The sequence below is a fragment of the Allobosea sp. NPDC055332 genome (assembly GCF_053645455.1).
Genome location: NZ_JBSHMO010000003.1, coordinates 165730 through 279138, shown reverse-complemented (window position 1 = coordinate 279138; position 113409 = coordinate 165730). Strand labels below are relative to the sequence as shown.

Below are 113409 nucleotides of genomic sequence, written 5' to 3'. Positions count from 1 at the left end.
CAGCCGGAAGCATCGCGGAAATCGCTGCCCCGGCAATCATGGCGATCTGCCGGCGCCTTACGCTGTCTGTCCTGTCGGTCATTGCCAACCCCTCGGAATTGTTCTGCGCCGGGGTGACCGAAACAAAAAAACCGGCGCTTTCGCCCCAGCCCTTTCGGGCTCGGAGAAAAAGCGCCGGTTCGAATTGTTCCCCTGGAAGCCCGTCACGAAGAGGGCCGCCCAGCACAAATCACCTAGCCCATTTAGTACGCGCCGGAATTTCACCCCTGTCAACCGTCGTCCTGCACCTGTCTTTTCAGCCCTTGCCAGCTGGCAGGCGAGTGTGAGAGCCGTCTGGCCAAGCAAGCACGAAACAGGGGAACGTCATGTCGGATGTCAGGACAGTGCTGGTGAGCGGCTACTCGGCCGCTCCCAAGGGCACCAGCATGTTCGAGGAGTTCAAGCATGCCGGCGTGGTGCTCGAGATCGACCCAGCGACGAACGTCATCGTCGCAGTCGACGCCACTTTCGTGACGCAGCTGGCGCGCTCGTTCTATTCGCGGCTGATCGTCGGCTATGACGTCAGCAACGGCATGGCGCCGCTGGAGCGGCTGATCTCCACGGCCGTGCACACGCCGTCGCGCGAGGCGCTGATCGTCGCCACGCGCGCCGCCGTGCAGCGCTATTTCCAGATCCGCGACAATCGCGGGTGAGCTAAAGCAATTCCAGCAGAAGTGTGGAGCGGTTCTGCGTCCGGAATTGCGTAAAAACAAAGAGATAGCGGTCTTTCGGCAAGCTTTGTTCGCCGAAAGACCGCGTGGCCGCCGTCAGGCGGCCTTGTCCAGCGCGATGCCCTTCGTCGTCAGCAGGTCGAGCCCGAGGTCGAGCGCCCGCGTGAAGCGGTCGACCGCATCGTCGATGCCCTCGAGCGTGATGATCAGCGGCGGCGTCATGATCAGGGTGTCGCCGAGCGCCCGTACGATCAGCCCGTTCTCGAAGGCGAGGCGCTGGATCTCCAGGCCGAACTTCAGCGAGGGCTCGAAGGCCTGCCGCGTCGCCTTGGAGCGGACGAGCTCGATCCCCCACATCAGGCCGACACCGCGGACCTCGCCGACCAGCGGATGGTCGAGCAAGGCCTTGAGGCGCCCTTCCAGCTTAGCTCCGAGTGCCTGAGCGCCGGCGATCAGCCCGCGCTCCTCATAGAGGTTCAGCGCCTCCAGGCCGACGGCGCAGGCGATCGGGTGGCCGCCATAGGTGTAGCCATGGCCGAAGACGCCGATCTTGTCGCCCTGCTCCTTCATCGCCTGGTAGATCGGCTCCGACAGCAATAGCGCGGAGAGCGGCTGATAGGCCGCGGTCAGCGCCTTGGCGCTGCTGATCATGTCAGGCTTGAGGTCATAGGTCTGCGTGCCCCACCAATTGCCGGTGCGCCCGAAGCCGGTGATGACCTCGTCGACGACGAAAAGGACCTCGTATTTCCTGAGGATCGCCTGGACCTTCTCGTAATAGCCTTTCGGCGGCACGACACAGCCGCCCGTGCCCATCACCGGCTCGGCGAAGAAGGCAGCGACTGTCTCCGGCCCCTCCGCCAGAATCAGGTCCTCGATCTCCTTGGCGAGGCGGTCGGCGAAGGCCTCTTCCGTCTCGCCCGGCACACCTTCCCGGTAGAAATGCGGGCAGGTGACATGCAGGAAACCGTCGAGCGGCAGGTTGAAGTCGCGGTGGATGTGCGGGAGGCCGGTCAGGCTGGCGCTGGCGATCGAGGTGCCGTGATAGGCGCGCTTGCGGGCGATGATCTTGCGCTTCTGCGGCTTGCCGATCGCATGGAAATAATACCAGGCCAGCTTCACCGCAGTGTCGTTGGCCTCCGAGCCTGAGCTCTGAAACAGCACCTTCGACATCGGCACCGGCGCGATCTCGATCAGACGCTCGGAGAGCGCGATCGCCGGCTCCGAGGTTCGGTGCGCGAAGTTCTGGTAATAGGGCAGCGCCGCGAACTGCTTTGCCGCCGCTTCCGCCAGCCGGTTCTCGCTGAAGCCGAGCGCCGCGCACCACAGACCGGCCATGGCTTCGAGATAGCGGTTGCCGGCATCGTCATAGACATGGAAACCCTCGCCGCGGGAGATGATCGTCGGGCCGATCTTCTCGTGCAGCGAGAAATTCGTCTGCGGATGGAGCTGGTAGGCGATGTCTCTGGCGTGATTGGAATTGGCGGTCATGGCGCACCTCGCATGCCGGTTCAAGGCGATCAAAAACCGCCTCGCATCCGCGCAAAATTTTCGGGAAGAGCCGGTTCGATCGCTTGTCTGGGCAACCGTCGAAGCTGCCCATCGCCAATCGCCTGACAACACCGAAAATGCCTGCGGGCACGGTGGTTGTCAAACCGGGTGGCGCGCATCCGCCATGCCCCGGCGAGGGAGGAACCGGCCACTTGCACCCCGGTGAGCGCCCCGAATTTCGCCACTTGACGGCGCGCCGGACACGGGCATAGACCTGAAAGCAGCTAGGAGATTTGTGCCCCGACGCCCTTCAAGGCAGCGGGACCACAGCAAATCGGACCGGCACACGCAGGAGCGGAAACCCCGCTCGTCCGTGTGCCGGTTTTTTTTTGGACTGAAGCCATGACCGATGCGGTTGTCATCTGCGAATGCTTTGCCCGCGACGGGCTGCAGCATGAGCCTGTCTTCCTGCCGAGCGAGCAGAAGATCGCGCTGATCGACGCCTTCACCGCCGTCGGCTTCCAGCGGATCGAAGCGACCTCCTATTCCAACCCCAAGGTGGTGCCGGCTTTCGCTGACGCCAGCGAGGTCCTCGCCGGCATCCGGCGTAAAGCCGGGGTCTTCTACAAGGCGACCTGCCCGAATCCGCGTGCCGTCTTCCGTGCCGTCGCCGATTCGGAAGCCGGCTATGGACCTAACGAAATCAGCCTGCTGGTCTCGGCGACGGAGGCGCATAGCGAGCGCAACCTGAAGAGCTCGCGGACCGCGCAATGGGCCAATGTCGAGGCGATGGTGGCGGCCGCGCAGGGCCGCTTCCGCCTGATCGGCACGATCTCGGTCGCCTTCGGCTGCCCGTTCGAGGGCCAAGTCGGCGCCGCGACCGTCATCGCCGACGCCGCCAGGTTCGCAGCGCTCGGCGTCCGCCATGTGACGCTCGGCGACACCACCGGTCTCGCCACGCCACGCACCTCCAAAGCCCTGTTCCAGGCCGTCGCTGCGGCAGTGCCGGAACTCACCTTGATCGCGCATTTCCACAACACCCGTGGCACCGGCCTCGCCAATTGCGTCGCCGCTTATGAGGCTGGAGTGCGCAATTTCGACAGCGCCTTCGGCGGCATCGGCGGCCACCCGGCCCAGCTCGTCTATGGCGGCGGCTTCACTGGCAATGTCGCGACCGAGGACCTCGTCAACATGTTCGAGGCGATGGGCATTCCCACCGGCCTCGATCTCACGGCCCTGATCGAGACCGCGCATCGCTGCGAGGAGGTCCTCGGTCGCCAGCTCCATTCGATGGTCGCCCGCTCCGGGCTCGGCCTCGTCGCCTGATCAAAAGAGGAACCATGTCCCAGCCCCCTGCCCCGCTGCTCGTCGAGACCCGCGGCGCCGTCCGCATCCTGACGATGAACCGGCCCGACAAGCTCAACGCCCTCGACACGGCGCTAACACAGGCGCTCTTCGACGCGCTGCTTGCGGCGCAGGAGGACGAGGCGATCCGGGCGGTCGTCCTGGCCGGCGCCGGGCGCGGCTTCTGCGCCGGCGCCGATCTGAAGGAATTCGCTGATCTCACTCCGGCGAACCAGAAGGCCGTGGTCGCCCGCGCCGACCTGACCACGCGGCTGCACATGCTCCTGCCGGGCCTGTCGAAACCCGTCGTTGCCGCCGTGCAGGGCGTCGCGGTCGGCGGCGGCGCCGGCACCGCGATCGGCTGCGACATGGTCGTCGCCGGCAGCGACCTGAAATTCGGCTATCCCGAGCTGCGCCACAGCATCGTCCCCGCCATCGTGATGACGAGCCTGCAGCGCGCCGTTGGCCGCAAGCTCGCCTTCGAGCTGGTCAGCACCGGCCGGATGGTCGGCGCCGAGGAGGCGCTGCGGCTCGGCTTCGTCAACAAGGTCGTGGCGCCGGAGGATGTGCTGGCCGAAGCCATCGCCATCGCCGAGGGCTGGGCCAAGGTGAAGCCGGTTGCGATGGAGGCGACCAAGCGATTGTTCTACCGCGTCGCCGACCTGCCTTTCGAGGCGGCGATGGCGGCCGGACGCGACATCAACGCGCTGATGCGCAGCTTCCGCGACGGGGACGGCGCATGAGACCGCTCGACGGCATCACCATCGTCGACTTCTCGCGCGTCCTCGCCGGGCCGATGGCGACGATGATCCTGGCCGAGATGGGCGCGCGGGTCATCAAGGTCGAGCGTCCCGGCACGGGCGATGAATCCCGGCAATGGGAGCCGCGCGTCGGCGAGGAGAGCGCCTATTTCTTCGCCTTCAATCGCGGCAAGGAATCGATCGTCCTCGACCTGAAGACCTCGGCTGGCCGTGCCGCGGCGAAAACGCTCGCGCTCCAGGCCGACGTCGTCCTCGAGAACTTCTTGCCCGGCCAGATGGACAAGATGGGGCTGGGCTATACCGAGCTCTCCCAGGAGAAGCCGGGGCTCGTCTACGTCTCCAATACCGGCTTCGGCCAGAGCGGACCCTATCGCGATCGCGTCGGCTACGACACCATCTTCCAGGCGCTGAGCGGCGTGATGGCGCTGACCGGCCATCCCGATGGCCCGCCCGCCAAGGTCGGCGTGCCGATGGCCGACCTGACCGCCGGCCTCTGGAACGCCGTCGCCATCCTGACCGGGCTGGTCGGCCGCGCCAGTAACGGCAAGGGCTGCCATGTCGACCTCTCCATGCTCGACACCCAGATCAGCCTGCTGACCATCGCCGCGGCGCGCCTTTTTGCGCTGGGTGAGGATCCACAGCGCACGGGCACCGAGCATCCCGGCCGCGTCCCTTCCGCCGCCTTCGCCTGCGCCGGCGACGAGTGGCTGCATATCAGCGGCAGCGACCAGCATTGGCAGGCGATCTGCTCGGTGCTCGGCCTCGACGAACTCGCGGCCGACACCGCGCTCGCCCGCAATGCCGAGCGGGTGAAGCAGCGCGAGCGCGTGATGGCGGCGATGCGCGAGGCCCTGGCCGGGCGCGAACGTGCCGATGTCGCCGAAGCCCTGCGTGCAGCCGGCGTGCCGGCTGGCGAAGTCAACACGGTCGCCCAGGCGCTGGCCGATCCGCATGTCCAGGCGCGCGGCATGGTGGCCGAGTTCCGGCACCCCACGGCGGGCGCCTTCCCGGCCCTGCGCAATCCGCTGCGCTTCACCGGCTATGACGCCCCGTCTCTCGGCACGCCACCGCTGCACGGCGCCGACAGCGCCGCCCTCGCGGCCGAATTCGGCCTGAAGGAGATCGGCGCATGAGCCAGAGCCCCTTATCCGGAATGGCGTTCGAGCGCCTGGCGGTCGCCGCCGATGGCCCGATCCTGCGGGTGACGCTGAACCGCCCGGAAGCGCGCAACGCGCTCGACCTGACGATGTGCCGGGAATTGCGGGCCGTGTTCGAGGCGATCGAGGCCGACCCGGCCATCCGCATCGTCCGTGTCGACGGCGCCGGCCCGGTGTTCTGCGCCGGGGCCGACCTCAAGGAGCGCAAGGGCAAGGATGAGATCTGGGTGCGGCAACGCCGGCTCGCTTCCTTCGCCGCCTATGACGCGATCGAGCGTTCGAGCAAGGCCGTGATCTGCGTCGTCGACGGACCCGTAGTCGGCTCCGGCGGCGAGATCGCCATGGCCTGCGACTTCATCATCGCATCCGAGCGCGCCAGCTTCACCTTTCCGGAAGCGCATTGGGGCACGGTCGGCGCGACGCAGCGCCTGCAGCGCGTCGTCGGCAAGCGGCTGGCAAAGGAGCTGCTCTTCACGGCGCGGCGCTGGCCGGTCGAGGATGCGCTGGCCGCCGGCCTCGTCAACCGCATCGTCGCGCCGGACGCACTCGAAGCGACCGTCACCGAGCTGCTCGCGGAGATCGCCAAGGCGCCGGCTTTGGCGCTGACCCTCGCCAAGCAGTCGATCGAGCTTGGCGAGAAGACCGACCTCGCTACCGGCATCCGCATCGAGCTCGCCGCGATCGAGCGCGCGCTCGCTGACACCGAATGGCGCAAGGGCCTGGAGGCCTTCGCCGAACGCGACGCACAGGGAAAGAACTCATGAGCGCCAGCGAGCTGCCATCCGATCTCTTCGGCTGCGCCGACACTCTGCCGGAAGCCCTGGCGCGGGCCGTGCGCCTCGCCGGCCAGGAGGAGGCCGTCGTCTGCAATGGCGAACGCATCAGCTATGCCGCCCTCGCCGCACGCGTCGACGAAGTTGCGACCGCGCTCGCTGCCCATGGCGTTCGCAAGGGCGACCATGTCGGCATCTGCCTCGGCAACAGCATTCCCTGGATCGTGCTGTTCCACGCCATCGCCCGGCTCGGCGCCGTCACCGTGCCGGTCAACACCAGGCTGAAGGCGGAGGAGATCGCCTACACTTTGCGGCAGTCGGACGTCTCGCTGCTGTTCATGACCGACCGGCTGCTCAAGATCGATTTCGTCGAAATCCTCAGGCAGATCTGCCCGGCGGTCGATACGAAGCTGCCGGACGCAGGCTTACCCAAGCTGACCCGCGTCGTCATCCTCGGCGAGACCGTTCCGGCGGGCGCGGCCAGCTTCGCTGATTTCCTGAAGGCAGGTGTCGGCCAGGCAGTGCCGGAGCCGGTCCCGGCAGCGGATGACCCGCTGCTGATCCAGTACACCTCCGGCACCACCTCCTTCCCGAAAGGGGCGGTGCTGACCCATCGCAACATGACCTGGGACGCCTATTCCGCCGGCCGCTTTTTCGGCCTGCGTTCGGGCGAGCGCTATTTCAGCCCCCGCCCCTTCTTCCATGTCGCCGGCAGCACGCTCGCGGTCATTGCTTCGCTGCAGCATCTCGCCTGCCTCGTCAGCTGCGAGCGCTACGAGCCGGGCGACGCCTTGCGCCTGATGGAGGACGAGCGCTGCACGCTGATGTCGGGCAACGACACCATCTTCCTGATGCTGCTCGACCATCCCGACCTGCCCGAGCGCAAGCTCGCTTTGCGCGGCGGCTGGGCGGCTGCGACACCCTCGGTGATGGAGCGCATCTCACGCCAGCTCGGCGCGACCGAGATGGCGGTCTGCTACGGCCAGTCGGAAGCCTCGCCGAACATCTGCACCGCTGCCTGGTGGGACCCGCTCGCCGACCGGATCGCCGGCTGGATGCGCATCCATCCCGGCGTCGAGGTCGAGATCCGCGCGACCGAGGATGGTCCCGAGCCCGGCCCCGGCGAGGTCGGCGAGATCTATGCGCGTGGCTGGAACGTGATGCAGGGCTATTACGCCAAGCCCGAGGAGACCCGCGCCGTCCTCAGCGAAGATGGCTGGCTGCGCACCGGCGACCTCGGCCGCCTCTCGCCCGATGGCCGGCTCGCCTTCGTCGGCCGGGCCAAGGACATCATCCGGGTCGGCGGCGAGAACGTCGCCTCGGCCGACATCGAGAATGTGCTGCACCGCCATCCCGGCATCCAGCAGGCACAGGTCGTCGGCGTGCCCGACAAGCGCCTGATCGAGGTGCCGGCCGCTTTCGTGATCCTCGCCAGCGGGACCTCGCTCGCACCGGACGAGATCATCGCCTGGAGCAAGGAGCACCTCGCCGGCTTCAAGGTGCCGCGCTATGTCGAGATCGTCGAGAGCTTCGACCAGATCGGCATGACCGCGAGCTCCAAGGTCCAGAAGAACAAGCTCGCCGCCCATGCGCGCCAGCTCTTCGGCCTCGAGGCGGTGGCATGAACACGCGTGTCGAGAGCCTGCGCATCGAGACGCGCTTCACCCGGCTGGTCGGCATCGACCTGCCGATCGTGCAGGCGGGGATGAGCTGGGCCTCCTCCTGCGCGGCGCTGCCGGCGGCGGTCTCGGGCGCGGGCGGGCTCGGCATCATCGCCGCTGGGCCGATGCGGCGCGACGACCTCAGGGCGGCCATCGCCGGCGTACGCGCCGAGACGGACCGGCCCTTCGCCGTCAACGTCCCGCTCTACCGCAAGGAAGTCGACGACATCCTGGCGCTGCTTGTCGACGAGCGCGTCCCGGTCATCATCGCCTCGCAGGGCGGGCCGGATCGCTATCTCGATCGCTTCAAGGCAATCGGCACGCTCTGCCTGCATGTCGTCGCCTCCGAGGTCCATGCCGCCAAGGCGGCGGCCAAGGGCGTCGACGGCCTCGTCGTGGTCGGCGGCGAGGCCGGCGGCCACCCGCCGCCGGAGCTGGTCTCGACTTTGGTGATCGGCCGCGCCGTGGCGAAGGCCGTGCCCGATCTGCCGATCGTGCTGGGCGGCGGCATCGCCGACGGCCAGGGGCTCGCAGCCGCGTTGGCGCTCGGCGCCGATGCCGCGCAGCTCGGCACCCGCTTCATGGCGACGCCGGAAGCGCGCCTGCATGACGATTATCGCCGCCGTGTCGTCGCGGCTGCCGTCTCCGACACCATGGTGGTCGGGCGTGGCTTCGGCATGATCCGCGTGCTGCGCAACCGCTTCGCCGAGGCGATGGCGGCGGCCGAGCGCGCCGGGCGTCCCGACGAGGAACGGCGCGAGCTCTTCCAGCGCTCCTCGCTCAAGCTCGCCGCCTTCGACGGCGACGTCGAGGACGGCAAGGTCGAGGCCGGGCAAAGCGTCGGGCTGATCGACGACATCGTCCCGGCCGGCGAGCTCGTCGCGCGGATCGCAGGGGAATACCGGGCAACGCTGGCGCGGCTTCCCGTTGCTGAGTCCGTACGCGAGCCCGCCTTGCAGCCTTCGTGACCATCCGCGCCGCCAGAGCCGGAAAAACCAACAACGGGAGGAGGATCGACATGGACAGGCGCAGATTCATGGCGACGGCCGGCGCAGCCATGCTGGCACCGCGCGGCGCTGGCGCACAGGGCTATCCCGTCAGGCCGATCCGACTGATCGTGACTTTCGCAGCCGGCGGCCCGGCCGATCTGTTCGCCCGTGCGCTCGCCAGCGGGATGAGCACCCGGCTCGGCCAGCAGGTGGTCATCGACAACCGCCCCGGCGGCGCAGCGGGATTGCCCGCCATCGATGCGATCGCCAAGGCAGGGCCGGACGGCTACCAGCTCGCTCTGGCCGGCGCGGCGGCGCTCTCGACCGTGCCGTTCATGATCCCGAAGATGCCGTTCGACTGGGAGACGAGCCTGACACCGCTCACGCTGGTGTCGCGCGTTCCGGAGGTGATCACCACCAACGCCAAGCTCGGCCTGAAGAGCCTCGCCGACCTCGTCGTCTACGCGAAGAAGAACCCGGGCAAGGTCAATTTCGGCTCTGCCGGGCTCGGCAGCATCACCCATCTCGCCAGCGAGCTGTTCAAGGCGGAAGCGGGGATCGACATCACCCATGTGCCCTATCGCGGCGCGGCGCCGGCGGTGAACGACCTGATCGCCGGCCATATCGACATGGTCACGGCCGATATCCCGGTGCTGCTGCCGCAGATCCAGGCCGGCAGCGTCAATGCCCTCGCGGTCACCACCGAGAAGCGGATCAAGGCCCTGCCGGATGTGCCGACCACCGCCGAAGTCGGCTTTCCCAAGGTCGTCTCCGACAATTGGTACGGGCTGGTCGGCCCCGCCGGGATGCCGGCTGAGGTGTCCGGCAGGATCCACGCCGCCGCCCTGGCGACGCTCCGCTCGGACGAGCTGTTGAAGCAGTTCGAGAGCCAGGAGGCGATCTCCTCGCCGACCTCCCCGGACGAGTTCGTCGCCTTCATCAAGGCCGAGCGGGCGAAATGGGGGCCGCTGATCGCCTCGATCGGGGTCAAGCTCGAATAGCGCTCCGCATTCCTCCCCGGTCAATCACCAGGTCGCGTAGCCGCGGCCCAAGCTTCCAACGCAGGATATCGGATCATGCTCGACAAGCCCCTTCTCATCGCCGGCAGCTGGCGCGCACCATCCGGCTCCCGCACCGGCGACGTCGTCGATCCCGCCACCGGCGCAGTGATCGGCAAGCTCGGCTTCGCCGAGGCGGCCGATGTCGACGCTGCCCTGGAGGCCGCACGGAAGGGTTTTGCGACCTGGCGCACCATGACCGCGCTCGAACGCTCACGCATCCTGCATCGCGCCGCCGCGCTGGTGCGCGAGCGCGCCGAGGTGATGGCGCAGCATATGACCCGCGAGCAGGGCAAGCCGCTGGCCGAGGCGCGCGGTGAGGCCGCCACGGCGCCCGAGCATATCGAGTGGTATGCCGAGGAAGGCCGGCGCGCCTATGGCCGCGTGATCCCCTCGCGCATTCCCGGAGCGCGCCAGATCGTCGTGAAGGAGCCGGTCGGGCCGGTCGCGGCCTTCAGCCCCTGGAACTTCCCGCTCGCCCAGCTCGTCCGCAAGATCGCCGGGGCGCTGGCCGCCGGTTGCTCGATCATCGCCAAGCCGCCAGAAGAGGCGCCCTCGGCCTGTATCGAACTCGCCAAATGCTTCCAGGAGGCTGGCCTGCCCGAGGGTGTGCTCAACATCCTGTTCGGCGTGCCCGCCGAAATCTCGGAGCGGCTGATCGCCTCGCCAGTGATCCGCAAGGTCTCGTTCACCGGTTCGGTCCCGGTCGGCAAGCATCTCGGCGCGTTGGCGGGGGCACAGGCGAAGCGCGCCACCATGGAGCTCGGCGGCCATGCCCCCTTCATCGTCTGCGATGATGTCGATCTCGATGCAGTGGTGAAGCTCGGCGTTGGGCTGAAATTCCGCAATGCCGGCCAGGTCTGCGCCTCACCGACGCGCTTTTATGTGCAGGACGCCGTCTATGACGGCTTCCGCGCCGCTTTCACCGAGGCTGCCAAAGCAGTCAAGGTCGGCCCCGGCGCGACCGAGGGCACGCAGATGGGCCCGCTCGCCAATGCCCGCCGGCTTGACGCGCTGCAGGATTTCGTCGCCGACGCCGTCCAGCGCGGCGCCCGGCTCGAGACCGGTGGCCGCCGCATCGGCAATGAAGGCTTCTTCTTCGAGCCCACCGTCCTCTCCGACGTGCCCGACAGCGCCCGCATCATGCGCGACGAACCATTCGGACCTGTGGCGGCGCTGGTGCGGGTCGGCTCGGTCGACGAGGCGATCGAGCGCTCCAACGCCCTGCCTTTCGGCCTCGCCGCCTTCGCCTTCACTCGCTCGACGAGGCGCGCCGCGCAATTCGCCGACGGGCTCGAGAGCGGCATGATCTCGATCAACCATTTCGGCCTCGCCGCGGCCGAGACCCCGTTCGGCGGCATCAAGGATTCCGGCTACGGCAGCGAAGGCGGCATGGAGGGGCTCGAAGCCTATCTCTCGACCAAGTTCGTCAGCCAGGTCGGCGCCTGAGCCCACCCACTTTTCCAACCGCAAGAGACGACCGATGACAACGATCCAGCACAACCCGGCCTCGATGGCGCCGCCCGCCCGCAATCTCTATTCGCATGGAGTCGAGACCCGTGGCCCCGGCCGCCAGCTCTTCATCGCCGGGCAGGTCGGTGTCCGGCCCGATGGCTCCATTCCCGAAGCCTTCGACGATCAGGTCCGGCAGATGATGGACAATATCGGCGCCGTCCTCGCCTCGGCCGGCATGGGCTTCGACGACATCGTCAAGATCACCGCCTATTGCCGCAGCGCCGAGGAGATCATCGGCTATGCTGGCATCCGCAACGGCTACTTCTCCGCAAAGCCGCCGGCGACGACGGCCTTCGTGGTCGGTGGCCTCGCCAATCCCGCCTGGCTGATCGAGGCCGACGCCATCGCCTTCAAGGTGGACTGAGCCGGTGAACGCCGCCCTCTCCCAAGGCCGCTCGCGGCGCGAAGCCCATGTCGATGTCGGCGACGGCACCCGGCTATGGGTTTGGGACACGGGCGGCATTGGGCCCGCCGTCGTCCTGCTCCATGCCTCGGCCGGCAGCGGCGAATGCTGGGACCAGCAATGGCCGGTCTTCGCCGAAGCCGGCTATCGCGTCATCGGCTATTCCCGCCGCGGCCATTTCGGCTCCGACGATGGCGACGCGGCCGCAACGACGCCGGCATCGACCGACCTGCTCCGCCTGGTCGATGCGCTCGGGCTGGATCGCTTCCACCTGATCGGCACGGCCGCCGGCGGCATGGTCGCGACCGACTTTGCCGTCTCGCATCCGCAGCGCCTGCTCAGCTTCGTCATCTCCAGCAGCATCGTCGGGCTCGTGGATGATGATTATCAGGCGATGCTGCACAGGCTACTGCCGCCTGAATTCGAACGGCTCCCGCATGATTTCCGCGAGCTCGGCCCGTCCTATCGGGCACAATACCCGGAAGGTGTCGCGCGCTGGAATGCGATGCTGGCGCGCTCCGGCGTCGAGCGCGTTCCCTTGCGCTTCGCCAATCGCGTCCGATGGGCCGATCTGCAGCGCTTCGATTTCCCCACGCTCGTCCTGACCGGCGATGCCGACCTCTACGCCCCACCGGCCAATGCCCGCCTGATCGCCAGCCGGATCCCCAGCGCGCGCCTCGCCATCCTGCCCGATTCCGGCCATTCGCCCTGGTGGGAGGTGCCGGAGCTCTACAACCGCGAAATCCTGAGTTTTCTCGGCTCGGTGAGCCGCTAGGAGCACCTTGATCATGGCTACCCCTCCTACCGAGGCTGACCGGATCGTCGCCGTCGAAGTCAGGCGCTGCGTCCAGCCGCAGCAGGACCCGGCCTGGCGCTTCGCGCTCGGTGGCATCCCGCGCCTCGACGGGCTGATCGTGACCTTGCGCACGACTTCCGGCCTCGCCGGCGAGGGCCATGTCGAGGCGATGGCCTTCTATGCCGACGACCTCGTCGGCTCGGAGGCCGCGATCGAGGTGCTGCGTCCAACCCTGCTCGGCGCCGACCCCTTGCACTACGCACAGACGCGGGATCGTCTCGACAAGGCCCTGTCCGGACACGAGGCGGTCAAAGCCGGCATCGACAGCGCGCTCCATGAGTTGGCAGCGCGAACCTTGCGCGTACCGCTGCACGTCCTTTTCGGCGGCGCGCGACGTCAAAGCGTCGAGCTTCAGCGCATCCTGCCGCTCAAGGCCCCCCCGAGCATGGCCGCCGATGCCGCCAGGCTCGCCTGGCTCGGCTATCGCTGCCTCAAGGTGAAGATCGACGGCGATGCCGATCTCGCCGAGGCGCGCGTCAAGGCCGTGCGCGAGAGCGTCGGCCCCGCCGTCAGGCTCTCCGCCGACGCCAACCAGAGCTATACTCCGAAAGCCGCACTGCGCATGATGGAGCGCATCGCCCGTCATGGCGTCGACCTCGTCGAGCAGCCGGTTCCCGCCGCGGACGTCGCGGGTCTCGCTTTCGTCTCGCAGCGCAGCCCGATCGCGGTCGAGGCTGACGAGGCGATCCGCTCGCTGCGCGACATCGTCACGCTGATCGCCGAAGGCGCCTGCGACAGCTTCAATCTGAAGAGCTCGGTGCTCGGCGGGCTCGGCAAGGTCTTCATCGCCTCGCAGATCTGCGAGGCGGCGGGGCGCGCCTACCGGGTCGGGACCGCCTATGGGCCTCGCCTGATCGCGGCGCAATGCCTGCATCTGGCCGCGGCTTTGCCCTCCTTCCACTACCCCGTCGAGTTCGCTGAGTTCGACCATCTGCTCGATGATCCCTTCAGCGGGCTGGAGGCCGTGGAGGGCCGGCTTACTCTACCGCTAGGTGTCGGCTCTGGATTGTCGCAACTATCGGAGAATGCTTGACATTCCGGAGGCTTGGCCTCAGGCTTCAAAGATCAGGCGGTTGGCGATAGCGAGGGTCTCAATCCTCGTTATATCGAGCCTTCCTCACCGACACAGGTCGATCAAACGCCGCAGAGCGCGCGACCCGTGATCTCGTTCAGGTGAGGAGCTCAGACAATGAACATCCGGACAAGTTTTGCCCGTGCCGTGCGCGCCGCAGGCGTCGTGATCGCGGCCGGCGTGGCGACGACTGTCTTCGCGCAGGACAAGGACACCTTCCGCTTCGCCGCGGCGACCGACATCCGTGTCATCGATCCGATCTGGTCGCTGGAATACAACAGCCGCAACCACGGTTATCTCGTCTACGACACGTTGTTCGCCTTTGACTCGAAATTCCAGGTCACGCCGCAGATGGTCGAGACCTGGACCGTCTCCGACGACAAGCTGCGCTATGCGTTCAAGCTGCGGCCGGGCCTGACCTGGCATGACGGCGCGCCCGTCACCGCCGCCGATTGCGTCGCCTCGATCAAGCGCTGGGGCCAGCGCGACTCGATCGGCCAGGCGCTGATCGCCGCCGCCAGCGAGATCAAGGCGACCGGGACCGACAGCTTCGAGATCGTGCTGAAGGAACCGTTCGGCCATGTGCTCTCGGCGCTGGCCAAGACCGGCTCGCCGGTGCCGTTCATGATGCCCGAGCGTATCGCCAGGACCAGCGGCTTCGAGCAGATCAAGGAGGTGATCGGCTCCGGTCCGTTCATGTTCGCCCGCGAAGAATGGATGCCCGGCGACAAGGCAGTCTACAAGAAGTTCAAGGGTTACAAGCCCCGCTCCGAGCCGGCCGACTTCATGTCGGGCGGCAAGATCGCCAAGGTCGAGCGCATGGAGTGGGTGTTCATTCCCAATGGCGCGACCGCCGCCGCCGCATTGATGGCCGGCGAGGTCGACTGGCTCGAGCACCCGCCCTCCGACCTGCTGCCGACGCTGCAGAACGACAAGGAGATCACCGTCCGCGCCGTCGATCCCTTCGGCATGCAGACGATGATCCGCTTCAACCATATCCATCCGCCCTTCGACAACGAGAAGGTCCGGCGCGCCGTGCTGCAGACGATCGAGCAGGGCGAATATCTGCGCGTGCTCAGCGACGACAAGCGCAGCTGGGAGCCCTGCCGCAGCTTCTATTTCTGCGGCACCCGCTTCGGTCGGGACCTCGCGCCCGAGCAAATTCTCTTCAAGAAGAACCTGGATGAGGCGAAGAAGACGCTCGCCACCTCCGGCTACAAGGGTGAGAAGGTCGTGCTGCTCGACGCCGTCGACGACACGATCCTGCATCCGATCACCGTCGTTCTGTTCGACAACCTCAAGGCGATCGGCATGAATGTCGAGCTCAGGGCGACGGACGGCGCCACGATCTTCGCCTTGATGCTGAAGCAGGAGCCGATCGCCCAGGGCGGCTGGAACATCGGCCCGCAATATGCCGACAGTACGAACTACTCCGTGCCCTTCCTCAACAATGCCCTGCGCGCCGGCGGTGTCGGCAAGGCGTCGATCGGCTGGCCGAAGAACGAGGCGATCGAGACGCTGCGGACGGCGTTCCTGAAGGCGCCGGAGGCCGAACAGGGCGCGATCGCCGACAAGATCCAGCAGGAGGCCTACGCCGCCTCGATCTATGGGCTGACCGGCCAGTACAAGCAGCTCACCGCCTATCGCCGGAATGTCGAAGGCCTGATCGATTCACCGATCCCGCTGTTCTGGAACGTCAGCAAGAAGTGAGCGGCCGGCGGCGCGTACCCTCGGCATGCGCCGTCCCCCATCTCCAGCGGCCACACATCGCGCCGGCGGCCTGCAAGGTCGGCGGTCGAGGATGTGGCCCGCCCTGAGGAACGGAGAACACCGATGCTCGGCTACATCCTCAAGCGCCTGCTCGCGACCATTCCGGTGATGGCGACCGTCGCGGTTATCGTCTTCATGCTGCTGCATCTGACGCCCGGCGACCCGGCCGCCCTGATCGGCGGCGACCTCGCGACGCCGGAAGACCTGCGCCGCATCCGCGAGCAGCTCGGCCTGGAGCGCCCGATCGCCGAGCAGTTCCTCAGCTGGCTCTGGCAGGTGCTGCAGGGCGATCTCGGCACCTCGCTGTTCAACCAGATGCCGGTGTCGCAACTGATCGCGCAGCGCATCGAGCCGACGCTGATCATCGGCCTGACAATCATGACCTTCGCGGTGATCGTCGCGATCCCGCTCGGCGTGATCGCCGCCTGGAAGGCCGGCAGCTGGATCGACCAGCTGATCATGACGCTCGCCGTCATCGCCTTCTCGATGCCGATCTTCCTGATCGGCTACCTCCTGATCTTCAAGTTCTCGGTCGAGCTGAAATGGTTCCCGGTGCGGGGCTACCAGCCGATGTCGGCGGGGCCGGCGAAATTCTTCCCGCACATCGTGCTGCCGAGCCTAACCGTCAGCTTCATCTACATCGCCCTGCTGACGCGCATGACCCGTGCGACCGTGCTGGACGTGCTGAACCAGGACTATATGCGCACCGCCCGCGCCAAGGGCATGGCCACGCCGCGCATCCTCGCCGTGCACGCCCTGAAGAACGCCGCCGTGCCGATCGTCACCATGGTCGGCATCGGGCTCTCCTCGCTGCTCGGCGGCATCGTCGTCACCGAGACCGTCTTCGCAATCCCCGGCATGGGGCGTCTGATGATCGACGCGATCATCCGCCGAGACTTCCCGATCCTGCAGGGGGTGATCCTCGTGCTGTCGGCGCTCTACGTGCTGATCAATCTCCTGATCGACCTGTCCTATTCGCTGTTCGATCCGCGCATCCGCTATTGAGGACGAGCCCATGAGCATCGCCATCGAGGCCCCTCGCAAGAGCGCCAGTTCCAAGACGCTGAGCTATTGGCTCCGGCGCTATCCCCTCTTCATCCTCGGCTGCATCGGGTTGGCGGCGATCATCCTGCTCGCTCTGTTCGCGCCGCTGATCGCGACGCATGATCCCGTCGCGATCAACCCGGCGGCGAGGCTGCGGCCGCCGAGCGATGCCTGGCTGTTCGGCTCCGACCCGTTCGGCCGCGACGTCTTCAGCCGCGTCATCTGGGGCGGGCGGGTCTCGCTCACGGTCGGCATCGGCGTCGCCGCCCTGTCTGTCTGCCTCGGCCTCGCCATCGGCATGATCGCTGGCTTCAACCGCGTCGCGGATGCGGTTCTGATGCGGATCATGGACGGGATGATGGCGATCCCCGGCATCCTGCTCGCCGTCGCGCTCGTCGCCATCGTCAAGCCCAGCGTCACCACGGTCGTCATCGCGATCGCGATTCCCGAGGTGCCGCGCGTCGTGCGCCTCGTGCGCTCAGTCGTGCTGAGCATCCGCGAGCAGCCCTATATCGAGGCCGCGCGCCTCAGCGGTGTGCGCTTTCCCGGCCTGCTGATCAGGCACGTCCTGCCCAACACAATCGCCCCGCTGATCGTGCAGGCGAGCTTCGTCTGCGCCTCCGCGATCCTGTCGGAAGCCTATCTCAGCTTCCTCGGCCTCGGCATCCCGCCGACCACGCCGACCTGGGGCAGCGTGATCTCGGAGGGGCGCAATGTCGTCCAGCTCGCCTTCTGGGTCGTGCTCTATCCGAGCCTGTTCCTCGGAGCGACCGTGCTGTTCATCAACCTGATCGGCGACGGCCTGCGCGACATGCTCGATCCACGCCTGGCGCGGACATTGTGAAGGCGGCCGGTGATCCTTCCGCCTTCGGCTGACGGGCGCCTTGTGGCATGATAGACAGATGGTGGAACGAAAATACGGTGAATCGGCACCGAAAACCGTCGAAACGATCGCGGGCGCGGACTGGTACGGCCAGGAACTGCAGCGGCAGCGCTATCAAAACACGCTGTTCGTCGATCTTGATCTGACGGAAGCGCGGAACATCGGCAGCGTTTTCGACGCCTGCACGTTTCGGCGTGCGCGCTTCAGCACCTCCACGCACCATGGCGGGGCCTTCGTGAACTGCACCTTCGTCTCGTGCAACTTCTTCGACAGCACGTTCACCGAATGCAAGTTCATCGGAAGCCTGTTCGATGGCTGCCAGTTCGACAACATGCGGGTCACGGACGGGGATTGGTCTTTTGCGGGACTGCCCGGAGCCGATCTGCGCCGCGCCTCCTTCGACCGAACCCGGTTGCGGGAGGCGGACCTGACGGGAGCCCAATGCCAGGGCGGTTCGATACGAGATGTCGACCTGTCGGGCTCATGGCTCCATGGCGCGGACTTCTCACGCTGTGATCTGCGCGGAAGCGATCTGAGCGCGATCGAGCCGGAACACGTCCGGCTGAAGGACGCGATCATCACGATCGACCAGACCATCACCATCGCCGAAGCACTCGGGCTCGATGTGCGCAGGACATGATGGACGCGCAGAATGACCTGCTGCGCTGCCACAGACCCGCGACGCTCCCCAGCCTGCCCAGGATGAGACCAGCGGATAGCCGGTCGAGGGCGATCTCACTGTGCCGGCAGCGGCTGAGTGGCAAGCCGGTCAGCCATCCTGTGCCTTGATCCCGGCGTCGCGGATCAACTTGCCCCAGCGGTCTGTTTCCTCGCGCATGTAGCGGGCCAGCGCATCCGGCGTCGATGCGACGACACGGCCGCCAAGCTCTTCGATCCGGGTCTTCACCGTTTCGTGCCGCAGCGCGGCCTGCACATCGGCCGAGACTTGCGCGACGATCTCGGGCGGCGTCTTGCCCGGCAGGAAGAGGGCGAACCAGGAGCCGACATCGAAGCCCGGCAGCGTATCGCCGATCGGCGGAACCTCTGGCAGCGCCGGGACGCGCTCCTGTGTCGAGACGCCGATGGCGCGGATCGTGCCGCCGCGAATCTGGCTGATCGAGACGGTCACCGTGTCGAACATGACGTCGATGCGCCCACCCATCAGGTCCTGCATGGCGGGCGCCGCGCCACGATAAGGGACATGGGTCATCTCGATGCCAGCCGCACGCTTGAACAGCTCGCCGATCAGATGGAGCGAGGAACCGACACCCGCCGAGCCGAAATTCAGCGTGCCGGGCTTCGCCTTCGCCATGGCGATGAAGTCGCCGACCGTGCGCGCGCTGGAGCCCGGGGGCACCACCATCACATTGGGAATGACGGTCGCGAGCGACAGCGGAGCGAAGTCGGCGAGCGGATCGAAGGACAGCTTCTCGAAGAGAAAGCGGTTCACCACGATCGCACTCGATGTGATCAGGAGATGATGCCCATCAGGCTCGGAGCGGGCCACGTCGGCCGAGCCGATGTTGGAACTCGCGCCCGGCTTGTTGTCGATATAGACCTGCTGCTGCCACATCGCGCTCAACCGCTCGCCGAGCACACGGGCGATGATGTCGTTGGCCCCGCCTGCGGCGAAGGGCACCACCAGCCGCACGCTCTTGCTCGGACGCCAGCTCGCCGCGCGAACCTGGGCACTCGCGATAGCCGGACAAAGCAGCGCCGCGCCGGCCAGCGCCAGTGTTTGCCGACGCGTCGGCTGCGCGCGCGCAGGGGCTGAGCCGCGTGGCGGGTTCATCGAGCCTCGTCCAGACGTCATGACTTGTCCTCCCTCGGCTTGGATCGCGCTCTTCGGCGCCTAGAACGGGTAGTGGCGCGGCGTGGTCTGCAGCGTCAGCCAGCGCAATTCGGTGAAGGCCTCGATGCCGGCGCGCCCGCCGAAACGGCCATAGCCACTGTTCTTGACGCCGCCGAACGGCATCTGCGCCTCGTCATGCACGGTCGGACCGTTGACATGGCAGATGCCGGATTCGATGCGGCTCGCCACGCGCCAACCGCGCGCGGTGTCGCCGGTGAAGACGGCGGCCGAGAGCCCATAGGGATTGTCGTTGGCGCAGGCGATCGCCGCCTCATCGCCATCGACGCGCACGATCGCCTTGACGGGGCCGAAGCTCTCCTCGCCATAGATCCGCATCGCCGGGGTGACATGGTCGAGCAGCGTCGCCGGGAACAAGGTCGTCTCGGACTTGCCGCCGCAGACCGACGTCGCGCCCTTGGCGAGCGCATCGTCGATCAGGGCGTTGCAGCGCTCGACCGCCTTCATGTCGACGACCGAGCCGAGCACCACCGGCCCCTTGCGGGGGTCGCCAAGCGGGAGCTTCTGCGCCTTCGCGGCAAGCCGCGTGACGAAATCGTCGGCGATCCTGCTGTCGACCACGATGCGCTCGGTCGACATGCAGATCTGGCCGGAATTGGCGAAGGCGCCGAAGGCGATGCCGGCGACCGCAGCGTCGAGATCGGCATCGTCGAGAACGAGCGCCGGCGCCTTGCCGCCGAGCTCCAGTACCACCGGCTTCAGATGCTCGGCGCAGAGCTTCGCGATGATGCGCCCGACATGGGTCGAACCGGTGAAGTTGACGCGCCGGACCGCAGGGTGTGCGACCATCGCCGCGACGACCTCAGCAGCGTCCTCGGGCGCATTGGTGACGAAGTTGACGACGCCCTCCGGCAGCCCCGCTTCCTGCAGCGCCGCGATGATCAGCCCATGCGTGCGCGGGCAGAGCTCAGAGCCCTTCAGCACGACGGTGTTGCCGCAGGCGAGCGGCACGGCGATGGCGCGCGTGGCGAGGATGACCGGCGCGTTCCACGGCGCCATGCCGAGCACGACACCCGCCGGCTGACGCACCGCCATGGCGAGGCTGCCGGGCACATTGGAGGGGATGACCTCGCCGCTGATCTGCGTCGTCAGGGAGGCTGCCTCGATCAGCATGTCGGCGGCGAGATGGACGTTGAAGCCGGCCCAGATGGCGGAGGTGCCGGTCTCCGCCGACATTGCGGCGGTGAAGTCCGCGGCGCGGGCTTCCAGCGCATGTGCGCCCTTGACCAGCAGTTCGCGACGCTTGGCAGGCGACGTCTGCGACCAGGCCGGGAAGGCGCGGGCGGCGGCATCGACCGCTGCGCGGGCATCGTCCGGCGTCGCCGCTGCGGCGCGGCTTGCGACGGAGCCGTCGAGTGGGTTGCGGCGCTCAATGACGCGCCCGCCAGTCGCTGCGACCGCCTTGCCGCCGATCAGGAGCTTGATGGTGTCGGTGCTGGTCATCTCTCGATCCTCGAAGCTCAGGCGATCACGATGTCGATCAGGTTCGGGCCGGGCGCGGCGAAGGCGGCGCGCAGGCGCGGGGCGAGATCCTCGGGCCGCTCGACCCGTTCGCCCGGCACGCCCTGCCCACCCGCCAGTTGCGTGAAATCGAGGCCCGGCAATTCGGTCCCGGCCGGCTTGTCATTCGGCGCGTAGCCGAAGACCGGCGCGAAATCCTGCAGCGCGGCATAGCGGCGGTTGTTGAGGATCAGGAAGGTCATCGGCAAGTTCAACTGCGCGGCGCTGTAGAGCGCCTGGATCGAATAGAGGCTGGAGCCGTCGCCGATCAGCGCGATCACCCGCCCCGGCTGCTTCAGGCGCTGGCGCGCCAGCGCGATGCCGACCGCCGCCGGCATGCTGTGGCCGAGGCCGCCACTCGCCATGGTGTAGAAGCTGTCGGCTCCGCCCATCGGCAGATAGGTCTGGATGGTCGAGCGCGTGCTCGGTGCCTCCTCGACGACGACATCGTCGGCATGGCGTTCGCGGTCGATCACCGACAGCGCATAGGCGGCCGACGTCGGCACACCGGGCGACGGCACCGGCGGGACCGGGCGGGACCGTGCCGCCTCGCGTCCGGCTCCCGGCGTGCTCGCGGCGAGCAGCGCCCGCACGCCGAGATCGAGGCTGGCGATGACGCTGTCGCCGACCGGCGCCCAGGCCGCCTGCTGCGGATCGTCGACGATCTGGGCGAGCTGCGCGCCCGAGGGGACATGCGGGCCGTTACCCTCGACGTGATAGGTGAAGGCCGGCGCGCCGAGGACGAGAATGAAGTCGTGCGGCGCGAGGCGCTCGACGATCTTCTCGCGCATCGCCGGCAGGAAGCCGCAGAACTGAGGATGGCGCTCGGGAAAGCCGCAGCGCGCTGACATCGGCGGGACATAGACCGAGGCTTTGTGACGTTCGGCGAGTGCGACGACATCGGCCACGGCCTGGTCGCGCGCCACGCCGGCGCCAACGACGAAGGCCGGCCGCTTGCTGGCATTCAGGCGTTCGGCGATCGCGGCAATCGCGTCCGGCGCCGGCGCAAGGGCCTGGCTGACGCGGCGCGACAGGACGAATTCGCCCGGCTGGTCCCAGTCATCGGCCGGGATCGAAATGAAGACCGGGCCGCGCGGCGGCTGCATCGCAATGTGATAGGCCCGCGCCAGCGCCAGCGGCAGGTCGGCGCCGCGCGCCGGCTCAATAGCCCATTTGACATAAGGCTTCGGCAATTCGGTCGCCTGCACCGAGGCGAGGAACGGGTCGAAGGGCAGGATCGAGCGCGCCTGCTGGCCGGCGGTGATCAAGAGCGGCGTCTGGTTCTTGAACGCGGTGAAGATGTTGCCCATGGCGTGGCCGACGCCGGCCGCAGAGTGCAGGTTGACCAGCGCCGCATTGCGCGTCGCCTGGGCATAGCCGTCAGCCATCCCGACCACGACCGCTTCCTGCAGGCCGAGCACATAGCGGAAATCCTCGGGATACTCCCGGAACATCGGCAGTTCGGTCGAGCCGGGATTGCCGAACACCGTATCGATCCTGAGCTGGCGCAGCAGGTCGAGCACAGCTTCGCGGACGCTTGGGCGGGCGGAGGATGATGTGCTGTCGGCTGGCATGCGCGTCCCTCGGATCGCAGGCACTGTGGCGATAGGCCGGCCATTGCTCAATTAGATGAAGTGACTAAGTATTATTCGCATGGCGAATATTGATACGATCGACCTGAACCTGCTGAGGCTGTTCGACGCGGTCTACCGTACCCGCAATGTCAGCCGCGCCGCCGAAGAGCTTGGCTTGTCGCAACCCGCGACGAGCCAGGCCCTGACGCGACTGCGTCTGTTGTTGCGCGACCCGCTGTTCGAGCGCGTCGCCGGCGGCGTCAGGCCGACCGCCCGCTCCGAGCGCCTCGCCCATTCGGTCCAGGCGGGCTTGGCCCTGCTGGAAGCCGGCCTCGACGAAGATGAAGGCTTCGATCCCGCGACCACCAGCGCGGAGCTACGGCTGCATCTCAGCGATATTGGCGAAGGCCGCTTCCTGCCGCCGCTGATGACGACCTTCCGCGAGATCGCGCCGAACCTGCGCATCACCGCGCGCGCCTGGCCGCATGAGGCGATTTCGGAGGCGCTGGACAATGGCCAGCTGCATTTCGCGCTCGGTTTCCTGCCGACCGTCGCCGGCACCGCTCATGCGGAAATGCTGAGTGATCGCTACCAGGTCTTCGTCCGCGCCGACCATCCGGTGACGCGCCAGGCCGTCGACGGCGCCCTGGGTGCCGATGATATCGCAAAGCTCGACTTCGTCGCCGTGCGCTCGCATGCCCAGACCCAGCGCATGCTGGAGATGCTGCATCTCGATCCGCGCATCCGGCTGGTCGTCTCCAGCTTCATGGCGCTGCCGCCAATCATCCGCGCCACCGACCTCGCCGTGCTGATGCCGCGCCAGATCGGCCTCGGACTCGAACCGGTCGGCGCCTTCGCCCTGCTCGAACCCGCTCTGCCGCAACGCGATTTCAGCGTGGCCTTGCACTGGAGCCGCCGTCACGCCCAGAACGCCATGCTGCGCTGGGCACGAGAGATCATATTGGGTCTGTTTGCTCGCCCCGGTCGCAGCCTCGATACCGGCAATGGCTGACAGGCGCTGCGGCCGCCTCTAGGATCGCGCCATGCGTGCCCGCCAGATCGAAGTCTTCCGCATGGTCATGCGCTGCGGCACGCTGACCGGCGCCGCCGAGGCGCTCGCCGTCTCGCAGCCGGCGCTCAGCCAGATCCTGCTGCACACCGAGGACGAGCTCGGCTTCAAGCTGTTCCTGCGCGTCAAGGGCCGGCTGATCCCGACTCCAGAGGCCGAGGAGATCTACCCCGAGGTGGAACGCCTGTTCGGCGACCTCGAAATGCTCCGGCGGCGCACGCGCGACCTGCGCCATGGCAAGGCCGGGCTCGTGCGCCTCGCCGCCTCAGCGCCGCCATCCCTCTCCTTCGTACCGGAGGCGCTGCGCCATTTCCGCGCCGCGCATCCGAACACGCGCGTGCGCTCCTATGTCGTGCCGGCCGAGGTCATCCTCACCATGCTCGACCGCGACCAGGCCGGGCTCGGCATCGCCATGATGGACCAGCCGACGCCCTTCATCGAGACCGAGGTGGTCGGCTATACCCGCGTGGTCTGCGTGCTGCCAACCGGCCATCCCCTGGCCGAGCGCGACGCCATCGGCGCCGAGGACCTCGATGGCGAGACGCTGATTTCCTACCGCGCCGAATCTCTGCCCGGGCAGTTGCTGCGCGACGCGCTGGCCAAGCAAGGCCTGCCGTTCAGTCCGGAGATGGAGATCGACGTCTCGATCATCGCGCTCGCTTTCGTGCAGCAGGGCCTCGGCATCGCCGTCGTCGACGGGCTCCTGCCCTGGCACAATTTCCCGGGCCTGGTGACGCGCCCGTTCCGGCCGCATGTCGCCCTGCCGCTCTGCCTGCTGACCAGCACGCGCCGGCCGCTCTCGCGCAGCCATGAGCTGCTGCGCAACCACATTCGCACGGCCTGCCAGCAGCTCGATCTCGACCAGCCTGCGCCCGAGGCATAAGGGCGACTTATCCGGCACTGCCGTTTTGGTGTTGGACCCTGCGCGGTCCCCTCTCCAAGACTGGTCCGTCTTTTATGGAATGGGCCCATCATGAGCTGGCGTATCGGCGTCGACATCGGCGGCACCTTCATTGATTTCTGCGCATTGGAAACCGGCAGCGGCCGCGTCGAGACCATCAAGGTCCTGACCACGCCGGACGCGCCGGGCCGCGAGCTCCTCGCCGGGCTCGACCTCCTGAACGAGCGCCATGCCGTGCCGCCGGAGGAGATCGTCTCCTTCGTCCACGGCACCACGGTCGGCATCAACACCATCATCCAGCGCAAGGGCAGCCGTCTCGGCCTGATCACGACCGCCGGCTTCGAGGATGTGATCGAGCTGGCGCGCCTGCGCATGCCGGACATGTATTCGCTGTTCTGCGCCCGCCCGGAGCAGCTCATCCCGCGCGACCGCGTCTTCGGCGTCGGCGGTCGCGTCCTCTCCGATAGCAGCATCGCCGAGCCGCTCGATCGCGACGCCCTTGCGGAAGCCGTCGCGAAGCTCAAGGCGCGCAGCGTCGACGGCGTGATCGTCTCCTTCCTGCACGCCTATCGCGATCCAGTTCATGAGGCGCAGGCTCGGGCGCTGATCGCCGAGCTGGCGCCGGAGCTCTTCGTCTTCACCACCAGCGAGGTCTGGCCGGTGATCCGCGAATATGAGCGCACCACGACCGCGATCCTGAACGGCTACGTCCATCCACGCGTCTCGGGTTACCTCGATGCACTCGAGGAGGCGCTTTCCTCCCGCGGCGTGCCGGCCGGCCCGATGCTGACCAAGTCGAATGGCGGGGTGATGAACGCCGCGACCGGCAAGCGCGCCTGCGTCAACATGCTGCTCTCGGGCACCGCATCGGGCGTGATAGGCGCCGCCTATCTCGCCGAGCAGGCCAACGCGAAAAACATCCTCACCCTCGACATCGGCGGTACCAGCGCTGACCTTGCCCTGATCATCGAGGGCCAGCCGCAATTCGGCACCGGCGAGGTCGTCGGCGACTTCCCGCTTTATGTGCCCAGCGTCTCGGTGACCTCGATCGGCGCTGGCGGCGGCTCGATCGCCTGGGCCGATGCCTTCGGCGTGCTCAAGGTCGGCCCCGAAAGCGCCGGCTCGACCCCCGGCCCCGCCTGCTATGGCCGCGGCGGCGCCCGCGCCACCGTCACCGACGCAATGGCGACCTGCGGCTTCCTCGGCCACACCGCCCTCGCCTATGACCAGATCGGCATGCGCCGTGATCTCGCGCAGAAAGTCGTCGGCGAGGTCGCCGCCATGCTCGGCCGTAGCGCCGAGGCGACCGCCGAGGCGATCATCGCCATCGCCGTCTCCGAGATGTTCGTCGAGATCAACAAGCTCGTCGCCCGCTACGGCGTCGACCTGCGCGAGTTCGCGCTGATGCCCTTCGGCGGCGCCGGGCCGATGCTCGGCTGCTTCCTGGCCCGCGAGCTCGGCATCCCCCGCGTGCTGGTGCCGCGTCGCCCTGGCGTCGTCAGCGCGCTCGGCGGGCTGATCGCCGATCTGAAGGGCGATTTCATCCAGAGCGTCTTCGCCGCGGTGGAGCCCGCCTCGCTACCGCAATTGCGCGAGGCGCTGGCGCAGCTCAAGCGCGACGGGCTCGCCTGGATCCGTGAGGACCAGCGCTTCACCGGGCCGGTCGTCGAAGCCTTGAGCGCCGATATGCGCTATCACGGCCAGTCTTTCGAGATCGAGGTGCCTCTCTCCGGAAGCTGGCTGGTCGAGGGCGATCTCACTGCAATATGCGCCGCCTTCCACCGCCAGCATCTTGCCATCTACGACTTCAACGACGAGGCGGGGGAGGTGCAGATCGTCAATCTGCGCCTTGTCGTCACTGGCGCGACGCCGCGACCCGAACTTGCCCCGGCCACCGAGGCGGTCGACGAGGCGGCGGTCCCGGCGCGCTCGATCACGGTCTGGCTCGACGGCGCCGAGCGCGAGGTCGCGCTCTTCCACCGCGAGGCGCTGCGCTGCGGCCAGCATTTCTCCGGCCCGGCCGTGGTCGCGCAGGAGGACACCACCATCTGCATACCCGCCGGTTTCGAGGCTGAGGTCGACGCCTTCCTCAACCTGCATCTCAGCCTGCGCGAGGGAGCCTGATCATGGTCGACAAGGTCACCCTGCAGGTCCTGGCCAATCACTGCCGGGCCGCGGCCGAGAACATGGCCTACACGCTCTACCGCACGGCCCATTCCACCTTCGTCAAGGAGACGGAGGACTTCACGGTGATGGTGATGGACCGCACCGGCCGCGTCGTCGCCGTGCCGATGGATCTCGGCGCGACCTGGTATCCAGGCATGAACTACAACCGCGCCATCGAGATGGTGCCGGAGTATCGCCCCGGCGACATCGCCTTCACCAACGATCCCTATAGCGGCTATCTCGCCACCCACGCCCCCGACACGCATCTGTGGAAGCCGATCTTCCACGAGGGCGAGATCGTCTGCTTCGTCGGCGGCCATGTCCACAACACCGACATGGGCGGGGCGGTGCCGGCGAGCCTGTCGCGTTCGCTCACCGAGATCCATCAGGAGGGCATCCGCTTCCCGCCGATGACGCTGATGCGCGACGGCGCCTTCGATGAGACCGTGCTGCGCATCATGATGATGAATGTGCGCAAGCCGGCGCTGAACATGGGCGACCTCAAGGCCCTGGCCGGCGCACTCAACACCGGTGAGCGCAAGATCCAGGCGATGGTCGCCAAATTCGGCGCCCAGGGCTTCATGGACGGGCTCGACGGGCTGATGGACTATGCCGAGCATCAGGCCCGCGAGATCCTGCGCTCGATCCCCGATGGCGAGTATGTCTTCTCCGACTATGCCGACGAGGACGGTGTCGACGGCAACCCTTGCCGGTTGGCGCTGACGCTGACGATCAAGGGCGACGAGGCGATCCTCGACTTCACCGGCTCGGACCCACAGCTGGGCTCCTCGCTCAACGTGCCGACGGGTTCCGACCCACGCCATACGCTGCTGCTCGTCGGCGTCTACTATGTGCTCTACACGCTGAACCCGCAGCTCCTGCTCAATTCGGGCCTGACCCGGCCCTTCACCTGCATCGCGCCGGAAGGGACGGTGCTGAACCCGTCCTTCCCGGCTGCCGTCGGCATGCGCAGCCTGACCTGCGCACGGCTGCGCAGCCTGATCTTCGGCGCCTTCAGCCTCGCCGCACCCGAGCGCCTGCCGGCGGCACCGGCCGGCTCGAGCTCGATCGTCAACGTCATGACCACCGACGAGAAGACGCATCGCAGCGTCATCGCGGCGATCAACCCTGTGGTCGGCGGCGGCGGCGGCATGCCGCATCGCGACGGGCCGAACGGCTCGGGCGCCGACGCCGCCTATCTCAAGAACACGCCGATCGAGATCACCGAGACCGAGGTGCCGATCCGCTTCATGCGCTACGGCTTGCAGCCGGATTCAGGCGGCGCCGGGCGCTGGCGCGGCGGCCTCGCCACGGTGATGGAGTTCAAGGTGTTCTCGCCGAACTCGCGCATCACCGTGCGCAATCGCGACCGCTCGCATTTCCGGCCCTGGGGCACGCTCGGCGGCCTCTCCGCCGAGACCTCGAACTTCATCATCAATCCCGGCCGCCCGAACGAGCGCATCCTCGGCAACACTGATATCGCCGTCGCCGAGCCGGGCGACGTGATCCATATCCACTCGCCGGGCGGCGGCGGCCGCGGCTCGCCGCTGGAGCGCGAGCCGGAACGGGTGTTGCTCGATGTCGAGCGCGGCTATGTCAGCCTTGACGCTGCGCGAGCGCTCTACGGCGTGGTGATCGAGGCGGGCGCGGTCGACTCCGATGCGACGGAAACCCTGCGGGCGGAGCTGAAGACGCACGCCCACAGGACGCATTTCCATTTCGGCCCGGAGCGGGACGCCTTCGAGCAGATCTGGACGGCGCAGAATTATGCCGCACTGACGCAACTGCTCGCTGCCCTGCCTATCCACTGGCGCTTCTTCGCCAAGACCAAGCTGTTCGCCGTAATGCGCGATGCTGCCGGCAAGCTCGACGTGGCCGCGGCCTTTGCTGTAGTACGGCAGAACTATCCGCAGATTCCCGAGGTCGGGGAGGACGCACCCGAGATTGCGCAGGCGGCCGAATAGCCGCCGGCTTCAGCCGACGGTCACGGTCGCGCCCGCCGCGATCTCGCCCGGCGTCACCACATCGCAATAGATGCCGAAATTGCGCTCGTGGCGCTTGACCACCGTCCGCAGGATCTCGACGTCCTGGGGCAGGCCCTCCTGCGCGATCGTGATGAAGCCGCAGCGCCCGCAGGGCTCGCGACCCTTCAGCACGACGTCCCCGATCCTGATCTCGCGCCCGATCCAGCCATGCTCCGGGATGGCTTCGCCGCCATCGGGCCAATCGACGAGGATGTTCGGCCGGAAACGGCGGACATCGATGACGCTGCCGGGCAGCTCCCGTTCGAGGCTGCGGATCGCTGCGCGGGTGACGAGATGGATCGGCGCATGCTCGTAGCGCGGCCGAAATCCGCCCGAGCCCACGGCGTCGAACGGCTTCAGCAGCGGCATGAAGCCGAAGGCCTGCGACAGGCCTTCGAGCAGTTCCGTATCCTGCGGCCCCGCCCAACGCTCGCCATCGAGCGACAGGGCAACGCCCTCCTCCACGGCCTTGGCATGAGCGCGCGGCACACCGATGAAGTGCTTCTCGCGGCCGGGCGAGGCGATGCGGCCGGTGGCGGCGTCGAGCAGCCCCCAGATCCGGTCACCGGCGACGCCGCCAGCATCGACGTCGAGCTGATCCAACTGCTCGCCGGCCATCGAGCTGACCGGATAGCGCCAGAGCTCGGCGACCTCGCCCATCACTGGCCTTCCATCCTCGGATCGAGCGCATCGCGCAGGCCGTCGCCGATGAAGTTGAAGCTGGTGACGGCAAGCGTGATCGCGGCGCCCGGAATGATGGCGAGCCAGGGCGCGCTGGTGAGATAGCTCTGGGCGCTTTCAAGCATGTTGCCCCAGCTCGGTGTCGGCGGCTGGATGCCGAAGCCGAGGAAGGAGATGTAGCTCTCGGCCAGGATCGCATGGGCGACGTTGAGCGTCGCCGCGACGACGATCGGCGCGATCGCGTTCGGCAGGAGCTCGCGGATCATGATGCGCCGGTTGCTGGCGCCAAAGGAGACGGCCGCCTGCGCGAATTCGCGCGTCTTCAGCGAGCGGATCTGCGCCTCGACCACGCGGGCGACCTCCATCCAGGAGGTCATCGCGATCAGGAGGATGATCGACGGCACCGAGGGCGAGATCAGCGCCGAGATCGCCAGCAGCAGGAAGATCGAGGGGAAGCACAGCATCGCATCGACGAAACGCATCAGCGCCGCGCCGAGCGCACCCTCGTAGAAGCCGGCGACCATGCCGACGACGATGCCGATCGCCATCGCGATCGCCATGGCCGAGAAGCCGACCGCCAGCGAGATCCGCCCGGCCATCAAGAGGCGCGCGAGGATGTCGCGCCCGAGCGGGTCGGTGCCGAGCACGTGCGGGCCCGAGAAGGGCGGCGCGAAGCGGTTGCGGATGTCGATGAAGGTGTCGGTATAGGGCAGCAGCCAGGGGCCGACGATGCAGGCGAGCGTCAGGAAGACGATCGTCGCGGCGCCGAAGACGGCGAGCTTGTGGCGCCGGAAGCGGCGCAGGCCCGGGCTGTTCCAGAAGCCGGGTGCCGGCGGCAGCGCCGGCTCGGCGGTGCTGGTGAAGGGCATGCCGCTCATCGCCCGCTCCTCGAAATGCGCGGATCGGCGACGCCATAGAGCAGGTCGGCGAGCAGGGATCCCAGCAGCACGAGCACGGCGGTGAACATCAGGATGCCCATGACCACGGGATAGTCGCGATAGCTGATCGAATCGAGGAAGAGCCGGCCCATGCCCGGCCAGGTGAACACCGTTTCGGTCACCAGCGCGCCCGAGAGCAACGTCGGCACATGCAGGCCGGTGATGGTGATCATCGGCAGCAGTGCATTGCGTAGGGCATGGCGCATCAGGATCTGGCGCTCCGGCACGCCCTTGGCCCGGGCGGTACGGATATAGTCCTGGTTGACCACTTCCAGCATGGAAGAGCGCATGTAGCGGCTCCAGACCGCGGTCGAGACCAGCGCCAGGACGATGCAGGGACCGATCAGGTGATGCACTTGGTTGAGGAACGAGCCGTCGCCCATGGTGTAGCGGTTGCCCGCGGGCAGCCAGCCGAGCCCGACCGAGAAGACATAGATGATGACGAGGCCGAACCAGAAGGTCGGGATCGAGAGCGCGATCATCGCGCCGATCGTGGCGAGCGAGTCGAACAGCGAATAGCGCCGGATCGCGCCGAGGATGCCGACCCAGGCGCCGATCACCATGGCGAGCAGCGTCGAGGTCAGCATCAGCTCCAGCGTCGCGCCGAGATGCGAGGCGATGATATGCAGCACCGGCTGCTGGTCGCGATAGGACAGGCCCCAGTCGCCCGAGAGCATGCGCCAGAGCCATTCGACATATTGCACCGGCAGCGGCCGGTTGAGGCCGAGCTGCTCGGCGATGCGGTCGAGATCGGCCTGGGTCATGTCGCCGCCGGCGGCGAACTGCGACATCGGCCCGCCCGGCGCCAGATGCAGGATGGCGAAGCCGATCACCGAGACGATCAGCAGCAAGAGCAACGACTGCCCGAGCCGGCGCAGGAGAAAGGCGATCATGACGCCCTCCCCTCGGCCAGCGCCGGCTTAACGCCGGCGCGGTTCAGATCACGCGCCACGTCACTTGGCCCAGTACCACTGGCCCATGTTCCAGGTGTTCTGCCTGGCGTTGATGTTGGGCTGGTAGCCGATCAGCCCCTCCTTGTAGCCCTCGACCGGCGCATACTGGTAGATCGGCAGGATCGGCAGTTCCTCGCGCACCAGCACCTGCAGCTTCTGGTAGATCTCCTTGCGCTTCGCCGTGTCGAAGGTCTCCTGACCCTGCTTCATCAGCGCGTCGGCTTCGGCGTTCTGCCACTGCATCTGGTTGGCGCCGTTGCCGCTCTTGGCCGGGATCGCGTCCGAGCCGAAGCGATGGGCCGGATCGGGATCGATCACCGTGCGGAAGGCGGTGCCGACCAGCAGGGACTGGAACTTGGAGCGGGTGTAGAAATCGCCCCAGATCACGGCGGCAGGCATGTTGTTGATCGCCATCTTGATGCCGATCTGCTGCCAGTCCTGCTGCATCAATTGCTGGCATTGCTCGCGCAGGGCCGCGCCCGTCGTGGTCGAGACCGCGAATTCGAGCGGCACGCCGTTCTTCATGCGCACGCCCGAGCCGGAACGCTTCCAGCCGGCATCGTCGAGGATCTTGCCGGCGAGCGCGGGATCGTAGACCTGCTTCGGCAGGTTCGGGTCATAGGCCCAGGATTCCTGCGGCATGAAGGATTCGGTCGGGATGTGCAGGCCATAGAAGACGATGTCGATGATCGCCTGCTTGTTGATCGAGGCATAGAGCGCCTTGCGCACCGCCTTGTCGGCCAAAGCGGGATGCTCAAGGTTCGGCATCAGCACCTCGAGCGAGGCACTCGGGATCTTCACCACTTTTCGGCCCGGCAGCTTGACCGCCTCCGCGTAGAAATTGGCGGGGATGCCCGTGCCGATGATCAGGTCGACCTGGCCGGTGCGGAACTGGGCGTAGAGCGCGGTCTGGTCCGGCACGTATTTCAGCACCGCCTTCTCCAGATACGGCCCCTTGCCGTGGTATTTCTCGTTGGCGACGAGCTGGATGTTGTCGCCCGGCGTGCGCGTGCCCCATTTGAACGGGCCGGTGCCGACCGGCGCGCCGTTGAACGGCGCCGTGTTCGGATCGGCAGCCTTCTCCAGGAGGTGCTTGGGCACGATGAAGGTGTTGGAGAGCAGCGCGAGATAGGGCGCATAGGCCTTCTCCATGCGCCAGGAAATCTCGAGCGGGCCGGTGACCTTGATGTCCTTGACCAGCGAATGGCCGACGCGGGTGCGCGCCTTGAAGCCCGGCGCATTGATCAGCTCGAGCGTGTACTTGACGTCCTCGGCGGTGAACGGTGTGCCGTCATGCCAGGTGATCCCCTCGCGCAGCTTGACCTTCCAGGCGAGGCCGCCCTCGGAGATGCCGCCATTGGCCTCGCTCGGCACTTCGGCGGCGAGATCGGGGACCAGCGAGCCGTCGGGCTGGGCCAGCCACATCGTGTTGAAGACCTGCATCCAGACGGTCTCGTCGACCTCGATGCCAGGCATAAGCGGGTTGAAGGCGGTCGGCTCCTGCGACAGGCCGACCACGACCTGGCCGCTCGGCTTGGCGGGCGGCGGCGGAGGCGCCTTGCCCTGGGCGCGGGCGCCAAGACCGGATGCGGCTAGAATGCCGCCGGCGCCGAGCGCCAGGACCTCGCGGCGATGCAGGGCGGGCAGAGCAAGGCCGGACGCCTTCGTGGACGGCTTGTTCATCGTTGATCCCCTCGTTGTCGACGGCCTTGTGCGGTCGTTGCGCGGTCGCCGCCTTTTGGCTGGCGGTTCGCCGCATGGGCCGCCCGTTGTCGGCCCGCCGCATGATAGGCAGCAGGTGACCCGCGATGGTCACCGTCCTTGGCCGGGGCAACCAAAACAATCTGCCGAATCGCACCCTTCCTTTGGCATAGGGTTCCAGGCGGTTCGGGCTTGAATACCGGCCTCCCGCTTCCGGTCCGCGCCGCCGGCACGACCGCCCTCCGCCAAGGACCATGCCGCATGTCGCCACCGGTCAACCGCGTCCACAGCGACGAAGCCCTGCCCGCCGCAGCCGACATCGTGGTCATCGGTGGCGGCATCGCCGGCGTCACCGCCGCCTATCACCTGGCGAAGAAGGGCCATTCGGTCGCCCTCGTCGAGAAGGGTTATCTCGCCGGCGAACAGTCGAGCCGGAACTGGGGCTGGTGCCGCCAGCAGAACCGCGATCTGCGCGAGCTGCCATTGGCGATGCACGCCGTCGAAATGTGGAACGGGCTCTCCGAAGAGGTCGGCGCCGATGTCGGCTTCCGCCGCAGCGGCCTGACCTATCTGACGACACGCAAGTCCGATCTCGACGCCTGGGAAGGCTGGGGCGAGAAGGCCCGGCAATACCAGATGCAGACGCGCATGCTGAGCGCAGAAGAGGCCAAGGCCATGGCGCCGCATGCCAAGGGCGACTGGATCGGCGGCGTGCATTCGCCGACCGATGGCCGCGCCGAGCCGGCCATGGCTGTTCCCGCGATCGCCGAGGCCGCGCGCCGCCTCGGCGTCACCATCCATCAGGATTGCGCGGCGCGCGGCCTCGAAACCGCAGCCGGCCGCGTTTCCGGTGTCGTCACCGAGAAGGGGACGATCAAGACCTCGACGGTGCTGCTCTCCGGCGGCGTCTGGACGGCGATGTTCGCCCGCCACCACGGCATCCGCATGCCGCTCGCCGGCATCAAGTCGACCTCGTTCTTCACCGGGCCGGCACCGGAGATTACTACGGGTGGCATCTCGACGCCCGATCTCACCATCCGCCGCCGGGTCGATGGCGGCTTCACCGTCGGCATCAGCGGGCGCGGCCTGCTTGAGCTCTCGCCGCACGGCATGCTCAACGCCCAGCCGTTCTGGCGCACCTTCAAGAAGCGCCACAAGCTGCTGACGATCCGGGCCGGCAAGTCCTTCTTCTTCGGGCCGGAAGCGCTGATGCGCTGGAGCAACGATACAGTCTCGCCGTTCGAGAAAATGCGGACCTATGACCCGCCAGCGCAGGAAGAGCTGATTACCTTCGCCAAGAAGCGGCTCGGCGAGATCTTTCCGCAGCTCGCCACTGTCGAGATCAAGCACAAATATGGCGGGCTGATCGACTTCACGCCCGACTGGGTGCCGGTGATCTCAGCGATCGACAAGCTGCCCGGCCTGCATGTCTCGGCTGGCTTCAGCGGCCATGGCTTCGGCATCGGCCCCGCTGCGGGGCGGCTCGCAGCCGACATCGTCGCCGGCGATGCCCCGATCGTCGACCCCACCCCCTATCGCTACAGCCGCCTCGTCGACGGGACCGACCTCGGCGAGCCCGGGCTGATGTGACTTTTCCCCTGCTCTAGCCACATAGTCCCGCCGCACAGGGACACCCCGGGCCGTGCCGCTTCGTGGCATGGCCGCCTCCGGAGCCATCCATGCCACTGACCATCGAACGCATCGCCAGCAGCGAGGCGCTGCCCGCCGCCGCGGATGTCGTCGTCATCGGCGGCGGCATCGTCGGCGCGGCGGCGGCCTATTATCTGGCGAGGCGCGGCCGCTCGGTGGCTCTGGTCGAGAAGGGCATCGTCGGCGGCGAGCAATCGAGCCGCAACTGGGGCTGGTGCCGCAAGCAGAACCGCGACGCCCGCGAATTGCCACTGGCGATCCGCGCCATGGAGCTCTGGGAGAGACTGAGCGAAGAGCTCGGCCGCGACAGTGGTTTTCGCCGCTGCGGCCTGGTCTATGCCACCAACGACGCCGCGCAATTCGCACAATGGGAGCGCTGGCGAGAGACGGCAAAGGCCTTCGACGTCGAGACGACGATGCTGACCGGAGCAGAGACCGCGGCGATGACCGCCGCCAGTGGCCGGAGCTGGCTCGGCGGCCTGCACTCCGTCACCGACGGAAAGGCCGAACCGGCGCTCGCTGCCCCGTTGATGGCCGATGGCGCCCGCCGCCTTGGCGCCAGTGTCCATCAGGGCTGCGCGGCGCGCGGGCTCGACATCACCAACGGGGCTGTCACCGGCGTCGTCACCGAGAAGGGCACGATCCGCACCAATGCGGTCGTGCTCGCCGGCGGCGCCTGGGCCTCGGCCTTCTGCCGCCGCCATGGCATCGCCTTCCCGCAGGCGAGCATCCGCGCCACCAGCCTGCGCACCGAGGCCGCGCCGCACTTCCTCGACGCCTTCTATACCCCGGAGATCGCGCTGACCCGCCGGCTCGACGGCAGCTACACCGTCGCGATCAGCGGCAAGGGCACGCTCGAGATCACGCCGCAGGGCCTACGCTACGCCCGCGAATTCCTGCCGATGTTCACCAAGCGGCTGAAGGCGGTCGAGCTCGGCATCAGCTCCTCCTTCTTCAAGGGGCCGGAAGCCTTCGGCAGCTGGAAGCTCGATGAGGTCACGCCCTTCGAGACGATCCGCGTGCTCGATCCGGTGCCGAGCCGGCGCGCGATGGCAACCCTGCTGGAGCGCGCTCACGCCATGTTCCCGGCCCTCAAGTCCGTCGCTGTGCGCGAAAGCTGGGGCGCCTATATCGATTCGACGCCGGACGCCGTTCCGGTGATCTCGCCAGTCGCCGGCCTCTCCGGCTTTGTTCTGGCGGCCGGCTTCAGCGGCCACGGCTTCGGCCTCGGCCCCGCCGCCGGCCATCTCGCCGCCGACCTCGCCACCGGCGACATGCCCATCGTCGACCCCAGCCCGTTCAGGCATTCGCGCCTCGTCGACGGTTCCCGCGGCGCGATCGGCGAGTTCTGAGGTTCAGCTCAGCCGGTCGGCGACACCAGCGATCATCGCCATCGCGCCGGCGAGCTCGGCATCGGTGATGTACTCTTCCGGCTTGTGGGCGCGGTCGACATCCCCGGGGCCGCAGACGATCGCGGCGATGCCGGCGCGCTGGAACCGGCCGGCCTCGGTGCCATAACTGACGGCAGCCTGGCGCTCCTGGCCCGAAGCCGCCTCGGTGAAGGCGACCAGCGGGTCGCTCTCGTCGAGGGCGAGCGGCGGGTAGTCGCTCATGGTCTCGAAACTGAACGCAACCTTGTGTCCGGTCGCGGCAGCCTCGCGCGCGATCCGCTGGGCGACATTAGGCAGGAAGCCGAGCAGCGCGGCGGGCTCCTGCCCGGCGATGGCGCGGGCCTCGACCTCGAAGACGCATTGCGCCGGCACGATGTTGATGCCGGTACCGCCCTTGATCACGCCGACCTGGATCGTCGAATAGGGTGGCGCGAAGGCCTCGGCGAAAGGCCCTTGCGACGCATGGCGCAGCGCCTCCTCATGAATCGCCGAGATCAAGCCGGCAGCGTAGTGGATCGCGTTGTCGCCGAGATCGGTGCGCGAGGAATGCCCGGCTTTGCCATCGACGGTGACGCGCTGGGCGATCTTGCCCTTATGGGCCAGCACCGGCCGCAAGCCGCTCGGCTCACCGACGATGCAGCCGAGCACGGGCGGGCACAGCTCCGGCAGCCTTGCGATCAGATGGCGCACGCCGACACAACCGACCTCTTCGTCATATGACAGCGCGATGTGCACCGGCCGTGCCAGCTTCTTAGCCACGAGAGTGGGCACGCTCGCGAGCACGCAGGCGGCGAAGCCCTTCATGTCGACGGCGCCGCGCCCGATCAGCCGCTCGCCGTCGCGCCGCAGCTTGAAGGGGTCGCCGACCCAACCTTCCGGCGCCGCCGGGACCACATCGAGATGGGCCGAGAGGATAATGCCGTCTTCGACTTTCGGCCCGATCGTCGCGAACAGGTTGGCGCGGTCGCCCTCCGGCCCCGGCACGATCACGCTGTCGACGCCATGGCCGGTGAGATAGGCGCGGACATGCTCGATGATCGCCCCGTTCGGGGTGCGACAGACGGAGGGAAAGCCGACGAGATCGGCGAGAACAGTTTCGACGGTCATGGGGATTCGCAAGGTTAGTCTGGACGAACTTCAGCGAGAGCGCCGGGCCTGTCCATCCTGCTCGATACCCGCAGCAATCCATGCCGAAGCATAGCCCCTCATCGGCAGAATATTCGGTCGCGCCGATCGGATTCCGTCTCCCTGCCCGCGCTCGCGCTCTAGCCTCTTCCTAACGGCAGACAGCCGTCGCAACGATCGAGAGCGAGACGATGAGCAGCTTCCGGCCGAAATTCATCACCTTCGACTGCTACGGCACGCTGATCTATTTCGAGATGGCCCCGGCCGCCCGGCGCGCCTATGCCGGCCGTCTTTCGCCCGAGCAGATGGACGCGTTCTGCGACGCCTTCTCGAGCTATCGTCTCGACGAGGTCCTCGGCCCGTGGAAGCCCTATCAGGACGTCGTCAGCAATGCGGTGGAGCGGACCTGCAAGCTGCTCGGCATCGCCTATGATCCGGCCGATGCCCAGGCCATCGTCGACGAGATCCCGAGCTGGGGTCCGCATCCGGACGTGCCGGCCGGCCTTGCCAAAGTCGCCAAGGAATTTCCGCTTGTCGTCCTCTCGAACTCGATGACCGACCTGATCCCGCATTCGGTCGCCAAGCTCGGGGCGCCCTTCCACGCGGCTTACACCGCGCAGGATGCCCAGGCCTACAAGCCCCGGATGCGCGCCTTCGAGTACATGTTCGACATGCTCGGCTGCGGTCCGCAGGACGTGATGCACTGCTCGTCGAGCTTCCGCTACGACCAGATGACCGCCTACGATATGAAGATTGCCCGCCGCGTCTTCGTCAATCGCGGCCACGAGCCGGCGAACCCCTATTACAGCACCCAAGAGATCAAGGACGTCGGCGGCCTGCCGGCCCTGGTCGGGCTCTGATCATGCCGGGTGATTTCGACCCGGCCACGATCCACGTCACTGCCGGGCATTTCATCGCCGGCGAGGCGATCGGCGGCGGCGAGACGATCCCGGTCGCTCGTCCATCCGATCTCGTCGACTATGCCGAGATTCCGATCGCCGACGCCGCCATGGTCGACCGGGCCGTCGGCAGCGCTCATGCAGCCGTCGCCGCCAGCGGCTGGGCGACGAGACCGCCGCGCGAGCGCGCCCGCGTCCTGAGACGATGGGCCGAGCTCATCGAAGCGAATGCCGAAGAGCTCGGCCGGATCGAAGCGGCCGGATCGACGCGCCCGATCTCGCAGGCCGTGACCGGCGACGTCGCAGCCACGGCCGACGGCATCCGCTTCTTCGCCGAATGGGCCGACAAGCTCGGGGGCCAGGTCGCGGCGACGCGCAGCGACAATCTCGGCCTGATCGTCTCCGAGCCCTATGGCGTCGTCGGCGCGATCGTGCCCTGGAACGTGCCGCTCAGCACCGCCTCGTGGAAGCTCGGCCCGGCGCTGGCGGCAGGCAATGCCATCGTGCTGAAGCCGTCGGAGCTGACGCCGTTTTCCACCGTCAGGCTGGCGCAACTCGCGATCGAGGCGGGCATGCCGGCCGGCATCTTCAATGTCGTCCACGGCACTGGCGTCACAGGCGATGCGCTGGCACGCCACCCCGGCATCGGCAAGATCTCGTTCACCGGATCGACGCGGACAGGTGCCGCGATCATGAAGGCGGCGGCCGAGAGCGGCATCAAGCCGGTGACGCTCGAGCTCGGCGGCAAGAGCCCGCAGCTCGTCTTCGCCGATGCCGATCTGGAGAAAGCGGCGACCTGCATCGCCAGCTCGATCCTGGCCAATTCCGGCCAGGGCTGCGTCGCCGGTTCGCGCGTGATCGTGCAGCGCCCGATCGCCGAGGCCCTGATCGATCTGCTGAGGGTGAAGCTCCCCCGGATCACGCCGGGGCATACCTGGAAGGCGGCGACCGATTTCGGCCCGATCGTGTCCGAAGCGCAGGCTCGCCGCATCGACCGCATCGTTACCGCCAGCCGGGAGCAAGGCGGCGAGGTGCTGATCGGCGGCGGCCTGATCGCCGGCTATGGCGGCGCCTACTACCAGCCGACGATCATCGCCAACGTGACCAGCGACAACGCGGCGGTGCGCGAGGAGGTCTTCGGCCCGGTCCTCACCATCCAGAGCTTCGCCGATGAGGACGAGGGCTTTGCCCTCGCCGATCATCCTGAATACGGCCTCGCCGCCGGCGTCTACACCCGCGATCTCAGTCGCGGCCTGCGCGCCGTGCGCCGGCTCCAGGCCGGCACCGTCTGGGTCAACCGCTATAGCCGCACGCTCGACTTCATCCTGCCGACCGGCGGCTACAGGAGCTCCGGCATTGGCAAGGATCTCGGCCGCCAGGCCGTCGAGCAGAACCTGCGCCACAAGACAGTGCTGATCGACATCGCGAGCTGACCGGCGCGCGGCGCCTCAGCCATAGCATGCGTACTTCAGACCAAGGCCGGGATGAAGCGCGTCGATCGCCTCGATCTCGGCCTTCAGCTCCGCCCCGATCCAGTCCCGGATCTCGCGGACGACCGGGCTCGGTGGGCGGTTGCGCGGCGTCAGCAGCACGCAGTTGCGCTCGCCGCGCGTCAGCCGGTCGCTGGCCGGCACCAGCGCGCCCGACCTCAGCGCATGCGAGACGACCGTGATCCAGCCGAAGGCGACGCCCTGGCCGAGCAGCGCCGCCTGCACCACCACGGCATAGTCCGAGAAGCTCAGCGTCTTGATCGGCCCCGGCCGGCCGGTGGCGAAGGGCGGATAGCGCTCGGCCCAGTCGAGCGCGGAATCGGTCAGGTTGATGATCGTGTTGCCTTCGTCCGCCGCTTCGGCTTCGGGCTCGGCCTGCCGGTAGCCGGGGCTGCAGATCGGCAGCATCACCTCGCGCACCACCATCGCCTCGGCTGGCACCGCCTCGTCGCCATCGAGGAAGCGCATGCCGAGATCGACATTGTCGACCGGGCCACGCAGCGAGCCGGCGATCATCTGGAAGCGCAGGTCGACTGCGGGAAACCGGCGCTGGAAATGATCCATGCGCGGCATCAGCCAATGCGTGGTGAAGGCGGAGGAGACCGAGATCGTCACCGTCTCCTTGCCGCCGCGCAGCTGCTCGACCTCGCGCAGGCCCGCCTCGATGCTGCGGAAGCCATCGGCGACGCGGCGATAGAGCACTTCGCCCTCCGGCGTCAGGACCGCGCCCTTCCCGCCGCGCTCGAACAGCCGCAGGCCGAGATGGCTCTCGAAGCGCGACAGCATCCGGCTGACCGCCGGCTGGGTGACGTTCAACTCCTCCGCCGCGCGGGTAAAACTGCCGCTGCGCGCCGCCGCCTCGAAGACGAAGAGCGCATTGCTCGACGAGACCATGCGGCGCAGCTCTGACATTACATCAGGTTATGCTTTGCCTGATTATTTGGCAATTGCGGCAGAGAGCCGAAATCCCGTTTCATGAGCTGATCGAATGCAGCTTGCGGTGACGGCCCGGCAGAGGCCCGCACCGTCGAACAGCACCAGCGCCGGCACAGATCGCCATAAGATCACCTTATGGCCCGTCTCGAAAACGGTCTTTGCCTGCGCAGTGCCGCGATGTCGCTGTATCCGGACGGGAGAATGCCATGGCCAGCATAGGCGGCGAACGCGTCGAGATCAGGTCCGCGAGCAAGCATTACGGTTCGGTGCGCGCGCTCGACGACGTCTCGCTTGACATCGCCCCGCAGGAGTTCGTCTCGCTGCTCGGCCCGTCCGGTTCGGGCAAGACCACCTTGCTCGGCATTCTCGGCGGCTTCATCCAGCCTTCCGGCGGCTCGGTCCATCTCGGCGGCCGCGACGTCACCTATACCCCGCCGCACAAGCGCGACATCGGCATCGTCTTCCAGAACTACGCGCTGTTCCCGCATATGAGCGTCGGCGAGAACGTCGCCTTTCCCCTGAGAGCGCGGCGCCTGCCCAAATCGACCTATGCCGAGAAGGTCCGTGGCGCGCTCGCCATGGTCGACCTCGCCGGCTACGAGGAGCGCGGCATCGCCCAGCTTTCCGGCGGCCAGCGCCAGCGCGTCGCACTCGCCCGCGCCATGATCTTCGAGCCGCGCCTGATCCTGATGGACGAGCCGCTCTCGGCGCTCGACAAGCAGCTGCGCGAAAACATGCAGATCGAGCTGCGCCAGCTTCACAAGCGGCTGGGCGCGACGATCATCTACGTTACCCACGACCAGCGCGAGGCGCTGACGATGAGTGACCGCGTCGCCATCCTGAAGGACGGCAAGCTGGTCCAGATCGACAGGCCCGAGCGCCTGCACGACCACCCCGCCAACGCCTTCGTCGCCAGCTTCATCGGCGAGGCGACGCTGCTGCCGGTCCAGCGCGCCGGCTCCGATAGCGTCTCGCTCGCCGGCACCGTGCTGAAGAGCGCCCGCCCGATCGCGCCGAACGGCGAACTCGTGCTCGCGATCCAGACCGAGAAGCTACTGGTCGAGGACGGTTCCGGCAGCCCTGACCGCAACCGTCTCGAAGCCCGCGTCACCGATGTCGTCTTCCAGGGCGAGAGCCTGCGCGTCTTCCTCGCGCTCGACGACGGCACGGCGCTCAGCCTGCGCCAGCCCAGCCATTACGAGGCCGCCCGCCGCATCCCGCCGGTCGGCGGCCGCCTCGCCGTCAGCCTCCACCCGCAGGACACGATCATCGTGCCGAAAGCCGGCGCCTGATTCCCCTTCCCCAAGCAGAGACGCAAGACATGGCCCTCAGCGATTTCAAGGTTCTCACATTCGACGTGGTCGGCACGCTGATCGACTTCGAGGCCGGCGTCCTCGGCGCGGTCCGGCGCCTTGGCGGTCCGGCTGCCGCCAAGCTCAGCGACGACGAGATCTTCGCCCCCTACCTCAAGGGCCGCGAGCTGCATTACGAGCGTTCCAGCGAGGTGATGAAGCTGGTCTACATCCATCTCGCCAAGGAACTCGGCCTGCCGCAGGACGATGCCACCGCCGACGCCTTCCAGCTCGCCATCCTGCGCCATCCCGCATTCCCGGATTCGGCTGAAGCGCTGGCGCGGCTGCGCAAGCACTACCGTCTGGTGGCGATGACCAATGCCGACCGGCCGAGTTTCACCTGCTACTCGCACACGCTCGGCAATCCATTCCACGACAGCATCACCGCCGACGAGGCGATCGCCCCCAAGCCCGATCCGCTGTTCTTCGCCTTCAACCGCGGCCGGCAATCGGCCTTCGGCTACAAGCAGGAGGAGATCCTCCACGTCGCGCAGAGCCAGTACCACGACATCCGCGTCGCCAAATCGCTCGGCTACACCACCTGCTGGATCGAGCGGCGCCAGGGCCAGAAGGGCTTCGGCGGCACGCCGGCGGTGCCCGAGATCACCAAGCCCGATTATCACTTCCCGACGCTGAAGGCGCTTGCCGATGCGGTCGAGGCGGAACGGGCCTGATCCCGGTGACGGCCGCGCCGACATCCTGGCAGGCCCTCGACGCCGCGCCCTCGCTCTGGCGGGCGACGGCTGCGCCGCTGCCCGCGCTGCCGCCGCTCGCCGGCGACGCGCAGGCGGATGTCGTGATCATCGGCGCCGGCTATACCGGGCTCTCAGCCGCCCACCATCTCGCCGCCAGCGGCCTGGCGCCGCTGGTGCTCGAAGCGAACGAGCCGGGCTGGGGCGCGAGCGGCCGCAATGGCGGCGTCATCACCGCCAAGTTCCGCCTCTCCTTCCCGGCCATCGCTGCCAGCCATGGCCGGGGCATGGCGAAACGCATGTACGACATCGCCCATGAGGCGACCGATATCGTCGCCGAACTGGTCGACGCCCACGGCATCGCCGATGCCGGACTGACCCGCGCCGGCCAGGTCAAGGCGGCGCACAATCACGAGACGCTGGCCTATGCGGTGAAGGAAGCGCAGTGGCTCCGCGCCGAGCTCGGCGACACCACGATGACCGTGCTCGATGCCGGACAGGTGCGTGAGGAGACCGGTTCCGCCGGCTTCGTCGGCGGCGTGCTCAATGCCGGGTCGGGCGGCATCCACCCGCTCAACTATCTGCGCGGCCTCGCCCGCGATGCGACCGTACAGGGCATCCCTGTCTACAGCCAGACGCCGGCGCTCAGCCTGAGGCGCGAAGCTGACGGCGTGCTGGTCGAGACGCCACGCGGCACGGTGCGAGCGAAGCAGGCGATCATCGCGACCAACAGCTATTCTGATCTCACGCCCGCGACCCGCGAGTACCAGCACACCCTGATCCCATTCCGCAGCGCGATCATCGCGACCGAGAAGCTCTCGCCGAAACTCGCCGCCAGCGTGATGCCGACGGGCCGGACCTATACCGAGACCAAGCGGATGATGCGCTGGTTCCGCATGGTCGACGACCGGATCGTCTTCGGCGGCCGCGGCGCCTTCGGCAAGACGGATTCCGCCGCCGCCTTCGCCGCCCTGCATAAGGCGATGGTCGGCATCTTCCCGCAGGTCGCCGATGTGCCGCTTGCCTTTTCCTGGTCCGGCCTCGTCGCGATGACGCTCGATTCCGTGCCGCATGTCGGCCGCATCGACGAGCGGGTCATGGTGGCCATCGGCTACAATGGCGCCGGTGTCGCCATGTCCAGCCTGATGGGACGCTACCTCGCCACCTTTGCCCGCGGCGAGCGCCCCGATGTTGGGCTGCTGGACGTCGGCCGCATGCGGCCCGTGCCCTTCTACGCGCTTCGAGAACCGGCGATCCGTCTGGTCGCCGGCTGGTACCAGTTTCTGGATGCGATCGGACGGTAGGCCTCGAAGCTCCGATCCAAAACAACAGGGGAACAGGACATGGCCAAGAGCTTGAACTTCCGGACCACCTGCGCCGTTGCGGGGCTTTCCCTCGCGGCGCTGGGCTCAGCCAGCGCGGCCGAGCAGATCATGTTCGTCTCGCAGGGCGGTGCCTATCAGAAGGCGCAGACCATCGCGATCCTCGACCCGAGCGCCAAGAAGCTCGGCATCACCATCAACCAGGACAGCGTGCCCGACGCCTGGCCGATCATGCGTTCGCAGGTCGCGACCGGTAAGCCGACCTGGGACGTCGTCGACGTCGCCACCAATTTCTGCCTGCGCGGCGGCGAGCAGGGCATCGTCGAGAAGCTCGACTTCAGCAAGATCCCGAACGCGGCGGCGATGCCGGCCGAGTACCGCAGCGACTGGTCGGTGGCCTACGAGTTCTATTCGAGCGTGCTCGGCTACAATCAGAAGAAATTCCCGGACGCGGCCTCGGCGCCCAAGAGCTGGGCCGATTTCTGGGATGTGAAGAAGTTCCCGGGCCGCCGCTCGCTGCGCAACCACCCGCTGGCGACACTGGAAGCAGCGCTGATGGCCGACGGCGTCGCCGCGGACAAGCTCTACCCGCTCGATGTCGAGCGCGCCTTCAAGAAGCTGGAAGAGATCAAGCCGAACATCACGGTGTGGTGGACCTCCGGCGCCCAGTCGGCCCAGCTCCTCAACGATGGCGAGGTCGACATGGTGATGGCCTGGAACGGCCGCATCAGCGCGCTGACCAAGGAAGGCGCCAAGGTCACCTATACCTACAACCAGGGCATCCTGCAGAGCACCTCGCTCTGCGTGCTCAAGGGCGCGCCCAACCTGCCGACTGCGATCAAGTTCCTGAACGAGGCGGTCGATCCGGTGCACCAGGCCAATCTGCCGCTGCATATCGACTACGGCCCGGCCAACCCGAAGGCCTACGACACCAAGGTCATCTCCGAGGCGCGGGTCAAGGAACTGCCGAGCGCGCCGGAGAACGCCAAGGTGCAGGCGCTGATGTCTTATGCCTGGTGGACCTCGCCGGCCGGCGAAGCCGCCGAGAAGCGCTGGCTGCAGTTCATGCAGAAATAAGCACAGCGCAACCCCTGTCATTCCGGGGCGCCGCGAAACGGTGAGCCCGGAACCCAGAAACGATGCCCGTTCGGATCGGGAGCTCACCTCCCCTCTCTCGATCAAACCCATCGGCTCTGGATTCTGCGGCTCGATCCTTCGGGTCGCCCCGGAATGACACCGACCTCGTGAGAGCAGGAGCAGACGGCTCGTGAGCGCGATCGATCCATCCCTCGCACATCAGCGCCGCGAACAGGCGCTGATGACGCTGCTCGCGGCCCCTGCCGTGCTGGTGATCGTCGCGCTGGTGGTGATCCCGGTCGGCTGGCTCGCGGCCCAGTCGATCTACGACAACGGCTTCACGCTCGAGCATTACCGCCGCATCTTCACGGAAGAAGTCTACTGGCGCAGCTTCGCGCTGACCTTCCGCATCGCCCTGATGGTGACGGTTCTCACGCTGCTGCTCGGCTACCCGGTCGCCTATGCGGCCGCCCATGCCAAGCGGCCCTGGAACGTGCTGATCCTCGCCTGCGTGATGCTGCCGTTCTGGACCAGCGTGCTGGTGCGCGCCTATGCCTGGCTCGTGCTGCTGCAGCGCACCGGCGTCGCCAATCAATTGCTCGAACGCTTCGGCCTGATCACCGAGCCGCTCGCAATGGTCCACAACGAGCTCGGCACGGTGATCGCGACCGTGCACATCCTGCTGCCTTTCATGGTGCTGCCGCTCTACTCGACCATGCAGAAGATCCCGCGCGACCTGATGCTCGCCGGCGCCAGCCTCGGCGGCGGCCCGCTCTACAGCTTCCTGCGCATTTTCCTGCCGCTGTCGCTGCCGGGCGTCGTCGCCGGGCTCACCCTCGTCTTCGTGCTGACGCTCGGCTTCTACATCACGCCCGAGCTGCTCGGTGGCGGGCGCACCGTGATGATCTCGATGGTGGTGAGCCGCAATGTCGAGCTCTACGCGCAATGGGGCGCGGCGAGCGCGGTCGGCGTCGTGCTGCTCGCCTGCGTGCTCGCGATCTTCGCCGCGGTCGGCCGCATCATCCCGCTCGACAAGATGCTGGGGCAGAAATGAAGACCTCCCTGCTGCCACGCCTCGCCTTCGGCCTCGTCGTCGGGCTGGTCCTGATCTACCTGATGCTGCCGGTGCTGATCATCGTGCCGATGTCGTTCTCGAGCACGCGCTTCCTGACCTTCCCGCCCCCGGCGCTCTCGCTGCGCTGGTACCAGGAGTATTTCGGCAATCCGAACTGGATGCAGGGCACGCGCATGAGCCTGATGCTCGGCGTGCTGACCGTGCTGATCGCGACGCCGCTCGGCACCGCCGCCGCATATGCGATCAGCAACGCACAGAACCGGCTGATGCGCTCGCTCCACATGGTGCTGATGCTACCGCTGATCGTGCCGATCATCATCGTCGCGATCGGTATCTTCTTCGTCTACGCCAAGCTCGGCCTGATCCAGACGCTGACCGGTCTCGTGCTGGCCAATGTCATGCTCGGCCTGCCCTATGTCATCACCTCCGTGGTCGCCGGCCTGCAGAGCTTCGACAAGACGCAGGAGATGGTGGCGCGCAGCCTCGGCATGAACCGCCTGCGCGCCTTTCTCACCGTGACGCTGCCGCAGATCAAGGCCAGCGTCTTCGCCGGCGCCGTCTTCGCCTTCATCTCGGCGATCGACGAGACGATCATCGCCCTCTTCGTCTCCGGCGGTCAGTACCAGACCCTGACCAAGCGCATGTTCACCGCGCTCCGCGACGAGATCGACCCGACCATCGCCTCGATCTCGACCCTGCTGACAGCGGCCTCCTTCCTGCTCGTCCTGCTCGCCATGAGCGGGCAGAAGAAGGAGGCGTAGCGACGCGCGACGTCCGAGGGCGCTGTCGGTCGCGCTTTCCCGAATCTGGATCAGCGACGGCGAGCGCGGCGGATCAGGGGCCTGCGGCTCGTCGGTTCATGCCATGCACCAACTCGGCGGCCTTCTGCGCCGAGATTGTTTTTACCCCCGAGCTCGCAAGCTGTTCGAACATGAGCGCGACGGCCTCGACCGCGGTGTGCTCGGCGGCTGCGATGGTAAGGGTGGCCAGAGACAGGGCTTTGTCCCGACTGGCAATGACAATCCCGACGGGCGACTGGTAAAGCGTAGTCGTCAGCCCTTCGACAAGCTCTTTGGCTCGTTCTTCGGCAGTGTGATCCGACAGATGACCAATGTGTGTCATTTCAACGCAACTCGATGACCAGGCTGAGCTAGCGTTCAATCTCCATGCCATGGTTCATATCGATGGCCGGACCCGCCTCAGTGGCGCCAGTCCTGGTAGCGGTAATACATCCCGACGAAGGGCAGGAACCAGGGCGGGCCGAAATGGCCGGGCACCGCTGGCCAGTCGAGTGCGGCGAAGGGATTTGCCTTCGTCTCGCCGCCCATCACCCTGGCCATGGCCTGTCCCATATGCACCGACATCTGCGTGCCGTGGCCGCTATAGCCGAGCGCATAGAAGATGCCGTCGCGCTCGCCGGCACGCGGCAGCCGGTCGGCGGTCATGTCGACCAGCCCACCCCAGCAATAGTCGATGCGCGTATCTGCGAGCTCGGGGAAGAGCTCCAGCATGCGCGCCCTCAGGATCGCGCCGCTCTTGGCGTCCGAAGCCGGGCTCGACAGGGCAAAGCGCGCCCGCCCACCGAAGATCAAGCGGTTGTCGGGGGTGAGCCGGAAATAGTTGCCGATATTCTTGGTCGTCGTCGCCGTCCGCCGCGTCGGCATGATCGCCGCCGCGCGCGCGGGCGAGAGCGGCTCGGTCGCGATGATGAAGCTGCCGACCGGCACGATGCGCCGCCTGAGCCAGGCGAAGGGTCCTTGCCGTGAAGCTCCGGTCGCGAGCAGCACCTGCCCCGCCTCCAGCGTGCCACGGCTGGTGACGACACGGTGCGCCTGGCCGTTCAGCCGCTGGAGCCCGGTCACCACCGCGTTCTCATGGATCGCCGCGCCATTGCGCGCTGCCGCCTCGGCCAGGCCGACGCCGAAGCGGCCCATATGCATATGGGCGCTGCGCGGATAGACGAGGCCGCCGAAGAAGCCGTCCGTGCCGATCTCGCGTCGTATCTCCCGCGGCGGCACCACGGTCAGGTCCGGCTCGACCGTGCGCCGCAGCAGGGTGGCGCTCTTCTCCAGCTTGGCGAAATGCTCCGGCTTGGCGGCGAGCTTGATCTTGCCGGTACGGATGAAATCGCAATCGATCGCCTCGCGCGCGACCAGCGCCTCGACGGTGTCGACGGCACTGTCGAAGGCGCGATAGAGCGCGACCGCCCTCTCCTCGCCGAGGCTGGCGGCAAGGCTGCCGAGATCATGCGCGAGGCCGTTGTTGCAGTGCCCGCCATTGCGGCCGGAGGCCTGTCCGACAACGCGATCAGCCTCCAGCACCGCGACGCTCGCGCCGGACTTCGCCAAAGCGAGCGCTGCCGACAGACCGGTGAAGCCGCCGCCGACGATGGCGACATCGACCTTGCCGGCGATCGGAGCCGAGGAGCCCGCGGTGAATCTCGGCGCGGTCGCGAGCCAGTAGGGTTCGAGCTTCATGGGGTTATGGTCTCAGCGCTCTGGACAGGACGGCATGGGCCGCCCATCGCCGGACAGGCCGGCTCCGACCGTCGAGAATACCGCCTTGCGGAGCAGGTTCTTGGACAATTTTGCAGTTCTCGGCAGCCCGGCGCCTGCCTATAGTCACCCCGTATTTCGACGAACGAGGCCTGTAACTGTGGCTCACGGAACGGCTCGGCGTCGGCTCGATTACGAGCTGACCATCAGGCCGATGACAGAGGCGGATATCTCCCAGGCGCACCAGCTCTCCGTCGGCGTCAGCTGGCCGCATCGGCCGGAGGACTGGCGCTTCGTGCTGGATGTGGGCCATGGCTTCGTCGCCTGCGACGCGATCGACCGGACCCTGGCCTCGGCGATGTGGTGGCCCTACGGGCCGCATTTCGCCACCATCGGCATGGTCATCACCTCGCCGCGCCTGCAGATGCAGGGCGCCGGGCGGCGGCTGATGGACACGATCTTCGAAGAGGCTGGCGAGCGCGACCTCAGGCTCAACGCGACCCGGGCCGGCTACCGGCTCTACCGCTCGCTCGACTTCCAGCCGATCGGCCGCATCTTCCAGCATCAGGGCCGCGCCCAGGCGCCGGCCGGCGCGGCGTCTGACGAGTTCACCGTCCGCCCCATGATCGCCGCAGACGGCGCGGCTATCGCGCAGCTCGATGCCGATGCCTATGGCGCCGACCGCTCGCGTGTCATCGCCGCGCTGATGAAGCTTGCGACGGGAACGGTGATCGAGCGCGAAGGCAGGGTTGCCGGCTTCGCGCTCTGCCGCCGCTTCGGCCGCGGCCATGTCGTCGGCCCGATCGTCGCCGAGAGCGACGAGGCGGCGATCGCGCTGCTGCGGCCGCATGTGATCGCCCATGACGGGCAGTTCCTGCGTGTCGACACCGCCCAGGAACAGGGCAGGTTCGGCGGCTTCCTCGAGGAGTGCGGCATGACCGTCTACGACACCGTGACCACGATGGTCAGGGGTCACAATCACGGGCCGCGCGGCGAGGCGCGGACCTTCGGGCTCGTCACCCAGGCGCTCGGCTGACGCCCGTCAGATATCGAACAGCACCGGCAGCGGATAGCCGGGCTTCTGGATCGGCGACTTGATCACGATGTAGCTGAAGTATTTGGAGATGCCGATATTGCGGTCGAGCAGCGTCTCGATCAGCGACTGGTAGTGCGTGAGACCGCGCGTGACGAACTTGACGAGGTAGTCGTAGCCGCCGCTGACGAGATGGCATTCGACGACTTCGTCGACGCGCCGGAGCGCCGTCTCGAAGCGGATGAAATATTCCTTGGTGTGGTCGGTCAGGGTGATCTCGGTGAAGACGGTGATCGTCTCACCGAGCTTCTGCAGGTTGATGGTCGCGCCATAGCCGGAGATGAAGCCAGCCTGCTCCAGCCGCTTGACCCGCAGCAGGCAGGGGCTCGGCGAGAGACCCACCGCATCGGCCAGATTGACGTTCGTGATCCTGCCGTTGTTCTGCAGCTCGATCAGGATCTTCATGTCGATGCGGTCGAGCCGCACGCCCGGTGTCACGACGAAGGCCTCTTGTCCCTTGATGCCTCTTGCGGAACCGGGCCTGCAGAGCAGGCCCGAACCGGTATCAGACTAATCGTTTGATGCGGTCCGGGCCAAGCAAGGATCACGCCGCTTTCGCGGTTTTCAACGCGACCGACACATCCGGCAGCGCCAGCACCTCGTCGAGCGTGTTGCGCACCCTGGTGACGATCAGGTCGATCTCGGCCTCGCTGCAGCAGAGCGGTGGCGCGAGGCCGATGATGTCGTCGGCGAAGGCGCGGAAGATGACACCATTGGCATAGCCGCGGGCGAAGAGATGATCGGGCAGCTTCGCCTCGCGCGGCAGCTTCTCTTTCGTTGCCTTGTCGGCGACGAGCTCGATGCCGGCGAGCAGCCCGCGCGCCCTGACCTCGCCGACGAGCGGATGGTCGGCGAGCGTCGCCAGGCGGTCCTCGAAATAGGCGCCGACGCGCTGGCCGTTGGCGAGGATGCCGCCCTCCTCGTAGAGCCGCAGCACTTCGAGTGCCACGGCAGCGCTGACCGGATGACCGGAATAGGTGTAGCCATGGCCGATCGGGCCGCCGGCCGGGGCATTGTCGGCGATCGCGCGATAGACCTTCTCGCCGATGGCGAGAGCGCCGAGCGGCGCGTAGCCCGAGGTCAGCCCCTTGGCCATGGTCATCATGTCCGGCACGACACCTTCGGCCTCGCAGGCGAACATCGGCCCGGTGCGGCCGAAGCCGGTGATGACCTCGTCGGCGACGAAGAGGATGTCGAGTTCGGCCGTCGCCTCGCGCATCGCCCTGAGCCAGCCCTTCGGCGGCACGATGACGCCGCCCGAACCGATCACCGGCTCGCAGAAGAAGGCCGCGACGTTCTCGGCGCCGAGCTCCGCGACCTTGGCGCGCAGCGAGGCGACGCTGGCCGCGATCACCGCCGCGTCGCTCGAACCGGTCAGGTTGCGATAGGCATAGGGCGGGGCGACGTAGTGATGCACATGCGCCGGAAAGTCGAAATTGGCGTGGAAGGCCGGCAGCGCCGTGACACCGGCGCCGGTCGAACTCGAACCGTGATAGCCCCGCTCAAGCGAGAGGATCGCCTTCTTCGTCGGCCGACCGGTGACGTTGTAGTAAAACTGGATCAGACGCAGCGCGCTGTCGACGGCGTCCGAACCACCCAATGAGAAGTAGATATGGTCGAGATCGCCGGGGGTGAGCTCTGCGAGCTTGGCGGCAAGGCGGATGGCCGGTTCGCTGCCGAAGCTGAAATAGCCGGTGGCATAGGGCAGTTCGCGCATCTGGCGGGCCGCCGCCTCGACGATGCTCTCATGGCCATAGCCGACATTGACGCACCATAGCCCGGCGAAGCCGTCGATCAGCTCATGGCCGTCGCTATCGGTGATGAAGGCGCCCTTCGCCGATTTCATCACGGTGACGCCGCGCTTCTCATGGCCGGCCCAGTTGGCGACCGGATGGACCCAATGGCGGCGGTCGAGGGCTTCGAGGGAGTTGACGCTCATGGCGGAACCTCAGGCAGGACGGGAAGACGGAATGGATGAAAAGGCCACAGGCGCCGGATAGACGATCCGGCCGGCGCGCGACGGCGGGGGTTGCACCAGCTCGCGCAGATAACGGCCGGGCGTCATGCCGTAGACGCTCTTGAAGTGGCGCGAGAGATGGCTCTGGTCGAAGAAGCCGGCCTCCAATGCAGCCTGCGCGGCGGGGACGCCGTCGGCGAGCAGCGCCCGTGCATAGCGCACGCGCTCACGGCAGACGAAACGGTGCGGCGTCAGCCCGACCTGGCGGCGGAAGACGGTGACGAAGCGGCAGACGCTGAGGCCCGCCACCGCCGCCAAGTCGTCGAGATAGAGAGCCTCGGTGAAGTGCCGCTCGATATGGCTCAGCGCCCGTCGGATACCGGGGCTCGCCGGCTCCGCCGCGCGGGCGACAGGGCTGGAAACAGACTGGAGCATGGACCGCTTCGTCCTCCGCTGAACGCGAATAGTGCTAGCAAGGAGGCTAGGAGCGGCCGGCTGGACTGTGCGGTGGCTTTGGCGCGCCGCTTTGATATCCCCTGCCCTATTCGGGGGCGGGATCGGCAGATCGTGCTGCGGCCTCCGATCAGGCGGATTTCAACCCGCCGATATGGAAGCTCTTCAGCTCGAGATATTCCTCGATGCCGGTCGCACCACCCTCGCGGCCGATGCCGGACTGCTTGACGCCGCCGAAGGGTGCAACCTCCATCGAGACCGAGCCGGTGTTGAGGCCGACCATGCCGAATTCGAGCCGCTCGCCGACGCGCCAGGAGCGGTTGAGGTTCTCGGTATAGAAATACGCGGCGAGCCCATAGGGCGTGCCGTTGGCGATCTCGATCGCCTCGTCCTCGTGCTTGAAGCGGAACAGCGGCGCCACCGGGCCGAAGGTCTCCTCATTGGCGAGGCGCATCCGCGTGGTCGCGCCGGTCAACACCGTCGGCACGACGAAACGGGAGCCGTCGACCTCACCCTGCGCGCCGGCAAGGCGTGTCGCACCGAGCGATAGTGCATCGTCGAGATGCGCGTGGACCTTCTCGACCGCCGCGGCATTGATCAGCGGGCCGATGGTGACGCCGTCCTGCCGCCCGTCGCCGACCCGCATCGCCGCGACTGCCCTGGCGAGGCGATCGGCGAAGGCATCGTGGATGCCGTCCTGCACCAGGATGCGGTTGGCGCAGACGCAGGTCTGGCCGGCATTGCGGAACTTGCTGGCGAGGGCGCCGGCGACGGCAGCGTCGAGATCGGCATCGTCGAAGACGATGAAGGGCGCGTTGCCGCCGAGCTCCAGGCTGAGCCGCTTCAGCGTATCGGAACATTGCCGCATCAGCAGCGCGCCGACGCGGGTCGAACCGGTGAAGGAGAGCTTGCGGACGATAGGGTTCTGCGTCAGGGCCGCACCGACCCCTTGCGGCAGGCCGGTGACGATGTTGATCACGCCAGGCGGGAAGCCGGCGCGCTCTGCCAGCACACCGAGCGCCAGCGCCGAAAAGGGCGTCAGCTCCGAGGGCTTCACCACGATCGGGCAGCCGGCGGCGAGCGCCGGCGCGCATTTGCGGGTGATCATCGCATTGGGGAAGTTCCACGGCGTGATCGCGGCGGAGACGCCGACCGGCTCCTTCAGCACGAGGATGCGTCGATCGTTGGTTGGCGCCGGCACCGTGCTGCCATAGACGCGCCGCGCCTCCTCGGCGAACCATTTGATGAAGCCGGCGCCGTAAAGCACCTCGCCCTCGGCCTCCGCCAGCGGCTTACCCTGCTCGGCCGTCATAATGCGGGCAAGGTCCTTGCGGTGCTCCAGCAGGAGGTCGTGCCAGCGCTCCAGCAAAGCGGCCCGCTCGGCAGCCGGCCGTGCCTTCCAGGCTGGAAACGCAGCCTCGGCCGCCGCGATCGCGGCATTGGTTTCCGCCTCGCCGCAAGCCGGAATCGTGCCGATCTCGATACCGGTCGCGGGATCGCGCACCGGTAGTTCCTCGCCGGAGGCAGCACCCACCCACTCGCCGCCGATCAGGGCACGGCCGACGAGAAGGCTGCGGTCTTCGAGAGCGACAATCGACATGGGGAACCTCGTTCAGTAACCGCGATCGCGATCGATCAGGCCGATCAGGGGCTCGCCCGCCCGGTGGCGCCGCAGGTTCTCGAGGACGATGTCGAGCGAGGCCTCCGAGCGCGAGCGGCTGGCGATATGCGGGGTGAGCAGGACCTTGGGATGGCTCCAGAGCGGGTGCCCTTCCGGAAGCGGCTCCGGCGCGCAGACATCCAGCACCGCTCCCGCGATCTGGTCACTGCCCAGCGCCGCCAGCAGGGCGTCCTGGTCGAGATGGCCGCCGCGGCCGGCATTGACGATCATCGCGCCCTGCGGCAGCCGGGCGAAGAGCTCGGCGCCGAGCAGGCCGCGCGTCGCGTCGGTCAATGGCAGCAGGCAGACCAGGATATCGGTGCGGGCAAGGAAGGCCGACAGTTCGTCATCGCCAGCGAAGGTCTCGATCCCCGGAACCTCATGCCGCGAGCGGCTCCAACCGGCGACGCCGAAGCCGAATTCGGCGAGCTTCAGCGCGCAGGCCTTGCCGAGCATGCCGAGGCCGAGGACGCCGACGCGGCGCTCGGCCGCCGGCCTGATCCGGAGTGGCTTCCAGGCCTGTTCTCGCTGTGCTGCGATATAGGGCACGAGGTCGCGATGCAGGGCCAGCACCGACATAGTGACGTATTCGACCATGCTGTCGACGAGGCCGGGCTCGATCATCCGCACGATCGGCAGATGCGGCGGTATGCCCGCCAGATTGAGCTGGTCGACACCGGCGCCGACGGAGATCAGCAATTCGAGATTGGCGAGCTGGTCGAGCAGGCCATCCGGCGGAATCCAAGCGGCGAGATAGCGGATAGCGGCGGGATCGCCGATATCCGGCCAGATCCGGAAGGGTAGTTCCGGCGCCTTCTGCGCAAGAAGACGCGTCCATTCCTCGGCACGGGCGGAATCGGATTTGAGCAGCAGCGTCATCTGGTGAACCTCTGGGGCATCAGCCCAGCGCCTGATTGATCAGGGCGTGGAGGCGCGCCGGGCCGGGCGCGGCCGGCAGATCGCCGCGCACCATTGCCGTGACGTCTCCGGCGGGCGCAAGACCAACTTGCTCCAGCCACTCGCATAGTCCGGAGCCGAGCTGCAGATCGGCCCGCATGAACTGGCCGGTGCGACCGTGCAGCCAGCACGCGATCAGCCTGCGTGCATCGGCCTCATCGACCGCAACGACCGGGCCGACGACATGACCGCGGCCGAAGGCGCGCAGGATGCTGAAGCCGACGGGCTGCCCCGCCCTCTCCAGGATCAGGCATTCACCGCATTGCAGCAGCGCCGCGAGGGCCGGCCCGCGCGGCAAACCACTGGCCTCGCGATCGAGCCGTTCGAGTACGGGAAGATCAGCGGTGGTGGCCGGGCGTAGCCGCTCGCCCGCGCCAAGTTCCGGCGCGGCGACGGCAAGCACGTAGCCATGTTGCTGGCGCACGCCGCCGCAGGGTTTGAAGCCGAGACGGGCATAGAGCGCCTCGCCGGCGGCGGTGGCGTTGAGCATCAATGTGCGCTCGCCGGCTTGTGCGAGCAGGTCCTGCATCAGTCGCTTGCCGAGACCCGCCCCCTGCTCCTCGGGCACGACGATGATCATCCCCAGCGTGGCGTGGCTCTCGCCATAGGGCCACCACAGCGCCGAGGCGACGGGCTGACCCTCCCGCAGGCCGACGACGCCATGGCCGAGGCCGATCACGAACTCCCAATCCTCGCGGCGATGCGGCCAGCCGACACGCCGCGACAGCTCCGCACAAGAGGCTGCATCGTCGACGCCGATCGCACGGAGCGTCAGCGCCTCCGGGGCTTCGATCTCAGCCATGTTTCGTCCCGGCAACGGGAGCTACGGCGCTCACGCGTCAAACTCCTGGACGACATAGACCTTGGCGACGTGCTCGTCGCTGTCCCAGGCGCAGGACGTGCCATGAGCGACGAAGACGGTCTCACCCGCACCGACCCGGACCGGGCGCCCGTCCTCGCCGGTGAGCGTGACGCTGCCGACGAGGATGTGCATCAGCTCGTTGACGGGATGCGGACGCAGGACGCGGCGATATGGCGTCGAATCCCAGATGCCGGCCCGCAGGCGCGAGGCCTCGTCGGTGAAGGCGTTGAAGCTCCGGCATTGCGGCACAGGCCCTTCGAGAAGGTTGGCCGGGGGCGGCGACGACGGCGAAAGCGACGCATCGGCCGGCAGATCCGTCACGCCCGGCACCGCGGAGGTCGTGCCAGTGCCAGCGCAGAAGGCCCAGCGCGTCCCGGGCGCCGCTTCGACACGCAAAGCCGTGCCGCGCGCGATCACCACGCTCTCGCCGGCCTGGATCATGCGTCTGCCGCCATCCAAGGTCATATCGAGGCGCCCTGACCTGACGACGACGATCTCCGTGTGCGGGAAGGCCGCGCTTTCGGTCACGCCGGAGAATGCGACACTTCCCGCTGCGAGATCCTGCGGCCCGCTCCAGGCGATCTCCCGGCCGGCGGCGAACGGGTCGTTGTCGGAGAGCGGCCCGGCGCCGGAGCCTCCAGTGCGATTGGCGATGATGATCGGAACAGACGACATGGCAGCCTCATCCAGCGTGATGGTGCTGAGCTAGGGCGTTTCACGCGCGGAGGATTGGAGGAAATTCTCGGGACGGACCGCTGGCATCGTACGGGGCGTTGCAACACTCCTCCACTGCGAGGATCCAAATGCTCGCAATCGCAGTGGATGGCCCCTGTCCTGCCTGGGCGTGACCACCTCAGCAGCCCGACGGCTCCCGCGTCATGCGTCCGGTCCTCCGTCACCAATTCCATTGGTGGAAGGTTTTGCCACTGCTGCACCATCGTGGCTTGGTCAGGAGCGAGTACAGCGATGGGACGCTGCGCGACCCGCTGTGCCTCGACCTGGTGCCAAGCCGTCTTGTCGGGCTCGACCGCTATTGAGCTTGGCCTGGATTCCCTGCTTCGCGCTTTGAGGACATGTCCGCTTTCTGGCAGCAAGCCAATGTCCGGTAGCGGCGCATTTGAGACCGCAACAACAGTCGCAGCCAGCTAGCGGCTCGTCCGCGTTCGTTGCCCAGCTGCCAACCTCGCCTCCAGCCAGAGGCTGTAGCGAGACGCGCAGAAGCACACGATGAAATACACCAGGGCGGCGAAGACATAGGCTTCCCGGTAGAAGCCGAGCCAGCTCGGATCCGTAGCCGAGACCCGCGCCGTGTTCAGGAAGTCGAACATGCCGATGATGATGACCAGCGTGGTGTCCTGGAAGATGCCGATCGCCAGATTGACCAGTGGCGGGATCACCGCGCGCAGCGCCTGCGGCAGCACGACGAGGCGTATGGTCCGCCAATAGGACAGGCCCAGCGCCTTCGCCGCCTCGTATTGGCCCACCGGGACAGCCTGCAAGCCGCCGCGAACGACCTCGGCAAGATAGGCGGCGACGAACAGTGTCAGCGCGACCTCGGCCCGCAGGAACTTGTCGATCGCCGAACCTGCCGGAAGCATCAGCGGGAACAGCAGCGTCGCGGCATAGAGCACGGCGATGAAGGGGACGCCGCGCAGCACCTCGATGAAGACCACGCAGAGCAAGCGCACGCCGCCCATCTTCGAGCGACGGCCTAATGCCAGCAGGATCGCCAGGGGAAATGCGCCCGCGAATGCACCGATCGCCAAGAGGAAGGTGACCGGCAGCCCGCCCCAGCGCTCCGTCGGCACGAACTCACCGGCGGGCCAGCCGAGCAGGAGCAACGGCACGCCGATCAGCGCAGCGCCCCAAAGCAGGAGCAGGCGCCGTCCCCAGTTTGCCGGCCAGGCCGTAACGCCGAGCAGCGCCAGCATGACGAGCAGCGCCACGCCTGCCCGCCAATGCAGATGCGGCGGATAGAAGCCAAAGGTGATGAAGCGCAGCTTCTCGCCGATGAAGGCCCAGCATGCGCCTGTTCCCGCCGCGGCGCAGGCGGCGCCATCGCCCTGCCAGACCGCGTCGACGATGGCCCAGCGCAGGAAAGGCGGTGCGAGCCACAGCACGAGAAGGGCGACCCCGAGCGTGATCGCGATATTGGTGCGCGAGCCGACGAGGCCATCGCGCAGCTTGCGCCAGCGCTCGCTCCGCGGGGCTAGCGTACCGTCTTCTGCCGTGGCGCTCATGCCGCGGACCGCTCCCGCAACGCCCAGCGCCGGTTGTACGCGTTCATCGCGATGGAGACGGCCAGACTCAGCGCAAGGTACGCCAGCATCATCACGAGAATGGCCTCGAGCGCCTGGCCAGTGGTGTTGGCGGTGGTGTTGAGGATGTTGACCAGATCGGGGAAGCCGATCGCGACCGCCAGGCTCGAATTCTTGGTCAGGCTGAGATAGCTCGACGTCATCACCGGAATGATCAGGCGCAAGGCCTGCGGCAGCACGATCAGCCGCATGATCCGGCCATAGGACAGGCCGAGCGCCCGGCCCGCCTCCCACTGCCCTCCCGAGACGGACAAGATTCCGGCGCGCACGGTCTCGGCGATGCTGGCCGACGTGTTGACGACGAGCGCGATCAGCAGGGCCATGAACTCGGGCGAGAGCGAGATACCGCCCCGGATGTTGAAGCCGGACAGCCTCGGCAGATCGATTGCAGGTACCGCACTGAAGAACGCGGCGACGGCCACCGGCAGCATCGCCGCAGCAAGGATGAAGGCAATGCTGCGCTTGAGGTTCGAGCGGCCGGTCCGGCGGGCCCGCCATTTCAGCGCGACGCCGACCAATACGGCGAGCAGGAAGCTGCTCGTCAGGATTGCCGGAGTCGCACCATCGTCGGCGATGAAAGGAAAGAAAAAGCCACGATTGCTGAGCAGCACGCCCGGCAGCGGCGACAAGGCCTGCCGCGGCCCCGGCAAGGCGTGGAACAGCGCGTTCCAGAAGAATATCTGCAGCAGCAGCGGCGTATTGCGCACGATCTCGACATAGGCCTGCACCAAGCGTGACAGCAGCGGATTCGACGAGAGCCGGGCGATGCCGAGCGCGACGCCGAGGATGGTGGCGAGGATGCAGCCGACCAACGAAACGCGCACGGTGTTGAGCAGACCGACCGTGATGGCGCGCAGATAGCTGTCGCCGGCTGAATAGGCGATCAGCCCCTCGCCGATCTCGAAATTGGCGGCATGGCCGAGAAAGCCGAAGCCGGGCGTCAGGCCGACCCGCGCCATATTGTGCACGAGATTGTTGCCGAGCAGCGTGAAGCCGAGACCGACGATCGCGAAGATCGCCAGCTGTGTCAGCGGCTTTTCACCCCACCACTCAGAAAGCGCACGCAAAAGGCCGGGCCCTTTCCGGCCCGGCACGGCCGCCTGCAAGGATGCGGGAGAAGTCATCCCTGGGCGACAATGCTCAACGGAACGGCGGCGAATACAGCAAGCCGCCCTGCGACCAGGGCTGATTGTAGCCGCGCTCGAAGCCGACCTTGCTCTTCTTGCCGATATTGCGCTCGAAGATCTCGCCGTAGTTCCCGACCGCCTTGACGATGTTGTAGGCGAACTTCGGATCGAGCTCGAGCGCCTCGCCGAGCGACTTGTCGACGCCGAGGAAGCGTTTGACGCCGGGATCCTCGCTCTTCAGGAACTCGTCGATATTGGCCTGGGTGATGCCGTATTCCTCAGCCTGGATCGTGGCGTAGACGGTCCAGTTGACGATCTCGAGCCAGCGATCGTCGCCCGAGCGAACGGCTGGCGCCAACGGCTCCTTCGACAGCCGCTCCGGCAGCAGGACGTAATCGTCCGGCTTGCCGAGCTGGATGCGACGCAAGGCGAGGTCCGAAGCATCCTGGGTCAGCGCATCGACGCGGCCGGATTCGAGCGCGTTGACGAACTCCTTGGTCTCCTCGATTACCACCGGCTTGAAGCTCTTCTTCGTCTTGCGGAAGAAGTCGGCGATGTTGAGCTCGCCGGTCGTGCCGCTCTGGATGCCGATCGTGGCGCCATCGAGCTCGGCCGCCTTGCTGACGCCGAGCGCCTTCTTCACCAGCAGGCCCTGGCCGTCATAGAAGACGATCGGGCCGAAATGGAAGCCGAGCTTGAAGGAGCGCGTCGCCGTCTGGGTGACGCCCGAGAGCAGGATATCGAACTCACCGGCCTGCAGCGCCGGCAGCCGCTGCTGCGGCGAGGACGAGGTGAAGCTGACCTTCTCGGCATCGCCGAACACGGTCACCGCCAGCGCCCGGCCGAAATCGACGAAGAAGCCCTGCCATTTGCCGTTGCTGTCCGGAGAGAAGAAGCCCGGCGAGGTGCCGACGCCGACTTTGATCGAACCGCGCTGCTTGATGGCGTCGAGCGTCGGCCCGGCCCAGGCGGAGGTACCCGCCAGCAGCCCGGCAAGAATGATGGAGTAGCCCAGCCCACGTCCGAGCCTGTTGGATGTCACGAGCATGATGGTCCTCTCGATGTGAGCGCTCGCGAACGGACGTCGAGCCAGCAAAATAACTCACAATATCAATGGACTATTCAAAGGATCGTTCCTTATGTCAACGGGAACGTTCTTTTTAAGAAACGACACCAGCGAGAAGAAATTCTCGCAAAGCTAGCTCGCGGAGAAGACGTTTTTCGCATCGGCACCGTGAGACGGATTTCCTCAGCAAGGAACGGTCCGACTCGGAGCAGGCGCAGGATCGCTTAGGCCCGGAGAACAGGCTTCCCCAGCGGCTCGAATATATAGTCTATTAATTTAATTGACTAATTGCCCCCCTGCCCTAGCCTTTTTGGCCTGGAGGCGACCATGACCCGTACCCGACAGCTCCATCTCAACGTCAATATCCTGCATGGCGGCTTCTACGCCTCGGCCTGGCGCGTACCGCAAGCCGATCCGCGCGCCAGCATCGATGTCAACCACTATGTCCGCACCGCGAAGATCGCCGAACGCGGCAAGCTCGACGCGATGTTCCTCGCCGACCAGCCGGCGTTGGAAGACAGGGCGGAGGAGAAGAGCTTCAACGGGCTGGAGCCGACGATCACGCTGGCGGCGATCGCCGGGGCCACGAGCCATCTCGGGCTGATCGCGACGATCTCGACGAGCTACAACGAGCCCTACAACATCGCCCGCCGCTTCCAGTCGCTCGATCTGCTCAGCGGCGGCCGGACGGGCGTCAATCTGGTGACGACTGCCAACGGCGCCGCCTCCGCCAATTTCGGCCAGAGCGTGATGGAGCATGGCCGCCGCTATGCCCGCGGCCAGGAATTCGCCGAGGTGCTGCTGAAGCTGTGGGACAGCTGGGAGGACGGCGCCTTCGTCGGCGACAAGGCCAGCAACACCCTGCTCGACAAGCACCGGATTCACCGGATCGAGCATGAGGGCGAGTTCTTCAAGGTCGCAGGTCCATTGAGCCTGCCGCGCTCGCCGCAAGGCCACCCGATCATCGTGCAGGCCGGCGGCTCGGAGGACGGGCGCGACTTCGCCGCGCGCTATGCCGACGCCGTCTTCAGCGTCGGCGAGGATGAAGAGCTGGCGCTCGCCTATGTCGGCGATCTGCGCCGCCGCGCCGTCGCGAACGGTCGCGATCCCCGCGCGATCGTCGCGCTACCCGGGCTCGGCACGCTGATCGCGTCGACCGAGGCGGAAGTACGCCGGCGCGAGGAAGAGCTCGGCTCGCTGATCAACCTCGACTATGCGGTCCGCCGCATCAGCGGGACCTTCGGGCAGGACCTGTCGCATCTCGATCTCGATGCGCCTTTCCCTGATCTGCCGATCCCGCCCAATGGCGGCATCACCTTCGCGAGGGCAACGCTCAACTTCGCCCGCAAAGGCAACCTCACCTTCCGCCAGCTGATCTATAAGCTCGGCGGCGGCATCGGCCACCGCGTCGTCGTCGGCACGCCGGAGGCAGTCGCCGACGATCTCGAGGCCTGGTTCCGCAGCGGCGCCGCCGATGGCTTCAACCTGATGCCGGACGTGCTGCCTGACGGCCTAGAGATCTTCGTCGACGAGGTCGTGCCGATCCTCCAGAAGCGCGGCCTGTTCCGCACCGAATATCGCGAGACGACGCTGCGCGAGCGCTTCGGCCTGCCGCGCCCGACGAGCCGCTACGCCGAAATCGAGCGGCGCAGCGCCTGAATCACGCCATTCCGACGTCCACACCGAAAGCTGAGATCGATGGGTGCCTTTCAAACTCCGACCGCTGCGAACCTCCTGTCGCCGGCGCTCTCCCTTCCCGCCGCGGCAAGGCCGGACGAACTCGCTGCGGTCTTCGCCGAGATCGCGCTGACCTCGTCCGAGCGCGATGCCAAGCGCGAGCACCCTTTCGACCTCCTGGTCAAGCTGAGGGCCCTGCGCTTCGGCGCATTGCGCCTGCCCGAGAGCGCGGGCGCCTGCTGGCGCGAGGTGCTTGGCGCGCTCGTGCGCCTGGGCGAGGCCGATTCCAGCGTCGCCCATATCTTCCGCAACCATTTCTTCGTGACCGAGCGCTTCGTCACCGGCCGCGAGCCCGGCTACAATCCAGCCTGGCGCAAGGCGGTGGCTGCCGGCGCGCTGATCGGCCTCGCCACCACCGAGCTCGACCGCAAGCAGACCGGCGGGCGCGGCGACCTCAAGACCAGGCTGACGCGCGACGGCGACGGCTATCGCCTCGACGGCACCAAATTTTACAGCACCGGCACGCTCTATGCCGATCTGACATTGGTTCGAGCGACTTCCCCCGAGGGCGAGGACGTCTCGCTGATCATCCCGACCGATCGCGAAGGCGTCGAGCGGTTGGACGATTGGGACGGCATCGGCCAGCGCGTGACCGGCACGGGCACGACCAACTTCCATGGCGTACGGGTCGAAGCCGACGAACTACTGACCGATCCAACCCCTTACGTGCAGCCCTTCGCCAGCACGATCGCCCAGACGATCGTGACCGCAGTCAATGCCGGCGTGCTCCGGGCCGTATTGCGCGATGCCAAGTCCCTACTGCTGAGCCGGAAGCGGAATTTCTACTACGCGCTCACTGAAACGCCGCATGAGGACCCGCTGCTGCTGCAGACGATCGGCCGGATCGCCAGCGAGGCCTTCATCGCCGAGCTCGGCATCCTTGCCGTCGGTGATGCGCTCGATGTGGTCGCCGCGCTCAGGGCTGATAATCCCGACGATGCCCGCCTGCCCGCGCTCGTCCACGCGGCGTCGCTGACCGCCGCCAAGACCAAGGTCGTGGTCGACGAATTCGCGCTGCGCTCCTCGACTGCGCTGTTCGACGTCGGCGGCGCCTCGGCGGCGACCCTTCGGCAGAATCTCGACCGGCACTGGCGCAATGCTCGAACGCTCTCCTCGCATAATCCCGCGAGCTACAAGGCGCTCGCACTTGGGGCCTATGAGCTCAAGGGCACTCCGCTGCCGGCGCTGGGCTTCTTCTGAACCATCGTCCCGCGACCGGACCTTCCTTGCAGGCGAGCTCCGGCAGATCGATGTTCCCTTGCGAGTGCAATATTAGAACATCAATTCTATAGACTAATTATCGGCGCAGCGACATGCTCGGCTCAGCGATTTCCAAGAGGTCCTGATGGCATTTCCAACGCAGCATCGCGCGCTCGCATTAGCCGTTGCGGCCGGCCTGGCTATCGCCAGCGCGGCCGTAGCCGGACCGCTATCCGACAGCGCCCCGGTTCCAGATGCGGTCGCACCGGGCACCAGGCTCGTCGTCGGTGATCCCCAGACCCGTGTCGCGCTGACGCTCTCGGGCGAACTCGCCAAGCTGCCCTTCAAGATCGAATGGGCCAACATCTCGGGCGGACCGCAGACGATCGAAGCCTTCCGAGCCAAAGCCCTCGATCTCGGCTCGGTCGCCGACATTCCGCCCATCCATGCGCAATGGACCGGGCTCGAGACGAAGATCGTCGGTGCCAAGTTCCGGCTCGACCCGACCGCGCATCCGATCTACGTCATCGCCACCGCGCCGGGCTCCGGCATCACCAGGCTGGAGGAGCTCAAGGGCAAGCGCATCGCCTTCAGCCCCGGCCAGGCGCAAGGCGCACTCGTCCTGCGCGTGCTCAAGAAGCTCGGCCTCCAGCGCGGCGACGTCACCCTGATCGAATTGCCCAGCGTCGGCGATGCCTATGTCAACGCGCTCGCCAGCAAGCTCGTCGACGCCGCGCCGATCGCGGAGGCGAACAAGCAGCGTTTTGCGCAGAATTACGAACGCGACGGCGCCCGGCTGCTGGCGCATGGGCTGCGTGACGATCCCTCCTACATCTACGTCGCCAAGAGTTCGCTGGAGGATGCCGACAAGGCAGCCGCGGTCCGCGCCTATGTCGCAGCCTGGGGCCGCGCGGCGAAATGGATCGAGACCCATCCCGAGGAGTGGATCAAGGGCTACTACATCAAGGATCAGGGACTGAAGGAGGACGCAGGGCGTTTCCTCGTGAAGTCCAATGGCAGCCCGGACGTTCCCCTCGACTGGGCCGCGGCGATCGAGCGCCAGCAGGAGACGATCGACCTGCTCGCCGAGGAGCTCAAGAAGCCGGCGATCAAGGCCGAGACGCTGTTCGACCGGCGCTTCGAGCGCATCGCCGGCGCAACCTACCGCGAAGCGGACTGACGCCATGGCCGATCTCTCGATCCGCGCCTCGCGCGAAGCGGTCGGCGTCACCGGCTGGCTCTCCGGCCGTGTCGCGTCCCGGCCCGTCGGCCCATCGCCCCGCCGCAAGCGCAAGCTCGGCCCCGGCCGAACGCTGCGGTTCGGCCAGGCCCTCGGCCCGGCCATCCTGCTCCTGCTCTGGAGCATCGGCAGTGCGACCGGCTATATCGACGATCGCATCCTGTCGGCGCCGTGGACGGTGGTGGCGACCGGCTACGACCTCATCGCCGACGGGCGGCTGCAGGAGAACCTGTGGACGTCGTTCCAGCGCTCCTTCTGGGGCCTGTTCTGGGGCATCGTCGCCGGCGCCTCGCTCGGTGTCATCGCGGGCCTCAGCCGGATCGGCGAGTACCTCGTCGACGGGCCGATCCAGATCAAGCGAGCCATTCCGGCGCTCGCCCTGATCCCGCTGCTGATGCTCTGGTTCGGCATCGGCGAGGGCATGAAGGTCCTGACGATCGCGCTGATCACCTTCGCGCCGATCTACATCCAGACCCATGACGGGCTGCGTTCGACCGATGCGCGCTATATCGAGCTCGCGGAGACGCTGGACCTCTCCAACTGGCAGTTCCTGCGCCATGTCGTGCTGCCGGCGGCCCTGCCCGGCTTCCTGCTCGGCCTGCGCTTCGGCGTGACCTATTCATGGCTTGCCCTCGTCGTGGTCGAGCAGGTCAACGCCACGAGCGGCCTCGGCTACATGATCAACCTCGCGCGCACCTACGGCCAGACCGAAGTCATCATCCTGTGCCTCGCCGTCTACGCCGCCCTTGGGCTGAGTTCCGACTGGCTCGTCCGCTTCATCACGCGAAAGGCCCTGCCATGGCGCAAGATCCTGGCGGACTGACCACCCGGCCGGTCGTCGATGTCCGCGAGCTGACGCGTCGCTACGGCGAGCGCACGATCCTGGACAGCGTCGACCTCCAGATCGGGCGGGGCGAATTCGTCGCTCTGCTCGGTCGCTCTGGTTCCGGCAAGAGCACCTTCCTGCGCGCCCTCGCCGGGCTCGACCACGGCGTGCCGGGCTACGGCTCCTATGAGGTGCCGGATGCCGTCTCGGTCGTGTTCCAAGATGCCCGATTGCTGCCCTGGAAGCGGGTAGCCGACAATGTCGCGCTCGGCCTGAAGGTGCCGGCGCCGCACGAGCGGGCCCTGGCCGCGCTCGAGGAGGTCGGCCTGACGTCGCGCGCGCAGGCCTGGCCGACGCAGCTCTCCGGCGGCGAACAGCAGCGCGCCGCGCTGGCACGCTCACTGGTACGCGAGCCCGAACTGCTCCTGCTCGACGAACCCTTCGGGGCGCTCGATGCGCTGACGCGCCTGCGGATGCAGGCCCTGCTGCTGGATCTGTTCGCCAGGCATCGCCCGGCGGTGTTGCTGGTGACGCATGACGTCGACGAGGCGATCCATCTCGCCCAGCGCGTGCTGGTGCTCGATGGCGGCCGCTTCATCGTCGACCAGCAGATCGACCTGCCTAACGAGCCCCGGGCGCGCGAGCAGCGCTTCACCGAGATCCGCCTGACCCTGCTGCGGAGCCTCGGCGTTACCGAGACCGAGCTGCGCCGGGTCGCCTGAGCGCCCTGCCCTTCCCGCGAGCGCTCCCGGCAAGCCGGAGCGCTCGTACCTCCATGTCCACTCACGAGGTCGTCCATGCCTGACTATCGTCCGCTCGGACGCACGGATCTGCGCGTCTCCGCCATCGCGCTCGGCACCATGACCTGGGGCGAGCAGAACAGCGAGGCCGAAGGACACGCCCAGCTCGACCGTGCGCTCGATGCCGGCATCAACTTCATCGACACGGCCGAGAGCTATTCGATCCCGCCGCGGGCCGAGACTCAAGGCTCCACGGAGCGCATCATCGGCACTTGGCTGAAGGCGCATGGCAAGCGCGACAGGATCATCCTTGCCTCCAAGGTCGCCGGCCCCGGCGACCGCAACTATTTGCGCAAGGACGGCAGCCAGCCCCGCCTCGACAAGAAGAACATCGAGGAAGCCATCGATGCCTCGTTGAAGCGCCTGCAGACCGATTATCTCGATCTCTACCAGTTGCACTGGCCGCACCGGAACATTCCGCTCTTCGGCGGTGGCTCGCACGCGCCCAATCGCGGCGGCAACGGCTCTGAAGTGCCAATAGAGGAGACGCTGGATGCGCTCGACGGCCTGGTGAAGGCGGGCAAGGTCCGCCATATCGGCCTGTCGAACGAAACCGCCTGGGGCCTGTCGCGCTTCCTGCACCTCTCGCAGGCGCACAGCCTGCCCCGCGTCGCCAGCGTCCAGAACGCCTACAACCTGCTCAACCGGAGCTATGAGGTCGGGCTCGCCGAATTCCACGAGCGCGAGCAGGTCGGCCTGCTCGCCTATTCACCGCTCGGACAAGGCTTCCTCACCGGAAAATACCAGCGCGGCGCCCGCCCGACCGGAGCCCGCACGACCCTGTTCGAGCGCGGCCAGCGCTACCAGAAGCCCGGCACGGAAGCGGCGATCGACAGCTATCTCGCCATCGCCCGCGACTTCGGCCTCGACCCGGCCCAGCTCGCCATCGCCTACGTCGTGAGCCGACCCTTCGTCACCTCCGCGATCATCGGCGCCACCAGCCTCGGGCAGCTCAACAGCGACCTTGCCGCCCTGGAGGTGAAGATCACGCCAGAGATCGAGGCGCGGATCGATGCGGCCCACCAGCTCCACGGCAGCCCGGCGCCCTGAGCCGACACGCCGAAGATCTGGATCAGAAAGGGCGCGGATGCGATTGCATCCGCGCCCTTTTTTCGGTCTCGCTCGATTCAAGCCGGCGACGAGCGCCGGCGCTCAGATCGTGACCTTCGTGCCGTCGAAGCGGGTGAAGGAGAAACCGTCGAAGGGCTCGGCATAGGTCTGCTTCTGCTCGCGCAGCAGGCTGATCACCAGGTTTTCGCCCTGGGCAAACGAGACCGCGGCATCCGAACGCCAATGGATGCCGCCCCAGGTGCGCCCGCCGGCATAGTTCAGCGCCGCCTTGTTGAGCTCACCGCCGATGGTCAGCGGCGGTCCCTGATAGGGGATGAGGCGGGCCGGATCGGCCGGATCCGGCTGAACCGGGTTCGGCCATTCCTTGCTCTCGTCATAGAAGGCCTTGAGCAGCGTCACGGTCACCGCCGCGATGATGGCGGCGCCTCCGGGATAGGACGAGTGCAGGGGCGCGCCCTCCGGGAAAATGTGGCCGTGCAGATAGGTGCCGTGTTTGGCTCGGCTGCGCTCGAGCGCCTGCGATCCCAGGAAACTCTCATGGATCGGATAGTCCGCGACCCGGTTGGCGAGGCGCTGATGGACCAGCCCGGCGAAGGCCTCGGGGCGCAGAATGCGCTGCTCGTACCACTTCTGGTAATAGTTGATGCGGATCGCATGCGAGATGGCGAGATTTATGATCGCCTGGAAATAGGGACCGCTAAAGGTCCCTGCCGCACCGTCCTGGGTCTTCGATTTGAGATAGGGATTGTTCGCAGCCAGCGCCGAACGCCCCGGCAGGACGCCGCCATAGGCCGGATCGGCAGCGGAGGCGCCGGTGCCGAGCAACTGGTTCCCGATGAAGTTGAAAGCGGCGGCGCTGTGCGCATAGGCGCCAAGATCACGACCGCTCGCGATATAACGCGGCGACGCCTCGTGGACGATGCGTTCGCGCGGCGCATTGCCGTTCTGGACGTGGAGCCACTCCTCCGGCTTCGTCAGGAAATCCGGTATCGCCTTGTAGGCCCGAATCCGGGCCGACAATGTCTGGTTGCCGAGCGGCACGTCGCGATAGAGGAATTGCGAGACCACCGGCCCGTCGAGAACGCCGGGCGGCGTGACCCAGCGGGCGCGAGCCCCGGTCGGATCGGCCGGGTCGACATAGGCGACACGCCCGCGGAACAGCGTCTGCGGCGTGACCCGTCCATCGATCTTCGGCCCGTTGAAGCCCTCGACCCGGTTGAGCTCGTCGACCGCGGCGCGCAGGTCCGGATTGCTCGTGTCGTCGCGATAGTCGGAGAACGGCACATCACGCAGCAATGACTGCCAATAGATCTCGATCGCATCGGCGGCGCGCTCGACGCCGGCCAAGGCCGGGGCCGCCGGCAACTGGAACTGCGCCGCGTTCAGACCTTCGAGGCTGACCGCGAGCGTACCGACCGGATTGACCAGCCGGCGGGTGCCACCGAGGGGAATCTTCTCGAAATCGGCCGGGTCGCGCGAAGCGAAGGCCGTGGCAGCCGCGCGCCAGGCGGCAGGGTCGACCTCGCCCCGCTCATTGTGCGGCAGGCCGCGCGTGTCGCTTCCGATCTGGTTGGAATAGCGCCGCTCGTCTCCGTTGGTCGGATGGGCCGGAATCGTCACATCGGCCAGCGAGCTGGCGAGCTTGCTGCGGAGTTCGGCAGCGCGCCGGACAAAGGCCTCATCATAGCTGCGGGTGTCCGGTGCGGCTTCGGCTGAGCCATGCGCGGCAGCCGGCGCGGTTGCACCCACGCTCAAGACGGCCGCGGCCATCCCGGCGCCCGCGCCCTTCAGGAAGACACGCCGGCTCTCGTCCTCCGGCAAGGCGATCGAATCGGGATGGTGTGGCATGCTGCGGTCCTCGGATGGTGGTGCGGATGGAAGGCGCCGGGCACGCACGTCCCCGTCGGCGGCGCGCTCGGCGCCCCGCCTGGCAGAAGAGGATGGGTGGCGGGAACGTCCCGGCGGGAAAGGGGCTAGGCGCTCTTGCGCTGCTTTACGGCGAAGATGCTGTCGGGGCGCGGCAACCCGTAGTGTTCGCGCAGGGTCGAACCGGAATAGTCCTCGCGGAACAATCCGCGCTTGCGCAGGATCGGTACGACCTCGGCAACGAAGATCTCGAAGCCGCCATGGATCCAGGGCGGCATGACGTTGAAGCCGTCGGCAGCGCCCTGCTCGAACCAGGTCTGGATCTCGTTCGCGACATGCTCCGGCGTGCCGACCACGACACGGTGGCCGCGGGCACCGGCGAGCCGCTGGATCAGTTGCCGGATCGTCGGGTTCTCGCGATCGACGATGTCGACGACGAGCTGGAAGCGGCTCGCCAGGCCTTTCGGCCCGCTCGTGTCGATCAGATGGCGCGGAAACGGTCCGTCGAGATCGAAGCCGGTCAGATCGAGCCCGATCATGCGCTTGAGCTGGTCGAGCGAGGCCGCGGGCTGGATCAGGTCGTTGATTTCCTGCTCGAGCCGGTCCGCCTCAGCCTGCGTCGAGCCCAGGAACGGGCTGATCCCCGGCAGGATGCGGACATGGTCGGGCCGGCGGCCGAGCGCAACCGCACGGGTCTTGATGTCGGCGTAGAATTCCTGCGCACTGGCGAGGGTCTGATGCGCGGTGAAGATCGCCTCCGCGAATTGTGCTGCAAAGGAGCGGCCGTCCTCGGATGAGCCGGCCTGGACATAGACCGGCCGGCCCTGCGGCGAGCGTGAGACATTCAGCGGGCCGCGCACCCGGTAATGCTTGCCGACATGGTCGATGCGGTGGACCTTGTCGGAGTCGGCGAAGACGCCGCTCTGCGCGTCGGCAACGAGTGCGTCGTCCTCCCAGCTGTCCCAGAGCCTGGTGACGACGTCGAGGAACTCGCGCGCCTTCTCATAACGTTCGCCGTGGGGCGGATGCTCCGGCAGGCCGAAATTATGAGCGGCTCCGGCGTCGCTCGTCGTGACGATGTTCCAGCCGGCCCGTCCGCCGCTGATATGGTCGAGCGAGGCGAAGAGGCGGGCGAGATTATAGGGTTCGTTATAGGTGGTCGAGGCGGTGCCGATCAGGCCGATCTTCTGCGTCGCGGCAGCGATCGCCGTCAGCCAGGTGACCGGCTCGAAGCGCACGCGCGAGGAATAGCGGACGTTCTCGGGCAAGGACGGCCCGTCGGCGAAGAAGATGGCGTCGAACTTCGCCGCCTCGGCCTTCTGGGCGAGCTCCTGATAGTAGCGGATGTCCAGAACCCGCTCCGGCTCGGACTCCTTGTAGCGCCAGGCCGCTTCATGATGACCGCCGGGATAGATGAACAGATTGAGGGTGAGCTGGCGGCCGGTCTTGGGCATCGCGGACCTCGCATCTTTCGACGTTTCAGGCTCGCGAACGAGCCGCGGGCTATTGCCGCAACGATGCTGGCCGAGGCAGCATCGGGTCAAGAGAAGCGTTTTTTAAAGAGAACGATATCTGCAGAATATTCCGGCTCAGAGCTATATAGTTCGGTTCACCCCAGCCGTAATTGGCAGGTAAAGGTAATTTTTCTTCGCCAACAAAAGCGCAAGCAACAAATCACTCCAGGAAATGGTTCTCTAAAAAGAACATTCTTGTTGACGCTCTCGCAGCTGATCCGCAAGCTTCGGTCAATGGCTCGACCGGCCTTTGCATCGGCCGGCACAACATTTTCAGGAGTTCGGTATGGCGATTTCGAAGAAGCCTTTGTCGCGTCGGCAGGCCGCGGCCTTGATGGTCGGCACGGCGCTGTCCTTCGGCCTCGCCGGAGCGGCCTCCGCGGCGGAGGGACAGCTGCGCATCGCCAAGCAGTTCGGTGTCGTCTACCTGCTGCTCGACGTAGCCGCCGAGCAGAAGCTGATCGAGAAGCACGGCAAGGCGGCCGGCGTCGACATCAAGGTCGAGTTCACCCAGCTCTCCGGTGGGGCGGCGGTGAACGACGCGCTGCTCTCCGGCTCGATCGAGATCGCCAGCGCCGGTGTCGGCCCGCTCTTCACGTTGTGGGATCGTACCAAAGGCAAGCAGAATGTCAGGGGCGTCGCCTCGCTAGGCAACTTCCCCTATTACCTCGTCAGCAATAATCCGAATGTGAAGACGATCGCGGACTTCACCGACAAGGACAGGATCGCCCTGCCCGCCGTCGGCGTCTCCGTGCAGTCGCGCATCCTGCAATGGGCCTCGGCCAAGCTCTGGGGTGACAAGGAGTTCGCCAGGCTCGACAAGATCAGCGTCGCTCTGCCACACCCCGAGGCCGCCGCCGCGATCATCAAGGGCGGCACCGAGATCACCGGCCATTTCGGCAACCCGCCCTTCCAGGAGCAGGAACTGGCCGAGAACCCGAACGCCCGCATCGTGCTCAAATCCTATGACGTCCAGGGTGGGCCCGCCTCCTCGACCGTGCTCTACGGCACCGAGAAATTCTACAAGGAGGCGCCGAAGACCTATCGCGCCTTCCTCGATGCGCTCGACGAAGCCGCGAAGTTCATCACAGCAAACCCCGAGCAAGCGGCCGACATCTATCTCAAGGCCAATGGCGGCAAGGGCGACCGCAAGCTGCTGCTCCAGGTCATCAAGAACCCGGAAGTGACCTTCAAGGTCGAGCCGCAGAACACGCTCGGCCTCGGCCAGTTCCTGCACCGCGTCGGCGCGATCAAGAACGAGCCCAAGGCGCTGACGGACTATTTCTTCACCGATCCGCGCATCGCCGCGGGCAGCTGAGGCCGGCATGACGCTCGTCGCCGAGAGACGGCCACAGGGCGATCAGCTGCCCTCGCCTCGCGCTGCCGCAGGGACCGGCGAAGGACGGGCCTCGCCCGCCCTGCCCGCGCCGCTTCTGCAGGTCGACGGCGTCAGCCTCGAATACCGCACGGCCGAGACGATCGTGCGCGCCACCCACCGCGTCGGCTTCGACGTCTACGAGGCCGACCGCTTCGTGCTGCTCGGTCCGTCCGGCTGCGGCAAGTCGACCCTGCTCAAGGCCGTCGCCGGCTTCATCGCCCCGGTCGAGGGCGAGATCAGGCTCGGCGGCCGCCCGGTCACTGGGCCGGGGCCCGACCGCATCGTCGTCTTCCAGGAATTCGATCAGCTCCCGCCCTGGAAGACCGTGCTGCAGAACGTCGCGTTCCCGCTGACGGCCTCGCGCACCCTTGCGCGCCGCGAGGCGCTGGAGCGGGCGCGCCATTATGTCGAGAAGGTCGGGCTCGCCAAATTCGCCGACAGTTATCCGCACCAGCTCTCCGGCGGCATGAAGCAGCGCGTCGCCATCGCCCGCGCCCTGGCGATGCAGCCGAGCATCCTCCTGATGGACGAGCCCTTCGCCGCGCTCGATGCGTTGACCCGGCGCCGGATGCAGGAAGAGCTGCTGGCGCTCTGGGACGAGGTCCGCTTCACCCTGCTGTTCGTCACCCATTCGATCGAGGAGGCGCTGATCGTCGGCAACCGCGTCGCGGTGCTGTCGCCCCATCCCGGCCGGCTGCGGGCCGAGTTCAACAGCCACGAATTCGACCTCGCCAGCACCGGCGGCGCGCCATTCCAGGCCGCGGTACGGCGCCTGCACGAGCGGCTTTTCGAGCATGAACAGCCCGGCGCAGGAAGGGCAAAGTCGTGAGCCTCGCCCAGCCGCCGATCCGGCCGGAATATGACCGGCCGCTGCCGCCCTTCGTCGCAACCGTCGTCGAGCGCCCGCGCCCCTTGCTCGAACGCCTCGCCGGGCAAGTCTGGCTGCGCAAGGGCCTGATCCTCGTCGTGCTGGCGCTCCTCTGGGAGGCGCTGGCGCGCTGGCAGGACAACGAGCTCCTGCTCCCGACCTTCCTCGCCACTGTCCAGGCCTTGGTCGAGGGGCTGGCGAGCGGCGAGCTGATCGAGCGCGCACGGCTTTCGCTGATCGTGCTGGCGCAGGGCTATGCTGCCGGGCTGACGCTCGCCTTCCTGCTGACGACGCTGGCGACCTCGACGCAAGTTGGCCGCGACCTGCTCTCGACCCTGACCGCGATGTTCAACCCGCTGCCGGCGATCGCCTTGCTGCCCTTGGCATTGCTCTGGTTCGGCCTGGGCTCGGGCAGCCTGATCTTCGTGCTGATCCATTCGGTGCTCTGGCCGGTTGCGCTCAACACCTTCGCCGGCTTCCAGGGCGTGCCGGACACGCTGCGTATGGCCGGCCGCAATTACGGACTCACCGGCCTGCGCTACGTCTTCGGCATTCTCGTGCCGGCAGCGCTGCCGGCGATCCTGTCCGGCCTCAAGATCGGCTGGGCCTTCGCCTGGCGGACGCTGATCGCCGCCGAGCTCGTCTTCGGCGCCTCCTCGGGCCGCGGCGGCCTCGGCTGGTATATCTTCCAGAACCGCAACGAGCTCTACACGGACAAGGTCTTCGCCGGCCTGCTGCTGGTAATTCTGATCGGCCTTGTCGTCGAGAATCTCGTCTTCGCGGCGATCGAGAAGGCGACGATCCGGCGCTGGGGCATGGCCCGCTGATGCCGCTGTCGCTCGCTCTGACCCATGCCTTCCTGCACGGATCTCCATCCATGACTGCTGCCCTGCACTTCGCCGCCCCTCCGCCTGCCCCACTCTCGGAGGTTTCCGCTGGCGACGGCGCAGAAGCGCTGCTGCGGGCGCGCTATCGCGCCGAGGGTCAGCCGGAACCGGCGCAGTGGAACGAGGTCATCGGCCAGATTCTGGCGCATCGCTCGGTGCGCTCCTATAAGCCCGATCCGCTGCCGGACGGCACGATCGAGACCCTGGTCGCGGCGGGGCAATCCGCTGCCAGCTCCTCCAACCTGCAGACCTGGAGCGTGGTCGCCGTCTCCGACCCCGCCCGCAAGGCACGCCTCGCCGAGGTCACCGGCAACCAGAAGCACATCCTGCAGGCCCCGTCCCTGTTGGTCTTCCTCGCCGATCTCAACCGGCTGGGCGCGCTTGGTGCCGCGCGTGAGCATGCGGTCGATGCGCTCGACTATCTCGAGACGCTGTTCGTCGCGATCATCGATGCGGCGCTCGCCGCGCAGAACGCCGTGCTGGCCGCTGAGAGCCTCGGCCTCGGCACGGTCTATATCGGCGCGCTCCGCAACGATCCCGAGCGGGTCGCCAGGGAGCTCGGCCTGCCGCCGAAGGTGTTTCCTGTCTTCGGCCTCTGCGTCGGCTATCCCGCCCCCGAGGTCGTCACCGGCATCAAGCCGCGCCTCTCGCCCGCTCTCGTCCTCCATCGCGAGCAATACGGCACCGGCTACGAGCCGGAGCCGGTCGCGGCCTATGACGGGGCGATCCAGGGCTTCCAAAGCGAGCAGAAGATTCCGCAGGTGCCGTGGTCGCGCCAGGCGCTCGCCCGCGTCGCGGGGCCACAATTCCTGAGCGGGCGCGACCGGATGCGCGATGCGCTGGCTGCACTCGGCTTCGCGCTGCGCTGAGGTGCCTCCGCGACGGCGGCGCTATAATGGTGGTGTGAAACGGAATGGCGGAGCCCCGCCTCGGCGGGATCGACGATGAGCTGGATCGAAGTCACCTATCATCTGCGCGGCGCACCTGAGGACGTCGAGGTGCGGGCGAGAGCAATCGCCATCGAGCAGAGCATCGAGATGCCGCCGGAGGCTGTCGATGATCCCTTCGTCCTTGGCGAGATCCTCGGCCGTGTCGTCGCGGTCGAACCCAAGGGCAGCGGCCTGCATGCTATCCGCATCCTGCTCTCCGCCGCCACGGTGGGTGGCGATGCCGGCCAGCTCCTCAACATGCTGTTCGGCAATTCCTCGCTCCATGACGACCTGACGCTCGCCGACTTCGCCTTGCCGCCCGATTTGCGCGCCGCGTTCGGCGATGGTCCGCAAGTCGGGCTCGACGGCCTGCGCCAGCGGGTCCGCGCAGAGAGACGGGCCCTCACCTGCTCGGCGATCAAACCGCAAGGGCTGCCGCCGCAGGAACTGGCGCGGCTGGCGGAAGCCTTCGCGCTGGGCGGCATCGATTACGTCAAGGACGATCACGGGCTGGCGACGCAACGCTACAGCCCGTTCCCGCAGCGCGTCGCGGCCTGCGCTGCCGCGGTGCGCCGTGCCGTCGCGCAGACGGGTCATCCGACCCGCTACGTGCCCAGCCTCTCCGGCAGCCTCGATGCCGTGCGCGAGCAGTTGCGCATCATCGCGGAGGAAGGGCTCGACACCGCGATGGTGGCGCCGGCGATCCTTGGCCTCGCCAATGTCCAGCAGCTCAGGCGGGACTATCCCGATATCGCCTTCCTCGCCCATCCGAGCCTGGCGGGTGCGGCACGGATCGAACCGGCCTGCCTGACCAGGCTCTGGCGGCTTACTGGCGTCGATGCGGTGATCTTCCCCAATCATGGCGGCCGCTTCGGCTATTCGGCGCAGACCTGCGAGCGCATCGCGCAGGCTGCACTCGCGCCGGAGCCGGGTCTCGCGGCGATCGCCCCGGTGCCGGCGGGCGGCATGAGCGTGGCGCGCGTGCCGGAAATGCTCGACTTCTACGGTCGCGACGTCATGCTGCTGATCGGCGGCAACCTGCTCGCCGAAGGCGACCGACTAAGCGAAGCCACGGCCGAGTTCGTCGCGCAGGTTCATCACCACTCGCAAGCGGAAGCCCGGGCGGAATCCCATGCCTGACGCCACCAAGAACGAAACACCCAATCTGCGCCGCCACGAAGATGGCTTCGCCTGGCAGGGCGTCGAACGCCTCGCCTACAAGCAGGATGGCGACGCGCCGTTCCGCGACGTCTCACGCCAGATCCTGTTCTCGCGGCCCGACCTTGCCGGCGAGCTGCGCTATTTCGAGGTCGCTTCCGGCGGCCACACCACGCTGGAACGCCACGGCCATGTCCACGGCGTCATGATCGTGCGCGGCCATGGACGCTGCCTCGTCGGCTCGCAGGTGAGCGAGATCGGCCCGCTCGACCTCGTCACCATCCCCGGCTGGACCTGGCACCAGTTCAAGGCCGCGCCCGACGAGCCGCTCGGTTTCCTTTGCCTGGTCGACGCGGCGCGCGACCGCCCGGCTCTGCCGACGCCGGAGGAACTCGCGACCTTGCGCACCTCGCCGGAGATCGCCGCCTTCCTCGACGGCTGAGCTGCAGCCGAAGAACCATCGCTCCGGCAGCTTCCTTGTAATCGCCCTCGCCTTGCAGTTCCTGCAAAATAGATCGATATACTGTACTTCTAAGCAGGGGATGTGCAGTGCTGACCAACAAGGGCAAATACGGCATCAAGGCGATGGTGCACCTCGCCAGGCTCGACGCCGGCGAAACTGCACAGATCGCCGAGATCGCGCAGCGCAACAACATCTCGAAGAAGTTCCTCGACGCCATCCTGTTGGACCTGCGCAATGCCGGCATGCTGCGCAGCAAGAAGGGCCCTGGTGGTGGCTACGCATTGGCGAAACCGGCCCGGACCATCAAGGTCGGCGCCGTCATCCGCGCCCTGGAAGGGCCGATCGCGCCGATCGACTGCGCCAGCCAGTCAGCCTTCAGGCCGTGCCAGGACTGCGGCGACATCGAAGCTTGCGTCGTTCGCTCGGTGATGCGGGAGGTGCGCGACGCGATGGCGGCCGTGGTCGACAACACCACCATCGCCGACCTGGTCAGCCGCGCCGCGGCCCACAAGCCCGAGATCGACTTCGCGATCTAAAATCTATTTCTTTAGTAGACAAATTAACATCGACCCTTATTTTCAACCGGAGCGGAAACCGCATTCCGGTGAGATCATGAATCAGCAGTTCGCCCCACCTGCCGCCGATATCCACGCTGACGCGTTCAAGGCGGTGATGCGCAATGTCGCGGGTGCGGTCAGTATCATCACCGCCGCGCATGGTGGCGAGCGCGCCGGCCTGACCGCGACGTCGCTGACCGCCCTCTCGGCTGAGCCGCCGACAGTCATCGTCTGCATCAACCGCGGCGCCTCCGCCTGGCCGAAGATCGAGGCTGCCGGCCATTTCGCGATCAATGTCCTGGCTGCCCGCCATCAGGCCATTGCCGACCGCTTCGCCGGCCGCGGCGGCTTCAAGGGTGAGGCCCGCTTCGCGGACGGCGGCTGGGCCCCGCTCGTGACCGGCGCTCCAACGCTCGTCGGCGCACTCGCCGTCCTGGACTGTGAGACCGAGGAGGCGATCGAGCGTCACTCGCACACGATCCTGATCGGCCGGATCAAGGCGATCCGGCAAGCGCAGGACGAGGGTGCGCTGCTGTACTGGCGTGGAATTTACGGGAAACTCGACGAGACGCTGCAATACGGCGCCGGCATCTGAGCCTTGGGGCGACTATCCTATCTCCACCGATGAACGGCAGAGTATCGTTCTCTAATCAGGTCCAAATTTGCCAAGTCGTTTTATTGACCGAACAAGCGATTGGCATTGATGATGGCACGATGAAAGGAGGCGCCGCATGGCCATCCTCATCGTCCCCGGATCAAGGGTAAAGTCTACGGATTGGCAATCCCGTTGGGAAAGCCAGCTCGACTTTGTCCATCGTGTAGAGCAACCTGAAACGGCCCGCCCGCAGCTCGAGTTATGGCTCGAAACCTTGCGCGAGCATGTCGGGCATCGCCCCAATGCCGTACTCGTCGGCCATGGGCTCGGCGCGACCGTGATCGCTCATCTGGCGGCTCGATATCCCGATCTGCCGATCCGGAGCGCGATGCTCGTTGCCCCGGTCGATCCCGAGGCACGGACCGCCTCCGCCACCGGTCTCGCCTCGTTCGGTCCGTTGCCTTGCGAGCCGTTTCCGTTTCCGGCCTTCGTCGTCGCCAGCCGTACGGATCCTCATATGGCTATCGATCGAGCGCGCATCTTCGCCAATATGTGGGACGCCGCCTTCATCGATGTCGGCAATGCCGGACATCTCGATGCCGATAGCGGCCTTGGCGACTGGCCCGCCGGCCTCGACCTGCTCGAAAGGCTGACCGCTTTCGGCGCGCCTCCCGGCAGGTCTGGCGAGCGCTTTCCGACACGGCTCAGCCTGCACTAGGACCGGCGACAAAGCGGGCCTCGGCACCCTCAAATAATCTATAAAATTGATAGATAGCTTGAATGTCGCTTTCCCGCTTGTCCGGCGTCCTGCGCAAGACCCTGATCCAGGCCGTGCCGACAGTCATCGGCATCGTCATCCTCAACTTCCTCCTGCTGCAGCTCGCACCGGGAGATGCAGCCGATGTCATGGCCGGCGAGGCGGGCGCCGCGACCGAGGAGACGATGGCGATGCTGCGCAAGCAGTTCGGGCTCGATCTGCCCGTGCTCGATCAGTTGCTCGCCTATCTCGGCAATCTCGCACAGGGCAGCCTCGGCTTCTCGCCCCGCTACAACATGCCCGTCGCCGAGCTGATCGCGCAGCGCCTGCCGGGTACCCTGCTGCTCATGGGCCTTTCCCTGTCGCTGGCCCTCCTGTTCGGCATCACGCTCGGCACGGTGATGGCCCTCAACGCCGGGCGCTGGCCCGACCGGCTCATCTCCGTGGGATCGCTGATCTTCTATTCGGTGCCGGGCTTCTGGATCGGCCTGATGCTGATCGTGCTGTTCTCGGTCAAGCTAGGCTGGCTGCCGAGCGGCGGCGCGGAGACAATCGGGGCGGGTCTTTCGGGCTTGGAAAGCCTGCTCGACAAGGCCCGCCACATGATCCTCCCGGCTGCATCGCTGGCACTCTTCTATGTCGCGATCTACGCCAGGCTGACCCGGGCGACGATGCTCGAGGTCGCCTCGCAGGACTTCATCCGCACCGCCACCGCCAAGGGCCTGACGCCGTTCCACGTCGCGACCCGGCACATCCTGCGCAACGCGCTGCTGCCCGTGACCACGCTCGCAGGCATGCATTTCGGCGGCATTCTGGGCGGCGCCGTCGTGGTCGAGACCGTCTACAGCTGGCCCGGCCTCGGGCGCCTCGCCTTCGAAGCGGTGATGCGACGCGACTTCAACGTCCTTCTCGGCGTGCTGCTGCTCTGCTCGCTGCTCGTCATCATCGTCAACATGGTCGTCGACCTGCTGCAGGCATGGCTCGACCCGCGCATCGAGGTTCGCTGATGGGTGTGATCGAACGGTCCCTGAGCCATTCCGGGGCGATTGTCTGGGCGGGGCCGACCTCCGAGCCGCTCGTGTCACCGGCCGCCGTGCTGCCGGGACCAGGCTTTGCCCTGTTCGGGCGGCAACAAGACAACGTAAGCGCGCCGGCGTCGCAGACGGCTGCGCCAGCAATTGAGTCTGCACCAGCCGGCAACCAGCGGGCACTGAAGGCTTTTCTGCGCAATCCATCCGGCATGGTCGCGCTGATCTTCCTCGTGCTCGTCGCCATGATCGCCCTCGCCGCGCCGCTTCTCTACCCCGACGACCCGCTCTCGATGGTCGCCCGGCCGTTCCTCTGGCCGGGACAGAATCCGGAATTTCCGCTCGGCACGGATTCGCTCGGCCGCGATGTCGCGGCGGGGCTCGTCTGGGGCGCACGGATTTCGCTGCTGGTCGGCTTTACCGCCATGGCGCTCGGCGTCAGCGCCGGGATCGCAGTCGGAGCGACGGCGGGCTATTTCGGCGGCTGGATTGACGATGTGCTGGTGCGGCTGACCGAGGTCGTCCAGACCGTGCCGAGCTTCGTGTTGCTCGTCGTGCTCGTCGCCATCGCCCAGCCCTCGATCACCACCGTGACCTGCGCGATCGCGATAGTGACCTGGCCGATGGTTGCTCGCCTCGTGCGCGCCGAATTCCGGTCATTGCGCGAAAAGGATTTCGTCACCGCGGCGCGCGCGATCGGCTCCGGGCCGGTGCGGATCATCCTGCGCGAGATCCTGCCCAATGCGCTCTCGCCGATCATCGTCACCGCCTCCGTGCTGGTCGCTTCGGCGATCCTGATGGAGTCGGCCCTGTCCTTCCTCGGGCTCGGCGATCCCAATCTGGTGAGCTGGGGCAGCATGATCGGCGCCGGCCGCGAATTGCTGCGCACCGCCTGGTACCTCACCGCCATTCCCGGCTTCGCCATCGTCCTCACCGTGCTGGCGCTCAACCTCGTCGGCGATGCGCTGAACGACGCACTGAACCCACATCTCTCGGCCGGGCGCTGAGACAGCTCCCCTCGCCACAGACAAGGACACCAGACGTGACTGCCATCGATTATCGCCATCTCGGGCGCTCGGCCCTGCGTGTCTCGCCGCTGACGCTGGGCACCATGATGTTCGGCCGCGAGACCGATGAGGCCACCTCGCACCGTATCATCGACAAGGCACGCGACCAGGGCATCAACTCGATCGACACCGCCGACGCGTACAGCAAGGGCGAGTCCGAGCGGATCACCGGACGGGGTATCGCCAGGCAACGCGACCACTGGGTGTTGGCGACCAAATTCGCCAACGCGCTCGGCGACGGCCCCAACCAGCGCGGCATCTCGCGCAAATGGATCGTCGAGAATGTCGAGGCCAGCCTGAAGCGGCTCGGCACCGACTATATCGACATCCTCTATTTCCACCGCGCTCCGTTCGACGAGCCGCTCAGCTAAGCTGTGCGCGCCATCGCCGACCTGATCCGCCAGGGCAAGCTGCGCTATTTCGGCGTCTCGAACTTCCGCGGCTTTCGCATCAGCGAAGTCGCCCATCTCGCCGATCAGTACGGCATCGACCGCCCAGTGGTCAGCCAGCCGCTCTACAACATCGTCACCCGCACCGCCGAAGCCGAGCAACTGCCGGCTGCGGCCTTCAACGGGCTGGGCGTGATCTCCTACAGCCCGCTGGCCCGCGGCGTGCTCACCGGAAAGTATCAGCCGGGCGCCGACCCCGCCCCCGACAGCCGCGCCGGCCGCAAGGATCCGCGCATCCTCAACACCGAGTACCGCCCGGAATCGCTCGACATCGCCCAGCGCATCCAGCGCCACGCCGCCGCCCGCGGCATCTCCGCGCTCGACTTCGCTCTCGCCTGGGTGCTGCACAACCGGCTCGTTACCTCTGCCATCGCCGGACCGCGGACCGAAGCGCAATGGGACAGCTACCTGCCGGCGCTGAACTATCGCCTCACCGCCGAGGACGAGGCCTTCGTCGACAGCCTCGTGCCGCCCGGCCACGCCTCGACCCATGGCTGGAACGATCCGAGCCACCCGCCGGAAGGCCGGGTGCCGCGCCAGTTTGCCGAGGCGGCTGCGGCCGTCGCACAGAAGGCGGCCTGAGGCAGCGCCCATAACGAACGAAAGCCCCGCAGACCAGCTCTGCGGGGCTTTTTCAATGCGCGAGCGCCTGCCTCAGAGCCGCAGACCCCGCTGCTTCAGCAGCGGCAGGATGCGCTCCTCGAAATGGTCGAAGTCGGCCTTGAAGTCGTAGAAATTGATCTGCAGCCCGTCGATGCCAATCGCATGCAGCGCGGCGATCTTGTCGACGACCTGCTCGGGCGAGCCGATGATCTCGATATTGCCGCCGAGCCCCAGCCCCTGCTTGTTGGCAGCATCGGCTCGGCCGCGCCAGGCGTGGGCGTCGCTGTCATAGCCCTGGTTGGTGCCCTTGCCATGCGCGGCGAAGGTAGGCCCCGTCAGCACCGGCTTGTTGTCATGGATCGCCTGCGCATAGGCCTGCGCCTCGGCCTCCGTATCCCGCGAGACGATGATCGGGTTGATCAGCGTCTTGGCCTCGCGGCCGAAGGCGCGCGCCCGGTCCTTGATCGCGGCGATATGCGGCGGCAGCGTCGCCAGCGCGCTGTCGATATGCGAGCCGCCCGGCGAGGTGATGAAGACAAGGTCGGAATGCTTGGCGGCGAAGTCGATGCCGGCCGGCGAGCCGGTGGCGTTGACCAGGATCGGGCGGCCGTAGAGCGGCTTCGGCGTGATCCAAGCATCGTGCAGCCGCCAGGGGTTGAGGCGCCCCTCGTAGGAATAGTTCTCGTCCTCGCTCCACAGCCGGCTCAGCACGTCGAAGAGCTCGTCCGCCATCAGATAGCGCTTGTCGTGCTCGATGCGCTGGCGGCCGAACATCTCGTGCTCGACGGCGCGGTGGCCGGTGACGATGTTGATGCCCCAGCGGCCCTTGCTGATGTGATCGAGCGTCGCGCCGAGCTTGCCGAGATGCAGCGGGTGCCACGGCCCGTAGAGCACATGGATCGTCGAGATCAGCAGGATGTTCTTCGTGATCGCCGCCATGGCGCCGAGCGCGACGAAGGCATCGAGCGAGGCGTCGCCGTCATAGCCGCCCTTGGGCAGCCATTGCGTGCGGCTGAAGGCGATCTCGAAGCCGAGCGCATCGGCGCGCTTCACCACCTCGGCATTGTAGTCGAAGGTCCAGGTCGAACTCGTCGGCAGATCCGAGAAGCGGATGTCCTGCAGATTGAGAAACAGCCCGAGCAGCAGCGGCTGCTTCAGTGCACGCGAGAGCGGGCTGTCGGGATAGTCGGTCTGCCGGCGCAGTGGCGGGCCGGCCCGGTCTTCGGCGAGCGCGGTCATCAGCAATCTCCGATCGGCGTGAGGGATTAATCGAGCAGGCCGCTCCCCGAACCGAAGCTCAAAAATCAGCGACCACTGCCCTCCCGGCAGGCTATCACGGCGAGAAAAGCGCTTCTTTCCATATGCTCTCGTCAAATTAGTCTATTTTTCTAGTATACTATATTGCCTGCCAAACGACAGCCATCCTAGGCTTGGCCATTCCCCTCGCATCGCAGAGCAAGGCCATGTCCGCGCGCCTCCTGACCACGATCGTCGCCGCCGTCCTGGCGGCCGTCCTGCCCCTCTCAGCCGCCCTGGCGCAGCCCAAGCGCGGCGGCACGCTGAACATGCTGGTCGAGCCCGAACCGCCGGCGCTCTCCACCATCGCCCACACAGCCGGTCCCTCGACCAAGGTCAGCGGCAAGGTGCTGGAGGGGCTGCTGACCTATGACCACGACCTGACACCAAAGCCGCAGCTCGCAACGGAGTGGGCAATCAGCGAGGACGGGCTGCGCTACTCGTTCAAGCTGCGCGAGGGCGTGCTCTGGCATGACGGCAAGCCCTTCACCTCGGCCGACGTCGCCACCTCGATCGCCATCCTCAAGCAGTATCACCCGCGCGGGCGCGGCACCTTCGCCAATGTCGTCACCGTCGAGACGCCGGACCCGCTGAGGGCGGTGGTCGTGCTGTCGAAGCCGGCGCCCTATCTGATCAGCGCCTTCGCGGCTTCGGAGTCGCCGATCGTGCCCAGGCACCTCTATGAAGGTACCGATCCGTCGACCAACCCGAAGACCAATGCCCCGGTCGGCACCGGCCCTTACATCTTCAAGGAATGGGTGCGCGGCAGCCATGTCGTCTACGAGCGCAACCCGAACTATTGGGACAAGCCCAAGCCCTATGTCGACCGGCTGGTGGTGAAGTTCATTCCCGATGCCGCCGCCCGCGCCGTCGCCTTCGAATCCGGCACGGTCGATCTCGGCGGCGAGACGCCGGTGCCGCTCTCCGAACTCGACAGGCTGAAGAACGATCCGCGCATCGGCATCGAGGAGAAGGGCTATTCCTACAGCCCGTCGGTGCAGCGCATCGAGTTCAACTTCGAGAACAAATACCTCAAGGACGTACGCGTGCGCCGCGCCATCGCCCATGCGATCGACAAGCGCGTCATCCTGAACACCGTCTGGTACGGCTATGGCGAGCCGACCGCGACGCCGATCAGCGCCCGGCTCACCCGCTTCCACGACCCGTCCGTGAAGCCCTACGCCTTCGATCCGAAGAAGGCCGAGCAATTGCTCGACGAGGCCGGGTTCAAGCGCGGCGCCGATGGTGTGCGCTTCCGCCTCAATCACGACTTCCTGCCCTATGGCGACGGCTATCGCCGCACCGCCGACTATTTGCGCCAGGCGCTCTCGAAGGTCGGGATCGAGATCACCATTCGCTCGCAGGACTTCGCCACCTATATCCGCCGCGTCTACACCGAGCGCGACTTCGACTTCACCAACAACTCGATGGGCAACACCTTCGACCCGACGGTCGGCGTGCAGCGGCTCTACTGGTCGAAGAACTTCAAGAAGGGCGTGCCGTTCTCGAACGGCTCCGGCATCAACAACCCGGAGATCGACGCCCTGCTCGAGGCCGCGACCGTCGAGCTCGACCCGGCCAAGCGCAAGCAGCAATTCGCCCGTTTCCAGCAGATCGTCGCCGAGGAAGTGCCCTCGATCACGCTGCAGACCCTCGCCAACCTGACGATCTACAACCGCAAGGTTAAGGACCACACGGTCGGCGCCGACGGGCTCAATGGCAACCTCGCCGATGTCTGGATCGAGCAATGACCGACCTGCCTTCTTCCTCCGCCAGCGAAGCACTGCGCCTGCTCGGTCCCTTCCCCGACAACTGGGTCCCGACGCGGGACGGCATCGACCATGACGTCGTCATCGTCGGCGGCGGCCATACCGGCGCGACCTTCGCCTTCGCGCTGCAACGCGCCGGCATCCGCCGGATCAGCGTCATCGACGCCGCTTCCGACGAGGCCAGCTCCGGCGTATGGCTGACACGGGCGCGGATGAACCTGCTGCGGACGCCGAAGAACCTGGCGGGGCCCGAGCTCGGCGTGCAGGGCCTGAGCTTCCAGGCCTGGTACGAGGCCCGCCATGGCAAGCAGGCCTATGCCGACCTCGTCCGCATCCCGCGCCTCGACTGGGCGGAATATCTCTCCTGGTTCCGCGCGACGCTGGGCCTGCAGATCCGCTACCGCACGCGATTGCTGCGGATTGAGCCTGCCGCCGATCATCTGCGGCTGCATCTCGATATCGACGGGCAGCGGACGATCGAGACCGCCCGCAAGGTCATCCTCGGCAGCGGCGTCGCCGGCAGCGGCTACCCGTATCTGCCAGCGGTGCTGGAAGCCCTGCCGTCGCATCTGCGTGCCCATACATCGGAGGTCATCGACCTCGCCGCGCTGCGCGGCAAGTCCGTCGCGGTGCTCGGTGCCGCTGCTTCGGCCTTCGACGCTGCCGGCGCGGCGCTGGAAGCAGGCGCGCGCGAGGTCCACCTCTTCGCCCGTCGCGACCATATCGCGGCCACTCCGGTGTCGCGCGTGCGCGGCTATCCCGGCGCCTATGACAATTATCGGCATTTGCCGGACGCGACCCGCTGGCGACAAGCTTTCCGCTTCCGCGATGCCGGTTCGACGCCGACGCCGGACGCAATCGAGCGCGCCGTGCGTTTCGCAAACTTCCACATCCATCTAGCGGCGGGCTGGCAGCAAGTCCGTGAAGAGGATGACCGCATCGCGGTCGAGCTGGCCGCCGGCAAGTTCTATTTCGACTTCGCCATCGCCGGCACCGGCTTCCGGGTCGATCTGGCCCGCCGGCCCGAGCTCGCCGAGATCGCCGGCGACGTCCTGCTCTGGCGCGATCGCTATGCCCCGCCGGAGGCCGAACGGGACGAGGATCTCGGCGCCCATCCCTATCTCGGCTTCGGGCATGAGCTGCTGGAGAAGACACCGGGCGCGTCGCCGCAGCTCCGCAACATCCACGTCTACAATCCCGGCGGATTCGTCAGCTTCGGCTTGCCGATCGGCGACGTGCCCTCGATCCGCCGTGACGTGCCGGCCGTGGTCTCGGCGATCGGCCGCGACTTGTTCTTTGCCGATATCGAGCACCACCAGACGCGCTTTGTCTCCGGTATCGCACCGGAGTTCGGCGAGGAGACCTGGCGCTCGGCCGTCTGGAGCGGCGCGCGGCAGGCTGCCGAATAGGGCTACGATCTGGCACCGGGCTTTCTTCGAAAAGCCCGGTGCCTGCGATCAGAACACCCGCCCTGCCTTGAGAAAGGTCGTTTCGTCGTTGATGACATAGTCGCCGATGGCGCGCGCCTTCTGGCGCAGCGGATTATGCGTCGAGAGCGTGCGGATGTTGCGCCAATGGCGGTCGAAATTATAGCGGCTCGCCGTGGTCGAGCCGCCTCCCGTCTCGAACAGCGTCTCCGCCGCCTTCAACGCCTGCGGATAGACGGCGATCTGCGTGCGCGACACGGCCAGCGAACCCGCCAGCAGGAGATCGTCGAGCTCCGGCACATTGCGGGCGAGGCCCTCGGCCGAGCGGTCTAGCGCTGCAGCGGCAGCCGCGATGGCAGCGTCGATGGCGAAGGAGGCGGCGGAGAGCTCGCCGACCACCTGCTGCACGAAGGGGTCCTGGCGCCCGGTCTCGGCCGCGCTGTGCAGGGCCGCGCGCGCATCGCGCTGCGCATAGGCGACGGCATCGCTGACGATGTTGCGGACAATACCGGCAGCACAGGAGACCAGATGCAGCTGGCGCAGCGACGAGGTGTGCCGCCCGATCGCCAGGCCGAGTTGGCGGTAGGTGACCTCGCCTGGATGCACCACGACATCGTCGAGCGTGACGCTGCCGCTGGCGGTCAGGCGCTGCCCCATCCCGTCCCAGTCGTCATGGACAGTGATGCCGGCCCGGCTGGTCGGCACCAGCACGCCGACCGGCCTCTCCTGCTCATCCTGGGCGCTGAAGACCGCGTAGCCGGCAAAGGCCGTGCCCGTCGCGTAGAATTTGCGCCCGACCAGCCGGAAGCCATCGCCGTCGCGAAGGAGACGCGTCGTCACCTGCCCCGGCTTGGCGGTGCCGAGCTCGGTCGAAGCGCCCGCAAACAGCGCGCCATCCAGCACGAGACCCAGCAGCTCGCGCGAGCGCGGCGTGTCCTCGCCCAGGACGTGGGTCTCGGTGAAATTGAAATGCGAGCGCAATGCATGCGCCACGTTGGGGTCGGCCGCGGCGAGCGTGACGATGACTTCGAACAGGTCGCGCAGGCTCCCGCCGGGACCGCCGAGACGGGTCGGCACGCGCAAGGCACCGAGGCCGGATTCGCGGAACAGGCGGAAGCTCTCATGCGGCAGCTCGCGCCGCTGCTCGCGTTCGGAGGCTCCGATGGCGAGACGCCGCGCCAGCTCCGGCAAGCGAGCCAGCAACTCTTCCCGCCCTGGCCCGGCCAGCTTCTCGTCGCGCTTCAGGGCGGCGGTTCCCGCTCGCGTCATATCGGCAGCTCCATCTGATCAATGGACGACTGCAGCCGCCCCATCCCAGAGCGCATGCTGCACAGCGCGATGTCAATAGTCTACTAATTTAGAGATCAAACTTACGAATGCCGACCTTGGCTCGGGAATGCGGCACGTCTCGTTCTTACTGCTCGCGCGAACGGAAATTATCGATAGCACGAGACCGCGTCGATGAAATCCTATCCCAAGCGTGGCGTGAAATTAGATTATCTATTTTATAGACTAATATCGTCTCGCTGCTAGCCTAACGGTATTCGGCCTGCGGATCGGCAGGCCTGCGGTTCCGCCAGCACGCGATCGAGGCTCATGACGACCCTAGCCGACACCTCCCTCCATCTCCTGCGCGAGCGGCAGCAGCCACGTCCGCCCGCCTGGTCCGGCCTGAGCGCCGGATTAGCCTGGGCTGCGGTCGCCATCAGCGCCGTCGCCTGGCCCGATGTCAGCGATTGGCTGGAGACGCGTCGCTTCGCGCTCGGCGCAGCGATCTTCGCGGCCGGCTTCATCAGCCTGACCCTTGCCGGCCGCTGGCTGCCGCGGGCTGGCGACTGGATCCGCGAGGCCGGCCCCTGGGCGACCGCGTCGGGCGCCGCACTGACGCTCTGGCAGCTCGCCTCGGCCAAGTTCGGCTGGCTGCCCCTGCCGTTCTTCCCGCCGCCGCAGGCCCTGCTCGAGGTCTATACGGAAGACTATGCGACGCTGGGCGCCAGCGTCTTCGCCTCAATGAAGCTGCTGGTCACCGGCTTTGTCGTCGGCGCGGTGCTCGGCTTCCTCACCGGCGTCGCCATCGGCTGGTCGCGTCAGGCCGGCTACTGGGTGCATCCGGTGCTGCGCTTCATCGGGCCGCTGCCGGCCACCGCCTGGCTGCCGATCGCCTTCTTCGCCTTTCCGTCGAGCTGGAGCGCCAGCATCTTCCTGATCGCGCTGGCGACCGGTTTTCCGGTGACGGTGCTGACCTGGTCGGGCATCGCCAGCGTCAACAGCCGCTATTACGACGTCGCCCGCACGCTCGGCGCCAGGCCCGGCTTCCTGATCCTGCGCGTCGCCATTCCCGCCGCGCTGCCGCATGTCTTCGTCGGGCTGTTCATGGCGCTGGGCTCAGCCTTCTCGGTGTTGATGGTGGCCGAGCTGGTCGGGGTGAAGGCCGGCATCGGCTTCTACATGCAATGGGCCCAGGGCTGGGCTTCCTACGCCAATGTCTATGCCGCGCTCGTCGTGCTGGCCCTGCTCTGCTCAGGCTCGATCACCCTGCTGTTCCGCCTGCGCGACCGCGTCCTCTCCTGGCAGAAGGGTCTCGTCCAATGGTAGCGCTCGCTCTGCAGCCCGCGGCCCGGCCGATCGCCGGCGCCTCGCTCGCCATCGACAAGGTCAGCCACGCCTTCGATCTCGACGGCTCGGTCCTGCCGGTGCTCGACCATGTCAGCCTCGACGTGAAGCCGGGCGAGTTCATCGCGTTGCTCGGCCCCTCCGGTTGCGGCAAGTCGACCCTGCTGCGCCTCGTCGCCGGGCTTGAGCCGCCGCGCAGCGGGGCCTTGCGCGAGGACGGCAAGCCGATCACCGGCCCGCACCCCTCTCGCGTCGTGGTCTTCCAGGATCCGACCCTGTTCCCCTGGCTGACCGTTCGCGACAACGTCGCGCTGGGCCCGCGGGCGCAGGGCACGCTGAAGGAGCAGTGGCCGCGCGTCGACGAGACGCTGGCTCTGGTCGGCCTCAGCAAGTTCGCCAATGCCTATCCGCACCAGCTCTCGGGCGGCATGGCCCAGCGCGTCGCTCTGGCGAGGGCGCTGGTCAACGACCCCTCGATCCTCATCCTCGACGAGCCGCTCGGCAAGCTCGACTCGCTGACGCGCTTGACCATGCAGGCCGAGTTGGTCTCGCTCTGGCAGCGCAAGGGCTTCACCGCGATCCTCGTCACCCATGATGTCGAGGAGGCGCTGTTCCTCGCCACACGCGTCGTCATCTTCAGCGACCGGCCGGCCAGCGTGAAGGCCGATTTTGCGGTCGACCTGCCCTATCCGCGCCATCGCGGCGATCCGCGCCTCGCCGAACTGCGCCGCGAAAGCCTCGGCCTGCTCGGCCTCGACGCCAGCTGGTAGCCGCCTCACTCCCCATTTCCCCTTCGCCCACGGAGATTTCGCCATGTCCGACAACAGCCCGCTTCTCTCCCGCCGCACGCTCATCGCTGGCGGCTCAGCGCTTGCGCTCGGCGCGCCGATCGCCGCCGGCTTCGGCTCGGCGCCGTCGCTGGCGCAGGGCGCGCCGCATAAGCTCAAACTCGGCTGGAGCGGCACCGGCATCTGCCTGATCTCGGTGCCGGCGGCGGCCGAGAAGGGCTTCTTCACCAAGCACGGGCTCGACGTCGAGATCGTCAAGTTCGGCTCGAATTTCGACGGCAGCCTCGAAGCTGTCGCTTCCGGCAAGATCGACGCCACCGTCAACTTCATCCTGCGCTTCCTGAAGCCGCTGGAGCAGGGCATCAACATCCGCTTCACCGGCGCGCTGCATGGCGGCTGCATCCGGGTGATCTCGGGCGTGGGCTCGCAGGAGGTCGACTACAAGTCGCTGAAGGGCAAGTCGATCGGCGTCGTCGACATGGCGAGCGCCGGCAAGAACTTCCTCGCGGTCCAGCTCTTCAAAGCCGGTATCAACCCGGCCAACGAGGTCGACTGGCGCGTCTATCCGGTCGACCTGCTCGGCGAGGCCATCAAGAAGGGCGAGATCCAGGCAGCCGTCGATGCCGACCCCGGCATCTTCCTCGTGCTCAAGAACAATGAGGGCAGACTGCACGAGATCGGCGGCCTGCTCACCACCGATCCTTACAAAGACCTGTCCTGCTGCGGCATCGCGGTCCGCAAGGACTTCGCCGAGAACAACAAGCCGGCGAGCGCGGCCCTGACCCGCGCCCTGTTGGAGGCGGCCGACTGGGTCAAGAACAACCCCGACGAAGCCGCACAGATCTTCACCGCCTACAGCCCGATCGCCAAGCCGATCCTCGGCGAGATCATCCGCAGCCACACGCACGAACATCATTTCGGCTCGGGCAAGCGGCTGCGCGATGAAATCGCGCTCTATGCCGACGACCTGCGCTCGGTCGGCGTCATCCGCCCGCGCACCGATCCCAAAGCGCTGGCCGAACGCATCACCGTCGACGTCCTCAGCTGACGTCTCCCGAGGCGGATGCCAGCCCGGCATCCGCCAACCCTCCCCGTCATCAGGATGCCGACACCGTGACTGATCACGCGATCACGGACATGACCGTTACAGTCGCGCCGGCCGACATCAGCCAGCGCGACCTCACCCTCGTTTTCGCCACGCTCGCCTGGAGCGCCGCCGGCGCGATCACCCTGCTCTGGCCGAACATCCGCGACTTTGCCCTGACCGCGCATCTCGCCGCCGGCCAATGGCTGATCGGCGCGACATTGCTGCTCGGCTACGGACTCGGCGCCCGCCTGCGCGGTGTCGACCGCTGGCTCAGGAAGAACGGCCCCTGGCTGATCGCCCTGCCGGTGCTACTCTCGATCTGGCAGATCGCCTCGGCCAAGACAGGCTATTGGCCTCTGCCCTATTTCCCGCCAGCGCAGGGCTTGCTCGAGGCTTATGCCAGCGACTATCCGCGCCTGCTCGAAGGCATCCGGGCTTCGCTGGTACTGCTCTCGCTGGGGATCGCCTTCGGCGCGGTTGCCGGCTTCCTCACCGGCCTCGCCACCGGCTGGACACGGCGTGTCGGCTACTGGACAAGCCCGATCCTGCGCTTCATCGGCCCGATCCCGACCACGGCGCTGATCCCGCTGGTGCTGTTCCTGTTCCCGTCGAGCTTCAGCGCCGGCGTCTTCCTCGTCGCGCTTGCGACCTGGTTCCCGGTGACGATCCTGACCTGGTCGGGCGTCGCCGCCGTCGACAAGGCCTATTACGACGTCGCCCGCACGCTCGGCGCCAGCCAGCGCTTCCTGCTGCTGCGCGTCGCGATCCCGGCCTCGCTGCCGCATCTCTTCGTCGGCCTGTTCATGGGGCTCGGCCACGGCATCGCCGTGCTGGTCGTCGCCGAGATGATCGGGGTCAAGGCCGGGCTCGGCTACTACATCGACTGGGCCCGCGGCTGGACCGCCTATGGCCATCTCTATGCCGGGCTGCTGGTCATGGCCGTGCTGTTCTCCGGCCTCACCACCCTCCTCTTCCGTATCCGTGACCGGCTTCTCGTCTGGCAGAAAGGCGTCGTGCAATGGTGACCGAATTCCCAAGCGGAGAAGCCGCCGCTTCCCCCACGCGGCGCGAGGCCATGATCACGCTGGCGCTGCTGGCGATCGTCGGCTCCACGCCCGCGCTAGCCCACGCCCATCTCGTCAGCGCCAGCCCGGCCGTGGACAGCACCGTCCGCACCGCCCCGCGCGAGGTCTCGATCAGCTTCACCGAGAAGCTGGAGGAGAAGCTCTCCAGCATCACCGTGAAGGACGCCACCGGCCGCCGCGTCGACAGCGGCGCGGCCCGTTTCGCCGACACCAGCGGCAAGAAGCTCCTCGTCGCGCTGAGCGAGCTGGCGCCGGGCCGCTACACCGTCGACTGGGTCGCGGCCTCGGTCGACACCCACCGCACCAATGGCAGCTTCGCCTTCACCGTGAGTGCCTGACTTGGCCGGCGCCGCCCTCGACCTCCTGCTGCGCCTGGCGCGCGGCATCGAGCTGATGGCGGCGCTCGCAGCGTTCGGAACGCTCGCGATCGCGCTTCTCATCCCGCGCTCGTCCAGCGATGAGCGTCCCTTCGAATGGGTCCGTCCTGCCCTGCGGTCTCTGTTGCGTCACGCGATCATCGTCGCGCTGATCGCCTCCATCGTCTGGTTGCCGCTGCAGGCTCTGCGCGCGAGCGGCGGCGAGATCGACCTGTTCGCCGCGACCCGCATCATCGCAATGGATACGGTTTTCGGCCATGCGCTGCTGATCCGCTTCGCATTGCTGGCGCTCATTCTCGAAGCCGCAGGCGATCTGCGCTCACCCTGGCGAGCCGGCTTCGCCACATTGCTGGCGGCAGCGGCCGTGACCTTGCAACCCTGGCTCGGCCACGCCGCTGCGGCATCGACACCCGCCCTGCCGATCCAGATCGCGCTGCACACCGCCGCCGCCGGGCTCTGGATCGGCGCACTGCCGGCTCTGTTCATTACCGCCGCGCGGTTACCGGTTGTCGCCGCGGCAACGACGGTCCGTCGCTTCTCCTGGCTCGGCCTCGTCGCCGTCGGCACCATCGCGGCGACCGGGCTTCTGCAATCGCTGCCCCTGGTCGGCGATCTCGGCGGCCTGCTCGGCACGCCCTATGGCCTGCTCCTCCTGGGCAAGGCCGCGATATTCGCGGCGCTGCTGGCGCTCGCCGCCCTGAACCGCTTCGTGCTGACGCCCAGGTTATCGGCCGGCGCGCGTCGCCCGCTGCTGATCAGCATCGCGATCGAGCTTGCTCTTGGAATCGGCGCGATCGCGATGGCAGCATGGCTCGCCAACCAGCCGCCGGGAGCGCATGAGCAGCCGGCCTGGCCCTTCCCGCTCCAGCCCGACCTGTCGCGGATCGACGAAGCCTATTTCGCCAAGGAGCTATGGCGTGCAGCCGTGCTGGCAAGCGTCGTCGGTGCGGGCCTGCTGACGCTGTTCTGGCGCCGGACCCGCCTCGTCGGCCCCCTCGGGGCGGCCATCACCATCGCGCTACTGCCCTTCCCCAACCTGCCCTTGCTCGCCAAGCCGGCCTGGCCGACGAGTTTCCAGCGCTCCGAGACCGGTTTCACCGCCGCTTCGATCCTGCGCGGCGAGGCGCTGCTGAAGCGCTACTGCACGCCTGACTGCTTCCGCCCGCGCGACGATCCCTCCGACCCGACACCCTACGGGCTCTGGCAGCGCCCCGACGGCGATCTCTATGGCTGGCTGACGGACACCTTCGACAGGATCGGCCACAGCCCATTCCCGCATGGCACGATCGCGGGCCTCGGGCCGCGCGAGCGCTGGCAATTGATCGACTATTTCCGCGCCCGCGTCGCCGGGACCTCCGCCGGGCGCAGCGGAAGCTGGCGCCATCCGGTGCTGACGCCGGACTTCCCGATCTTCTGCCGCGACGGCAGCAGCACGATGCGCGACATCCTCGGCCGCTCCGGCCCGATCGAGATCACCATCGCCGACGAGCTTCGGACCCATCCGGAGCCCGCTCCGGAGAACATAAGGCTCACACGCGTCCTGCTGCTGTCCAGGGACAGTCAATCCGTTCCCGACGACTTCGACTGCCTGTCGAGCTCGCCGGACGCGCTCGCGGCGCTCGCTTTGATGGCTGGCCTCGACGAGGCGAAACTCGGTGGGGTGCGCCTGCTCGTCGACGCCAATGGCTGGCTGCGCAGCCGCATCTTGCCGGTCGATCCCGAGGCTGCTTCGTCCCCCAGCTGGCGGGACGAACTCACTCGCATCGTCGCCGAGCCGTTCGAAGCCGGTGGCATCGGCACCCACCGTCATTGATCATCCCAGCAAGGAGCACGCCGCCATGAACATCGCTGCGCCCAAGGACAATTTCGCGGCGGCAGACGCGCCCGTCGGACCGCGCTCGCCCGAACTGGCAGCGCTGATCGCGCGGATCGGCGAAGGCGCTTCCGAACGCGATCGCACCCGCACGCATCCTTACGCCGAGATCGACTTGATCCGCGCCGCCCGCTTCGGCGCCTTGCGGGTTCCGCTCAACCATGGCGGAGCCGGCGGCTCGCTGCGCGACCTGATCGAGGCGATCATCGCACTCGGCGCCGCCGATCCGAATGTCGCGCACGCTTTGCGCAATCATTTCAGCTTCGTCGAGCGTTTCGCCCAGCCGGCGCTCGATCCACAGAACGGCCGTTGGCTGGCCGAGGTCGTGGCCGGCAAGATCTTCGGGCTGGCCGCCGGCGAGTTGACCGCCTTGCCGGTCGGCGGGAGCCCACTCGAAACGCTGCTGACGGCCGATGGCGAAGGCTATCGGCTGAGCGGCGAGAAATACTACAGCACCGGCACGCTCTATGCGGACTATGTCGTGGTGCGCGCCCAGGACGAGGCCGGCCGGCTGGCCTCCGCCATCCTGCCGGTCGAGCGCGCCGGCATCACCCGCCTGGACGATTGGGATGGCGTCGGCCAACGCCTCACCGGCACCGGCACGACGCGGTTCGAGAATGTCCGGGTCGAGGCCGACGAGGTCGTATGGGACGAGGCCGGCGGCAGCTATGCCCGGCCCTATCACACGACCTTGCCGCACATCTTCGTCACCGCAGTCGTCGCTGGCATCATCAGGGCCGTGGCGCAGGACGCCATCGCCTTGCTCCACCGGCGCGGCCGCTCCTTCGCCCACGCGCCGATCGCGACGCCGGCGGACGATCCCCTGCTCCAGCAGGTCGTCGGCCAGGTTGAAGCTGCCGCCTTTGCCGCCGAAGCGACCGTGCTCGCCGCAGCCGAGGCGCTCGACCGGGCAACGGCTTCGGCCGAGGACGGCGTCATCGACGAAGCCCTCGCCCATGAGGCCGCCCTCACGGCTGCCAAGGCCAAGATCGTCGTCGATGAGCTTGCGATCCGCGCCGGCTCGCAGCTCTTCGATGTCGGCGGGGCCTCGGCCGCCAAGCGCGAGAGCAATCTCGACCGGCACTGGCGCAATGCCCGCACACTCGCGGCGCACAACCCCGGTTCCTACAAGGCACAGGCGGTCGGCGCCTATGTCGTCAGAGGCACCGCGCTGCCGAAGACCGGCTTTTTCTAGAGACCAGCGTAATTCCGGCGCGACCTGCCACGGCCGCGCCAATCCTCTTCAGTTCCCAGGAAGCCCATCCGATGAGCATCGCCCCTTCCCCGACAGCCAATATCCTGTGGTTCCTGCCGACGCATGGCGACGGGCGCTATCTCGGCACCGCCCAAGGCGGCCGCCAGACTGATCTTGGCTATCTGCGCCAGGTCGCGCAGGCGGCGGACCAGCTCGGCTATTACGGCGTGCTGCTGCCGACCGGGCGCAGCTGCGAGGATTCCTGGATCGTCGCCTCGGCGGTCGCGCCGACGACGCAGGAGCTGCGCTACCTCGTCGCCGTCAGGCCCGGCCTGCAATCACCGACGGTCGCGGCCCGCATGACCGCGACGCTCGACCGCGTCAGCAATGGCCGGCTGCTGATCAACGTCGTCACCGGCGGCGATCCCGTTGAGAACGCCGGCGACGGCATCTTCGCCGACCATGACGAGCGCTACGCCGTCACGCGCGAGTTCCTCTCGATCTATTCGGCGCTGCTGCGCGGCGAGACGGTCGACCATCACGGTGCGCATCTCAAGGTCGAGGGCGCCCAACTGCTCTATCCGCCGGCGCAGGAGAATGGCCCGCCACTCTATTTCGGCGGCTCCTCGCCAGCCGGCATCGCGGTCGCTGCCGAGACGATCGACAAATACCTGACCTGGGGCGAGCCGCCCGCCGCCGTCGCAGAGAAGATCGATATCGTCGACAAGGCGGCCAGGGCAGCCGGCCGCAAAGTCTCGTTCGGCATCAGGCTGCATGTCGTCGTCCGCGAGACGGAGGAAGAGGCATGGTCCGCGGCGAACCGGCTGATCAGCCATCTCGACGACGAGACGATCGCAAAATCGCAGGCGACCTTCGCCCGCATGGATTCCGAAGGACAGCGCCGAATGTCGGCTCTGCATGGCGGCCGGCGCGACAGGTTGGAGATCTCGCCCAATCTCTGGGCCGGGGTCGGCCTGGTGCGCGGCGGCGCCGGCACTGCGCTCGTCGGCAATCCCGAGCAGGTCGCGGCCCGCATCCGCGAGTATCAGGGCCTCGGCATCGACAGCTTCATCCTCTCCGGCTACCCGCATCTGGAAGAGGCCTATCGTTTCGCCGAGCTCGTCTTCCCTTTGCTCGACCTCAATCATGGCAAACCGCGCTTGCCCGGCGTCGTCAACAACGGGCCCTTCGGCGAGACGATCGCCAACGACGTCAAGCCGGCGCAGGCTCGCGCCACCGGCTCCTGAGGCGCCGCCTCAGTTGCGCAGCAAGGGCAGCAGCTGGTCGCCCTGCCGCCTGATCTCGGGCAGATAGGGCGTGTCCGACAGGACGAAATGGCGGATGCCGAGATCGCGATATTTGCGCAGCGAGCGCGCGACATCCTCGGCCGAGCCGACCAGCCAGGTGGTGCCGGCCCCACCGCCGCCGAACTTGCCGGGCGTGGTATAGAGGTTGTCGTCGAGCACCTCGCCCTGCGCGTGCAGGTCGAGTAGGCGCTTCTGTCCCACGGCCGTCGCGCGCTGATGGTCGTTCCAGCCTGCGCCCTTGCCCTTGGCCATCTCGGCGACCTTGGCTTCGGCTTCAGCCCAGGCCTGCTCGGCGGTGTCGCGGATGAAGGTCGTGATCCGAAGCCCGAATTCCAGCGGCGGCAGGTCGCGGTCGAGATCGCGGCTCAGCGCCTTCAGCCGCTCGATCCGCTCGCGAACGCCTTCGAGCGGCTCGCCCCAGAAGAGCTGGACGTCGGCCTCGGTCGCCGCCACCCGCTCCGCCGCCTCCGAGGCACCGCCGAAATAGAGTTTTGGATGCCGACGCTCACCGCGGACCTGGCTTCGCGGCACGACGGTCGATCCATCGACGCGGAAATGCTCGCCGGTGAAGTCGACATTCTCCTGCGTCCAGAGCTTGCGGGTCAGCCGCATGAACTCCCTGGTGCGACCATAGCGGTGAGCCTGGTCGCCCTCGCTGTCGCCATAGGCGGCGAGGTTGTCCTTGCCGGAGACGATGTTGATGCGCACGCGTCCGCCGGTCAGATGGTCGAGCGTGGCGGCGGCCGAGGCGAAGTTCGCCGGCCGCCAATAGCCCGGACGGATCGCGATCAGCGGCTCGAAGGTCGTGGTGCGGGCCGCGAGCGCGGCAGCGACCGTGAAGGTGTCGGGCCGGCCCCAGCCGGTGCCGATCAGCGCGCCCTTCCAGCCGTGCTCCTCCAGCGCCTTGGCGTGACTGGTCAGGGTCTCGAGGCTGTTATGGCCCTCGGCGGCGGAATCGCCGCGATGGCCGGGCTCGACGACATTCGGGATGTACCAGAGGTAGTCGGATTCAAGGCTCATGTCGTCGTTTCGCGATCAGGCAGGCGTAAGCAGGTTTCCGGCCTGCCGAGCGCAGGCATCACGGGGCGCTCCTCAGAGTGCGCTCCCCTCCACCACCACGTCAATGAAACGTTCTTTCAAAAGAACGCTTCAGATGAGATGACAATCTCCTCATCCTCACCAGAGGAGATTGTCATCCTCAAATTCCGAGAGACAATTTGTGCTCATAGGACCGCTGACCGACACGGCCGTTGTGCGCCGCGACCGGCAATGCGAGCGCCCCCTTGCCCAGATCGTTCGCTATTAAAAACAAGACAGCACAAGTCTGGTCGCGGTCAGCGAGCCGCCTGCAGCTTGATATGTCGCGCGAGCTTGGTGCATTGCTCGCGAATGTCGGGGATGGCGACGGTTTCCCAGAATGCTGCCCGCGTCAGCGGCCCGATTGCGAACAGGCGGCGGGAGGCCAGGCCCGACGTATTGAGGAGAGCGCACTCGGCCGAAACGTCAACACCGATCCGCAGGGCATCGACTCGAGCCAGCCCCTGCGCGAGCAGCGACTTCAGGACGGGATTGGCCGATTGACCGGGATCAGCCGTGATTCCCCGGCAATCGACGATGCTGCCGACCTGCAATGTCTCGAGCGTCGGCCGGCTACGGGGGCGATAGGAAACCTCCAGGCCGTGCTCGCCAGCTTCGTGCAAGGCGATCTTGCCCGACAGGATCTTCAGTTGCCCGCTGGCAGTCGCCTCTTCCAGCCGCTTCGCCGCCTGAGGGGCCATCCGGTGACGGTGAACATCCCAATGCGCTCGTGCGTGCTCCAGCAGGCGCCCTTTGGCCCGGACCGAGAGCTTCCACCAGATTTCCTGACTGAAGGGCCGAATGCCGTCGACGACGCTGCGCCAGTCGCCACCCTGCCTCGCATGCTCTGCCAGGGCTTGGCGGAACCAGCGCAGGAGGGCCATCGCACTGCCCCCGAAGGGAACGTCCTCCTTGCCAGGCCGAAGCACCGGGGCATCCTGATGAACCCGCGGCAGCAAGCCACGGCGCGACAGCGCATAGATCGGCCTCGAATAGCCCTTCTGCAGCAAGGTCAGCACATAGTCGACCATCGACAGGCCGGTGCCGAGAATGAGGATGGGCAGCGGCGAATGCGCCAGTGCGGTGGCTTCCGCCCCCCAGGGGCTCAGATACCGACCGGCCTGCTGCCAGTCATAGGCCTCGTTGCCGGTTGCAAGGACGGCAACTTGACCGAGATGCGTCGTGCCGTCGGCAAGGGTGACCGCGATTCCGTTCGGCCTCTCCTCGATGGCGCAGCATTCGCCACGGACGATGTGCAGCCGCTTCTGCCCTTCCGAGCCCGGAATTGCCCGCTCGACGAGATGGGAAACATAGTCTCCGTATAGGTGGCGCGGTGCGAAGCAGTAGGGGTCGGGACAGGGCTCGAACCTGTCGACGCTGCCTGCGCTCAGCCAGCGCCAGAAATGCAAGGGATCGTCCGGAAAGGCACTCATATTCGCCGCCCGGACGTTCAGCAGGTGCTCCGGGCGATCTGTCGAGAAGGCGAGCCCCGGCCCCACTTTTTCGCGGCGCTCGATCAGCGTCACCACGCAATCATCCGGCTGATCGCGCAGCAGATGGCAAGCCATCAGCACGCCGCTGGCGCCCCCGCCAATGATGATGACCCGCGTTCCAGGCAGGCCGGTCATCGGCACGCCGCCGATTCATGTGGAGCAGTCTGGCGGACTCGGCCCGACAGGTGCAGATTCTGTCGCACGCCGTCTCCGTGAATGTTGGGTGTGCCAGCACCTGTGGCTGCTCAGAGGCAGCGGGACACTGATGGAATGACTTGCTCAGTCATTGAAGCCGATGATCGGACGGCCTCAAGCCGCTTCCAGGCCAATTCTGAAACAGACCCGACCGGTCGCGCAAGTCCCCTGTCAGCGCCGGTCCGAACTCCACAAGGCCCAGATTGGGCGAAAGGCGCAATACACTGCCACGATCCGCGCCCTTGGCAGCACAAATCGTAGCCGGCATTACGCCGTTACCGCCGTTTGTTATCCTTCATTCCCACTCGATCGTGCCGGGGGGCTTGCTGGTCACGTCGTAGACCACCCGGTTGATGCCCTTGACCTCGTTGATGATGCGGGTCGCGGTGCGGCCGAGGAAGGCCATGTCGTAGGGGTAGAAATCCGCTGTCATGCCATCGACCGAGGTCACGGCCCGCAGCGCACAGACATGGTCGTAGGTCCGGTAGTCGCCCATCACACCGACGGTGCGCACCGGCAGCAGCACGGCAAAAGCCTGCCAGATCACGTCGTAGAGCCCGGCCTTGCGGATCTCCTCGAGATAGATCGCATCCGCCTTGCGCAGGATGTCGAGCTTCTCCTTGGTGATCTCGCCGGGGCAGCGGATGGCGAGGCCCGGCCCCGGGAAGGGATGGCGGCCGACGAAAGCTTCGGGCAAACCGAGCTCGCGGCCGAGCACCCTCACCTCGTCCTTGAACAGCTCGCGCAGCGGCTCGACGAGCTTCATCTTCATGCGCTCGGGCAGGCCGCCGACATTGTGGTGGCTCTTGATCGTCACCGAGGGGCCGCCGCTGAACGAGACGCTCTCGATCACGTCGGGATAGAGCGTGCCCTGGGCGAGGAAATCGGCACCGCCGAGCTTGGCCGCCTCGGCGTCGAAGACATCGATGAAGAGCCGGCCAATGGTCTTGCGCTTGGCCTCCGGATCGGCGCCGCATTTGGCGAGCTCGGAGAGGAAAAGCTCTTCGGCCTCAACATGAACCAGCGGGATGTTGTAGTGGTCGCGGAACAGGCGCACGACCTCCTCCGCCTCGTTCATCCGCATCAGGCCGTGATCGACGAAGACACAGGTGAGCTGATCCCCGATCGCCTCATGGATCAGCACGGCCGCGACCGCCGAATCGACACCGCCGGAGAGCCCGCAGATCACCCGGCCCTTGCCGACCTGGTCGCGGATCTTCTTCTGCATCTCGGCGCGATAGGCCGACATGCTCCAGTCGGGCTTGCAGCCGCAGATATCGACGACGAAGTTGCGCAGCAGCTTGCCGCCATCGGGCGTGTGCACCACCTCGGGGTGGAACATGGTCGAGTAGAAGCGCCTCTCCTCGTCGCTCGCCACCGCGTAGGGCGCGTTCTCCGAGGTCGCCTTGACGGAAAAGCCCGCCGGCAGCTGGGTGACGCGGTCGCCATGGCTCATCCAGACCGGATAGCGCCCGCCCTGCTCCCAGACGCCTTCGAACAAGGCCGACGGCGTGACGATCTCGACATCGGCGCGGCCGAACTCTGCAGCATGGCCGCCTTCGACCGTGCCGCCGAGCTGATGCGCCATGGTCTGCTGGCCATAGCAGATGCCGAGCAGCGGCAAGCCGGAAGAGAACACCTCCTGCGGCGCGCGCGGCGAGCCTTCATCGGGCACCGAGGCCGGGCCGCCGGAGAAGATCACGCCCTTGGGCTTGAGCCGCTGGAAGGCCTCGGAGGCCGACTGGAACGGCGCGATCTCGCAATAAACCCCGATCTCACGGACCCGGCGCGCGATCAGCTGCGTGACCTGGCTGCCGAAGTCGATGATCAGGATGGAGTCGTGGGGCACGGGGTTCTGGGGCTGGGCGCTCATCGCGCCCGGTTACGCCATCGCGCGCGAGCGCGCAACGGCGCTGAGAGCGGATCAGACCGGCACCGCGAGAAGTCTCAGGACGAGACCCGGTCTAGGAAGATCAGCCGCAGGGGTTCAGCCAACACGTCTCCGGCCTTGGCTGCGAAGGCCTGGAAATGCGGCGTCGCCTTGTGGACTTCGAGCGCGGCCGGGCTGGTGAACGCCTCGCGCATGTAGAAGGTACCAGGCTCGCCCTGCAGCTCGAACAGCACATAGTCGAGGCAGCCCGGCTCGGCGCGCGTCGGCTCTATCAGCGCCAGCAGGCTCTGGCGCAAGGCTTCCCGCCGGTCGGGCTTCGCTTTCAGGACTGCGATGGAAACCAGGGTCTCGTCGATGGTCTGCGTCATGGTCGGCACCTTTTCCGATGAGGATGCCGAGGAGATGTCGGCGCGGCCGAGCTCTCGCAAGACGCACAAATCGCGCCCTTAGGGACAAGGCTGATACCAGCCGCGGGCTGCCGAGACGATCAGGCCGGCGCCGAAAGGCAGCTCAGATAGAACCCATCCGTCCCGGTGCGGCGCGGCGAGAGCTGCAGGCCAAAACGCGTGGCGAAGCGGCTGAGCAGGCCGAAATCGACCTCGCCGGTATCGAGCAGGGACCGCGTCGCCACCGGCCCGAAGCCGGCATGCCGTGCCAGGAAGGTTTCGACCGCGCCGTCGTTCTCCTCAGGCAACATCGAGCAGGTGATGTAGGCGATCCGCCCACCCGGCTTCACCAGGCTGGCGGCACGGTCGAGCACCTGCGCCTGTTCCTTGACGCGCTCCGCCAGTGCGCCGGTGCGCACCCGCCATTTCGCATCGGGATTACGCCGCCAGGTGCCGGAGCCAGTGCAAGGCGCATCGACCAGCACCAGGTCGATCGTGCCGGCGAGATCGGCGAGCGCATCATGGCCGCGGCTCTTGGGCACGCGCACCTCGACATTGGCGGCGCCCGAGCGGGTGAGCCGATCGTGCAGCGGCGCCAGCCGACGGCTGTCGAGATCGGTGGCGAAGATGCGTCCCTTGCCGTCGAGGACCGCGGCCAGGGCCAGTGTCTTGCCGCCGGCGCCGGCGCAGAGATCGACGACGGTCATGCCCGGCTGCGCGCCGGCGAGCAGGGTGACGAGCTGAGAGCCTTCGTCCTGGATCTCGAACTCGCCGTTAAAGAAGCCCGGCTCGCTCTGCAGCGACGGGCCACGGCCATCGGGTCCGGGCAGGAAGCGCAAGGCATCGGGCGACCAGGCGCCCGGCTCAGGCTGAAGATGGGCCAGCGCCGCACGCAGCTTGTCGCGGTCGGTCTTCAGGCGGTTGGTGCGGATATCGGCCGGCGCCCGGCCCGCCAGGGCCTGTCCTTCCGCGACCGCATCGTCGCCGAAACCGGCCATGAAGGACGGCCAGAGCCAGTCGGGGACATCGGCGCGCGCCCAGCCCGGCGCGGCGTTGAGGTCATAGGCGGCGAGCCCGGCGACTTCGAACTCGGTCAGCGGCGCCGGCGCGTGATTCTGCCCGTTGAAGAGCTCCGAAATCTCCTCGACGCCCATGCCGCGCTGGCTCACCAGCATGCCCAGCACCAGCGCCCGTGGCGTCTCCTCACCAAGCGCGTGCGCCGAGGAGGCACGGCGGCGGAGCGCGTCATAGACCAGAGAGGCGATGGCGGCGCGGTCCTTGGAGCCGGCAAAGCGGCGCGACAATCCCCAGTCCTTCAGTGCATCGGCCGCCGGGCGCCGACGCTCGATCAGGTCCGTGAGGACCTCGATGGCGGCGCTAAGGCGGGCGGCTGGGGTCATGTCCGGCAGTTCCTGTCTCGATCACGCGGGCCGGCGCGAACTGGAACGATTCCGAAGCGCGACAGGACCCTTGACGCCCTCGTCCCACAGGGCGCAAGACGATACAACTCCTTCCGCAACGCCAACCGCCTGGGGATTTCCGAAATGACCGCCTTCTCCCGCCTCGCGCTCGCCGGCCTGTTCTGCCTGTCGCTCGCGGCCTGCGCGACCCAGCCGGTCGACACCACGCCGCCGCCGTCCAAGCGCCTCGACGCCAAGACCACGCTGGAAGGCCGCCGCTGAGCCTCCCGCTCCGGTCGCTCGTCGCCAATGGCAAGCGAGTGGCTGGAGCCTTTAAAGCGCACCTTCGCGGTACCGGCAGGGACGATCTTCCGGCACTGCGAAGAGGCAAACGGGCCTTCACCGGCCTGTCATATCGACCGAGCAGTTTCGCGACCTTTCACAGGACACGAGGATCGGACGAAATGAAGCCCCTGTTCCAGCCGGCGACGATGCTGGCGACCTTTGCCCTCGTGCTGGCCGCGCCGGCCCTGGCGCAGAGCCCCGCCCCCACCCTCGACGGCAAGCCGGCCCTGATCGCCGGCCATCGTGGCGCCAGCGGCTATCTCCCTGAGCACACGCTCGAAGGTTACAAGCTCGCGATCGAGCAGGGTGCCGACTTCATCGAGCCGGATCTGGTCGCCACCAAGGACGGCCATCTCGTGGTCCGCCACGAGCCGATCATGTCGGGTACCACCGATGTCGCGACCCGGCCGGAATTCGCCGCGCGCAAGACGACCCGCAAGGTCGACGGCGTCGACACCAACGACTGGTTCGCCTCCGATTTCACGCTCGCAGAGCTCAAGACGCTGCGGGCCAAGCAGGCCTTCGCCGACCGCGACCAGTCGCATAATGGCAAATACGAGATCCCGACGCTGCAGCAGGTCATCGATCTCGCCAAGACCGAGAGCGCCCGCACCGGCCGCACAATCGGCATCTATCCCGAGATCAAGCACTCGACCTATCACTCGGCCCTGGGTCTTGCGATCGAGGACAAGCTGCTCGATCAGCTGAAAGCCGCCGGCTGGACCGAGAAGACCTCGCCGGTGATCATCCAGAGCTTCGAGACCGCCAACCTCAAATATCTGCGCGGCAAGACACAGCTGCGCCTGATCCAGCTCGTCGACGCCGACGATGTCGACAAGGATGGCGGCATCGTGCTCGCCGCCCCGTTCGACAAGCCCTATGACTTCGTCGTCACCGGCGACAAGCGGACCTTCAAGGATCTCGTCACCGCCGAGGGCCTGAAGGAGGTCAAGACCTATGCCGATGGCGTCGGCCCCTGGAAGCCCTATCTGATGCCGGCCAAGCAGGTGTTCGGCGACGATGGCAAGCCGCGCGACCTCAATGGCGACGGCACGATCGACGAGCGTGACCGCGTGCTGCTGCCGCCGACCGACGTTGTGAAGAACGCCCACGCCGTCGGCCTGTTCGTCCACACCTGGACCTTCCGCAGCGAGCCCAAGCGCCTCGCTTCCGATTTCAAGGGCGATCCGCAGGCCGAATACAAGGCCTATCTGGCGCTCGGCATCGACGGGCTGTTTTCGGATTTCCCGGACCAGGCCGTGAAGGCGCGCAACGCCAAGTAACCGCCCGACGAAACAAGACCGCCGCACCGACTGGGTGCGGCGGCCTCGTAGACACGACTAGACTGAACTCAACTTACGCTTAGTCGCAGACACGGACCGTGCGACGGATTTCCCCGCGCGGGGTCTCGCGAATCCGCGTCTCGGTGCGGCAGTCGCGCTCGGCGCGATAGGCGCGGCGGCGCTCCCAGCGATCACGCTCGCGCCAGCGATCCTCGCGATCCATCGCGCGTTGGTGCGGCGTGCGTGTGTCGATCCTGACGCCGCCCGGCCCGAGATCCACGGACTGTGCGAAGGCGCCGCTACCGGCGAGCAGCAGGCCCGCGGCAAGGGTCGAAGCAAGCAGTTTCATCGGCTTTTCCTCCATTGTTGGGGAAAGCAACGATGCGGGCCGGCAAAGGTTCCCTGCCGGCAACGCCTCCAAGATCATGTCACCAACGCAAACGGCGCCCGCAAGGGCGCCGTCGCGGAAGGAAGCGGATAGTCCCGCTCAGTGCAGGATCTGGGAGAGGAAGAGCTTTGTGCGCTCGTGCTGCGGGTTCTTGAAGAACTCGTTGGGCTCGTTCATCTCGACGATCTGGCCGGCGTCCATGAAGATGACGCGGTCGGCGACCTGGCGGGCAAAACCCATCTCGTGGGTGACGCAGAGCATAGTCATGCCCTCGTCGGCGAGCGAGACCATGGTGTCGAGCACCTCCTTGACCATTTCCGGATCGAGCGCCGAGGTCGGCTCGTCGAACAGCATGATCTTCGGGCTCATGCACAGCGAGCGGGCGATGGCGACGCGCTGCTGCTGGCCGCCCGAGAGCTGGCCGGGATACTTCGCCGCCTGTTCGGGGATCTTGACGCGCTTGAGATAGTGCATCGCGATCTCCTCGGCGTCCTTCTTGGGCATCTTGCGAACCCAGATCGGCGCCAGCGTCAGGTTCTCCAGGATCGTCAGATGCGGGAACAGGTTGAAGTGCTGGAAGACCATGCCGACATCGCGGCGGATCTCGTCGATCTTCTTGAGGTCGTTGGTGAGCTCGGTGCCGTCGACGATGATCTGGCCCTTCTGGTGCTCCTCGAGCCGGTTGATGCAGCGGATCATCGTCGACTTGCCCGAGCCCGACGGACCGCAGATCACGAGCTTCTCGCCGCGCGACACCTTCAGATTGATGTCGCGCAGCACATGGAACTCGCCATACCACTTGTTGACCGCGATCATCTCGACCGCCGTCGCCGTGTTCAGCGCCGTCTGCTTCAGGGCCGCCGGGCGCGTGCTGGTGGTTTCTGCCATAGCCATGTTCTTGTTCCCCTCAACGCTTCTGGCCGGCGGCAAGCCGCTTCTCGACCGCAATCGAGTAGCGCGACATACCCCAGCAACACAGGAAATAGAAAACCGCGGCGAAAGCATAGCCCGTCGCGCGGGTGGTCGGCGTCGCCCAGGTCGGATCGACCAGCGTCGCCTCGATGGTGCGCAGGAAGTCGAAGATGCCGACGATGGTGACCAGCGTCGTATCCTTGAACAACCCGATGAAGGTGTTGACGATGCCCGGGATCACGATGCGCAGCGCCTGCGGCAGGATGATCAGCCGCATCATGCTCCAATAGCCGAGGCCGAGCGACATCGCGCCCTCGTACTGGCCCTTGGGCATCGCCTGCAGACCGCCGCGCACCACCTCCGCCATGTAGGCGGCGGCGAAGAGCGCAACGCCGACCAGCGGCCGCAGCAGCCGGTCCGGGGAATATTCCTGCGGCACGAACAGCGGCAGCATGGTGTTGGCCATGAACAGCACGGTGATCAGCGGCACGCCGCGGACGAACTCGATGAAGATCACCGAGAGCAGCTGGATGATCGGCAGCCTGGAGCGTCGCCCCAGCGCCAGGACCACGCCGAGCGGCAGCGAGAAGACGATGCCGACCGCCGCGATCAGGAAGGTGACGGTCATGCCGCCCCAGAGCCCGGTATCGACCCGCGGCAGGCCGACACTGCTCGCCAGCAGGCTGAGGAAGACGAAGATGGCGAGCGCGAACAGCACGAGCTGCTTCGGTCCGAAGAAGCGCTTCCAGACCGGCAATTGCTCGACCACCCCAAGCGCCGCCTCGCCGATATAGAAGCGGACGAGCTGCGGCACGAAGGACAGGATGACGTAGAGCGCCGCAAGCGCCAGGGTCAGCGTCATGCAGATGCCGAGGAAGCGCTCGGCGCCGGGGCCGCCGAGCAGCAGCACATAGGCCGAGATCGGCAGCAGCACGAAGAAGAAGAAGATGCCGAGCTTCTTCTTCGGCGCGTTCGTCCAGAGCAGCCAGGCCACGCCGAGCGCGAACAGCACGAAGACGATGTTGACCCGCCAGCGCTGGCTGATCGGGTAGGAGCCGTAGATGAAGTACTGGAAGCGGTCGGCGATATAGGCCCAGCAGGCTCCGACCGGCCGTCCGACCTTATCTGCGAGGCAGGCGTCGCGGCTGGTACCGGTCCAGACCGCATCGAGGAAGTAGAAGCGGATCATCTCCGGCACCGTCGTCACGACGATGTACAGGCTGAGCAAGGTCAGCGCGATGTTGAGCGGACTGGAAAGCAGGTGCTGCCTGACCCAGGCAAGCGGCCCGGCGACGGAGAGCGGCGCCGGCTGCTGTTCCAGCGTCTCCTTGCGGACGAAGGCGTAGGGAGCCATTTCGGTGGTTGCGTCGGTCATCGGGGCGCCCTCACCGTTCCACCAGCGCCATGCGCTTGTTGTAGATGTTCATGAACAGGGACGTCACCAGCGAGATGGTCAGATAGACCGCCATGGTGATGGCGACGACCTCGACCGCCTGGCCGGTCTGGTTCAGCACCGTGCCGGTGAAGACCTGGACGAGATCGGGATAGCCGATCGCGACCGCCAGCGAGGAATTCTTGGTCAGGTTGAGATAGTTCGAGGTCAGCGGCGGGATGATCACCCGCATCGCCTGCGGGATGACGACCAGCTTCAGCGTCGGCCCGGCGCGCAGGCCGAGCGCATTGGCAGCCTCGGTCTGGCCCTTGGAAACGGCCAGGATGCCAGCGCGCACCACCTCGGCGATGAAGCCGGCGGTGTAGGTCGTCAGGCCGATCAGCAGCGCGACGAATTCCGGGAAGATCTGGATGCCGCCGCGCAGGTTGAAGCCGGCGAGTTCCGGATAGACGAAGGTGATCGGCCGGCCGGTGGCGAAATAGACCAGCGTCGGCAGGACCACGATCAGGCCGAAGCCGACCCAGCCGATCGGATACTGCTTGCCGGTCGCAGCCTGCTGCTTGCGGGCCCAGGAGCGGAAGACGAAGGTCGCGACGAGGCCGATCAGGAAAGCCCAGATGATCAGGTTGCCGCCGGGGCCGAATTGCGGATCGGGAACGTAGAGGCCGCGGTTGTTGAGCAGGGCGCCCGCCGGCAGCTCGATCGACTGGCGCGGATTGGGCAGCGGCTTCAGCACCGCATTGTACCAGAAGAACAGCTGCAGCAGCAGCGGCACGTTGCGGATGACCTCGACATAGATCATCGCGATCTTCGAGACGATCCAGTTGCTCGACAGCCGGGCGACGCCGACGAAGAAGCCGAGGAAGGTCGAGAGCACGATGCCGATCGAGGCGACGAGCAGCGTGTTCAGGAGGCCAACCCAGAAGGCGCGGCCATAGGTGCCACTCGAGGCGTCGTAGGGGATCAGCTTCTGGTTGATGTCGAAGCCCGAGGCGTTGTGCCAGAAGCCAAAGCCGGAGGCGATCTTCTGGGCCCGCAGGTTCTCGATCGCGTTCGAGGCGGCGGACCAGATCAGGAAGCCTACCGCGGCGAGCAGCAGGAACTGATAGACATAGCCCCGGATTTTCGGGTCGTAGAACAGCGAGGCTTTGCCTGGCCTGACCTCTGCGGAAGTAGTCGACACGTCTGACGCCCTTCTCAAATGTTGGCGACCGAGGGTCCGGCAGCGATCCGCGAGGACCACTGCCGGCCGGTATTGTTATCCGGTTCGCCGGAACAAGACAGCTTCAATGAGCGATGCGCGGCTTGGGCTGCGCACCGGTGGTTCTCAGCGAATCGGCGGCGCGTATTGCAGCCCGCCCTTGCTCCAGAGCGCGTTCTGGCCCCGCGCGATCTTGAGCAGCGAGCCCGCGCCGACATTGCGCTCGAAGCTCTCGCCGTAATTCCCGACGTGCTTGACGATCCGATAGGCCCAATCATTGGTCAGGCCCATCGGCTCGCCGAACTTGCCTTCGGTCCCGATGAAACGCTTGATTTCCGGGTTGTCGGATTTGAGCATTTCGTCGGCATTCGCCTTGGTGATGCCCAGCTCCTCGGCATTGACCATGGCGAAGAGCGACCATTTGACGATATCGAGCCAGACATCGTCGCCATGGCGCACAACCGGGCCGAGCGGTTCCTTCGAGATGATCTCCGGCAACACCATATGGTCGTCCGGATTCGAGAGCGTCAGGCGCTCGGCATAAAGGCCCGAGGCGTCGGTGGTGAAGGCGTCGCAGCGACCAGCCTCATAGGCCTTGACCGTCTCCTGGTTGGAGGCGAAGGCGACGACCTCGTACTTGATCTTGTTGCTGCGGAAATAGTCCGCGAGGTTGAGTTCGGTCGTGGTGCCCTGCTGGGTGCAGATCGAGGCGCCGGCAAGCTTCAGCACGGAATCGACGCCGAGCTTCTTGCGAACCATGAAGCCCTGGCCGTCATAGTAGTTGACGCCGGCGAAGTTCAGGCCGAGCGAGGTGTCGCGCGAGATCGTCCAGGTCGTGGTGCGCGACAGCAGATCGACCTCACCCGACTGCAGCGAGGTGAAGCGGTCCTTGGCCGAGAGCGGGATGAACTTGACCTTGGTCGGATCGTTGAAGATGGCCGAAGCGACGGCGCGGCAGACGTCCACGTCCATGCCGCTCCAATTGCCCTGCTGATCAGGAATGCCGAAACCGGCGAGACCGGTGCCGGAGCCGCAGAGCAGGATGCCGCGATTCTTGACCTGCGCCAGAGTAGCCGACTGGGCGAGTGCTCCGCTCGCGCATATGGCTGCGGAGGCGGCGATGAGCGCCGCGCCAATGATCTGTTTCATTGTTGTTCTGTCCCCTGTTTGGCGGAACGGGTTTTCCCGCTCTCGATTAGCTAGCAAGCCCCAGGCCAGCCCCTGCCGACCTCATCCTCCTCTTTCACTCCCTGACGAAAACCGAGTTGATCCCCAAAAAACTCACCGGATCGGCGGCGCGTATTGCAGTCCCCCTTTGGTCCACAAGGCGTTCTGACCACGCGACATCCGCAGCACAGAGCGGCTGCCGACGGTACGCTCGAAGCTCTCGCCGTAATTGCCGACATGCTTGACGATCCGGTAGGCCCAGTCATTGGTCAAGCCGAGGCCTTCGCCGAACTTGCCGTCGACACCGAGCAGGCGCCGGATCTCGGGGTTGGCCGACCTCAGCATCTGATCGACATTGGCCTTGGTCACGCCGAGCTCCTCGGCGTTGAGCATGGCGAAATGGACCCAGCGCACCAGCTTGAACCATTGCGAGTCGTTGTCACGCGTCAAAGGACCGAGCGGCTCCTTCGAAATGATCTCGACGAGGACCATGTGGTCGTCCGGCACGGTCAGCTTGAGGCGCTCGGAATAGAGCGACGAAGCATCCGTGGTGAAGGCGTCGCAGCGGCCGGCATCATAGGCCTTCAGCGTCTCAGGGCCGGTGTCGAAGGAGACGATGGTGTGCCGCAGGTTGTTGGTCTTGAAGTAGTCGACGACATTGAGTTCGGTCGTCGTGCCCCGCTGCACGCAGATCGACGCGCCGGCCAGCTGCATCGCCGACATGACGCCGAGCTTGCGGCGCACCATCAGGCCCTGGCCGTCATAATAGTTCACATTGGTGAAGAGCAGACCGGGCGGGGTGTCGTTCGTGATGGTCCAGGTCGAGTTGCGGACGAGCACGTCGATCTCGCCGGCCAAGAGCACCTTGAAGCGGTCATTGGCCGAGAGCGGAACGAACTTCACCTTGCCGGGATCGTTGAAGATCGTCGCGGCGATGGCGCGGCAATACTCGACATCGAGGCCGCTCCAATTGCCCTGCGCATCAGGCGCGCCGAAGCCGATCAGGCCGTTGTTGGAGCCACAGTTCAGGACGCCACGGCTCTTGATCTGAGCGAGGGTCTGCTGCGCCTGCGCATTCGCGGCGCCGAACACTGCCGCGACGGCGAGCAATGCCGCGCTGATGATCCTGATCATGCACGTCCCCTGTCCGGCGGAACGGGTTCGGCCCGTTCTCTGTCGGTGGCGTCTACTAGACCATGCCGGCCCGGAAACCCCACCGTTTCCAGTCGTCTAGAGAGAATCGGGGCGGGGGGGGGGAGCGCCCCCCCCCCCAAATCCATATCGCACCCGCGCGGCGTATTGCAGGCCGCCCTTGGTCCACAGCGCGTTCTGGCCGCGGGCGATCTTCAGCAGCGAGCCCTGACCGACGTTCTTCTCGAAGCTCTCGCCGTAATTGCCGACGTGCTTGACGATCCGGTAGGCCCAATCCGCCGTCAGGCCGACGCTCTCGCCGAACTTGCCCTCGGTGCCGAGCAGGCGCTTGATCTCGGGATTGCTCGACTTCAGCATCTCGTCGACATTCGCCTTGGTCACGCCGAGCTCCTCGGCGTTCAGCATGGCGTTATGGACCCACTTCACCAGGCCGAACCACTGCGCATCGTTGTTGCGGGTCGCCGGTCCGAGCGGCTCCTTCGAGATGATCTCGGGCAGGACCATGTGGTCGTCCGGAGCGGTCAGCTTCAGGCGCTCGGCATAAAGTCCCGAGGCGTCGGTGGTGAAGGCGTCGCAGCGACCGGAATCGTAGGCCTTGACGGTCTCGTCCGAGGTCGCGAAGGCGACGACTTCGTATTTCAGGTTGTTGGCCCGGAAGAAGTCGGCGAGGTTGAGCTCGGTCGTGGTGCCCTGCTGGGTGCAGACCGAGGCGCCGTTGAGCTGCAGCGCCGAGTTCACGCCGAGCTTCTTGCGGATCATGAAGCCCTGGCCGTCATAGTAGTTCACGCCGGTGAACTGCAGGCCGAGCGCGGTGTCGCGCGACATCGTCCAGGTCGAGTTGCGCACGAGCACGTCAACCTCGCCCGACTGCAGGGCCGTGAAGCGGTCCTTGGCCGAGAGCGGGATGAACTTCACCTTGGTCGGGTCGTTGAAGATCGTCGCCGCGATGGCGCGACAGAAATCGACGTCGAGACCGGTCCAGTTGCCCTGCGCATCCGGCACGCCGAAGCCGGCGAGGCCGGTGTTGGAACCGCAATTGAGCGTGCCGCGGCTCTTCACCTGAGCAAGGGTCTGCGGCGCCTGCGCTTGCGCACTCGCCGCCGCCAGCGCGAAGCCGAACCCGGCGACCGCGGCTGCCATGAATTTCTTCATTTTGATCTCTCCCATGAATGGCCCCGCCGGCGCCTGCCGGCCGGAACGTGCCGATCCCCCCGCATCGTCGCGACTTTTCATCCCGTTCGATGCCTAAACATTAGTCGAAGTGCGGCGCGCGCCGATTGCCAGAGCCGTGCATGAGCGTCAAGCAAAGGCGCCCCGTGCCCCCATCTCTTTTCACTGCGAGCATCACATGCGACTTTCCGGAGGTGGTCAAGTGCGACCACAACCCGCCCTGCCCCAATCCAGCTCGCGTTGATCCCCCGGCCCATGAAAAAGCTGTCCAAGCCTGAGTTCGCGCGGCTGCGCGAGAAGACCCGCCTCGCCCTCGCCGGCCGCGACCCATCCGACAGCTATGGCTTCGTCAACCCGCCGATCGTGCGCGGCTCGACGGTGGTCTATCCGAACACCGAGGATTTCCTCGTCCGCAAAGCGCGCTACAGCTACGGCACCTCGGGCAGCCCGACGATCGACGCGCTGCTCGCCGCCGCCGACACGATGGAGGGCGGCGCCGGCGTGCTCGCCTGCTCGTCCGGCCTGCTCGCCTGCACCTTGCCTACCCTCGCCTTCCTGAGGGCCGGCGACCACTTCCTCGTGACCGACAGCGTCTATCACCCGATGCGCAATTTCTGCGAGCGGATGCTGCCGCGCTACGGTGTCGAGGTCACCTATTACGACCCGCTCATCGGCGAGGGCATCGCCGAGCTGTTCAAGCCGAACACCCGGGCGGTCTGGACGGAGTCGCCAGGTTCCCAGACCCTGGAGGTCCAGGACATCCCGGCGATCGTCGCCGCGGCCCATGCCCGCGACATCATGGTGATGATGGACAACACCTGGGCGACGCCGCTTTTCTTCGACGCGCACAAATTCGGCGTCGACGTCTCGGTCCAGGCCGGGACGAAATACTACGCGGGGCATTCCGACGTGCTGATCGGCACGGTATCGGCCCGCACGCCGGAGCACTATGCCCAGCTCAAGCTGACCTGGGAGGCGCTCGGCGTCATCATCGCCGCCGAGGATGCCTATCTGACCTTGCGCGGAATCCGGACCCTCGCCGTCAGGCTGAAGGAGCTGCAGCCTGCTGGCCTGGAGATGGCGAACTGGCTGGCGGCGCGGCCCGAGGTCGCCCGCGTAATCCACCCGGCGCTGCCCAATGATCCCGGTCACGCCATCTGGAAGCGCGACTTCACCGGTGCCTGCTCACTGTTCTCGATCGAGCTCGAACCGGTCTCGATGAAGGCCGTCGCGGCCATGCTCGATGGCCTCGCGCTGTTCGGCATGGGCGCGTCCTGGGGCGGTTATGAGAGCCTGGTGCTGCCCTTCGACTGCAAGCGCTATCGCACCGCGACCACGCCCGGCTTCAAGGGCCCGACGATCCGCTTCCATATCGGCCTCGAGGACCTCGATGATCTGAAGGAGGATCTCGACGCCGGCTTCGCGCGGCTGCGGGCAGCGAGCTGAGCGCCACCCTGATGCCGGAAGGGCCGATCGTCTTCGCCTATCTCGACGAGCCGCCCTTCTGCTGGCCGGCGGCCAATGGCACCGCACAGGGCTGCGACGTCGAGCTGGTGACGGCGGCCTTGCGGATGCTCGGCATCGCGGAGTTCGAGCAGCAGCTGACCACTTTCGCCGAGTTGCTGCCGGGACTCGCCAGCGGACGCTGGACAGTGACCACACCGCTCTTCGTCACGGCAGAGCGCCGGCAGCTGGTGGACTTCAGCCGCTCCGTCTGGGCACTTGCCGACGGGTTACTGGTCCGGTCAGCCGATCAGGGACGGCTGACCGGTTATCGCGCCGTCGCGGCGGCTGGTGCCTGCCTCGTCGTCGTCGGTGGGCAGGTTCAGGAGCAAGCCGGGCTCGCTGCCGGCATCGCGCCGGAGCGGACGATCCGCGTCGCGACACAGGAAGAGGCCGTGGCAGCGGTCAGGACCGGGCAGGCCGACGCCTATGCCAGCGTCGCCATGGCCCATCGCGGCTATCTCGCCCGCCAGCCCGATGCGGCATTGGCCGTCGTCAGCGTGCCCGCCAGCGAGAGCGCTCCGGCCGCCGGAGCCTTCGCCTTCGGCAAGCAGCACGCCGCGCTGCGGACACGCTTCGACGCAGCGCTCGAAAGCCTCATCGGAAGCGGCTGGCATCGCGCGATGATGGCGCGCCACGGCTTCGCCGCAGGTGAAGACTGACGTCTCGCTTCAGCCCGGCCCGGAATTCGTATCTTCACCGCGCGCCCTTGCCCGCAGGACGAACTGCAGATTGCGCAGATAGACGAACACACCAAAACCTTGGCCAAGGATGAAGACCGGGTC

Annotated in this window: 101 protein-coding genes and 2 pseudogenes (2 of these 103 cut by a window edge); 63 read left to right on the top strand and 40 right to left on the bottom strand. The window is 66.9% G+C overall.

Features of this window, described 5'->3' with window-relative positions; all coding sequences use genetic code 11:
• Positions 1 to 82, bottom strand: partial view of an ABC transporter substrate-binding protein gene (locus ACWIGM_RS17680; protein ID WP_454027268.1) — the beginning only. It extends 974 nt beyond the left edge of the window; the window shows 82 of its 1056 coding nt (coding positions 1-82); the start codon lies at positions 80 to 82; its stop codon lies off the left edge, out of view.
• A 283-nt stretch (positions 83 to 365) separates the two neighbouring features.
• Between ACWIGM_RS17680 and ACWIGM_RS17675 the strand changes: the two genes are divergently transcribed.
• On the top strand, positions 366 to 692 hold the full coding sequence (locus tag ACWIGM_RS17675; protein WP_092154409.1) for a DUF3870 domain-containing protein: 327 nt from the start codon (positions 366 to 368) through the stop codon (positions 690 to 692).
• A gap of 114 nt (positions 693 to 806) precedes the next feature.
• Here ACWIGM_RS17675 and ACWIGM_RS17670 read toward each other — a convergent pair whose 3' ends face one another.
• Entirely contained in the window at positions 807 to 2198 is a 1392-nt protein-coding gene (locus ACWIGM_RS17670; RefSeq protein ID WP_454027267.1) for an aminotransferase, read from the bottom strand.
• A 402-nt stretch (positions 2199 to 2600) separates the two neighbouring features.
• Between ACWIGM_RS17670 and ACWIGM_RS17665 the strand changes: the two genes are divergently transcribed.
• From ACWIGM_RS17665 to ACWIGM_RS17595, 15 genes are all read left to right on the top strand, one after another.
• Complete coding sequence (locus ACWIGM_RS17665) at positions 2601 to 3524, top strand: hydroxymethylglutaryl-CoA lyase (protein ID WP_454027266.1); 924 nt, start codon at positions 2601 to 2603, stop codon at positions 3522 to 3524.
• A 14-nt stretch (positions 3525 to 3538) separates the two neighbouring features.
• Positions 3539 to 4285: an enoyl-CoA hydratase/isomerase family protein gene (locus tag ACWIGM_RS17660; RefSeq protein ID WP_454027265.1), complete on the top strand. Its 747-nt coding sequence runs from the start codon at positions 3539 to 3541 to the stop codon at positions 4283 to 4285.
• Positions 4282 to 5436 (top strand): CaiB/BaiF CoA transferase family protein, encoded by a 1155-nt coding sequence (locus ACWIGM_RS17655; protein ID WP_454027264.1) that lies wholly within the window; start codon positions 4282 to 4284, stop codon positions 5434 to 5436. Before ACWIGM_RS17660 ends, ACWIGM_RS17655 begins: the two co-directional genes overlap by 4 nt.
• Positions 5433 to 6224 carry an enoyl-CoA hydratase/isomerase family protein gene (locus ACWIGM_RS17650; protein WP_454027263.1) on the top strand — a complete coding sequence of 264 codons (792 nt, stop codon included), beginning with the start codon at positions 5433 to 5435 and terminating at the stop codon, positions 6222 to 6224. The genes ACWIGM_RS17655 and ACWIGM_RS17650 overlap by 4 nt, the downstream gene beginning before the upstream one ends.
• Complete coding sequence (locus ACWIGM_RS17645) at positions 6221 to 7858, top strand: AMP-binding protein (protein WP_454027262.1); 1638 nt, start codon at positions 6221 to 6223, stop codon at positions 7856 to 7858. The genes ACWIGM_RS17650 and ACWIGM_RS17645 overlap by 4 nt, the downstream gene beginning before the upstream one ends.
• Positions 7855 to 8862, top strand: coding sequence for an NAD(P)H-dependent flavin oxidoreductase (locus tag ACWIGM_RS17640; protein ID WP_454027261.1), 1008 nt, complete (start codon positions 7855 to 7857; stop codon positions 8860 to 8862). Before ACWIGM_RS17645 ends, ACWIGM_RS17640 begins: the two co-directional genes overlap by 4 nt.
• A 50-nt stretch (positions 8863 to 8912) precedes the next feature.
• Complete coding sequence (locus ACWIGM_RS17635; protein WP_454027260.1) at positions 8913 to 9884, top strand: Bug family tripartite tricarboxylate transporter substrate binding protein; 972 nt, start codon at positions 8913 to 8915, stop codon at positions 9882 to 9884.
• A 72-nt stretch (positions 9885 to 9956) separates the two neighbouring features.
• Positions 9957 to 11390 carry an NAD-dependent succinate-semialdehyde dehydrogenase gene (locus ACWIGM_RS17630; RefSeq protein ID WP_454028018.1) on the top strand — a complete coding sequence of 478 codons (1434 nt, stop codon included), beginning with the start codon at positions 9957 to 9959 and terminating at the stop codon, positions 11388 to 11390.
• A gap of 34 nt (positions 11391 to 11424) precedes the next feature.
• A complete protein-coding gene (locus ACWIGM_RS17625) occupies positions 11425 to 11820 on the top strand; it encodes a RidA family protein (RefSeq protein WP_454027259.1) in 396 nt (131 codons plus the stop codon).
• 4 nt (positions 11821 to 11824) lie between these two features.
• Positions 11825 to 12634, top strand: a complete 810-nt coding sequence (locus ACWIGM_RS17620; protein ID WP_454027258.1) for an alpha/beta fold hydrolase — start codon at positions 11825 to 11827, stop codon at positions 12632 to 12634.
• 13 nt (positions 12635 to 12647) lie between these two features.
• Positions 12648 to 13748, top strand: a complete 1101-nt coding sequence (locus ACWIGM_RS17615; RefSeq protein WP_454027257.1) for a mandelate racemase/muconate lactonizing enzyme family protein — start codon at positions 12648 to 12650, stop codon at positions 13746 to 13748.
• A 156-nt stretch (positions 13749 to 13904) separates the two neighbouring features.
• Positions 13905 to 15497 (top strand): ABC transporter substrate-binding protein, encoded by a 1593-nt coding sequence (locus ACWIGM_RS17610; protein WP_454027256.1) that lies wholly within the window; start codon positions 13905 to 13907, stop codon positions 15495 to 15497.
• 123 nt (positions 15498 to 15620) lie between these two features.
• Complete coding sequence (locus ACWIGM_RS17605) at positions 15621 to 16562, top strand: ABC transporter permease (protein WP_454027255.1); 942 nt, start codon at positions 15621 to 15623, stop codon at positions 16560 to 16562.
• 10 nt (positions 16563 to 16572) lie between these two features.
• Positions 16573 to 17445, top strand: coding sequence for an ABC transporter permease (locus ACWIGM_RS17600; protein ID WP_454027254.1), 873 nt, complete (start codon positions 16573 to 16575; stop codon positions 17443 to 17445).
• Positions 17446 to 17503: 58 nt separating this feature from the next.
• Entirely contained in the window at positions 17504 to 18124 is a 621-nt protein-coding gene (locus ACWIGM_RS17595; protein WP_454027253.1) for a pentapeptide repeat-containing protein, read from the top strand.
• A 129-nt stretch (positions 18125 to 18253) separates the two neighbouring features.
• On the opposite strand, the gene ACWIGM_RS17590 is transcribed toward ACWIGM_RS17595, so the two are convergent.
• Genes ACWIGM_RS17590 through mdlC form a run of 3 tightly spaced genes read right to left on the bottom strand, consistent with a single transcriptional unit; the run spans position 18254 to position 22428 of the window.
• Positions 18254 to 19297: a Bug family tripartite tricarboxylate transporter substrate binding protein gene (locus ACWIGM_RS17590; protein WP_454027252.1), complete on the bottom strand. Its 1044-nt coding sequence runs from the start codon at positions 19295 to 19297 to the stop codon at positions 18254 to 18256.
• 39 nt (positions 19298 to 19336) lie between these two features.
• Positions 19337 to 20797 carry an aldehyde dehydrogenase gene (locus ACWIGM_RS17585; protein WP_454027251.1) on the bottom strand — a complete coding sequence of 487 codons (1461 nt, stop codon included), beginning with the start codon at positions 20795 to 20797 and terminating at the stop codon, positions 19337 to 19339.
• Positions 20798 to 20814: 17 nt separating this feature from the next.
• Positions 20815 to 22428, bottom strand: a complete 1614-nt coding sequence (gene mdlC, locus ACWIGM_RS17580; RefSeq protein WP_454027250.1) for a benzoylformate decarboxylase — start codon at positions 22426 to 22428, stop codon at positions 20815 to 20817.
• A 79-nt stretch (positions 22429 to 22507) separates the two neighbouring features.
• Here mdlC and ACWIGM_RS17575 point away from each other — a divergent pair, with 79 nt between their 5' ends.
• The 4 genes from ACWIGM_RS17575 (at position 22508) to ACWIGM_RS17560 (ending at position 28528) form a co-directional block, all read left to right on the top strand.
• Complete coding sequence (locus tag ACWIGM_RS17575) at positions 22508 to 23440, top strand: LysR family transcriptional regulator (protein WP_454027249.1); 933 nt, start codon at positions 22508 to 22510, stop codon at positions 23438 to 23440.
• Positions 23441 to 23471: 31 nt separating this feature from the next.
• Positions 23472 to 24380 carry a LysR family transcriptional regulator gene (locus ACWIGM_RS17570; RefSeq protein ID WP_454027248.1) on the top strand — a complete coding sequence of 303 codons (909 nt, stop codon included), beginning with the start codon at positions 23472 to 23474 and terminating at the stop codon, positions 24378 to 24380.
• A gap of 90 nt (positions 24381 to 24470) precedes the next feature.
• Complete coding sequence (locus tag ACWIGM_RS17565; protein WP_454027247.1) at positions 24471 to 26522, top strand: hydantoinase/oxoprolinase family protein; 2052 nt, start codon at positions 24471 to 24473, stop codon at positions 26520 to 26522.
• A gap of 2 nt (positions 26523 to 26524) precedes the next feature.
• Positions 26525 to 28528, top strand: a complete 2004-nt coding sequence (locus tag ACWIGM_RS17560) for a hydantoinase B/oxoprolinase family protein (RefSeq protein ID WP_454027246.1) — start codon at positions 26525 to 26527, stop codon at positions 28526 to 28528.
• 9 nt (positions 28529 to 28537) lie between these two features.
• Here ACWIGM_RS17560 and ACWIGM_RS17555 read toward each other — a convergent pair whose 3' ends face one another.
• From ACWIGM_RS17555 to ACWIGM_RS17540, 4 genes are read right to left on the bottom strand one after another with little or no spacing between them, the layout of a single operon-like run.
• Positions 28538 to 29248 (bottom strand): MOSC domain-containing protein, encoded by a 711-nt coding sequence (locus ACWIGM_RS17555; protein WP_454027245.1) that lies wholly within the window; start codon positions 29246 to 29248, stop codon positions 28538 to 28540.
• Positions 29248 to 30147 (bottom strand): ABC transporter permease, encoded by a 900-nt coding sequence (locus ACWIGM_RS17550; RefSeq protein ID WP_454027244.1) that lies wholly within the window; start codon positions 30145 to 30147, stop codon positions 29248 to 29250. Before ACWIGM_RS17550 ends, ACWIGM_RS17555 begins: the two co-directional genes overlap by 1 nt.
• On the bottom strand, positions 30144 to 31100 hold the full coding sequence (locus ACWIGM_RS17545) for an ABC transporter permease (RefSeq protein ID WP_454027243.1): 957 nt from the start codon (positions 31098 to 31100) through the stop codon (positions 30144 to 30146). Before ACWIGM_RS17545 ends, ACWIGM_RS17550 begins: the two co-directional genes overlap by 4 nt.
• 60 nt (positions 31101 to 31160) lie before the next feature.
• Positions 31161 to 32843, bottom strand: a complete 1683-nt coding sequence (locus ACWIGM_RS17540) for a peptide ABC transporter substrate-binding protein (RefSeq protein ID WP_454027242.1) — start codon at positions 32841 to 32843, stop codon at positions 31161 to 31163.
• 279 nt (positions 32844 to 33122) lie between these two features.
• Here ACWIGM_RS17540 and ACWIGM_RS17535 point away from each other — a divergent pair, with 279 nt between their 5' ends.
• Both ACWIGM_RS17535 and ACWIGM_RS17530 read left to right on the top strand, forming a co-directional pair.
• The gene (locus ACWIGM_RS17535) at positions 33123 to 34451 is read left to right on the top strand and encodes an NAD(P)/FAD-dependent oxidoreductase (protein WP_454027241.1); all 1329 of its coding nucleotides are present in this window, start codon (positions 33123 to 33125) and stop codon (positions 34449 to 34451) included.
• 89 nt (positions 34452 to 34540) lie between these two features.
• The gene (locus ACWIGM_RS17530; protein ID WP_454027240.1) at positions 34541 to 35863 is read left to right on the top strand and encodes an NAD(P)/FAD-dependent oxidoreductase; all 1323 of its coding nucleotides are present in this window, start codon (positions 34541 to 34543) and stop codon (positions 35861 to 35863) included.
• Between the two features lie 3 nt (positions 35864 to 35866).
• Here the strand turns inward: ACWIGM_RS17530 and argE are convergent, their stop codons facing one another.
• A complete protein-coding gene (gene argE, locus ACWIGM_RS17525) occupies positions 35867 to 37009 on the bottom strand; it encodes an acetylornithine deacetylase (protein ID WP_454027239.1) in 1143 nt (380 codons plus the stop codon).
• Between the two features lie 209 nt (positions 37010 to 37218).
• Here argE and ACWIGM_RS17520 point away from each other — a divergent pair, with 209 nt between their 5' ends.
• Together ACWIGM_RS17520 and ACWIGM_RS17515 are read left to right on the top strand one after the other, a co-directional pair.
• Positions 37219 to 37887 (top strand): haloacid dehalogenase type II, encoded by a 669-nt coding sequence (locus tag ACWIGM_RS17520; protein WP_454027238.1) that lies wholly within the window; start codon positions 37219 to 37221, stop codon positions 37885 to 37887.
• A 2-nt stretch (positions 37888 to 37889) separates the two neighbouring features.
• Positions 37890 to 39359 carry an aldehyde dehydrogenase family protein gene (locus ACWIGM_RS17515; RefSeq protein ID WP_454027237.1) on the top strand — a complete coding sequence of 490 codons (1470 nt, stop codon included), beginning with the start codon at positions 37890 to 37892 and terminating at the stop codon, positions 39357 to 39359.
• Positions 39360 to 39374: 15 nt separating this feature from the next.
• Here ACWIGM_RS17515 and ACWIGM_RS17510 read toward each other — a convergent pair whose 3' ends face one another.
• On the bottom strand, positions 39375 to 40328 hold the full coding sequence (locus ACWIGM_RS17510) for a LysR family transcriptional regulator (RefSeq protein WP_454027236.1): 954 nt from the start codon (positions 40326 to 40328) through the stop codon (positions 39375 to 39377).
• Between the two features lie 230 nt (positions 40329 to 40558).
• On the opposite strand from ACWIGM_RS17510, the gene ACWIGM_RS17505 reads away from it, so the two are divergent.
• The 6 genes from ACWIGM_RS17505 (at position 40559) to ACWIGM_RS17480 (ending at position 46631) form a co-directional block, all read left to right on the top strand.
• On the top strand, positions 40559 to 41644 hold the full coding sequence (locus ACWIGM_RS17505) for an ABC transporter ATP-binding protein (protein WP_454027235.1): 1086 nt from the start codon (positions 40559 to 40561) through the stop codon (positions 41642 to 41644).
• 29 nt (positions 41645 to 41673) lie between these two features.
• Positions 41674 to 42378, top strand: a complete 705-nt coding sequence (locus tag ACWIGM_RS17500; RefSeq protein ID WP_454027234.1) for an HAD-IA family hydrolase — start codon at positions 41674 to 41676, stop codon at positions 42376 to 42378.
• A 5-nt stretch (positions 42379 to 42383) separates the two neighbouring features.
• The gene (locus tag ACWIGM_RS17495) at positions 42384 to 43700 is read left to right on the top strand and encodes an NAD(P)/FAD-dependent oxidoreductase (protein WP_454027233.1); all 1317 of its coding nucleotides are present in this window, start codon (positions 42384 to 42386) and stop codon (positions 43698 to 43700) included.
• Positions 43701 to 43739: 39 nt separating this feature from the next.
• Positions 43740 to 44795, top strand: coding sequence for an ABC transporter substrate-binding protein (locus tag ACWIGM_RS17490; RefSeq protein WP_454027232.1), 1056 nt, complete (start codon positions 43740 to 43742; stop codon positions 44793 to 44795).
• A 241-nt stretch (positions 44796 to 45036) separates the two neighbouring features.
• Positions 45037 to 45849 carry an ABC transporter permease gene (locus tag ACWIGM_RS17485; RefSeq protein WP_454028017.1) on the top strand — a complete coding sequence of 271 codons (813 nt, stop codon included), beginning with the start codon at positions 45037 to 45039 and terminating at the stop codon, positions 45847 to 45849.
• Positions 45846 to 46631 carry an ABC transporter permease gene (locus ACWIGM_RS17480; RefSeq protein ID WP_454027231.1) on the top strand — a complete coding sequence of 262 codons (786 nt, stop codon included), beginning with the start codon at positions 45846 to 45848 and terminating at the stop codon, positions 46629 to 46631. Before ACWIGM_RS17485 ends, ACWIGM_RS17480 begins: the two co-directional genes overlap by 4 nt.
• Before the next feature lie 73 nt (positions 46632 to 46704).
• Here the strand turns inward: ACWIGM_RS17480 and ACWIGM_RS17475 are convergent, their stop codons facing one another.
• Complete coding sequence (locus ACWIGM_RS17475; RefSeq protein ID WP_454027230.1) at positions 46705 to 46992, bottom strand: hypothetical protein; 288 nt, start codon at positions 46990 to 46992, stop codon at positions 46705 to 46707.
• 77 nt (positions 46993 to 47069) lie between these two features.
• Complete coding sequence (locus tag ACWIGM_RS17470) at positions 47070 to 48347, bottom strand: NAD(P)/FAD-dependent oxidoreductase (RefSeq protein WP_454027229.1); 1278 nt, start codon at positions 48345 to 48347, stop codon at positions 47070 to 47072.
• Between the two features lie 232 nt (positions 48348 to 48579).
• On the opposite strand from ACWIGM_RS17470, the gene ACWIGM_RS17465 reads away from it, so the two are divergent.
• Entirely contained in the window at positions 48580 to 49401 is an 822-nt protein-coding gene (locus ACWIGM_RS17465) for a GNAT family N-acetyltransferase (RefSeq protein WP_454027228.1), read from the top strand.
• Between the two features lie 6 nt (positions 49402 to 49407).
• Here ACWIGM_RS17465 and ACWIGM_RS17460 read toward each other — a convergent pair whose 3' ends face one another.
• From ACWIGM_RS17460 to ACWIGM_RS17415, 10 genes are all read right to left on the bottom strand, one after another.
• Positions 49408 to 49884: an Lrp/AsnC family transcriptional regulator gene (locus ACWIGM_RS17460; RefSeq protein WP_454028016.1), complete on the bottom strand. Its 477-nt coding sequence runs from the start codon at positions 49882 to 49884 to the stop codon at positions 49408 to 49410.
• Between the two features lie 118 nt (positions 49885 to 50002).
• Positions 50003 to 51397 carry an aminotransferase class III-fold pyridoxal phosphate-dependent enzyme gene (locus ACWIGM_RS17455; RefSeq protein ID WP_454027227.1) on the bottom strand — a complete coding sequence of 465 codons (1395 nt, stop codon included), beginning with the start codon at positions 51395 to 51397 and terminating at the stop codon, positions 50003 to 50005.
• Between the two features lie 9 nt (positions 51398 to 51406).
• Positions 51407 to 51850, bottom strand: coding sequence for a helix-turn-helix domain-containing protein (locus ACWIGM_RS17450; protein WP_454027226.1), 444 nt, complete (start codon positions 51848 to 51850; stop codon positions 51407 to 51409).
• 148 nt (positions 51851 to 51998) lie between these two features.
• A complete protein-coding gene (locus ACWIGM_RS17445) occupies positions 51999 to 53468 on the bottom strand; it encodes an NAD-dependent succinate-semialdehyde dehydrogenase (RefSeq protein WP_454027225.1) in 1470 nt (489 codons plus the stop codon).
• 12 nt (positions 53469 to 53480) lie between these two features.
• On the bottom strand, positions 53481 to 54407 hold the full coding sequence (locus tag ACWIGM_RS17440; RefSeq protein WP_454027224.1) for a 2-hydroxyacid dehydrogenase: 927 nt from the start codon (positions 54405 to 54407) through the stop codon (positions 53481 to 53483).
• 19 nt (positions 54408 to 54426) lie between these two features.
• Positions 54427 to 55287, bottom strand: a complete 861-nt coding sequence (locus ACWIGM_RS17435; protein WP_454027223.1) for a GNAT family N-acetyltransferase — start codon at positions 55285 to 55287, stop codon at positions 54427 to 54429.
• Between the two features lie 30 nt (positions 55288 to 55317).
• Positions 55318 to 56022: a cupin domain-containing protein gene (locus ACWIGM_RS17430; protein ID WP_454027222.1), complete on the bottom strand. Its 705-nt coding sequence runs from the start codon at positions 56020 to 56022 to the stop codon at positions 55318 to 55320.
• Positions 56023 to 56492: 470 nt separating this feature from the next.
• Complete coding sequence (locus ACWIGM_RS17425) at positions 56493 to 57587, bottom strand: amino acid ABC transporter permease (RefSeq protein ID WP_454027221.1); 1095 nt, start codon at positions 57585 to 57587, stop codon at positions 56493 to 56495.
• Entirely contained in the window at positions 57584 to 58732 is a 1149-nt protein-coding gene (locus ACWIGM_RS17420) for an amino acid ABC transporter permease (protein WP_454027220.1), read from the bottom strand. Before ACWIGM_RS17420 ends, ACWIGM_RS17425 begins: the two co-directional genes overlap by 4 nt.
• A gap of 73 nt (positions 58733 to 58805) precedes the next feature.
• Complete coding sequence (locus tag ACWIGM_RS17415; protein WP_454027219.1) at positions 58806 to 59840, bottom strand: amino acid ABC transporter substrate-binding protein; 1035 nt, start codon at positions 59838 to 59840, stop codon at positions 58806 to 58808.
• 345 nt (positions 59841 to 60185) lie between these two features.
• Between ACWIGM_RS17415 and ACWIGM_RS17410 the strand changes: the two genes are divergently transcribed.
• From ACWIGM_RS17410 to ACWIGM_RS17385, 6 genes are all read left to right on the top strand, one after another.
• Positions 60186 to 61517 carry an LLM class flavin-dependent oxidoreductase gene (locus tag ACWIGM_RS17410; protein ID WP_454027218.1) on the top strand — a complete coding sequence of 444 codons (1332 nt, stop codon included), beginning with the start codon at positions 60186 to 60188 and terminating at the stop codon, positions 61515 to 61517.
• 39 nt (positions 61518 to 61556) lie between these two features.
• Positions 61557 to 62795 carry an acyl-CoA dehydrogenase family protein gene (locus ACWIGM_RS17405; protein ID WP_454027217.1) on the top strand — a complete coding sequence of 413 codons (1239 nt, stop codon included), beginning with the start codon at positions 61557 to 61559 and terminating at the stop codon, positions 62793 to 62795.
• 145 nt (positions 62796 to 62940) lie between these two features.
• Positions 62941 to 63975: an ABC transporter substrate-binding protein gene (locus ACWIGM_RS17400; protein ID WP_454027216.1), complete on the top strand. Its 1035-nt coding sequence runs from the start codon at positions 62941 to 62943 to the stop codon at positions 63973 to 63975.
• 4 nt (positions 63976 to 63979) lie between these two features.
• On the top strand, positions 63980 to 64858 hold the full coding sequence (locus ACWIGM_RS17395; RefSeq protein ID WP_454027215.1) for an ABC transporter permease: 879 nt from the start codon (positions 63980 to 63982) through the stop codon (positions 64856 to 64858).
• Positions 64834 to 65583: an ABC transporter ATP-binding protein gene (locus tag ACWIGM_RS17390; RefSeq protein WP_454027214.1), complete on the top strand. Its 750-nt coding sequence runs from the start codon at positions 64834 to 64836 to the stop codon at positions 65581 to 65583. Before ACWIGM_RS17395 ends, ACWIGM_RS17390 begins: the two co-directional genes overlap by 25 nt.
• A 75-nt stretch (positions 65584 to 65658) precedes the next feature.
• Positions 65659 to 66711, top strand: coding sequence for an NADP(H)-dependent aldo-keto reductase (locus ACWIGM_RS17385; protein ID WP_454027213.1), 1053 nt, complete (start codon positions 65659 to 65661; stop codon positions 66709 to 66711).
• Between the two features lie 102 nt (positions 66712 to 66813).
• On the opposite strand, the gene ACWIGM_RS17380 is transcribed toward ACWIGM_RS17385, so the two are convergent.
• Positions 66814 to 68580, bottom strand: a complete 1767-nt coding sequence (locus ACWIGM_RS17380) for a phosphatase PAP2 family protein (RefSeq protein ID WP_454027212.1) — start codon at positions 68578 to 68580, stop codon at positions 66814 to 66816.
• Between the two features lie 125 nt (positions 68581 to 68705).
• Positions 68706 to 70052, bottom strand: a complete 1347-nt coding sequence (locus ACWIGM_RS17375) for an LLM class flavin-dependent oxidoreductase (RefSeq protein WP_454027211.1) — start codon at positions 70050 to 70052, stop codon at positions 68706 to 68708.
• A 346-nt stretch (positions 70053 to 70398) separates the two neighbouring features.
• On the opposite strand from ACWIGM_RS17375, the gene ACWIGM_RS17370 reads away from it, so the two are divergent.
• From ACWIGM_RS17370 to ACWIGM_RS17315, 12 genes and pseudogenes are all read left to right on the top strand, one after another.
• Positions 70399 to 71430, top strand: a complete 1032-nt coding sequence (locus ACWIGM_RS17370) for an ABC transporter substrate-binding protein (protein ID WP_454027210.1) — start codon at positions 70399 to 70401, stop codon at positions 71428 to 71430.
• A gap of 7 nt (positions 71431 to 71437) precedes the next feature.
• Positions 71438 to 72319, top strand: a complete 882-nt coding sequence (locus tag ACWIGM_RS17365) for an ABC transporter ATP-binding protein (RefSeq protein ID WP_454027209.1) — start codon at positions 71438 to 71440, stop codon at positions 72317 to 72319.
• Positions 72316 to 73185 carry an ABC transporter permease gene (locus ACWIGM_RS17360; RefSeq protein ID WP_454027208.1) on the top strand — a complete coding sequence of 290 codons (870 nt, stop codon included), beginning with the start codon at positions 72316 to 72318 and terminating at the stop codon, positions 73183 to 73185. The genes ACWIGM_RS17365 and ACWIGM_RS17360 overlap by 4 nt, the downstream gene beginning before the upstream one ends.
• Before the next feature lie 50 nt (positions 73186 to 73235).
• Positions 73236 to 74114 carry an NADPH-dependent oxidoreductase gene (locus ACWIGM_RS17355; protein ID WP_454027207.1) on the top strand — a complete coding sequence of 293 codons (879 nt, stop codon included), beginning with the start codon at positions 73236 to 73238 and terminating at the stop codon, positions 74112 to 74114.
• A gap of 75 nt (positions 74115 to 74189) precedes the next feature.
• Positions 74190 to 75314: a RuBisCO large subunit C-terminal-like domain-containing protein gene (locus ACWIGM_RS17350; RefSeq protein WP_454027206.1), complete on the top strand. Its 1125-nt coding sequence runs from the start codon at positions 74190 to 74192 to the stop codon at positions 75312 to 75314.
• Entirely contained in the window at positions 75307 to 75774 is a 468-nt protein-coding gene (locus ACWIGM_RS17345) for a cupin domain-containing protein (protein ID WP_454027205.1), read from the top strand. Before ACWIGM_RS17350 ends, ACWIGM_RS17345 begins: the two co-directional genes overlap by 8 nt.
• A gap of 107 nt (positions 75775 to 75881) precedes the next feature.
• Complete coding sequence (locus tag ACWIGM_RS17340; protein ID WP_454027204.1) at positions 75882 to 76331, top strand: RrF2 family transcriptional regulator; 450 nt, start codon at positions 75882 to 75884, stop codon at positions 76329 to 76331.
• Between the two features lie 76 nt (positions 76332 to 76407).
• Positions 76408 to 76947 carry a flavin reductase family protein gene (locus ACWIGM_RS17335; protein ID WP_454027203.1) on the top strand — a complete coding sequence of 180 codons (540 nt, stop codon included), beginning with the start codon at positions 76408 to 76410 and terminating at the stop codon, positions 76945 to 76947.
• Between the two features lie 136 nt (positions 76948 to 77083).
• Complete coding sequence (locus ACWIGM_RS17330) at positions 77084 to 77665, top strand: RBBP9/YdeN family alpha/beta hydrolase (protein WP_454027202.1); 582 nt, start codon at positions 77084 to 77086, stop codon at positions 77663 to 77665.
• Positions 77666 to 77727: 62 nt separating this feature from the next.
• Complete coding sequence (locus tag ACWIGM_RS17325) at positions 77728 to 78711, top strand: ABC transporter permease (protein ID WP_454027201.1); 984 nt, start codon at positions 77728 to 77730, stop codon at positions 78709 to 78711.
• A gap of 158 nt (positions 78712 to 78869) precedes the next feature.
• A pseudogene (locus tag ACWIGM_RS17320) lies at positions 78870 to 79739 on the top strand (ABC transporter permease); the annotation flags it as partial.
• Between the two features lie 44 nt (positions 79740 to 79783).
• Positions 79784 to 80830: pseudogene (locus ACWIGM_RS17315) on the top strand (aldo/keto reductase).
• Between the two features lie 72 nt (positions 80831 to 80902).
• Here ACWIGM_RS17315 and ACWIGM_RS17310 read toward each other — a convergent pair.
• Positions 80903 to 82090, bottom strand: coding sequence for an LLM class flavin-dependent oxidoreductase (locus ACWIGM_RS17310; RefSeq protein ID WP_454027200.1), 1188 nt, complete (start codon positions 82088 to 82090; stop codon positions 80903 to 80905).
• 224 nt (positions 82091 to 82314) lie between these two features.
• On the opposite strand from ACWIGM_RS17310, the gene ACWIGM_RS17305 reads away from it, so the two are divergent.
• Together ACWIGM_RS17305 and ACWIGM_RS17300 are read left to right on the top strand one after the other, a co-directional pair.
• Positions 82315 to 83898, top strand: a complete 1584-nt coding sequence (locus ACWIGM_RS17305; protein ID WP_454027199.1) for an ABC transporter substrate-binding protein — start codon at positions 82315 to 82317, stop codon at positions 83896 to 83898.
• Entirely contained in the window at positions 83895 to 85325 is a 1431-nt protein-coding gene (locus ACWIGM_RS17300) for an FAD-dependent oxidoreductase (RefSeq protein WP_454027198.1), read from the top strand. Before ACWIGM_RS17305 ends, ACWIGM_RS17300 begins: the two co-directional genes overlap by 4 nt.
• A 48-nt stretch (positions 85326 to 85373) precedes the next feature.
• Here ACWIGM_RS17300 and ACWIGM_RS17295 read toward each other — a convergent pair whose 3' ends face one another.
• A complete protein-coding gene (locus ACWIGM_RS17295) occupies positions 85374 to 86612 on the bottom strand; it encodes an acyl-CoA dehydrogenase family protein (RefSeq protein ID WP_454027197.1) in 1239 nt (412 codons plus the stop codon).
• Between the two features lie 327 nt (positions 86613 to 86939).
• Between ACWIGM_RS17295 and ACWIGM_RS17290 the strand changes: the two genes are divergently transcribed.
• The 8 genes from ACWIGM_RS17290 to ssuD all read left to right on the top strand — a co-directional run bounded on the left by ACWIGM_RS17290 (position 86940) and on the right by ssuD (position 95608).
• A complete protein-coding gene (locus ACWIGM_RS17290; RefSeq protein WP_454027196.1) occupies positions 86940 to 87938 on the top strand; it encodes an ABC transporter permease in 999 nt (332 codons plus the stop codon).
• Positions 87932 to 88726 carry an ABC transporter ATP-binding protein gene (locus tag ACWIGM_RS17285; protein ID WP_454027195.1) on the top strand — a complete coding sequence of 265 codons (795 nt, stop codon included), beginning with the start codon at positions 87932 to 87934 and terminating at the stop codon, positions 88724 to 88726. Before ACWIGM_RS17290 ends, ACWIGM_RS17285 begins: the two co-directional genes overlap by 7 nt.
• 43 nt (positions 88727 to 88769) lie before the next feature.
• A complete protein-coding gene (locus ACWIGM_RS17280; protein ID WP_454027194.1) occupies positions 88770 to 89792 on the top strand; it encodes an ABC transporter substrate-binding protein in 1023 nt (340 codons plus the stop codon).
• Between the two features lie 89 nt (positions 89793 to 89881).
• Positions 89882 to 90856 carry an ABC transporter permease gene (locus ACWIGM_RS17275; RefSeq protein ID WP_454027193.1) on the top strand — a complete coding sequence of 325 codons (975 nt, stop codon included), beginning with the start codon at positions 89882 to 89884 and terminating at the stop codon, positions 90854 to 90856.
• A gap of 50 nt (positions 90857 to 90906) precedes the next feature.
• Positions 90907 to 91254 (top strand): copper homeostasis periplasmic binding protein CopC, encoded by a 348-nt coding sequence (gene copC, locus ACWIGM_RS17270; RefSeq protein ID WP_454027192.1) that lies wholly within the window; start codon positions 90907 to 90909, stop codon positions 91252 to 91254.
• Between the two features lies 1 nt (position 91255).
• Complete coding sequence (locus tag ACWIGM_RS17265) at positions 91256 to 93106, top strand: copper resistance D family protein (protein WP_454027191.1); 1851 nt, start codon at positions 91256 to 91258, stop codon at positions 93104 to 93106.
• 25 nt (positions 93107 to 93131) lie between these two features.
• Complete coding sequence (locus ACWIGM_RS17260; protein WP_454027190.1) at positions 93132 to 94361, top strand: acyl-CoA dehydrogenase family protein; 1230 nt, start codon at positions 93132 to 93134, stop codon at positions 94359 to 94361.
• A 71-nt stretch (positions 94362 to 94432) separates the two neighbouring features.
• The gene (ssuD, locus tag ACWIGM_RS17255; RefSeq protein WP_454027189.1) at positions 94433 to 95608 is read left to right on the top strand and encodes an FMNH2-dependent alkanesulfonate monooxygenase; all 1176 of its coding nucleotides are present in this window, start codon (positions 94433 to 94435) and stop codon (positions 95606 to 95608) included.
• Between the two features lie 9 nt (positions 95609 to 95617).
• Here the strand turns inward: ssuD and ACWIGM_RS17250 are convergent, their stop codons facing one another.
• From ACWIGM_RS17250 to ACWIGM_RS17230, 5 genes are all read right to left on the bottom strand, one after another.
• Complete coding sequence (locus ACWIGM_RS17250) at positions 95618 to 96688, bottom strand: LLM class flavin-dependent oxidoreductase (RefSeq protein ID WP_454027188.1); 1071 nt, start codon at positions 96686 to 96688, stop codon at positions 95618 to 95620.
• 314 nt (positions 96689 to 97002) lie between these two features.
• The gene (locus ACWIGM_RS17245; RefSeq protein ID WP_454027187.1) at positions 97003 to 98373 is read right to left on the bottom strand and encodes an FAD/NAD(P)-binding protein; all 1371 of its coding nucleotides are present in this window, start codon (positions 98371 to 98373) and stop codon (positions 97003 to 97005) included.
• A 355-nt stretch (positions 98374 to 98728) separates the two neighbouring features.
• Entirely contained in the window at positions 98729 to 100306 is a 1578-nt protein-coding gene (gene guaA / locus ACWIGM_RS17240) for a glutamine-hydrolyzing GMP synthase (protein WP_454027186.1), read from the bottom strand.
• A gap of 74 nt (positions 100307 to 100380) precedes the next feature.
• The gene (locus tag ACWIGM_RS17235) at positions 100381 to 100692 is read right to left on the bottom strand and encodes a putative quinol monooxygenase (protein WP_454027185.1); all 312 of its coding nucleotides are present in this window, start codon (positions 100690 to 100692) and stop codon (positions 100381 to 100383) included.
• A 119-nt stretch (positions 100693 to 100811) separates the two neighbouring features.
• A complete protein-coding gene (locus tag ACWIGM_RS17230) occupies positions 100812 to 102110 on the bottom strand; it encodes an RsmB/NOP family class I SAM-dependent RNA methyltransferase (protein WP_454027184.1) in 1299 nt (432 codons plus the stop codon).
• A 144-nt stretch (positions 102111 to 102254) separates the two neighbouring features.
• On the opposite strand from ACWIGM_RS17230, the gene ACWIGM_RS17225 reads away from it, so the two are divergent.
• Both ACWIGM_RS17225 and ACWIGM_RS17220 read left to right on the top strand, forming a co-directional pair.
• Positions 102255 to 102392 (top strand): hypothetical protein, encoded by a 138-nt coding sequence (locus tag ACWIGM_RS17225; RefSeq protein ID WP_164470447.1) that lies wholly within the window; start codon positions 102255 to 102257, stop codon positions 102390 to 102392.
• 182 nt (positions 102393 to 102574) lie between these two features.
• A complete protein-coding gene (locus ACWIGM_RS17220; protein ID WP_454027183.1) occupies positions 102575 to 103738 on the top strand; it encodes a glycerophosphodiester phosphodiesterase in 1164 nt (387 codons plus the stop codon).
• A gap of 79 nt (positions 103739 to 103817) precedes the next feature.
• On the opposite strand, the gene ACWIGM_RS17215 is transcribed toward ACWIGM_RS17220, so the two are convergent.
• The 7 genes from ACWIGM_RS17215 to ACWIGM_RS17185 all read right to left on the bottom strand — a co-directional run bounded on the left by ACWIGM_RS17215 (position 103818) and on the right by ACWIGM_RS17185 (position 111103).
• The gene (locus ACWIGM_RS17215) at positions 103818 to 104087 is read right to left on the bottom strand and encodes a hypothetical protein (RefSeq protein WP_454027182.1); all 270 of its coding nucleotides are present in this window, start codon (positions 104085 to 104087) and stop codon (positions 103818 to 103820) included.
• A gap of 138 nt (positions 104088 to 104225) precedes the next feature.
• A complete protein-coding gene (locus ACWIGM_RS17210; RefSeq protein WP_110492498.1) occupies positions 104226 to 104942 on the bottom strand; it encodes an amino acid ABC transporter ATP-binding protein in 717 nt (238 codons plus the stop codon).
• Between the two features lie 91 nt (positions 104943 to 105033).
• Complete coding sequence (locus ACWIGM_RS17205) at positions 105034 to 106413, bottom strand: amino acid ABC transporter permease (RefSeq protein ID WP_454027181.1); 1380 nt, start codon at positions 106411 to 106413, stop codon at positions 105034 to 105036.
• 10 nt (positions 106414 to 106423) lie between these two features.
• Positions 106424 to 107614 (bottom strand): amino acid ABC transporter permease, encoded by a 1191-nt coding sequence (locus tag ACWIGM_RS17200; RefSeq protein WP_454027180.1) that lies wholly within the window; start codon positions 107612 to 107614, stop codon positions 106424 to 106426.
• 144 nt (positions 107615 to 107758) lie between these two features.
• Entirely contained in the window at positions 107759 to 108781 is a 1023-nt protein-coding gene (locus ACWIGM_RS17195; protein WP_454027179.1) for an amino acid ABC transporter substrate-binding protein, read from the bottom strand.
• Positions 108782 to 108913: 132 nt separating this feature from the next.
• The gene (locus ACWIGM_RS17190; protein WP_454027178.1) at positions 108914 to 109933 is read right to left on the bottom strand and encodes an amino acid ABC transporter substrate-binding protein; all 1020 of its coding nucleotides are present in this window, start codon (positions 109931 to 109933) and stop codon (positions 108914 to 108916) included.
• Positions 109934 to 110029: 96 nt separating this feature from the next.
• Positions 110030 to 111103, bottom strand: a complete 1074-nt coding sequence (locus tag ACWIGM_RS17185; protein WP_454027177.1) for an amino acid ABC transporter substrate-binding protein — start codon at positions 111101 to 111103, stop codon at positions 110030 to 110032.
• A gap of 273 nt (positions 111104 to 111376) precedes the next feature.
• Here ACWIGM_RS17185 and metC point away from each other — a divergent pair, with 273 nt between their 5' ends.
• Together metC and ACWIGM_RS17175 are read left to right on the top strand one after the other, a co-directional pair.
• Positions 111377 to 112567: a cystathionine beta-lyase gene (metC, locus tag ACWIGM_RS17180; protein WP_454027176.1), complete on the top strand. Its 1191-nt coding sequence runs from the start codon at positions 111377 to 111379 to the stop codon at positions 112565 to 112567.
• Between the two features lie 11 nt (positions 112568 to 112578).
• Positions 112579 to 113286: a transporter substrate-binding domain-containing protein gene (locus ACWIGM_RS17175; RefSeq protein WP_454027175.1), complete on the top strand. Its 708-nt coding sequence runs from the start codon at positions 112579 to 112581 to the stop codon at positions 113284 to 113286.
• A 9-nt stretch (positions 113287 to 113295) separates the two neighbouring features.
• On the opposite strand, the gene ACWIGM_RS17170 is transcribed toward ACWIGM_RS17175, so the two are convergent.
• Positions 113296 to 113409, bottom strand: partial view of a lipid-A-disaccharide synthase N-terminal domain-containing protein gene (locus ACWIGM_RS17170; RefSeq protein ID WP_454027174.1) — the 3' portion only. 231 nt of this gene lie beyond the right edge of the window; the window shows 114 of its 345 coding nt (coding positions 232-345); its start codon lies off the right edge, out of view — the gene reads right to left on this strand; its stop codon occupies positions 113296 to 113298.

Bases quoted from the DNA above. Each gene is read 5' to 3' on its own strand.
- ACWIGM_RS17675 (WP_092154409.1), top strand. From the start codon at position 366: ATGTCGGATGTCAGGACAGTGCTGGTGAGCGGCTACTCGGCCGCTCCC.
- ACWIGM_RS17670 (WP_454027267.1), bottom strand. From the start codon at position 2,198: ATGACCGCCAATTCCAATCACGCCAGAGACATCGCCTACCAGCTCCAT.
- ACWIGM_RS17665 (WP_454027266.1), top strand. From the start codon at position 2,601: ATGACCGATGCGGTTGTCATCTGCGAATGCTTTGCCCGCGACGGGCTG.
- ACWIGM_RS17660 (WP_454027265.1), top strand. From the start codon at position 3,539: ATGTCCCAGCCCCCTGCCCCGCTGCTCGTCGAGACCCGCGGCGCCGTC.
- ACWIGM_RS17655 (WP_454027264.1), top strand. From the start codon at position 4,282: ATGAGACCGCTCGACGGCATCACCATCGTCGACTTCTCGCGCGTCCTC.
- ACWIGM_RS17650 (WP_454027263.1), top strand. From the start codon at position 5,433: ATGAGCCAGAGCCCCTTATCCGGAATGGCGTTCGAGCGCCTGGCGGTC.
- ACWIGM_RS17645 (WP_454027262.1), top strand. From the start codon at position 6,221: ATGAGCGCCAGCGAGCTGCCATCCGATCTCTTCGGCTGCGCCGACACT.
- ACWIGM_RS17640 (WP_454027261.1), top strand. From the start codon at position 7,855: ATGAACACGCGTGTCGAGAGCCTGCGCATCGAGACGCGCTTCACCCGG.
- ACWIGM_RS17635 (WP_454027260.1), top strand. From the start codon at position 8,913: ATGGACAGGCGCAGATTCATGGCGACGGCCGGCGCAGCCATGCTGGCA.
- ACWIGM_RS17625 (WP_454027259.1), top strand. From the start codon at position 11,425: ATGACAACGATCCAGCACAACCCGGCCTCGATGGCGCCGCCCGCCCGC.
- ACWIGM_RS17615 (WP_454027257.1), top strand. From the start codon at position 12,648: ATGGCTACCCCTCCTACCGAGGCTGACCGGATCGTCGCCGTCGAAGTC.
- ACWIGM_RS17610 (WP_454027256.1), top strand. From the start codon at position 13,905: ATGAACATCCGGACAAGTTTTGCCCGTGCCGTGCGCGCCGCAGGCGTC.
- ACWIGM_RS17605 (WP_454027255.1), top strand. From the start codon at position 15,621: ATGCTCGGCTACATCCTCAAGCGCCTGCTCGCGACCATTCCGGTGATG.
- ACWIGM_RS17600 (WP_454027254.1), top strand. From the start codon at position 16,573: ATGAGCATCGCCATCGAGGCCCCTCGCAAGAGCGCCAGTTCCAAGACG.
- ACWIGM_RS17595 (WP_454027253.1), top strand. From the start codon at position 17,504: ATGGTGGAACGAAAATACGGTGAATCGGCACCGAAAACCGTCGAAACG.
- ACWIGM_RS17590 (WP_454027252.1), bottom strand. From the start codon at position 19,297: ATGACGTCTGGACGAGGCTCGATGAACCCGCCACGCGGCTCAGCCCCT.
- ACWIGM_RS17585 (WP_454027251.1), bottom strand. From the start codon at position 20,797: ATGACCAGCACCGACACCATCAAGCTCCTGATCGGCGGCAAGGCGGTC.
- mdlC (WP_454027250.1), bottom strand. From the start codon at position 22,428: ATGCCAGCCGACAGCACATCATCCTCCGCCCGCCCAAGCGTCCGCGAA.
- ACWIGM_RS17575 (WP_454027249.1), top strand. From the start codon at position 22,508: ATGGCGAATATTGATACGATCGACCTGAACCTGCTGAGGCTGTTCGAC.
- ACWIGM_RS17570 (WP_454027248.1), top strand. From the start codon at position 23,472: ATGCGTGCCCGCCAGATCGAAGTCTTCCGCATGGTCATGCGCTGCGGC.
- ACWIGM_RS17565 (WP_454027247.1), top strand. From the start codon at position 24,471: ATGAGCTGGCGTATCGGCGTCGACATCGGCGGCACCTTCATTGATTTC.
- ACWIGM_RS17560 (WP_454027246.1), top strand. From the start codon at position 26,525: ATGGTCGACAAGGTCACCCTGCAGGTCCTGGCCAATCACTGCCGGGCC.
- ACWIGM_RS17555 (WP_454027245.1), bottom strand. From the start codon at position 29,248: ATGGGCGAGGTCGCCGAGCTCTGGCGCTATCCGGTCAGCTCGATGGCC.
- ACWIGM_RS17550 (WP_454027244.1), bottom strand. From the start codon at position 30,147: ATGAGCGGCATGCCCTTCACCAGCACCGCCGAGCCGGCGCTGCCGCCG.
- ACWIGM_RS17545 (WP_454027243.1), bottom strand. From the start codon at position 31,100: ATGATCGCCTTTCTCCTGCGCCGGCTCGGGCAGTCGTTGCTCTTGCTG.
- ACWIGM_RS17540 (WP_454027242.1), bottom strand. From the start codon at position 32,843: ATGAACAAGCCGTCCACGAAGGCGTCCGGCCTTGCTCTGCCCGCCCTG.
- ACWIGM_RS17535 (WP_454027241.1), top strand. From the start codon at position 33,123: ATGTCGCCACCGGTCAACCGCGTCCACAGCGACGAAGCCCTGCCCGCC.
- ACWIGM_RS17530 (WP_454027240.1), top strand. From the start codon at position 34,541: ATGCCACTGACCATCGAACGCATCGCCAGCAGCGAGGCGCTGCCCGCC.
- argE (WP_454027239.1), bottom strand. From the start codon at position 37,009: ATGACCGTCGAAACTGTTCTCGCCGATCTCGTCGGCTTTCCCTCCGTC.
- ACWIGM_RS17520 (WP_454027238.1), top strand. From the start codon at position 37,219: ATGAGCAGCTTCCGGCCGAAATTCATCACCTTCGACTGCTACGGCACG.
- ACWIGM_RS17515 (WP_454027237.1), top strand. From the start codon at position 37,890: ATGCCGGGTGATTTCGACCCGGCCACGATCCACGTCACTGCCGGGCAT.
- ACWIGM_RS17510 (WP_454027236.1), bottom strand. From the start codon at position 40,328: ATGTCAGAGCTGCGCCGCATGGTCTCGTCGAGCAATGCGCTCTTCGTC.
- ACWIGM_RS17505 (WP_454027235.1), top strand. From the start codon at position 40,559: ATGGCCAGCATAGGCGGCGAACGCGTCGAGATCAGGTCCGCGAGCAAG.
- ACWIGM_RS17500 (WP_454027234.1), top strand. From the start codon at position 41,674: ATGGCCCTCAGCGATTTCAAGGTTCTCACATTCGACGTGGTCGGCACG.
- ACWIGM_RS17490 (WP_454027232.1), top strand. From the start codon at position 43,740: ATGGCCAAGAGCTTGAACTTCCGGACCACCTGCGCCGTTGCGGGGCTT.
- ACWIGM_RS17485 (WP_454028017.1), top strand. From the start codon at position 45,037: ATGACGCTGCTCGCGGCCCCTGCCGTGCTGGTGATCGTCGCGCTGGTG.
- ACWIGM_RS17480 (WP_454027231.1), top strand. From the start codon at position 45,846: ATGAAGACCTCCCTGCTGCCACGCCTCGCCTTCGGCCTCGTCGTCGGG.
- ACWIGM_RS17475 (WP_454027230.1), bottom strand. From the start codon at position 46,992: ATGACACACATTGGTCATCTGTCGGATCACACTGCCGAAGAACGAGCC.
- ACWIGM_RS17470 (WP_454027229.1), bottom strand. From the start codon at position 48,347: ATGAAGCTCGAACCCTACTGGCTCGCGACCGCGCCGAGATTCACCGCG.
- ACWIGM_RS17465 (WP_454027228.1), top strand. From the start codon at position 48,580: ATGACAGAGGCGGATATCTCCCAGGCGCACCAGCTCTCCGTCGGCGTC.
- ACWIGM_RS17455 (WP_454027227.1), bottom strand. From the start codon at position 51,397: ATGAGCGTCAACTCCCTCGAAGCCCTCGACCGCCGCCATTGGGTCCAT.
- ACWIGM_RS17450 (WP_454027226.1), bottom strand. From the start codon at position 51,850: ATGCTCCAGTCTGTTTCCAGCCCTGTCGCCCGCGCGGCGGAGCCGGCG.
- ACWIGM_RS17445 (WP_454027225.1), bottom strand. From the start codon at position 53,468: ATGTCGATTGTCGCTCTCGAAGACCGCAGCCTTCTCGTCGGCCGTGCC.
- ACWIGM_RS17440 (WP_454027224.1), bottom strand. From the start codon at position 54,407: ATGACGCTGCTGCTCAAATCCGATTCCGCCCGTGCCGAGGAATGGACG.
- ACWIGM_RS17435 (WP_454027223.1), bottom strand. From the start codon at position 55,287: ATGGCTGAGATCGAAGCCCCGGAGGCGCTGACGCTCCGTGCGATCGGC.
- ACWIGM_RS17430 (WP_454027222.1), bottom strand. From the start codon at position 56,022: ATGTCGTCTGTTCCGATCATCATCGCCAATCGCACTGGAGGCTCCGGC.
- ACWIGM_RS17425 (WP_454027221.1), bottom strand. From the start codon at position 57,587: ATGAGCGCCACGGCAGAAGACGGTACGCTAGCCCCGCGGAGCGAGCGC.
- ACWIGM_RS17415 (WP_454027219.1), bottom strand. From the start codon at position 59,840: ATGCTCGTGACATCCAACAGGCTCGGACGTGGGCTGGGCTACTCCATC.
- ACWIGM_RS17410 (WP_454027218.1), top strand. From the start codon at position 60,186: ATGACCCGTACCCGACAGCTCCATCTCAACGTCAATATCCTGCATGGC.
- ACWIGM_RS17405 (WP_454027217.1), top strand. From the start codon at position 61,557: ATGGGTGCCTTTCAAACTCCGACCGCTGCGAACCTCCTGTCGCCGGCG.
- ACWIGM_RS17400 (WP_454027216.1), top strand. From the start codon at position 62,941: ATGGCATTTCCAACGCAGCATCGCGCGCTCGCATTAGCCGTTGCGGCC.
- ACWIGM_RS17395 (WP_454027215.1), top strand. From the start codon at position 63,980: ATGGCCGATCTCTCGATCCGCGCCTCGCGCGAAGCGGTCGGCGTCACC.
- ACWIGM_RS17390 (WP_454027214.1), top strand. From the start codon at position 64,834: ATGGCGCAAGATCCTGGCGGACTGACCACCCGGCCGGTCGTCGATGTC.
- ACWIGM_RS17385 (WP_454027213.1), top strand. From the start codon at position 65,659: ATGCCTGACTATCGTCCGCTCGGACGCACGGATCTGCGCGTCTCCGCC.
- ACWIGM_RS17380 (WP_454027212.1), bottom strand. From the start codon at position 68,580: ATGCCACACCATCCCGATTCGATCGCCTTGCCGGAGGACGAGAGCCGG.
- ACWIGM_RS17375 (WP_454027211.1), bottom strand. From the start codon at position 70,052: ATGCCCAAGACCGGCCGCCAGCTCACCCTCAATCTGTTCATCTATCCC.
- ACWIGM_RS17370 (WP_454027210.1), top strand. From the start codon at position 70,399: ATGGCGATTTCGAAGAAGCCTTTGTCGCGTCGGCAGGCCGCGGCCTTG.
- ACWIGM_RS17365 (WP_454027209.1), top strand. From the start codon at position 71,438: ATGACGCTCGTCGCCGAGAGACGGCCACAGGGCGATCAGCTGCCCTCG.
- ACWIGM_RS17355 (WP_454027207.1), top strand. From the start codon at position 73,236: ATGACTGCTGCCCTGCACTTCGCCGCCCCTCCGCCTGCCCCACTCTCG.
- ACWIGM_RS17350 (WP_454027206.1), top strand. From the start codon at position 74,190: ATGAGCTGGATCGAAGTCACCTATCATCTGCGCGGCGCACCTGAGGAC.
- ACWIGM_RS17345 (WP_454027205.1), top strand. From the start codon at position 75,307: ATGCCTGACGCCACCAAGAACGAAACACCCAATCTGCGCCGCCACGAA.
- ACWIGM_RS17335 (WP_454027203.1), top strand. From the start codon at position 76,408: ATGAATCAGCAGTTCGCCCCACCTGCCGCCGATATCCACGCTGACGCG.
- ACWIGM_RS17330 (WP_454027202.1), top strand. From the start codon at position 77,084: ATGGCCATCCTCATCGTCCCCGGATCAAGGGTAAAGTCTACGGATTGG.
- ACWIGM_RS17325 (WP_454027201.1), top strand. From the start codon at position 77,728: ATGTCGCTTTCCCGCTTGTCCGGCGTCCTGCGCAAGACCCTGATCCAG.
- ACWIGM_RS17310 (WP_454027200.1), bottom strand. From the start codon at position 82,090: ATGACCGCGCTCGCCGAAGACCGGGCCGGCCCGCCACTGCGCCGGCAG.
- ACWIGM_RS17305 (WP_454027199.1), top strand. From the start codon at position 82,315: ATGTCCGCGCGCCTCCTGACCACGATCGTCGCCGCCGTCCTGGCGGCC.
- ACWIGM_RS17300 (WP_454027198.1), top strand. From the start codon at position 83,895: ATGACCGACCTGCCTTCTTCCTCCGCCAGCGAAGCACTGCGCCTGCTC.
- ACWIGM_RS17295 (WP_454027197.1), bottom strand. From the start codon at position 86,612: ATGACGCGAGCGGGAACCGCCGCCCTGAAGCGCGACGAGAAGCTGGCC.
- ACWIGM_RS17290 (WP_454027196.1), top strand. From the start codon at position 86,940: ATGACGACCCTAGCCGACACCTCCCTCCATCTCCTGCGCGAGCGGCAG.
- ACWIGM_RS17285 (WP_454027195.1), top strand. From the start codon at position 87,932: ATGGTAGCGCTCGCTCTGCAGCCCGCGGCCCGGCCGATCGCCGGCGCC.
- ACWIGM_RS17280 (WP_454027194.1), top strand. From the start codon at position 88,770: ATGTCCGACAACAGCCCGCTTCTCTCCCGCCGCACGCTCATCGCTGGC.
- ACWIGM_RS17275 (WP_454027193.1), top strand. From the start codon at position 89,882: ATGACCGTTACAGTCGCGCCGGCCGACATCAGCCAGCGCGACCTCACC.
- copC (WP_454027192.1), top strand. From the start codon at position 90,907: ATGATCACGCTGGCGCTGCTGGCGATCGTCGGCTCCACGCCCGCGCTA.
- ACWIGM_RS17260 (WP_454027190.1), top strand. From the start codon at position 93,132: ATGAACATCGCTGCGCCCAAGGACAATTTCGCGGCGGCAGACGCGCCC.
- ssuD (WP_454027189.1), top strand. From the start codon at position 94,433: ATGAGCATCGCCCCTTCCCCGACAGCCAATATCCTGTGGTTCCTGCCG.
- ACWIGM_RS17250 (WP_454027188.1), bottom strand. From the start codon at position 96,688: ATGAGCCTTGAATCCGACTACCTCTGGTACATCCCGAATGTCGTCGAG.
- ACWIGM_RS17245 (WP_454027187.1), bottom strand. From the start codon at position 98,373: ATGACCGGCCTGCCTGGAACGCGGGTCATCATCATTGGCGGGGGCGCC.
- guaA (WP_454027186.1), bottom strand. From the start codon at position 100,306: ATGAGCGCCCAGCCCCAGAACCCCGTGCCCCACGACTCCATCCTGATC.
- ACWIGM_RS17235 (WP_454027185.1), bottom strand. From the start codon at position 100,692: ATGACGCAGACCATCGACGAGACCCTGGTTTCCATCGCAGTCCTGAAA.
- ACWIGM_RS17230 (WP_454027184.1), bottom strand. From the start codon at position 102,110: ATGACCCCAGCCGCCCGCCTTAGCGCCGCCATCGAGGTCCTCACGGAC.
- ACWIGM_RS17225 (WP_164470447.1), top strand. From the start codon at position 102,255: ATGACCGCCTTCTCCCGCCTCGCGCTCGCCGGCCTGTTCTGCCTGTCG.
- ACWIGM_RS17220 (WP_454027183.1), top strand. From the start codon at position 102,575: ATGAAGCCCCTGTTCCAGCCGGCGACGATGCTGGCGACCTTTGCCCTC.
- ACWIGM_RS17215 (WP_454027182.1), bottom strand. From the start codon at position 104,087: ATGAAACTGCTTGCTTCGACCCTTGCCGCGGGCCTGCTGCTCGCCGGT.
- ACWIGM_RS17210 (WP_110492498.1), bottom strand. From the start codon at position 104,942: ATGATCGCGGTCAACAAGTGGTATGGCGAGTTCCATGTGCTGCGCGAC.
- ACWIGM_RS17205 (WP_454027181.1), bottom strand. From the start codon at position 106,413: ATGACCGACGCAACCACCGAAATGGCTCCCTACGCCTTCGTCCGCAAG.
- ACWIGM_RS17195 (WP_454027179.1), bottom strand. From the start codon at position 108,781: ATGAAACAGATCATTGGCGCGGCGCTCATCGCCGCCTCCGCAGCCATA.
- ACWIGM_RS17190 (WP_454027178.1), bottom strand. From the start codon at position 109,933: ATGATCAGGATCATCAGCGCGGCATTGCTCGCCGTCGCGGCAGTGTTC.
- ACWIGM_RS17185 (WP_454027177.1), bottom strand. From the start codon at position 111,103: ATGAAGAAATTCATGGCAGCCGCGGTCGCCGGGTTCGGCTTCGCGCTG.
- metC (WP_454027176.1), top strand. From the start codon at position 111,377: ATGAAAAAGCTGTCCAAGCCTGAGTTCGCGCGGCTGCGCGAGAAGACC.
- ACWIGM_RS17175 (WP_454027175.1), top strand. From the start codon at position 112,579: ATGCCGGAAGGGCCGATCGTCTTCGCCTATCTCGACGAGCCGCCCTTC.